Here is an 81,192-nt window from a genome sequence, read left to right on the forward strand (position 1 = left end):
CCGCGCAGGCCCTGCTCGGGCTGGCCCAGGTCCCGCTGGGCCGGATCGGCCTCGACCCGCCGCCCACGTCGACTCCCACCCCGACCGGCACGGCCTCGCCCACCGCGCCGTCCACGCCCTCCGCGTCTCCCACGCTCACCACGTCGCCTCCACCGACCGGCACCGCCGGCCCGACGCCGAGCGTGACCAGCCCTCCGGCGACACCCGCGCCCACGACCGCGGCGCCGGCCACCGCCGCGCCGCCGATCACGACCCCGGCCGCGTCCGGGCCGGGCGGGCTGCCGACGACCGGCGTGGCGATCGGTAGCTACCTGCTGATCGCGCTGCTGCTGATCGGTGGCGGAGTGACACTGCTCGTGCTCGGCCGACGGCGGGCGGGATGAGCCTCCGCGCCGCCCGTGGCGCGCTGGCCGTCGCCCTGGTCACCGCCTGCACCACGATCGGACCGGGCAGTCCTGCGGTGGCCGCCGGGTCGGCCGGCTACTGCCCGGACGCCTCCGGGGTCACAGTCGTGGTGGACTTCAACGAACTCGGCGGCGGGACGGTGGTGCGGTGCGCGCCGGGCACCCAGGCCACCGGCCTCGCGGCGCTCAAGAACGCGGGCTTCCCGATCACCGGAACCCTGCGCTGGGGCGAGGGGTTCATCTGCCGGATCGACGGCAAGCCGTCGGCCGCGACGGAGAAGTGCGTCGACACCCCGCCTGCGAGCGCCTACTGGTCGTACTGGCACGCCCCGAACGGCGGCAGCTGGACGTACAGCGACAAGGGCGTGCTCAACCGCAAGCCGGCGGCCGGCAGCTTCGAGGGCTGGTCGTTCTCCCTCAACCGCAACGCCGACGACGCGCCCCGTCCCGGCGTCGTGCCGAAACGCCCCGCCCCTCCACCGCCACCGCCACCACCGCCGCCGCCCACGGGCGGTGAGCCGGCGGCGCCACCACCGGCGGGAGGAACCGTCGCACCGCCGCCGGTCGCCGGTGGCCGGCCCGGCGAGCCCACCCGGCCGGGCGGCACCTCCGGCCCGCCGGTCTCCGTCGGCCCGCCGACCTCCGCCGGCACGTCACCGACGGCCGGTACGCCGACCCTGACGGCGACGCCGGGCGCCGCCACCGGCACGGGACCGCAGGGCTCCTCCGACGAGCCGGTGGTGACGGATGTCGCCGCGTCCCGTGACGACGACGGCCTGCCACTGGGCACGATCGCCGGGGTGCTTCTGCTCGCCCTGCTCGCCACCGGCGCGCTGGTCGCGGCCCGACGACGCCGTGCCGCCGACCCGGATGACTGACGTCACGGTCACCGGGTCGCGGCCGGCCGACGCCCGTCGTCTGCCGGGCCGATGGCCGGTGTGGTGGCTGCCCCGGGGGCTGCACCCGGGCGCATGGTGGCTGTGGGCGCTCGGCCTGGCCACCGCGGCCAGCCACACCACGAATCCGCTGCCGCTGGCCCTGCTCGTCGCCGTCGCCGGTCTGGTGGTGGTGCGCCGCCGGGGCGACGCGCCGTGGGCGTTGGCGTTCCGCATGTACGTCTGGCTCGGCGCGGTGATCGTCACGATGCGGGTGGTGTTCCGGATCGTGTTCGGCGGCGGCCAGGGCGACCACATCCTGGTCCGGCTGCCGGAGATCCCGCTGCCCGCGTGGGCGGCGGGCATCCGCCTGTTCGGACCGGTCGCCGCCGAGCAGATCCTCGGTGGCTTCTACGACGGGCTGCGGCTGGCGACGATGCTGATCTGCCTCGGTGCGGCGAACGCCCTGGCCAACCCGAAGCGGCTGCTCAAGGCCGTACCCGGAGCGCTGTACGCGATCGGCACCGCCGTCGTGGTCGCGTTGTCGGTCGCCCCGCAGCTGGTGGAGAGCGTGCTACGGGTCCGCCGGGCCCGGCGGCTGCGCGGCGCGTCCGCCCGCGGGATGAGGGCGCTGCGCGGGATCGCCCTGCCGGTGCTGGCCGACGCGTTGGACCGGTCCCTGGCCCTCGCGGCCGCGATGGACTCCCGTGGTTACGGCCGCACCGCGGCGGTGCCCGCCGGGCAGCGAACCGTCACCGGGGCGCTCGTCCTCGGCGGGCTGGTCGGCGTCTGCGCCGGCACCTACGGGCTGCTCGACACCGCCGCACCCGGCTACCTGGGGCTGCCGATGCTCCTGGCCGGACTGACCGCCGCCGTGACCGGCATGCTGCTGGCCGGTCGCCGGGTCCGCCGCAGCCGGTACCGACCGGACCGCTGGCGCCCGGCCGAGCTGCTCGTGGCCGGCTGCGGGGTGGCCGCCGCGGCACTGACCATGCTCGCCGGCTCGGTGGACCCGGAACTGCTCTACCCGCCGGTCGGCCCGCTCACCTGGCCCCAGCTGACCCCGCTGATGCTTCTCGCCGTCGGCGTCGCGGCGGCACCCGCCTGGCTGGCGCCGCCACCACCGCCGACGGTACGTGCCGGACGCCCGCCGGCGGTGGACCGGCCCATCCCCGTCACGGACGTGCCGGCAGACGGAGTGCGCGCCGCGAGGGCATCGACACCGGGAGACCGCCCATGATCACTTTCGACCGGGTCACCGTCCACTATGCCGAGGGCGGCCCGCCACCGTTGCGGGATGCGACGTTTCGCGTCGAGGAAGGTGAACTCTGCCTGGTCGCGGGCCGTACCGGTGCCGGAAAGTCGACGCTGCTGCGGGCGATCAACGGTCTCGTCCCACACTTCACCGGCGGCACCCTGCACGGCGCCGTCACCGTCGACGGCAGGGACACCCGCACGCATCCGCCGCGCGATCTCGCCCACGTCGTCGGCGTGGTCGGCCAGGACCCGCTGGCCGGCTTCGTCACCGACACCGTCGAGGAGGAACTGGCGTACGGGATGGAGCAGCTCGCCCTGCCACCCGCGGTGATGCGCAAGCGGGTGGAGGAGACGCTGGACCTGCTCGGCATCGCCGACCTGCGCGACCGGCCCCTGCGGACGCTGTCCGGCGGTCAGCAACAGCGGGTCGCCATCGGCGCGGTGCTCACGGCGCACCCCCGGGTGCTGGTGCTCGACGAACCCACCTCCGCGCTGGACCCCACCGCCGCGGAGGACGTGCTCGCCACCGTCACCCGGCTGGTGCACGACCTCGGAGTGACAGTGGTGCTGGCCGAGCACCGGCTGGAGCGCGTCCTGCAGTACGCCGACCGGCTGCTGTACCTGCCCGGCGACGGCCATGTCCACGACGGGACGCCGGCGACCGGGCTGGCCCACATCGACATCGCGCCACCCCTGATCGAGCTGGGTCGCCTCGCCGGCTGGACACCGCTGCCGTTGTCGGTCCGTGACGCCCGCCGACGGGCGTCCGACCTCCGGCACCGGCTCGCCGGCGTGGCGCCGCCGCCGGTCCCGGCGGGCGCGGACACCGGTCCCACGCTGACCGCGCGGAAGATCGTCGTACGGTATCCGGGCACCGTCGCGGTGGCCGGCGTCGACCTCGATCTGCGCGCCGGCCGGGTCGTCGCGTTGATGGGCCGCAACGGATCCGGCAAGTCCAGCCTGCTCTGGGCGGTGCAGGGCAGCGGCCCACGCCACGGCGGCACCGTCGCCGTGACCGGGCCGAAGGGCACCGTCGACCCGAAGGCCCTGCCGGCCGGTCAGGCCCGCCGGCACGTCGGCCTCGTCCCGCAGGACTCCGGTGACCTGCTCTACCTGGAGACAGTCGACGCGGAGTGCGCCCAGGCCGACCGGGAGACCGGCGTGCCGGCCGGCACCTGCCGGGCGCTGGTAAACCAGCTCGTCCCCGGACTGCCCGGTGACCGGCACCCCCGGGACCTGTCCGAGGGACAGCGGCTCGCCCTCGCACTCGCCGTGCAGCTCACCGCCGCTCCGCCGGTGGTCCTGCTCGACGAGCCGACCCGCGGCCTGGACTACCATGCCAAGCGGCAGTTCACCGCCGTCGCCCGGATGCTGGCCGGCAGCGGCCGAGCCGTGGTGGTCGCCACCCACGACGTCGAACTCGTCGCCACCCTCGCCGACCGGGTGATCGTGATGGCCGAAGGGGAGATCGTCTCCGACGGCACCACCGCAGAGGTCATGCTCGCCTCGCCGGCGTTCGCGCCGCAGGTGGCCAAGGTCCTCGCCCCCGCCCCCTGGCTGACAGTGGAACAGGTCGCCGCCGCGCTCGACGAGACCAGGGCACCGGCATGAGCGTGCTGCGGGTCGCCCCGCGTACCGCTGTGGTGCTGACCCTCGCCTCGGCCGCCGCGCTGGCCACCTTCACCTGGCCGTTCTTCGTCCCCGCACACCCGGAGAGCACCGCCCGCACCGGCGAGGCGCCGCTGGTCTTCATCGTCATGCTGCCGGTACTCGTGGCGCTCGTCCTCGCCGAACTCACCTCCGGCGGCATCGACAGCAAAGCCCTGGCGATGCTCGGCGTACTCGCCGCCGTCAACGCCGCCCTGCGCCCCCTGGGTGCGGGGACCGCGGGCATCGAGACCGTGTTCTTCCTGCTCGTCCTGGCCGGCCGGGTCTTCGGACCCGGGTTCGGGTTCCTGCTCGGTGCCACGTCGCTGTTCGCCTCCGCCCTGCTCACCGCAGGCGTCGGGCCGTGGCTGCCGTTCCAGATGCTCTGCGCCTCGTGGATCGGCCTCGGCGCCGGCCTGCTTCCGGCCCGGCTGCGCGGCCGCGCCGAGGTCGCAGTCCTGGCCGGGTACGGGATGCTCGCCGCCTACGGCTACGGCCTGCTGATGAACCTGTGGTTCTGGCCGTTCAGCGTCGGCGCGGACACCCAGCTGTCCTACGTCGCCGGTGCCCCCGTACTGGAGAACCTGCACCGTCTCGCCCTGTTCACCGCCGTCACGTCCACCTTCGGCTGGGACACCGGCCGCGCGATCACCACCGCCGTGGCGATAGTCCTCGCCGGTCCCGCCGTCCTCGCCGCGCTGCGCCGCGCCGTCCGGCGGGCCGCGTTCGGCGCGCCGGTCACCTTCGCCGCGGCGTCCGACAGGCCCGCGGCGAAGGTGACCGGCATCCCGCAGTCCTCCTCGCAGGCGACGTAGGGCGCCGGCCGGAGGGTCGGTCAGACGGTCGTACGCGACCACTGCTGGTTGGCGCCGGTGTTGCACGCGTACTGCTTGAGGACCACACCGTCAGCGGTCGATGCGGCCGGTACGTCCACGCACTTGCCGCTGTGCCGTGCCCGGAGTTGGAAGTAGCTGCCGCCTGTGACCATCTGGAACTGCTGGTTGGTGCCGGTGCCGCAGGTGTACTGGATCAGTTCGGCGCCGTCGGCGGTGGACGCGCTCACGACGTCGAGGCACTTTCCGCTGTTGCGGCTGACGAGTCGCCAGTAGCCGTTGCCGGCGTCCTGGAACTGCCACTGTTGCCACGTGTTGCCGTTGTACGTGTACTGGCCGACGCGCGCGCCGTTGTCGGTGTTCGGTTGCTGGACGTCCATGGCCTTGCCGCTGTGTCGCACGGTGATCCGGTAGAACGTGTCAGTCGGCGGGGGCGTCGTGGGGCCGCCGCCGATGGTGTCGCCCCAGGCGTACCGGATCTGGTCGGCGCCGGAGGTGTTGCGGACGGTCAGGTTGAGGTCGGTGCCGCTACCGCTGAGCGAGTACATCGAGTACCAGTCGTAGCCGATGGTGCCGGGCTTGCCGCCGAGCGCGGGCCAGTAGGTGCCGCCCATCCGGTTGTCGCGCATGACCTGGGCCATGGCGCGGATGTGGCGCACGAAGTTGTCGGTGCTGTTCGCGTCGGCGTAGTTGCGGCCGTCGTTCATGGGTGCGCCGAACTCGGTGGCGACCGCCCGCGACGCGCAGTTGCCGAGGCGGGTCTGGATGTGGCTCCGGAAGGCGTCGTAGGTCATCTCGCCGTAGAAGAAGGCGTAGTGGTGGAACGACAGCAGCGTCGAGGCGAATCGGCTGTCGTTGCAGATGTCGCGCAGGTCCTGACTGAACCCGGTGCCCCCGATGAGCACCCGGCTGGGCACCGCCGAGTAGTGGTAGCTGAGCCAGTTGGCAGCGACGTTGCGCCACTCCGTCGAGCTGTAGCCGTGGGGCTCGTTCATCGGCTCGAAGTAGACGTTGGAGTTCGAGCCGTACGTGTTGGTCACCGTGGACCACATCGCGTTCCACGCGGCGAGGTTCGTGATCCGGCCGCCGGAGGCGGCGCCGTCCTCCCAGTAGGCGAGGATGACCTTGAACCCGCGGGCGGTGGCGGCGTCGATGGCGCCCCGGTAGGCCTCCCACCACGCCGTTCCCACCGTGTGGGTGTTGATGGGTAGCCGGACGGTGTTGACGCCCATGGTGGAAGCCATGTCGTCGTAGAGGGCGTTGGCCTTGGCCCGCACCGTCGCGTTGCTGTCGGAGGAGCTGAGGCCCTGCACGACGAGGGGACCGGTGCTGAAGTTGTCACCCAGCACGGCCCAGTTCATGCCTCGGAACTGGTTCGTGGCGGCGACGGCGGGCGACGACATGACGACGCCGCCGCCGACCATCGCCGTCGTCGCGGCCACCAACACGATCAGCAGCCGGCGTAGTGACCTGGTGCTCCGCGCCGGGCCCGCTGGGCGGCGCCGCGACGAGGTGGTCCGCGTCGGGAAGTGGTCGATCATCTGATCCAGCCTCTCTGGCTCCGGACATCAGGCTGACCGCCGAATCCGCTGCTGCCCGTAGTGGTCCCAGGTCCCTCTGGAGATGGGCGCTGTTAGCGCTAACGCCGGTGGAGCGGCGTACCTCCGGGCTTCAGCGGCGGGGTGCGTGACACCGAGGCAGGGGTATGCCTTCTGGCTGTTAAATGTGCGTTGCGAACAAGTGTTCGCGATCACATCCGGAGTGTCAAGGCATCGATGTGCGTCGTCCCCTGTGGCGATCGGGGTGCTGGGGTGGGGCGTGGCCCTGCGTCGACCTCGTGAGCCAATGAGGCGCATGGTTCTCCAGTGGATCGCCGCCGGCCTCCTGTTGCTGATCGGGCCGGCGCGCTCGGCGGGCGGGCGCGGCGGAGGCGTCGGATACTGGGTCGATGACCAACCCCGACCTCGATCCCGAGGTGTACCCGCCGATCGACCCGCGTGAGGACGTGCCGGACGATCCCGGCGAACTCCTCCCGGACACGCCCGGTGAGCTGCCCGAGGCACCGGTCGAGCCGATGCCCGACGACGGGGAGCCCGGGGGTGTGCCCGAACCGGCCTGACCGGCCCGGCGCCGGGGTGCCCAATAGATCGACGATGGTGGATAATCTTGCGGTGACCGGCGCGCGGACCGCAGGGGAGACCGGATGAGAATCGTCGACGCCCGGGTGATAGTGACCTGCCCCGGCCGGAACTTCGTGACCCTGAAGGTCGTGACCGACGAGGGAGTCACCGGAGTCGGCGACGCCACCCTCAACGGCCGGGAACTGGCCGTCGCGTCCTACCTGCGCGACCACGTCGTGCCGCTGCTGATCGGGCGCGACCCGGCCCGGATCGAGGACACCTGGCAGTACCTCTACCAGGGGTCGTACTGGCGGCGCGGGCCGGTCACGATGAGCGCCGTCGCCGCCGTGGACACCGCGCTGTGGGACATCAAGGGCAAGGTCGCCGGGCTGCCGGTCTACCAGTTGCTCGGCGGCCGGTCCCGCGAGGGCGTGACCGTGTACGGGCACGCCAACGGCGAGACGGTCGACGAGGTGCTGACCGAGGTCGCCCGTTTCGTCGACCTCGGCTACCGCGCGGTGCGGGTGCAGTGCGGCGTGCCCGGCCTGCCCCGGACGTACGGCGTCAGCGCCGACAAGATGTTCTACGAGCCCGCCGACGCCGCGCTGCCGACCGAGACGACTTGGTCGACGGAGGCGTACCTGGCCCACGTGCCGGGCGTGTTCGCCCGGGTCCGCGAGGAGTTCGGGCCCACCCTCCGGCTGCTGCACGACGTGCACCACCGGCTCACCCCGATCGAGGCGGCGCGGCTCGGCAAGAGCCTGGAGCCGTACGCGCTGACCTGGATGGAGGATCCGGTCCCGGCGGACCTGCAGGAGGGCTTCCGGCTCATCCGCTCGCACACCACCACGCCGATCGCCGTCGGCGAGGTCTTCAGCAGCATCTGGGACGCCGCCCAGCTCATCCGGGAACAGCTCATCGACTACGTCCGTACCACTGTGGTCCACGCCGGCGGGATCACCCACCTGCGACGCATCTTCGACCTCGCCGCGCTGCACCACGTCCGCAGCGGCTCGCACGGAGCCACCGATCTCTCCCCGGTCTGCATGGCCGCCGCGCTGCACCTGGACATCGCCATCCCCAACTTCGGTCTGCAGGAGTACATGCGGCACACCGAGGCGACGGACGAGGTGTTCCCGCACGGCTACCACTACGACGGCGGCTACCTGCATCCGGCCGAGACTCCGGGGCTCGGCGTGGACATCGACGAGCAGGCCGCGGCCCGCTACCCGTACGCGCCGGCCTACCTGCCGGTGAACCGGCTGACGGACGGCACCGTGCACCCCTGGTGAGCGCGCCGGCTCAGTGGATGCGGCGGCCGTGCGCGTCCGGGATCCCGGACTTGCGGAAGAAGTACGTGTTGATCTGGTCCCGCCACTCGACGGCGCTGCGGAGCTGTTCGTCGAGGCGCTCGGCGACCCGGTCGTGGACGGCCGGGTCGACCGCCCCGGCGACGAGCCGCCACCGCTCCCGCATCGCCATCACCTCCTCGACCCCGGCGAAGTGCGTGTCGTAGATGTGCTGGATCACGGTACGGCCGCTGTGCAGCACGTGCCGGTACGGCACGTGATGGAAGAACAGCAGCAGTTCGTCGGGGCAGCGTTCACGGGACTCGTACACCTCGGACCACGGCGGCGGGTACTGACCGGTGAAGCCGGTCCCGGTCGCCCGGGTCCGGTCCACCCCGACGCCGTCGCGGTCGGCGAAGTGGTAGGTGCCCCACGCTGTGTACTCGTAGCCGTCCACGTCCGGGCCGTAGTGGTGGCCGGGCCGCACCATGAACCCGACGCCGAGCGGGGCGGTGTAGCGCTCGTAGGTGCGCCAGGAATCGTCCATGATCGCGTGCATCGTGCGCCGCAGCGCTTCCGGGTCGCCGGAGGTCACCGGCAGCCACGTCAGGTCGATCCACTCGTCGAGGATCGCGCCGGGATCCAGCAGCGGATCCCAGGCGAGCCGGCCGAAGGCGTACAGGTTCGCCTGAGCCAGCGGGTGCCCGGTCCAGAACGGGTCGTCGCCCACGTTGGACACGGCGACCAGGCCGCCACCGGCGCCCGCCCGTCCGGCCGCAATGTCGGCGATCGTGTCGCCGGCCGCGCCCCGGGGCCGGAACCGCAGCACCTCGCTCCACCAGGGGCCGAGGTAGCAGACGTGCCGCTGCTGGCCGGTGTACTCCTGCGTCGCCTGCACCTCCACCGCCAGCCGGGTAGCAGGCATCGCGGCGAGCACCGGGGACACCGGTTCGCGTGGCTGGAAGTCGATCGGGCCGAACTTCACCTGGACGATCACGTTGTCGGCGAATCGTCCGTCCAGCGGCGCGAAGTGGTCGTGGGCGGCCCGGGCGCGGTCGGTCGACCGGTCCCGCCAGTCCTGGTGGTGGTCGTAGACGAACGCCCGCCAGCGCACCACGCCGCCGTGCGGTGCGAGCGCCTCGGCGAGCAGGTTCGCGCCGTCGGCGTGGTCGCGCCCGTACGCGAAGGGGCCGGGCCGGCCCTCGGAGTCGGCCTTCACCAGATAGCCGCCGAAGTCGGGAATCCGCCGGTACACCCGCCGGGTGGCGGCGGCCCACCAGTCCCGTACCCGCTCGTCCAGCGGATCGGCGGTGGGCAGGCCGCCGAGGACCACCGGGGCGGCGAAGGTCACCGCCAGATGCACCCGGATGCCGTACGGGCGGAACCCCTCGGCGATCTCCGCGACGTCGCCGAGCCGGTCGGTCAGCAGCAGCGCCTCGGTGTCGTGCACGTTGACGTTGTTCACGCAGATCGCGTTGACGCCGCAGGCGGCGAGCAGGCGGGCGTAGTCGCGGAGCCGGGCGGGCTCGCGCCGGGCGGCGCCGTCGCGCCAGAACAGGGAGCCGCCGGCGTAGCCCCGCTCGACCTGGCCCGACACCGGGTGCACGGCCACGTTGTCCCAGTGGTCGAGCATCCGCCGGTCCAGCGCCGGCCGGTGCCGACTCGCCGGAAGGCCGTCGTCGAAGGCCGCCGCGCCGAGCCGGACCACGTGGAACATCCCGTACAGCAGGCCGGCCGGCGCGTCGGCCAGGACCACAGTCACGCCGCTCGCCCGCGTCAGCAGGTATCCCTCGTCGCCGAGGGCGCCGTCGCCGGTGCCGTTCACCGCCGGTGTCGCACCGAGCCGGGCCGCCTCCGCCGCCGCGTTCGGCACCGGGCCGGTGCCGCGCAGGGCCAGCACCAGGTCGGCGTCGACAGGCCACGGTGGCCCGTGCCAGAGCCGTCCGCCGTACCGGGCGCAGGCCCGGCTCACCTCGTCGAGGACGGTGTCGACCAGGAGACCGTCGCCGTGCACCAGCACCGGCCGGGAACCGAGCTCACGGAACGCCGCAGTCGGTAGCCAGGCGGCATGCCAGGCCGACTCGCCGCTGTCGGCCGACAAGCGGCCGGTGACCGGGACGCTCACGCGGTGAACTCCGCCCGGATGTCGTCGATCATGGGAGCACCGATCCGCAGCAGCGCCAGCACCAGGAGCGCTGCGAGCAGGGCGAGCACCGCCTCGGAGAACACCGCGGTGACGCCGGCGGCGGCGACCAGCAGCGCGACGTTGCCGAACGTGACGCCGGGCTTGCGCGCCACGTAGTAGACGGCGAGCCGGAGCACGTCGCGGGTGCGGAAGGTGAACAGCGAGACGATCACCAGCGCGTTGACCCCGACCAGGATCACCCCCGCCCCGACCACGACGAGCGGCACGGCCCACCAGCCGGGGACGGCGGCGGCGGGCAGGTTCGCCAGGTTGACCGCGATGACTGCGAGCCACAGCAGCGTCGGCGCCCAGACGCGCAGCACGCCCGCCAGGTTGGCCCGGTAGGCCCGGCGGAACGCGGCGGCGGGACGGAGATCGGTCAGGTCGGGGCGCTGGTGCCGCAGCGTGTGCAGCGCGGCCGAGACGGCCGGACCGACCGGCAGCGCGGCGGCGGCTACCAGCGGAAGGTTGCTGCTGTCGCGGTCGAGCAGCACGAGCACGGCCAGACCGGGCAGCGTGCTCACCAGGAGCAGCAGTTCGACCACGAGCAGGGTGTGGACCGTCGCGGCGGCCCGCGACAACGGCCCGTCGCCGAACTCCCGCAGCCCGCCGGTCGCGCCGGTCACCGTCGGTCCTCGTGCGGGTCGAGCAACCTGTCGTCCCACCACGGCGGCGTCTCGTCCACTACCGGGGTCAGCTCGGCGAGAGTCACCTCGTGCCGGGCGAGGACGAGGTCGAGGTCCGCCCGCCCGCCCGCGACCGGCAGTGCCCGATGGGTACGGGCCGGCTCGGCGGCCTCCCGCAACGCGTCGAGCTGCCGTGGCCGGGGTGAGTGCGGGCTGCCCATCTCCCGCCAGGCCGCGAAGGCGTTGCCGGCGTCCTCACTCACTGCCGAGCGGAGCAGGAACGCCGACGCGGTGCCCGGCGGGCCGATCGGAACGGACAGCGACAGGGTGTGCCGCTCGGGTACCGGCTCGCGGCCGGTGACGTCCACCGGGGCCCAGGCCAGGACCGCGACCCGGCCGTCGGGGTGCCGGGTGACGAGATGGTCCGGCCCGCGCGCGAGCACCTCGTCGCCGAGCCGGGCCATGAACGCGTACAGATGGTAGGTGGGTTTCTTGATCTGCCGGTGGGTGAGCAGGCCGAAGCCGCCGTGCAGCGGCGCGGTCGGCACCCCCTCCTCCTCGAACACGTCGCTGAAGGTCCAGTAGGAGAAGGAGTCGACCAGATCCCCGCCGCCGGCCAGCACCGGAGCGAGGTAGGCGGCGTGGAAGGCCGTGTCGTGGATCGGGTTGTCCGGCCGGTAGGAGGAGTTGAACTCGGTGATGTGCACCGGGTGGTCGGCCAGCGCGGTGCCGGCCAGGTGCCGGCGGGGCGCGGCGAACTGTTCCAGCAGCTCCGTGGCCGGAGCCAGGGTCTGCCGGGTGCCGAACGGCAGGTGCCGCGCCGGGCCGGAGGTGTAGGCGTGCCGGCTGACGAAGTCGACAGGCACGTCGCGGTCGGTGACGAACTCGGCGAACGGCTTCAGCCACTCGTCGGCGCCGGGGGACAGGGCCGGGCCGCCGACCTGGAGCGCCGCGTCGACGTCCTTGACGGCGTGCGCCGAGACCTCGTACAGGCGGTGGTAGGCGTCCTGGTCGGCGCCCTGCCAGAACGCCGGCAGGTTGGGCTCGTTCCACACCTCGATCGGCCAGCCGCGCACCTCGTCGAGGCCGTACCTGTCGACCAGGTGGGCCACCGTCGCGCGCACCAGGTCACCCCATTCGGTGTACGACTCCGGAGGCGTCACGTTTCCCCGCCACCAGAACACGGTCTGGTCGCCGGAGGCGAGCGCCGAGGGCATGAACCCCAGCTCCACGAAGGGCCGGATGCCCAGCGCGAGGTATGCGTCGACGGCCTGGTCCACGTAGGTGAAGGCGTGCCGCACCCGGCGCTCGCCCCGGTATTCGTACGGGCGGTGCACGCCGACGCCGTCGCTGAGCAGCCCGTGGCCGCGGATGTGCCGGAAGCCGATGTCCTGCTGCACCAGCGCCAGCGAGTCCTGATAGTCACGTCGCAGAGCCAGGTCGAACCGGCCGGTGCCCACGCAGGTACGCCAGGCGTCGGTCAGCCGGCCGGCAGGCCGGTCGGGGACGAGGAGCCGCGTCATCCGTGGTTCTTGCGGTACCGGTCGTACGCCTTGTTGACCAGGTCGATGTAGGCCTGCGCGTTCTTGCCCTTCAGCTCCGAGACGTAGGCGTCCCACTCGCTCAGCGGCCGCTGGCCGAGGGCGAACTTCAGCGTGTTCTGGGTGACGTGGTCCTTCAGCGCGGTCGCCCACAGCGTCGTCTGCTCCCGCTCGGAGTCGCTGAGCGGCGCCGGTGGCGGAGTCACCCAGGGCGCGGCCTTGCGGGCGTTCATCTCCTTCTGGAACTCCAGTTCCTCGGGCGAGAAGAACGACTGCACCAGGTCGAGCTTGCCCCCGTAGGCGAAGACGCCGTTGTAGAAGCCGAAGTCCTTCTGCAGGTGCTTGGTGCCCTTGGGGTTGAGGCCGATGACGTTGACGTCCGGGGCGAGGGTGCGCTTGCCCGAGCCGTCCTTGGTGTACGTGGTTCCCTCGACGCCCCACTTGGCGAACTCCTGGCCGGCGTCGGAGTACCAAAGCCAGTCGACGAACTGCATCATGGCCACGAAGTTCTTGCCGTCGCGCGCCTTGCTGGAGATCATCACGCCGTTCTCCAGCCGGCTCGCCGGGTTGACCGCTCCGGCCGGCCCGACCGGGAAGAGGATCTTGCCGAGCCGGGCGTTCGGGTTGATCTTCGCGATGTCCGGGCGGTAGTCGTTCACCAGGGTCTGCGCGTTCGTGCTGATCACGAAGGACTTGCCGCTGGCGAGCTTCTGCCGGGCCTGGTCGTCGGTCTGGGTGAACGTCTCCGGGTCGAGCAGCCCCTCGGCGACCAGCTTGTGGAGATACTCCACCACCTGCCGGTAGCCGTCCGAGGCGCCGGTGAAGACGTACTTCCCGGCCCCGGAGTCCCAGCTCGTCGGCTGGTAGTTCCAGCCGGCGCCGGGCAGGCCGTGCGCGAGGGCCAGCATGTTCAGCAGGTTGCCGGCCGGGTTGGGCTTGCCGAACCGGTCGGAGAACGGGATGACGTCCGGGTGGGCCGCCTTCATCGCCTTGAGCATGGCGTACACCTCGTCCCAGGTGGTCGGGGACGGGATCTTCAGCTGCTCCAGCACGTCGGTGCGGACCGCGAGCGTGTAGTCCTGCCAGGGCTTCTCGTGCAGGCCGGGCAGCAGGTAGAACTTGCCGTCCTCCTGCCGGAGCGTGTCCATCTCCGGCTGGAGCTTCCACTTCTCGATCTTGTCCTTGAAGTGCGGCATCAGGTCGAGGTAGTCGCTGACCGGCAGGATGGCGCCGGAGGAGACGTACGAGTTCTCCTGCGGGTGGTAGGTCTTCGGGATGATCATCGGGGCGTCACCGGAGCCGACCAGCACGCTGCGCTTCTGCTCGTAGTCGCTCAGCGGCACGGCGACCGGGTCCAGCTTGACGTTCGTCCGCCCGGCCAGCTCGGTCCAGAACAGCCACTCCGGCTTGAGCGGGTAGTTCGGGTGGTTGTTGTAGAGGATCGAGAACGTGACCGGCTCGGTGGCCTTGAACTGGTCGCCGATGCCGTACTTGTCCATCGCGCCCGTACGGTTGCGGTCGAGGTCCTTCTTGTCCGGGGTGTCGTCGCCGCAACCTGCCAGGGCGACGACGGCGGCCGCGCCGCTGGCGAGCAGTACCTGGCGCCGGGACAGCTGGGCCATGGGTTCTTCCTTCCGGTGGTGGGGTGGTGGTGCGGGCGGCGGCTATCCCTTCACGGCGCCGAGCATGATTCCGGAGACGAAATAGCGCTGGATGAAGGGATAGACCGCGAGGATCGGCAGGATCGTCAGCACGATCGTCACGGACTGGATGGTGGCGGCGGACTGGACGACGTCGCCGGCGCTGCCGAGGCCGCCGCCGGTCTGCGTGGCGTCGGTCGCGCCCGCGATGAGGTTGCGCAGATAGACGGTCACCGGGAGCAGGTCCTGCCGGTCCATGTAGAGGAACGCGGCGAACCACGAGTTCCAGAACGAGACGGCGTAGAACAGCACCATCGTGGCGACCATCGCCTTCGACAGCGGCAGGACGATCCGCAGCAGCGTGCCGTACGTGTTCAGCCCGTCGACGGCGGCCGCCTCCTCCAGCTCGACCGGCAGGCTCTCGAAGAACGCCTTCATCACCAGCAGGTTGAACACGTTTATCGCGTTGGGCAGGGCGATCGCCCACACCGTATTCTTCAGCCCGAGGCTGGTGACCAGGACGTAGTTGGGGATCAGGCCGCCGGTGAAGAACATGGTGAACACGGCGATCCCGACCAGCGCGGTCCGGCCCCGCAGGTGTTTCTTCGACAGCACGTAGGCATAGCAGGTGGTCAGCACGACGGAGACGAGCGTGGCGACCACCGTGTAGAAGACGGTGTTGCGGTAGCTGACCCAGAACGTCGGGTCCGACGTCACCACCCGGTACGCGGTCAGGTTGAACCCGCGCGGCACGAGGTTCACCTCGCCCGCGACGATGTACGCGTTGTCGCTGAGCGAGCGGGACACGATGGTGAGGAACGGATACAGGGTCACCACCACGACGCCGGTCAGCACGAGGGCGTTCACCACCTGGAAGACCCGGTAGCCGCGGGTGGGCCGGGGGCCACGCGGCCGGGCCGCCGGTTTCCGTGTACGGGCCTGGGCGCGGGCCTGCGTGCTCACCACAGGCTCGTCCCCACCGTGCGCCGGGAGATCGCGTTCGCCGACAGCACCAGCGTCAGCCCGATCAAGGACTCGAACAGGCCGATGGCTGCGGCGTAGCTGAGGTTCCCGGAGACGATGCCCACCCGGTACAGGTAGGTCGAGATCACGTCCGCCGTCGGGTAGGTGAGCGGGTTGTACAGCAGCAGGATCTTTTCGAAGCCGACGGCCATGAAGGTGCCGATGTTGAGGATCAGCAGCGTCACCATCGTCGGCCGGATCCCCGGCAGCGTCACGTGCCAGGTCTGCCGCCACCTGTTGGCGCCGTCGATGCGGGCCGCCTCGTACAGGTCGCCGTCGACGGTGGTGAGCGCGGCGAGGTAGAGGATGGTGCCCCAGCCGACGGTCTGCCAGACCTCGGAGGAGACGTAGATCGTCCGGAACCATCCGGCCTGCTGCATGAACGCGACCGGCTCGCCGCCCACGGCGCGCACCATCTGGTTCACCGTGCCGTCCACCGACAGCAGTTGGAGGACCATGGCGGCCACGATCACTATCGACAGGAAGTGCGGCAGGTAGGACACCGACTGGACGAACCGCTTGAGCGCGCGGTTGCGCACCTCGTTGAGCAGCAGCGCGAGCACGATCGGCAGCGGGAAGCAGAACACCAGCGTCAGCGCGCCCAGCACCAGCGTGTTTGTGAACACGCTCCAGAAGGTCGGGTCGGTGAAGAACAACCGGAAGTACCGCAGCCCGGTCCAGTACTCGCCGAAGAGGCTGCCGCCCGGCTGGAAGCGCCGGAACGCGATCACGTTGCCGAGCATCGGCAGGTAGCGGAACGTCAGGAAGAACAGCAGCGGCAGGACTGCGAGCGAGTAGAGCTGCCAGTCCCGGCGCAGGGCCCGCCGCCAGGGCGTACGGCGACTGCGCGGGGTCGGGGCTGCCAAGCTCGTCCTCCCCCTGACCGTCGGCCGGAACGTTTCCGGTAATACGTCGTAAGCCTTTCGGAAATTTATGGGTATCGTTATCTTCGTGTCAAGAGCGTCGATTGATATCTCCCTCGGCCAGCTCCGCCGCTACACGCCGGCTGTCGTCGAGCCCGCCGACTTCGACCGGTTCTGGCGGGCCACCCTCACCGCCGCCGCGGCCAGCCCGGTGCTCGTCGACGTCCGCCCCGAACCCACCGACCTGCGGCTGCTCGACGTGTGGGACGTGACGTTCGCCGGGTTCGCCGGCGAACCGGTGCGCGCCTGGTACACCCGTCCCGCGGGCGTAGCCACGCCGCTGCCGGCAGTGGTGGAGTACCCCGGCTACGGGCGCGGCCGGGGCCTGCCGGGGGAGCGGCTCACCTGGCCGGTGGCGGGTTACGCCCACCTGCTGGTGGACAACCGGGGACAGGCCGGCCTGTACAGCCGCGGTGACACCCCGGACCCGCACGACGCTCCCGGCGGGCCCAGCCCCGCCACGAGGGGGATCCTGTCCCCGGACGACTACCACTACCGCCGCCTGATCACCGACGCGGTCCGCGCGATCGACGCCGTCCGCGTACTGCCCGGGGTGGACCCGGCCCGCGTCGCCGCGGTGGGCAACAGCCAAGGTGGTGGACTCGCGCTCGCGGCGGCGGGCCTCGTCGACGGCCTCGCCGCGCTCCTGGTCACCGCCCCGTTCCTGTGCGACATCCAGCGCGCCATCGAAGTGACCGAGGCGTCCCCCTACGGCGAGATCGCCCGCTACCTCGCGGTGCACCGCGAGGCCGAGGAGCCGGTCCGGCGCACGCTGTCCTACGTCGACGGCGTCAGCTTCGCCCGGCGCGCCACCGCCCCGGCGCACTTCGGGATCGGTCTGCGCGACGAGGTCTGCCCACCGAGCACCGGCTTCGCCGCCTACAACCAGTACGCCGCCGCGAGCGGATCGGCGGCGCCGCTACGGGAGATGCACACGTACCCGTTCAACGGCCACGAGGGCGGGGAGGCCGTCCACGTCCGGCGGCAGCTGCGCTGGCTGGATGCGGTGATGCGTTCCGCCGGGACGGCAGCCGGCTGACGGACTTACTGGATGCCCGAGGTAGGTGTCGGTTCGCCATGGAGGTACTCGACGTTAGTGGACGTCGAGAAGGGCGGCCCCGTGGGCGTAGCACCTTGTTCGCTAGAGGAGTCGGCGTGGTTTGCCGGGTGCCGCTAGGCCGTCCAGGAATACGAGATCTCGCGCCACCAGACGCGGGTGGCCACGCCGAAGGGCGCAGAGACGACAGAAAACCCGCACGAGTGGTCGACATGACCGAGGCGAAGATCGACGCGCGTACCTCATGGTGCGACGTCATGAATTGGTGAGGAAGGTTGGGGGAGCAGCTCAGCAAGCGGTCAGAACTCCAGCGCCACGCGTACGTCTCCAATGCAACCCTCTCGGGTGGCGTTGGGCCCTCCCGAAGGGCCCAACGCCACGTCTTTGCCGCCGCCGGGGCGAATCGAGCGAGAGGCTCGGGCATGACCTTCCGAGACGCCGGCGATGGTCCGCACCGGTGAGGACGATGCGCTCACCGGTGGCACGTCCCCGGCCATGCAATCGAGGGGCTCACTGCAATGCCCGAACTTGGGCCAGCGGCATCGACCACGGCCGACGGATCAACCCTGGAGCAAGTCACCCGAGTGGGAAGTGAGTTAAGAGCACTTCACTTCGGGCCAAGAGCTGATCACGAACATCGATGCAATGGTGTTCTCTGAATGAAACTCGCAACTGAGCGGAGGGTCCAAAGAGTCACTCAGGCAACAGTCACCTACCCGCGCTATCATCAGGAGATTGGGCTCCTGTGCCAGATCTGCAATCAGTTTCGCCGCCGCGTTCTCGTCTACACCGTAAAATACCATTTCCCGCACAGGTGTGGCGGCTGCCGGCTGGCCGAGAATCGTGGTGGTGTCCGGTTGAAGGCCACCCGGTTCTGGCTGCTGAAAGACCGCCGCGTTCAAGATGCAATACTTGGCAGAGCGGCCACCGCTGGCAATGGTTTGACCGAGCGGGTTGAAGTCGGCGATGCCGTAGCGGCCGAACTGCTTTGGCATCCATCGGCAGGTGGGCCGATTTGATCTGTACGCCAAGCCGAAAACAATGGTCCCGAGTCCCGCCGCGACGCGGCCCTGTGTCGTATTCCGCAATTCCATGACACCAGGAGAAGCCAGCGGCAATATGACATCGGTTTTGCCCGGCGGCGCGTTCAGGATCTCACTCCGGGCAGCGTCGAGCGCCGGAAACGTGTAGGTCAGCTCGTACGAGTAGCTCGGCGGGGGCGTTCGGAGGGAAAGTGTGCCCGACAGGCTGGCTGGGATCGAGGGTGTGGCGCTGGGTGACGCTGCCGTCGCGCTCGCGCTCGCGCTCGCGGTCTGAGGCATAACCGTTGACTGCGAGATCGGGTCCACCTGCGCCTGGTTCGCCGTGTCATTCTCGGACGAAACCTGTTTGTAGCCGTAGGTCATGGCAACCACAAGGACGATAGCCAGAAAAATGCCACCACCGAACTTTACAGTGTTCGTCTTGTTTACCTTGTCGCCCATATGGGTCTTGCCATGGAAAATTCCACTCATTACCTTAGATTCGCCACTGGCATTGACTGTGCTCCTGACTTGGTCACCCAGGGTGGAGCCAGTTTCTTGCGCCGCTTCCTTGATCAACTCCCGCAGGTCGGAACTGAAGGCCGCATCATCTTTCGCCAGCCAGTCGATCGCCGCAGCCAGTTCAGCTTGGGTCCGCGGGCTTTTCGGGCTTCTCTCCCATTCATCGTAAATCTCGCCGCTGTCTGAGTCGACAAGCTGAGAGTGAACTCGCTTGCGCAGGTTCTTCACTGCAGCTTGAAGGCCAGCGCTCACGGTGCCGCCAATCGCAGCAACCAGGACAGCTATAGCCGCCTTGCCAAGTTCCTCTTCCATGACGCCATAGTTTCGGTCATCGCGCGCACCAGGAGACCGGCTGATCGGATCCGCTCGGTGTCAAAAAGCTGACAGTGCTGCAGGAATGTAAAGGTGGAAACGAAGAGTTTTGTTATGTCCCATGTTCAGCGTAGGACTAGATCATTCGGCGCCGCACCCGCCACACCACCACGCCGATCAGGATCGCCGCGACCGCGACGAACACCGCCGCCTCGATGAGCTGGAACGTCCAGAACCGGTCGGCCGGGTGGTAGACCCCGAACCGCTGGATGCCGCGTTCGTGCAGGAACTGGCTGAGGTTCGTGCCGGCCTGGTTGGCCGCGTCCTCCAGTTCGTAGTACTCCGTCGAGCTCAGCCTGCGCCCGGCGGCGTCCGCGTAGCCGCGTTCGATCACCCAGTCGGCGACGCCGGCTCCGGCCTGACCCTTCGTGCCGCCGGCGGGGACCGGCTCCATGGTGGTGAGCGGCGTGGCGTACGCGGGACGGGCCAGAAGCGCCACCGACATCCGGGCGGCGAGGAACGCCCCGAACGCGACGCCGAACGCGGGCAGGCTGCGCCGCAGGATCGCCCCCGCGGCGGTGGCGACGCCGAACGCGAACAGCGCGTACGCCAGCGGAACGAGCCCTTCCAGGTCGAAGGCGTCGTACTGGAACCGCCCTTCCCAGGCGTCGAACGGCTGACGGAACCAGGTGAGCACGGCGGTGAACATGCCGGTGAGCGCGACTGTGACGCCGGCCAGCGCGGCGAGCTTGGCCACCAGCCAGCGCATCCGCGGCACGGCCTGGGTCCAGGCGAGCTGCCAGGTGCCGTCCTCCAGTTCGCGGGCGAGCAGCGGCGCGCCGAGGAACGCGCCGATGACGACGGGCACCAGGTAGAAGGCCGCGAGGAGGTTCTCGACGTATCCGTACTCCTCGTCGAGCCGGCGGAAGGCGGCCGTGCACGTCTCGCCGGCGCCTGCTGTTCCCGCGCACCGGGCGGGGCCGCCGGGGAACAGGTCGTGGGCCTGCGTCCCGAGCACGAGCAGGGCGATGCCGAACACGCCGAGGAGCAGACCGAGGACACAGACCTCGGTGCGGTGCTGGCGCCAGATCAACCACGTCATGCCGCCACCTCCGACGGGACCGCGGCGCCCGGCTCGGACGGCCGGCGCAGGTACGCCAGCACCAGGTCCTCCAGCCCGACCGGCTGGGCCTGCCAGCCCGGGGCGGCCGGGATCCCGCCGTCGCGTACCAGCAGGGTGGTGTGCCGGTCGCTGTGGACGGCCTCCACGACGGCGCCGGCCCGGTCGAGGTCGGTGGCCGTGCGCGGGCCGACGAGCAGCCGGTGCTCGGCGAGGAGGGTGTCGATGTCACCGGTGAGCGTGACCCGGCCGTGGTTGAGCACGACCAGGTGGTCGCAGACACGTTCCAGCTCGTGCACGACGTGGGAGGAGAACAGGACCGTCACGCCGTCTTCGGCCACCGCGCCCATGAGGACCTGCAGGAATTCGCGCCGGGCCAGCGGGTCGAGGCTGGCGACCGGCTCGTCGAGGACCAGCAGGTCCGGCCGTTTCGCCAGGGCCAGGGCCAACGCGACCTGGGCCTGCTGCCCGCCGGAGAGCGAGCCGGCCCGGCGGTCCAGCGGGATGCCCAGTTTCGCCAGCCGGCGCTCGGCCAGCCCCTGGTCGAAGCGGAGGTTGCAGGCCCGGCCGAAGCGGAGCATCTCGGCGACGGTGAAGCGCTTGTACAGCGGGTGGTCCTGGGCCAGGAACCCGATCCGGGACAGGGTCTGCGGGGTGCTGGCGGTGACGTCGTGGCCGAGGACCTCGACGGTGCCGGTGCTCGGCGCCAGCAGTCCGACGATCAGGCGCAGCAGCGTGGTCTTGCCCGCGCCGTTCGGCCCGACCAGGGCGATCACGCCGCCCGCCGGCAGGGTCAGGGTGCAGTCGCGCAGCGCCCAGCCCTTCCGGTACCGCTTGCCCACGCCGTCGGTGCGCAGCGCGATCTCGGTGTCTGTCACGCCACGTCCTCGTTTCTCGTCTGCTGGTGGACGGAGGTGAAGAGCGCGTCGACCGCCTGCTCGTCGAGGCCGGCCTCGTAGGCGCGGCGCAGCCACGTCGCCAGGCCGCGGCGCAGCGACGTGTACGTCGACGGCGACATCGCGGCCGACTGCTGCTCGGTGACGAACGTGCCCTGGCCGGGCCGGCCGGTGACCAGGTTCTCCTGCTCCATCTGCCGGTACGCCTTGGCCACGGTGTTCGGGTTGATGGCCAGGTCCTCGACCACCTCGCGGATGAGCGGGAGGCGGTCGCCGGGTTGGAGGAAGCCCAGCAGCACCGCCTGGCGGACCTGCTGGACGAGTTGCAGGTACGGCGGCACGCCGGAGTGGGTGTCGAGCCGGAAGACGAACACGGTGTCCCTTCGCTGTTTTACTAGTACCGTAGTAAAGCAGCAGGTGGGCGGTCAAGAAGGGCGGGTTGGCCGCGGCTGGGGGATCGACATGATCGCCGATGGCTGTATCGTTGCCGACGCCGCATCCCGCAGGCCGCTTCCAGCAAGGACGACCATGACCGCCTCCACCGTCACCGCCGTCATTGACCTCGACCTGACCGGCCCCACCATCTCCCGCCACGTCTACGGCCACTTCGCGGAGCACCTGGGGCGCTGCGTCTACGGCGGCTTCTGGGTGGGGGAGGGCTCCGCGATCCCGAACGAGGGCGGGATCCGCCTCGACGTGGTGGAGGCGCTGCGCCGCATCGGCATCCCGAACCTGCGCTGGCCGGGCGGCTGCTTCGCCGACGACTACCACTGGCGCGACGGGATCGGCCCGCGCGAGCTGCGGCCCCGCATGGTCAACTCGCACTGGGGCGACGTGGTCGAGGACAACTCCTTCGGCACGCACGAGTTCATGGCGCTGTGCGAGCTGCTGGGCGCGGATCCGTACGTCTCCGGCAACGTCGGCTCGGGCAGCGTGCGGGAGATGTCCGAGTGGGTCGAGTACCTGACCCGCGGCGACGACTCTCCGATGGCCGCGCTGCGGCGGGAGAACGGGCGCGACGAGCCCTGGCGGGTCCCGTTCTGGGGACTGGGCAACGAGGCGTGGGGCTGCGGCGGCAACCTGCGCGTCGAGCAGTTCGCCTCGCTGGCCCGCCAGTACGCCACCTACGTCCGCGACCACGGCGACAACACCGTCTACCGGATCGCCGCGGGCGCGAACAGCGACGACTACCACTGGACCGAGACGTTGATGCGCTCCTTCGACGACCTGGCGGCGCCGGACTCCCGCGCCTGGCCGTTCCAGGCCGTCTCGCTGCACTACTACACGATGACCCGAGGCTGGTCGTCGAAGGGCGCGGCGACCGGCTTCGACGAGGAGGAGTGGTACCTCGCGCTGCGGAACGCGACCCGGATCGAGGAGCTGGTCTCACGCCACGAGGCGGTCATGGACCGCTGGGACCCGCAGCGCAAGGTCGGCCTCGTCGTGGACGAGTGGGGCACCTGGTGGGACGTGGAGCCGGGCACCAACCCCGGCTTCCTCTACCAGCAGAACACGCTGCGCGACGCGCTGGTGGCCGCGGTGCACCTCGACACGTTCCACCGCCACGCGGCGCGCGTCGTGATGGCGAACATCGCGCAGACAGTGAACGTGCTCCAGGCCATGATTCTCACCGACCCGGAGACGGGCGCGCTGGTGCTCACGCCCTCGTACCACGTGTTCGCGATGAACCGGGCCCACCACGACGCGGCGTCGCTCGCGGTGACCTTCAAGGGCGAGGTCCCGGTGCGCGAGGTGGCGGGGGATCACCTGGCGACGCTCTCGGCGTCCGCCTCGACGCGCGGCGACACGGCGCTGGTCTCGCTGTCGAACCTCGACGCGCGGCGTCCGGCGACAGTCGTCCTCGACCTGCGCGGACGGGACGTCACCGCCCACCGGGCCACGATCCTGACCGCCGACGCGCTCGACGCGCACAACACGCCGTCGACCACGGGCGTCGCGCCCCGCGAGCACGCCGGGGTCACGGACCACCCGCGTGGCCTGGAGGTCGAACTGCCGCCGCACGCGTACGTCACGGTGGCGCTCGACCTCGCCTGACCGCCGGACACACGGCTCCGCGCACGGCCGCGTGACGACAGCGGTCCGGTGACGCCTGCGTTCCTCTCCTCACTCCGGCGCCTGGGGCCAGGAAATCGCCAGTGACCTCGGTCGATCGAGTTCGCCCAGTGGCGCGCTGCTCGGTCCGATAATTTTCGGTGCTGTGTCGGTCGGAACGTCTGCCTCTTGCTCGGTGCTACCGCAGGCAGCGGGGTCGTTGACGGATGGCGGGGCACTTAGTAGCCTCAGCGCACACAATCCTGGCATGTAAATATCTCGATAAGTTTCGGAGACGACGACCTCGCCTGCGGTGCCCACCGCCGGCAGGGCCGCCGCGCTGATTCGCCACGGTCACCCGACCACCGCCGCGCACGATTACCGCATGGAGGGCCGTTGAAACGCGTCCGGAGCACCGTAGCCATCATCGCCACCGCCGCGCTCCTCCTCGGCGGATGTGGCGGATCAGACGGCGAATCCGACTCGAAGACCTTCGAGTTCTGGTCGTTTGCCAACATCAACCAGAAGGCCGACGTCGACGTCTACACCAAGGCGCACCCCGATGTGCGCATCAAGCTCACCGAGGTCGGCAGCACCACCGAGACCGCGCAGGCGCTCACCGCCGCGCTGGCCGGTGGCAAGGTGCCCGACCTGGTGCTCATCCAGGCCGACGACCTGCCGAAGTTCATGCAGTCGCCGGACAACTTCGTCGACCTCACCACGCTGGGCGCCGGCGACATCAAGGGGAACTACCTCGACTGGGTGATGTCGCAGGCGACGACCAAGGACAACAAGATCATCGGGGTGCCGACCGACGTCGGCGGGCTGGCGGTCGCCTACCGTACCGATCTGTTCAAGGCGGCCGGCCTGCCCACCGACCGGGACGAGGTCGCCAAGCTCTGGCCGACGTGGGACGAGTTCATCAACGTCGGTAAGCAGTACGTCCAGAAGACCGGGAAGCCGTTCGTGGACAACACGCCGACCAGCGTCTTCTTCCAGGCGGTCAACCAGGGCAGCCAGCGCTACTACAGCGCCGACCGCAAGCTCGACTACGACAACGAGCAGGTCAAGGCGGCGTTCGACGTGACGCTGAAGGCCTTCGAGGCGGGCATCTCCGCCAAGCAGGGGTCGTTCTCCTCCGGCTGGACCGCGGCCATGAAGAAGGGCGACTACGCGGTGGTGTGCTCACCGTCCTGGATGCTCAGCCAGATGAAGACGAACGCCCCCGAGACGAACGGCAAGTGGGACATCGCCACCATTCCCGGGGGTTCGGGGAACTGGGGCGGCAGCTTCCTCGCCATCCCCAAGCGCGCCAAGAACGCGAAAGCGGCGTGGAACTACATCTCCGAGATGCAGTCGCCGAAGGGTCAGCTCGAGCACTTCCTGATGCAGGGGTCGCTGCCCACCACGCCGTCGGTCTACACGGACCCGCAGCTGGTCGGAAAGACCGACCCGTTCTTCAGCAACGCGCCGATCGGCAAGATCTACACCCAGTCGGTGCTGGGGATCAAGCCCTTCTACTTCGGCCCGCAGGACGGCCCGATCGGCACCGAGTTCCTCAACACGCTCACCAGCGTCGAACAGGGCAAGGTGAGCCCGGCGAAGGCCTGGGACACCGCGCTGACAAACGTCAAGAACGCCGTACGCGAATGACCGAGGGCTGACGTGCGGCAGCCGGGCACCGCCCGGCTGCCGCCCATCGCGGAGGTGACGCTTTGACCACCATGCTCAGCCCGGCCACGGCCCCGCCGGACCTCCGGCGGCCCCATCGCAGACGGCGGATCCAGCAGGGCGTACGGGAGTTCCTGGCGCCGTACGCGTACATCGCGCCGTTCTTCGTGCTCTTCCTGATCTTCGGTCTCTTCCCGCTGCTGTTCACCTTCTACATCTCCCTGTTCGACTGGGATCCCATCGGTGAGCACCGTTTCGTGGGGCTGGACAACTTCACCGAACTCCTGCACGACCCGCGCTTCTGGGGCGCGTTGCGGAACACGTTCAGCATCTGGGTGATGTCGACGGTGCCGCAGTTGCTCCTGGCGCTCGGCCTGGCGCATCTGCTCAACCACGCGCGGCTGCGGCTGGCCGCGTTGTTCCGGATGTCGGTGCTCGTCCCCTACGTCACCTCGGTCGCGGCCACGACCATCGTCTTCGCGCAGATGTTCGACCGCGACTACGGCATGATCAACTGGTTCCTCGGGCTGCTGGGCTTCGACCACATCGACTTCACAGCCTCGCTCTGGGGCAGCCACGTCATGATCGCCACGATGATCGCCTGGCGCTGGACCGGGTACAACACGCTGCTGTACCTCGCCGCGCTGCAGTCGGTACCCCGGGAGCTGTACGAGGCCGCCGCCGCCGACGGCGCGAACGGCTGGAAACAGTTCCTGCACATCAGCATCCCGTCGTTGCGGCCGATCATCGCGTTCACCGTCGTGACGTCGACCATCGGCGGGTTGCAGGTCTTCACCGAGCCGCTGCTGGCCAACCCGGTGGGCGGGCTCACGTGCGGGGCGGCACGGCAGTGCCAGACCGTCACCCTCTACCTCTACGAGCAGTCCTTCGGGCAGTTCCACTTCGGCTACGGCGCGGCGGTCGGCGTCGCGCTCTTCGTCATCGTGGTCGCCTTCTCCGGACTCAACTATCTGCTGGCCACCCGCGTCCGCTCGGAGCGCCCATGAAGCCCGCACCCTCGACAGCCGCGCCCGTACGGACCCGGCGGCGCTCGGCCAACCGCGTCTCGATCGCGGTGTACGCGCTGCTCACGCTCGTGGCGCTCGCCAGCGTCTTCCCGCTCTACTGGATGTTCGTGGTGGCGACGACGGACTCCGCCACCGCGACGACCCTCCCGCCGACGATCACACCCGGCGGCAACTTCCTGCACCTGGCGGAGCTTGTCTTCACCATCGTGCCGTTCGTGCAGTCCCTGCTCAACAGCGTCATCGTCGCCGGCACGATCGCCGTGGGCCAGGCGGTGCTCTGCGCGCTGGCCGGGTTCGCCTTCGCCAAGCTGTCCTTCCCCGGCCGCAACACGCTGTTCCTCATCGTCGTGCTGACCATGACGGTGCCGGCGCAGCTGGCGGTGGTGCCGCAGTACCTGATCATGTCCCAGCTGGAGTGGGTCGACACCCTGCAGGCGGTGATCGTTCCCGGTCTGGTCAGCGCGTTCGGCATCTTCTGGATGCGTCAGCACATCGGCAGCACCATCGACGACGAGCTGATGGCCGCGGCACGTGTCGACGGCGCCACCACCTGGCAGATCTTCTGGCGGATCGCGTTCCCGCTGGTCCGCCCGGCGGCGTACGTGCTGGGGCTGTTCACGTTCGTCTACGCGTGGAACGATTTCCTGTGGCCGTTCATCGTCCTGAAGTCGCCGGAGAACTACACCGTCCAGATCGCCATCAAGGCGCTGCAGCAGAACCGGGACATCGACCTGGGGCTGGCCATGTCCGGCTCGTTCCTGGCCACCATTCCGCTGCTGGTGCTGTTCGTGTTCGTCGGACGCCGTCTGGTGCAGGGAATCATGGAAGGCGCATTCAAGGGGTGAGGTCCGTCTCGGTCCCGTCAGCCGGCCGGCCGGTAGTCGAACCAGTCGAAACCGGCGCTTCCCTCGGTGACGTACATGCCGATGACCCGGCCGGTGAACCCGGAGGCGACCTCGGTGGACAGGTAGCGTCCGTCGAGCTCCGCCAGGCACGACCAGCCGTCGCCGGTCTCGACCTCGAAGCTGATCGTGTCACTGCCGGCCGCCGTGACGCCGACGAGGCCCGCCCGCGCCAGGTCGCCGGACGAGGTGACCGTCGGGGGCAGCACGCCGGTGGTCCGGATGGCCAGCGCCACGGTCACCGCCCCCGCGGGCACCGGGCACTCCCCGAACACCTGCCGAAACGGTCCGACCCGGCCGACGACCCGGGCCTGCCCCCGGGCGAGCTCCAGGTCGTAGTGGTGGGCCTCGTCGATCCTGATCGTCAGGCCGGACCGGCCGGAGCCGGGATCGATGCGGGCGCTGACCCGGCAGTCGTGGTGCTGCTGGCGGCGGCCGACGACGGTGGCGCCACTGCGGTCGAGGCTGTCGCCGGTCGCGTGCAGCGTCAGCCAGCCGGGCCGGTCGGTCAACGACCACGCCGAATCGGGCCGGCTACGGGGAGAGATCCACTGTGGGCCGAGCCGCTCGTCGTCGAAGTCGTCCCGCTCGGCCCACCGGCTCGTCCCATCCGGGCCGGTGACGATCGAGACCGGGTCGACCACCGGCCACCCGTCTACCCAGCGCACCGGCGCCAGGAACGTCTCCCGTCCCAGGACGTGGTAGGGCGGCCACTGGCCCTTCGGCCGGATCCCCAGCAGAACCATCCACCAGCTGCCGTCGGCCGCGTCGACCATGTCGGCGTGCCCGGTCGCCTGCACCGGCCGGTCGGTGCCGCGATGCGTCAGGATCGGATTGGCCGGCCCGGGCTGGAACGGCCCGCGCGGCGAGCGGGCGCGAGCGACACTCACCGCGTGGCCGGTGTGGGTGCCGCCCTCCGAGACGAGCAGGTACCACCAGTCGCCGACCCGGTACAGATGCGGCGCCTCCGGGTACTGGCCGCCCGTCCCCGACCACATCGGCACCGGCCCTTCCAGGACCTCTCCGGTACGCGGGTCGATCCGGTACGACTCGACCCCGGACACCGTCATCCAGCAGGTGCCGTCGTCGTCCCACGCCAGCGACGGGTCCACGTGGGGCAAATCCAGGTAGACCGGGTCCGACCACGGGCCGGCCGGGTCGGTCGCCGTGACGATCAGGTGCCGGTCGAGCGTGACGTTCGTCGTGACGACCCAGAACCGGCCGTCGTGGTGGCGGATCGTCGGCGCGTAGATGCCCCGCGAGGCGAGCGTGTCGGCCGGCAAACGGAGCTGACCGGCGCGGTCCAGCACGTTGCCGATCTGCCGCCAGCTGACCAGGTCACGACTGTGGAAGATCGGCACACCGGGCGCGTACTCGAAGCTCGAACACACGAGGTAGTAGTCCTCACCGGCGCGGCAGATGCTCGGATCGGGCCAGAAGCCCGGGAGGATCGGGTTGCGGTAGCCGTCGTCCGCAGGCTCCGGTTCCATTTCCGCTCCTTCTCGTACGGGCACAACGCCTCCACGAGTGTCGATGTCGCGAACCGTATCGGACAACCCGCGAGCGGGCGATGACAGTTCTCGGCCGCCTCCTGTCCCGGCGCCCCCGTCGCGACGCGGCCACGGAGTTCCCGTACACCTTCACCGTGCGGCGCGGGCTGCGCGTGCCGATGGACGACGGCGTCGAGCTGGTCGCCGACCTCTACCAGCCGGTCGGCGTGGTGGAACCGCCGTTGCCCACGATCGTCGTCCGCTCCCCGTACGGCCGGCACGGCTCGCTGACCCACGCGCCGGCGCTGGCCCGCGCGGGGTTCACGGTGCTGGTGCAGAGCTGCCGCGGCACCGGTGGATCCGGTGGCCGTTTCCGGCCCCAGCTCGACGAGGAGCGCGACGGCATCGCCACCCACCGGTGGGTACGCCGCCAGCAGTGGTGCGCCGGCACCGTCGCGACGTACGGGGAGAGCTACCTCGGCTACACCCAGTGGGCGGTGGCCGGACGGATGTGCCGTGACGACCCCGGCAACGCCCCGGACGCGCTGTGCCTGAACGTCACGATGGCCGACTTCGGCCCGATCACCTGGACCAACGGCGCGTTCTCGCTGGAGGGCTCGCTCGGCTGGTCGCGCCGGATGGACCTGCGGGGCCTGCGCGGCGCCCTGGTCCGGGCGTGGCTCGCGCGGCGGCCGGACCGGAAGCTGGCCGCGGCCTTCGACGTGCTGCCGCTGTCCGGTGGCGACACCGCGGTGGCGGGCCACCCCATCAGCTGGTACCAGGACTGGCTGGCCCACGAGAAGCTCACCGACGACTACTGGACCCGGCAGTCGCACACCGCGTCGGTGCCCGACGTCACCGCGCCCGTGTACATGGCCACCGGCTGGTACGACATCTTCCTGCCCTGGCAGCTGCGCAACTACGCCCAACTCGCCGCGGCCGGCCGTCCGCCCCGGCTGACCATCGGCCCGTGGGGCCACAGCAGCGCGCAGAGCCCGTTCCTCACCGAGTCCATCGCGTTCCTCAAGGAACACTTCGCCGGCGCGCCCACGACCCGGCCGGCGCCGGTGCGCGCCTTCCTCACCGGCGCGGAGCAGTGGCACGATCTGCCCGCGTGGCCACCGCCGGGCACCGTGGCGCAGCGGTGGCACCTGCACCCGTCGGGGCTGCTCGACCCGGCCGTCCCCGGCGCGGGCAGCACCCGCTACACCTACGATCCCGACCGGCCCACGCCCGCGCTCGGCGGCCCCGGCATGGGCCCGTCCCCGGGGCCGGTCGACAACAGCGCCCACGAACGCCGCGCGGACGTGGCCGTCTTCCGCAGTCCACCGCTGGCGCACGCGCTCGTACTCGCCGGGGAGCCGACCGCCCATGTCCGGTTCCGTTCGACGGCGGCCAGCGCGGACGTGTTCGTGCGGATCTGCGACGTGCACCCCGACGGCCGCTCGATGAGCGTGAGCGACGGGATCCGCCGCGTCGGCGGCGTCGGTACCGCGACTACCGACCCGCAACCGGACGAGGACGGGTTCGTCGAGCTGGAGGTGCCGCTGTGGCCGGCGTTCCACCGCTTCGCCGCCGGCCACCGCGTCGCCGTGCAGGTCAGCTCCGGAGCGCATCCGCGCTACGCCCGCAATCCCGGCACCGGCGAGCCGGCCGCCACCGCGGCCAAAACGGTACGGGCGGAGCAGGAGATCTCCCACGGCGGCGACCACCCGTCCCGGATCGACCTGCCGGTATGGACCTGAACAGACATCTCCAGAAGGGACCCCCGGATGGCATCCGTATTCCATGTGGCGACAAGCGGTTCCGATCGCGCCGACGGCTGCGCCGAGCGGCCGTTCCGGACGATCAACCGGGCGGCCGGCGTCGCCCAGCCCGGTGACACGGTGGTGGTGCACGCGGGGGAGTACCGCGAGTGGGTGAAGCCACGCCACGGCGGTCTCAGCGACTCCCGCCGCATCACCTACGAGGCCGCGCCCGGCGAGCACGTGGTGATCAAGGGATCGGAGCGCGTCACCGGCTGGGAGCCGCTCGGCGGGACGGTGTGGCGGGCACGAGTCGACAACGCGCTGTTCGGCTCGTTCAATCCGTTCGCCGAGGAGGTGACAGGTGACTGGATCGTCCACCGCACCGGCACGCCACCCAAGCACCTCGGTGAGGTCTACCTGAACGGCCTGAGCTTCTTCGAGGTGGGGAGCCGCGCGGAGGTCGAGGACCCGCCCCGGCGTACCGAGGTCGTCGACGACTGGACCGGGGTGACCCGTCCGGTCGGCGATCCCGACCAGGCCCGGCTCGTCTGGTACGCCGAGGTCGGTGAACAGACGACGATCTGGGCCAACTTCCAGGGCGCCGACCCGAACACGGAACTCGTCGAGATCAACGTACGCCGCAGCGTCTTCTACCCGGAACAGCCGCACCTGGACTACATCACCGTCCGTGGCTTCGAGTTGGCGCACGCGGCCAGCCCGTGGGCGCCACCGACCGCCGACCAGCCGGGCCTGATCGGACCCGGCTGGGCGAAGGGCTGGGTCATCGAGGACAACGTGATCCACGACGCCAAGTGCTCGGCGATCTCGATCGGGAAGGAGGGCTCCACCGGGCAGAACTTCTCCGCTCTGCGCGGCGACAAGCCGGGCTACCAGTACCAGCTGGAGTCGGTCTTCGCGGCCCGCCGGATCGGGTGGGACCGGGAGCACATCGGCTCGCACGTGATCCGCCGCAACACGATCTACGACTGCGGCCAGAACGCGATAGTGGGTCACCTCGGGTGTGCGTTCTCCACCATCGAGGACAACCACATCCACCGCATCGGCCTGAAACGCGAGTTCTACGGGTACGAGATCGCCGGCATCAAGCTGCACGCCGCCATCGACGTGGTGATCCGGCACAACCGGATTCACGACTGCTCGCTCGGCACCTGGCTGGACTGGCAGGCGCAGGGCACCCGGGTCTCCCGCAACGTCTACCACGACAACTGCCGGGACCTCTTCGTCGAGGTCAGCCACGGCCCCTACCTGGTCGAACACAACATCTTCGGCTCACCCGCCGCGTTGGAGCTGTTCAGCCAGGGCGGTGCCTTCGTCAACAACCTGATCTGCGGCACGGTACGGCTGGAGCCGGTGCTGGACCGCGCCACCCCGTACCACCTGCCGCACAGCACGCAGGTCGCCGGGTACGCGGTGATCTACGGTGGGGACGACAGGTACGTGGGCAACCTCTTCCTGGGCGGCGATCCGGGCGCGGCCTACGCGACGGGTGCGGAGGGTCGGGGGACGCCGCTGTGCGGCACCGCCGGATACGACGGCCATCCCGCGTCGTTCGCGGAGTACCTGGCCCGCCTGGACGAGCAGCCGCCCAGCGACCAGAAGAAGTACCTCGACGTGAAACAGCCGGTGTACGCCCGGGCGAACGCCTACGCCGCGGGCGCCCGGCCGTTCGCGGGCGAGCGTGAGCCATGGGTGCTGGACGCCGCGACGGCGACGGTCGTCGCGGAGGGGGACGCGGTCTGGCTCGTCACCGACCTGCCCGAGACGTTCGACGAGGCCCGTGTCGGTGTGGTCACCGGCCGGGATCTGGAACGGGTCCGGTGCGCCGACGCGGATTTCGAGGAGGCGGACGGCAGCCCGGCCGTCATGGACGTCGACCTGGTGGGGGAACTCCGGCAACCGGGAGGGGAAGGCGCCGTCGGCCCGATCGCGGGTCTCGGGTCCGGTGCGCGCCGCACGCGCGTCTTCTGACGGCGGACCCGCCCGTACGCGAACGGAGACGGTGACGCCGGGCGGCGCCACCGTCTCCGTCTGCCTCAGCCGCGCGCGGCCCAGTCGCCGAGGGCCCAGTCGCGCACCTCGGGCATGTCCTCCAGGTGCTCCACCACGTACGTCTCGTGGCGGTCGAGCTGGCTGCGGCACCACGCCTTGAGGTCGGCGGCGCCGCGTGGGAGGCGCTTGGCGTTGTTGATGGCGTCCATCACGAGGTGGTACCGCGACGCCTTGTTGCGCACCGTCATGTCGAACGGCGTGGTGGTCGTGCCCTGCTCGATGAAGCCACGCACGCGGAACCGGTCCGCGTCCGGGCGGCCGTGGACGAGCTGGTGGATTGCGCCGGGGTAGCCGTGGAAGGAGAAGATCACGTCTACGTCGTCGGTGAACAGCTCGGTGAACAAGGTCTCGCTCATGCCGTGCGGGTGGTCCTTGGGCCGGACCAGGGTCATCAGGTTGACCACGTTGACCACGCGGACCTTGAGCCCGGGCAGCCGCTCGCGCAGGATCTGCGCCGCCGCGACCGTCTCCATGGTGACGACGTCGCCGGCGCAGGCCAGGACGATGTCGGGGTCGCTGGTGCCGTCGTCGGTGCCGGCCCACTCCCAGATCCCCGCGCCGCGGGCGCAGTGTTCGATCGCCTCGTCCATGGACAGGTACTGCAGCTGCGGCTGCTTGTCGATGACGATCAGGTTGATGTACGACCGCGACCGGAAGCAGTGGTCGGCCACCGACAGCAGGGTGTTGGCGTCCGGCGGCAGGTAGACCCGGGCGACGTCGCCCCGCTGGGTGAGCACCACCTGGATCAGGCCCGGCCCCTGGTGGGAGAAGCCGTTGTGGTCGTTGCGCCACGCCGTCGAGGTGAGCAGCACGTTGAGGCTCGGCACCTTCGCCCGCCAGGGCAGGTGCTTGGCCTCCTGCAACCACTTGCCGTGCTGCACGGTCTGCGAGGCGCTGACCATCGCGAACGCCTCGTAGGTGGCGAACATGCCGTGCCGGCCGGTCAGGTTGTAGCCCTCCAGCCAGCCGTGGCAGTTGTGCTCGCTCAGCACCTCCATCACCCGGCCGTCGCGGCCGATCGCCACGTCCTGCGGTGTCACCCGCTCCATGAAGGCACGGTCGGAGACGTCGAAGACGCTGCCGAGGCGGTTGCTGTTGGTCTCGTCCGGACAGAACAACCGGAACCGGTCGGCGTTGCGCGTGTAGATGTCGCGGATCATCTCGCCCAGCTTGCGCGTCGACTCGGCCCGCTGCTGCGCCGGCCGGGGCACCTCGATCGCGTACGACCGGAAGTCCGGCAGGTCCAGGTCCCGGGTCAGCAGGCCGCCGTTGGCGTGCGGGCTGGCGCTCATCCGCAGGTCGCCGTCGGGGGCCTGGTCCCGGATCAGCGCCACCGGCGCGCCGGTGGAATCGAACAGCTCCTCCGGACGGTACGACCTGAGCCAGCGCTCGAGCAGCGCGAGGTGCTCCGGGTTGTCCTTGACGCCGGACAGCGGCACCTGGTGCGAGCGCCACGTGCCGGTGACCGGCGTCCCGTCGACGGTGTCCGGGCCGGTCCAGCCCTTCGGCGACCGCAGGACGATCAGCGGCCAGGTCGGGCGGGTGCCGTCCCAGGAACCGTCACGGGCGGCGGTCTGGATGTCGCGGATCCTCGTCCACGCGGCGGCGAGCGCGGCGGCGAAGCGGTGGTGCATGCCGGGCAGGTCGGAGCCCTCGACCTCGATGACGTCGTAGCCGTGGCCCCGCAGCAGGTGGCGTACCTCCTCGGGGTCCTTGCGCCCGAGTACGGTGGGACCGGAGATCTTGGCGTCGTTGAGGTGCAGGATCGGCAGGACCGCGCCGTCGCGTTCGGGGTTGAGGAAGGACACGCCCTTCCAGGAGCCCTCGAGCGGCCCGGTCTCGGCCTCGCCGTCGCCCACCACCGCGATGGCCAGCAGGTCCGGGTTGTCCATCACCGCGCCGAACGCGTGGACCAGGACGTAGCCCAGCTCGCCACCCTCGTGGATGGAGCCCGGGGTGGTCACCGACACGTGCGACGGGATGCCGCCCGGGCTGGAGAACTGCCGGAACAGGCGCAGCATCCCGGCCTCGTCCTGGCTGACGTCCGGGTAGATCTCGCTGTAGGTGCCCTCCAGATAGCCGGCGGCCACCAGCGCCGGCCCGCCGTGGCCCGGGCCGGCCAGGTAGATCGCCTGCTGACCGGTGTGCCGGATCAGCCGGGAGACATGCGCGTAGATCAGCGACAGGCCGGGGCTGGTTCCCCAGTGGCCGAGCAGGCGCGGCTTGATGTGCTCGGTCGACAGCGGCTCGCGCAGCAGCGGGTTGCCCTGCAGGTAGATCTGCCCGATGGTCAGGTAGTTGTTCGCCCGCCACCACGCGTCCAGACGGGCGAGTTCGGTGTCGTCGAGTTCGGCGAGCGTACGGATTTCGGATTCGACCGCGGTCACCGTGCTTCCTTTCACTGATCTCGTCATGTCCGGACCCAGGTTAGGCCCAGCCGGGCTCGTTCACCGGGGGCCGCAGACCGCAAGCCGCGGGACCTTCGGCCCTCTCGATCCGTAGTACGCGGCGCGCATCAGTTCCTGCATGTCGCCGAGCATCGGCATCCGCGGATTGGCCGGCGCGCACTGGTCCTCGTACGCGTTCAGCGCCTGCTGCGGCAGCGCGGCGAGGAAGGCCCGCTCGTCCACCCCGACGGCCGCGAACGACGGCTCGATGCCGACCTCGTCGCGCAGGCGCTCGATCGCCGTGGCCAGGGCTTCGACCGCTTCGGCGTCGGTGGCCGCGGGCAGCCCGAGGGTACGGGCGATGTCGGCGAAGCGCTGCGGCGCCCGGTACGTCTCGTACCTGGGCCAGCCGGTGAGCTTGCTCGGCACGGTCCCGTTGTACCTGATGACGTGCGGGAGCAGGATCGCGTTGGTGCGCCCGTGTGCGACGTGGAACGTGGCACCCAGGGTGTGCGACATGGCGTGCACGATGCCGAGGAAGGCGCTGCCGAACGCCATGCCGGCGATCGTGCCGGCGTTGTGCATCTTCTCGCGGGCCACCGGGTCCGCGGCGCCCTGGTGCACGGCCCGGGCGAGGTTGCCGAAGATGAGCCGGACGGCGTGCAGGGCCAGACCGTCGGTGAAGTCGTTGGCGTAGACCGACACGTACGACTCGATGGCGTGGGTGAGCGCGTCGAAGCCGCTGTCCGCGGTGACCACCGCCGGCAGGTCGGCGGCCAGGACCGGGTCGACGATCGCCACGCTCGGGGTGAGTGCGTAGTCGGCGAGCGGGTACTTCTTGCCGGAATCGGTGTCGGTGATGACCGCGAACGGGGTGACCTCGGCTCCGGTGCCGGAGGTGGTCGGAACGCAGACGAGCTGGGCCAGCGCGCCGAGGGTGGGGAACTTGAAGGCGCGTTTGCGGATGTCGAAGAACTTCTCCCGCAGATCGGCGAAGACCACCTCGGGGTGCTCGTAGCGCAGCCACATCACCTTGGCGGCGTCCATCGCCGAACCGCCCCCGAGCGCGACGATGGTGTCCGGGCGGAACGAGCGCATCAACTCGGCGCCCCGGTCGACCGTTTGTACGCTGGGCTCCGGCTCGACGTCGTCGATGATCTGCAGGGCGACCTGCTCGCGGCGGCGGTGCAGCACGGACAGCACGCGGTCCACGTACCCCAGTCTGGTCATGGTGTGGTCGGTCACCACGGTGACCCGGCGGACGCCGGGCATGTCGGCGAGGTAGCGGATCGCGTTCGGCTCGAAGTAGATCTTCGGCGGCACCTTGAACCACTGCAGGTTGTTCGTCCGCCGGGCCACCCGCTTGATGTTGATGAGGTCGACCGCTGTGACGTTGTGCGACACCGAGTTGTGGCCGTAGCTTCCGCAGCCCAGCGTCAGCGACGGCAGGAAGGCGTTGTACATGTCGCCGATGCCGCCCTGCGAGGCCGGCGCGTTCCAGATGATCCGGACGGCCTTGACCCGGCGGCCGTACGCCTCGGCCAGGTCGGCGTCGCGCGTGTGGATGACGGCGCTGTGCCCCAGGCCGTCGAACTCGACCATCTGCTCGGCGTACTCGAATCCCTGGTCGTGGCCGGTGGCGGGCAGCAGGGCGAGCACCGGGCAGAGCTTCTCCCGGGTCAGCGGCTCGGCCGGGCCGACCCGGTCGACCGGAACCAGGATGATCGAGGTGTCCGGGGCGACCGGGAATCCGGCGTGTTCGGCGATCCAGGTCACCGGCTGCCCGACCACGTCCGGGTTGAGCTTCCCGGAGCCGAAGAGCAGCTTCTCCAGCAGCGACTTCTCCTCCGGCGTCGCGATGTGGGCGTGCAGTCGCCGGAACTCGGCGAGGGCGGCCGGCCGGATCGCGTCGTCGATGATGACGGCCTGCTCGGAGGCGCAGATCATGCCGTTGTCGAACGCCTTGGACAGCACCACGTCGTTCACCGCGCGGGCCACGTCGGCCGATGCCTCCAGGTACGCGGGGACGTTCCCGGCGCCGACGCCCAGCGCCGGTTTGCCGGTGGAGTAGGCGGCGCGGACCATGGCGTTGCCGCCTGTCGCCAGGACCACCGAGACGTCGGGATGCCGCATCAGCTCGTTCGTCGCGGCCACCGACGGCTCGTCGATCCACTGGATGCAGTGCTCCGGCGCGCCGGCGGCGACGGCGGCGTCGCGGACCGTGCGGGCCGCTTCCTGGCTGCACCGTTGCGCCGCCGGGTGGAAGGCGAAGATGACCGGGTTGCGGGTCTTGAGGGCCAGCAGCGCCTTGAAGATGGTGGTCGAGGTCGGGTTCGTCACGGGCGTCACCGCGGCCACCACGCCGACCGGCTCGGCGATCTGGGTGATGCCCGTGATGTCGTCCTGAGCGATCACCCCGACCGTGCGGACGTCGGCCATGTGGTTGGTGACGTGTTCGCAGGCGAAGATGTTCTTCACCGCCTTGTCCTCGAACACGCCGCGACCGGTCTCCTCGACCGCGAGCATCGCGAGTTCGGCGTGCCGGCCGAGCGCCGCCACCGACGCCTTCTTCACGATCCCGTCGATCTGTTCCTGGCCGTAGGAGTCGTAGGCGGCCAACGCCGTGAGACCGTTCTCCACCAGGGTTCCGATCATGCTTCCGCCCTCCATCGGTCGTCACCCCGAACATAGATCCGCGGTGATCGATGCGACTATGGCCGGTGGGCCCGCGAGGACGGGACCACCGGCCCGCGCTTGGCCCGCTGGATCTGTTCGTAGACGTGGGTCCGCAGTTCGGTGAACCGGGGCAGGGCCCGGGTGGTGAGCTGATCGCGTTCCGCCGGGAGGTCGATCACCAGGTCCTCCTGCACCCGGGTCGGTGAGTTCGACAGGACGAGCACGCGCTGGCCCAGGTAGACGGACTCGTCGATGTCGTGCGTCACGAAGACGGTGGAGATCCCCCGGGTCAGGTGCAGTTCGCGGACGAGGTCCTCCAGGTCCGCGCGGGTCTGCGCGTCCACCGCGGCGAACGGCTCGTCCATGATCAGCACGTCCGGCTGGTACGCGATGGCGCGGGCGATCGCCACCCGTTGCTGCATTCCGCCGGAGAGCTGCCACGGGTGGCTGCGCGCCGACTGCGGCAGCCCGACCGCGTCGAGGGCGTCGGCGACCAGCCGGGCGCGTTCGGCGCGGGAGAGCTTCTTGTGGCGGAGCGGAAGCTCCACGTTGCCGCGGACGGTCAGCCACGGGTAGAGGCTGCGGCCGTACTCCTGGAAGACCACGGCCATCGCCGGGCTCGGCCCGGTCACCGGCGAGCCCTCCATCTCGACCAGGCCGCTGGTGGGCCGCAGCAGTCCGGCGAGGCATTTCAGGAGCGTGGTCTTGCCGCAGCCGGAGGGACCGACGACGCACAGCAGCTCACCGGGATCCATGGTGAAGCTGAGATCCCCGATCGCCTCGACCTCGCCCCGGCCGGAGGCGTAGACCTTCCGCAGGTGCTCGACCCGCAACAGGGGGGTCCCGTCAGGCACGGGTGATCTCCTTCATTCCGTGGTACCAGCGCAGGACGCGGCGTTCGACGACACCGAAGGCCACGGCGAGGAAGACGCCGATGAGGCCGAGCAGGAGGATGCCGCTCCACATCTCGGCGATGAGGTAGTTCCGCTGGAAGTAGGCGATCCGGTAGCCGAGACCGGCCGACGACGCGAACATCTCCGAGATGACCATGAGGATCAGGGCCACCGAGAGCGCCTGCCGTACGCCGGTCATGATGCGCGGACTCGCCGCCGGGAGGATCAGCAGCCACAGCCGGTCCCACCGCGAGATCCGGAACGAGCGCGCGGTCTCCAGCATCACGCTGTCGGTCGACCGGACGCCTTCGATCGTGTTCAGCAGGATCGGCCAGATCGCGCCGGAGGTGATGACGACGACCTTCATGGTGTCGGTGATGCCGAGCAGGAGCATCGCGACCGGGATCAGCACCGGCGGCGGAATCGCGCGGAAGAACTCCAGCAGCGGTTCGAGCATCTCGCGTAGCGGGCGGAGCCGGCCGATGACGACGCCGGCGGCGACGCCGAGCAGGATCGACGCGAACAGGCCGATCAGGAGCCGGTACACGCTCGGCAGGACGTCCTCGACGAACGCCGGGCCGATCCAGGTCTGCCGGAACGCGTCGAGGAGCGTGCCGGGGCCGACGAGGAACCGGCTCGTCGACCGGGTGGACCAGACCGCCCAGAGGCCCACGGCCAGGATCGGAAGGCCGACCGCGAACAGGAGGTTCTCGGCGACCCTGACGCCCAGGTCACGAGGGCGGGCCTTTGCCGCGCCGACGGCGGTCATCGGGCCGCCTCGTCCGCGAGCACCGACTGGTGCCAGGCCAGCGAGCGGCGTTCGACGAAGCGGAACACGACGTTCACCAGCAGGCCGAGCATCCCGGTGACCACGACGAGGCCGTACAGGCCGACGGCGTCACCGGCGGAGCGGGACAGCTCGATCATCCGACCGAGGCCGGGGTTGCCGATCACCATCTCGGCGGTGACGGCCAGGATGAGCGCGACCGCCGCGCCGAGGCGCAGGCCGGTCATCAGGTACGGCAGAGCGGTCGGCAGGATGAGGTAGCGCAGCCGCTCGGCGCGGGTGAGGCCGAAACTCCGCGCGGTGTCCCGGGCGACGCTGTCGACGTCGGCGACGCCGTAGATCACCTGCACGAACACCTGCCAGAACGCCGCGTAGACGATGATGACGAGAGCGGCGCGCATCTGCAGGCCGAACATCAGCACGGCCAGCGGGATCAGCGCGACCGACGGCACCGGTCGCAGGAACTCGACTGTCGTGTGGGTCGCGCGACGCAGGAACGGCACCATCCCGACCACGGTGCCCAGCGCGACCGCCGCGAGCGTCGCCACCGTCAGACCGATCGCCCACGACGTCATGGTGAGCCGGACCCGACGCCAGAACGCCAGGTCGCGGACCTCCTGGGCCAGCCGTCCGAACACGTCGGTGGGGTACGGCAGGTAGTCCGGGTCGACCAGCCCCAGCGCCGGGATCAGTTGCCAGACGACGAGGAACCCCAGCAGGCCGACGGCGCCCAGCAGGATCTTGCGCATCGGCCGGCTACTGCTGCTGCTGGATGAGGCGGTCGAAGTCGGGGCGCCGGTCGAGTACGCGGTACTTCTGGGCGAGCGTCGCCAGTTGCTCCAGGCCGGCCCGGTCGAGCTCCCATCCGAACGCCGGGAGCCGCACGGAGTCCGCCACCGCCTCCGGCAGTTCGAGGTTGTCCTTGATGGCCTGGCGCAGATCCTTCTCGTTGGCCGGATCCTTGGCCCAGGCGAGCGTCTTCTTCATCGCCGCCGAGAAGTCCGCGACCAGGGCGGCGTCGGAGTCCTTCAGCTTGCTCGACGTGATCGTCGTCAGGGTGGTGAGTCCGGGGACGGTGGCCTGGTACGGGGCGACCACGAGGACGTCGCCGCGCTTGCGCATCTGGGTGATGAACGGCTCGGTCACCCAGGCGGCGTCGATGTTGCCGGCGGCGAGCTGGGCGGGCGCGTCCGGGAAGGCCACCTCGACGAACTTGACCTTGGTGGGGTCGCCGCCGTCCTTCTCGACCGCCGCCATGATCGTGACGTCGCCGGCGGCACCCAGGCTGTTCACCGACACCTTGCGCCCGGCGAGCTGGGACGGCCGGGTGATGCCGGATTTCGCCGACGCCAGCACGGCGTTGATGTCGTCACCGTCGGCGTAGGACGACGCGTAGTTGCCGATGATCACCACGCCGAGGTTCTGCAGGTCGGCCCGGAACGGGCCGAACGGCTGACCGATGGCGAAGTCGATGTCGCCGTTGATCAGGGCCGGGATGGCCTGGGCCCCGCCCTGTGCGGGCACCACTTCCACGTCGAGCCCCTGCTCCCGGAAGATGCCCGCCTTGATGCCGCCCCACAGCGCGGCGGTCTCGCTGATGGGCAGCGCCGCCACGCGGACCTTGCGCAGCTCGCCGCTCGACCCGGGGGACGGATCGGTGGCGTCGGAGTCGGTGCAGCCGGTCAGGGCGATCGCGACGCTGGCGAGAACAGCCAGGGCGGTGACCTTCTTCATGGACGAGCCCTTCCGTGCGAAGCGCTGGTGCATCCGGAGGAGTGGGGGCGGGCGAACAGAGGTGAACCATCCGACCGCGTCGATCAGCGTCGTGCAGAGTTGATTGATTGTCAAGAATTCTGATAAGGCCACTCGCATTGCGACCGAAGTGGTCCGACCTCGATGACAATGCGTCTTGACGAACGACGATTTTGTGACCAAACTGTGCGGTGGCGGAGGGGGCGACGACTTGGCGATCGTGATCGTGGGCGCTGGTATCGGTGGCCTCACCACCGCGCTCAGCCTGCACCGGGCCGGCTTCCGTGACATCGCCGTCTATGAGCGCGCCGACGCGCTGCGCCCACTCGGCGTCGGGATCAATCTGCTTCCGCACGCCGTCCGAGAGCTGACCGAATTGGGTCTCGGAGAACGCGTGGAAAGGCTGGGCGCCGCACCCGGCACACTGGCTTACTACAACCGGCACGGTCAGCAGATCTGGAGCGAGCCGCGCGGACTGGACGCCGGATATCGCTGGCCGCAGCTTTCCGTGCACCGCGGCCGGTTCCAGATGGAACTGCTCGCCGTGGTGCGGGAACGGCTGGGCGCCGACGTGGTGCGCACCGGGCACCGGCTCGTCGGCGTCCACGACGGCGTCGCACGCTTCGCCACGGCAGCGGGAGAGGTGAGCGTCGCGGCCGACCTGATCGTCGGCGCGGACGGCATCCACTCCGCGCTGCGCCGGCAACATCAGCCCGACGAAGGGCCGCCGATCTGGAACGGGCTGACACTGTGGCGGGGGACGGCCCGGGCACCCGGATTCCTGGACGGGCGAACCATGATCATGGCGGGGGACGCGGAGCAGAAGTTCGTCGCGTACCCGATCGGTCCCGGCGTGATCAACGTCGTGGCCGAGCGGCGCGGCCCCGGCTTCGCCGGGCCCAACGCGGACTGGAACCGGACCGTCGACCCCGCGCCCGTCGTCGCGCTCTTCGCGGACTGGCGTTTCCCGTGGCTCGACGTGCCGGAACTGCTGGCCGCCGCCGACGAGATCCTCGAATACCCCATGGTGGACCGCGACCCCATCGACACGTGGACCCACGGGAACACGACACTGCTCGGAGACGCGGCACACCCGATGTACCCGAACGGCTCCAACGGGGCGTCGCAGGCGATCCTGGACGCGCGTACCCTCGCCTTCCACCTCGCCACCGCGACGACGGTCCCGGCGGCGCTGGACGCCTACGAGGCGGACCGGCGGCCGGCGACCACCGCGCTCGTGCTGAGCAACCGGCGGCAGGGCCCGGAGCAGGTGATGGTGCTCGCCCGCGAGCGCGCGCCGGACGGGTTCGCGCACATCCACGACGTCATCCCGCCGGAGGAGCTCACCGAGATCGCCACCGGCTACAAGAAGGCGGCCGGCTTCCTGCCCGCCGATCTCAACGAACGCGCCTCCCTGACGCCGACGGTCTTCTCCGGTGTCCTGCCGTGACCGGCCCCGAATCGGCCGAACTGGACGCGGCACGCCTGGCCTCGGTCATCTCACCGCTGCGCCGCACGCTGCTCGCCGCCGCCCGGGCCGCCGAGCACCTGCCGGAGATCCCGGACGCGCAGATCGAGATCGTGCGGGCACTGCCCCGCGGCACCGTGTCCGGCCCCGGTGAGCTGGCCGAACGACTCCGCCTGAGCCGCTCGACGGTCAGCAACCTGCTCACCACGATGGAGGGCAACGGCCTGGTCGAGCGCCGCCCCCGTCCCGGCAACCACCGCCACGTCGACGTCCTGGCCACCCCGAAGGCCCTCGACCTGTTCGACCGCTTCGACCTCGCGAGCGGAGACCTGGTCGCCCGCGCCGCGGCCACCCTGTCGGCGGCGGACCGCGCGGCCCTCGCCGCCGCGGTGCCCGCGCTGGAGCGCCTGCGCGACGCGCTCGCGGACACCAAGGACACCCCATGAGTACGCGTCGACCCGCGGTCAGCGCCCCGGCGGTGCCCGGACTGGAGGCCGCGTTCGACGTGGAGGTGCGGCTCGGCGCGCTGGAGGACCACGGGGTGACCCGCGCGGGCCACCGGCGCGTGGTGCCTGTCGTCGGCGGCCGGGTCACCGGCCTGTTCGACGCCGACATCCTGCCCGGCGGCGCCGACTGGCAGCTGGTCCGCCCCGACGGCGCGATCGAGATCGACACGCGCTACTCGGCGCGCACCGCCGACGGCGGCCACGTCTACCTCCGGACGTTCGGCGTCCGCAGCGGCCGCCCGGAGATCCTCGCGGCGTTGTTGCGCGGCGACGCGGTCGACCCCGCCGAGTACTACTTCCGCCTGGGCGTACGACTGGAGACGTCGGTGCCCGCGCTGGCCGCGCTGGAGCAGTCGATCTTCGTGGCGTCGGCGATCCGCGAGGCCGACCGGGTGCGCTACACCGCCTACCGCGTCACCTAGATGGTTTGCGTTCCGGGCCTCAGATCTGCACTCCCGCGTAGATCCACGGCACGATCAGCGCGTACCCGAGGAGGAGCGCGCCGACGGTGACGACCGGTGAAGATCATGTGGGTGTCGGGTACGCCAGGGCGCGCTTGTCCGGCTTGCCGCTCGCCGCCACCGGAACCCGCTCGATGGCCTGGATCGTCTTCGGTGCCGACGAGTCGCCCAGCGCCTCCGTCACCACGGCACGCAGCCGCCCGGCATCGATGTCGTGACCGGCGGCCGGCACCACGTACGCGTGCACCGCCTCCCCGGTGACGTCGTCGGGACGGCCGACGACGTACGCCTCGGCGACCGTGGGATCGGCGGCGAGGACCCGCTCGATCGGGCCCGCGTACACCAGGTTGGCGTGCACGATGATGACGTCCCGGATCCGGCCGAGCAGGTGCAGGTAGCCGTCGCCGTCCAGCCGGGCCAGGTCGCGGGTGCGCACCCAGCCGTCGACGAACACGTCGGCGGTCTCGTCCGGGTCGTCCCAGTAGGCGGTGGCCTGCGCCGGTGTCCGCACGAACAGTTCCCCCTCGGTGGCGGGCCGGCCGTCGGCGTCCCGGATGGACAGCGCGGTCACCGCCGGTGGGCGGCCGACCGAGGCGAGCGCGGCCGGGGACGCCAGCATCTCGGCCGGCGTCACCATCGTGATCATCCCGGTCTCGGTCTGGCCGTAGCCGTGGAAGACGACGGGGCCGAGCACGTCGAGCGCCTCGGCCAGCCGGCCCGGTGGGAGTGGGGAGCCGGACACCAGCAGGGCCCGCAGGCTGCTCAGGTCGACCGGATCGGCGCGCTGGTCGCGCACGAGCTGGTACAGCTTGCCCACGGTGATGACGCTGGCGGTCGCCCGGTGCCGGGCGATCATGCCGGGGAAGCCCGGGGGCCGGGCCGCGACGAGGGTGCCGCCCGCAGCCAGGGTGAGGATGCCGTACTCCAGCATCACCTGGCTGCTCAGCGAGCCGAAGACCAGGTAACGCTGGAGCCGGGTGGCGAGGTCGGCGATCGCCGGGGGCCACCGGTCCGGGTACGGGGCCCAGGCCGCGCTCATCGCCGCGTACGTCTGCGCGCAGCCCTTCGGGCTGCCGGTGCTGCCGCTGGTCCAGACGATCCGGGCGACGTCGTCCGGGCGACCGGCGGCGATCAGCGGCCTTCCGTCGTCGGCGGTGCCCGCCAACTCGGCGACCCGGGCGTCGTCGACCAGCAGCGTGTTCTCGCCGAGTTGCCAGGCGCGGTGGGCCGGTGTCAGGTCGGGGCGGATTCCGGATACCCGGGCGCCGACCGCGAACGCCGCGATGATCGCCGCGAACGCCTCCGCGGTGACGCCGAGCCGCAGGGCCACCCCGACGCCGGGGCCGGCCCCCGCGGCCCGGAGCCCGGCGGCGATGCGCCGGACCAGCCGGTACATCTGGGCCGTGGTCACGGTCTGGTCGCCGTCCTCGAAGACCGGCCGGTCGTCACCGGTGGCGAGCAGGTCCAGCACGGGCTGCGGCCAGACCTCAGCCGGCATCGGAGAGCACGCCCTTGACGAAGAGCACGAGCGGCTGGTGGTGCACGTCCGGCAGATTCCAGTGGTTCTCCAGGTTCTCCGCGAGGTGGTGCGTCGCGACGACCCGGCCGCCGCGATGGACCCGGACGACCGGGTGCAGGTAGCTGGCGTCGTGCGCGTGCGCGGCGTCGTTCTCGGCGATCCGGGGCACCGTGACGTCGAACGGGTCGACCTGGTCGTGGTCCGGCCCGTACTCCAGGGTGACCACGAACGCGAACGGCTCCGGGCCCAGGCCGCCGTCGTGCACGTACGCGACGGGCACCTCCTCGTGGTAGCGCGCGGTGTCGCCGTCGACGACGACGACGTCGCCGAGGACCGCGAACTGCTGCCACAGCGCGGAGGTGCGGTTGATCCGGGCGATGACCGCGTCGGCGATCGCCTCCGGGGTGGGTTCCAGCGGCGTGGCCGGCCACGGGGTGTCGTGGTGGCGGGCGCCGAGGATTCGGTGCAGGGCCCGCACGCCGTACCGGAAGCCGTGGATGAACCCGTTCGTCGAGCGCTTGAAGTCGCGCTGCTGGGTGAGGGTGCCGGCGAAGTAGAGGCCGGGCACGTTCACCGACTCGTACGCCGGGGTCTGCTCGGGGAAGCGGTCGTTGATGACCAGCCGCGGCCGGGCGGACGGGTCGAAGATGCTCGCGTCGAACCGGAATCCGGTGCAGAGGATGACCCGGTCGTAGTCGATCTGCCGGATCGCCTCGACCGTGCGGGCGTACCGGAAGTCGATCCGGTAGCCGCCGTCGTCGCGCCGGGCGATCCGCTCGACGACGCCGTCGAGGACCGCGTTCTGCGACTTGAGCTGGTACGTGTCGAGGAAGTTGTTGTTCACCGCTCGCAGGTGCCCGACGTAGTGCGACTGCCACGCCAGCTTGATCGAGTGCGGGCCGGCGACGTGGATGACAGCGGCCGTCTCGACCAGGGCGTCAGCGGTCTCGAAGGCCGAGTTGCCCTTGCCGATGATGAGGACGCGCTGGTTCGTGAAGTCGTCCGGGTCGACGCTGACCGTGTCGTACCGCTCGGCGAGCGCGGCGCCCTCGATCGGCGGGACGTACAGCTGGGACACGCCGGTGGCGACGACCACCCGGCGGGCGGTGAGGGTGTCGTCGCCGGTGTCGACGGTGAACAGGTCGCCGTCGCGCGCGATCCGGGTGACCCGGGTGTCGTACCTGACCCGGAGGCCGCGTGCGAAGTCGGCGAGGTAGCGCACCAGGTCGGCCGCGTCCGGGAAGTACCGGCGGCTGTAGTTCTTGAACAGCAGCGCCGGATCGTCGGTGAGCAGCGAGTTCCAGTCCGCGCGCAGGTTGAACTCCGGATCGTCGGACCCGGTCCAGACCTTGTTGATCGAGATGAGTTGCCGGTGCCGGGGGTAGGTGGTGAAGAACGTGCCCGGCGCCGGGCCGGCCTCCAGGACCAGGTAGTCGCGGCCGTCGCGCTCCAGCAGGTGAGCGAGCTGCAACCCGGCCGGTCCGGCTCCGATGATCAGATAGTCGACCGTCATGCGCCGCAACGTAGCGACTCGATCTCAGAGCGTTCTGAGAATTCGTCTCTAGGGTGCGATCGCATGACGACAGAGGTGGACCTCGATGTCCCACTGCGGATCGCCGACCTCCGTGCCGCCCGTGACCCGGTCAAGGTCGTGGTCGGAGCACAGGCCAGGGAGCGCGTCACGGCCGCCCGTACCTTCCTGTCCGCGGTGCTCGGCGACGACCGTGCGGTGTACGGCGCGACCACCGGCTTCGGCGCTCTCGTCGGGTACGCGGGCCGCGCCGACCTGCGCGACCAGGCCGACAACACGCTCGCCCACCTCGGCGCGGGGCAGGGCCCGGAACTCGACCCGGAGGTGGTCCGCGCGACACTGCTGCTGCGGGCCGCGTCGCTGGCCCGGGGCGCGTCGGGGGTCTCGCCGCACGTCATCGACGCGCTCGCGGCGATGCTCGCGACCACGTTCGTCCCCGCGGTGCCCCGGCTGGGTTCGGTCGGCGCCAGCGGTGACCTGATCCCGCTGGGCGCCGCCGCCCAGGCGTTACGGGGCCGTGGGCACGCCTACCTGGACGGGGTACGGCTACCGGCGGCCGAGGCGCTGCAGCGGGCCGGCCTGGAACCGCTGCCGCTGGACGGGCGGGACGCGCTCGCCCTGGTCAACGGCACGTCGCTGACCACCGCGGCGACGGCGCTGGCGCTGGACGCGGCCCGCTGCGCGCACCGGGCGGTCCAGGTGCTCACCTGCCTGCTCGCCGATCTGCTGGGCAGCGACACGCAGTTCCTCGACGCCCGGCTGCTGGCCGCGTACGGCCATCCGGGCGCGGTCGACGTGGGCGCGCGGATGCGGCGGGTCGGCGCCGGGATCGTCGCGTCCGGGGCGCGCCCGTTGCAGGAGCCGTACAGCATCAGGTGCGCGCCGCAACTGCTCGGCGCGGCCGAGGACGCGCTGCGCTACGTCGACGCCGTCGTCGGGGCCGACCTCGCGAGCGTGACCGACAACCCGCTGTTCTTTCCCGACGAGGACCTCGTCGTGCACGGCGGCAACTTCTTCGGGCAGCCGGCCGCGTTCGCCGCCGACGTGCTGTCGATGGTCGTGGCGCAGGTCGGCAACCTCGCCGAACGGCAACTGGATCTGCTCGTCGACCCGAACCGCAACGGCGGCCTGCCGCCGATGCTGGCCGCCGGCCCGGGACAGCAGCACGGGCTGCAGGGCGTGCAACTGGCGGCGACCGCCCTGATCACCGAGATCCGCCGGGACACCATGCCCGCGAGCATGCAGAGCGTGCCGACCAACCTGCACAACCAGGACGTCGTCCCGCTCGGCACCCAGGCCGCGCTGCGGGCGCTGGACCAGACCCGGCTGCTGCACCTGATCGTCGGATCGCTCGCGGTGGGACTGCGCCAGGCGGCGTACGTCGGCGCGCGTGCGCCGACCGCGCCCGGCTGTGCCGAGGCGCTGGCCGCGGTGGCCGCTGTCGTACCGCCGATCGACCCGGACCGGCCGCTGGACGCCGACGTGCGGCGCGCCGCCGACGTGATCGCCGATTTCTCCGTTTCCTTCTCCTGAGGTGGACGCACATGACGCTTGACTACCTGATCGTCGGAGCCGGACCGGCCGGCCTGCAGCTCGCGGCCCTGCTGGAGGCCGACGGCAAGCGCGACTATCTGGTCCTGGAACAGGCGGGAATACCGGGGGCGTTCTTCGCCACCTTCCCCCGCCACCGGCAACTGATCTCCATCAACAAGCCGCACACCGGCTCCGACGACCCGGAGCTGAACCTGCGGCTGGACTGGAACTCGCTGCTCAGCGACGACCCGGCGCTGCGGTTCACCGGCTACACCGAGCGGTACTTCCCCGACGCCGACGTGATGGTCCGCTACCTGGCCGACTTCGCCGCGAAGACCGGGGCGCGTGTCCGGTACGGCTGCCGCGTGACGTCGGTCGGCAAGGTCGACGGGGTGTTCGAGGTCCGGGCGGGGGAGGAGGTGTTCCGGGCGCGACGGCTCGTCGTCGCCACCGGCGTCTCGCAGCCGTACCGGCCGGAGATCCCGGGCCTGGAACTCGCCGAGCAGTACGCGGAGATGTCCGTCGACCCGCGCGACTACCTGGACCAGAAGGTGCTGATCATCGGCAAGGGGAACTCCGCGTTCGAGACCGCGGACAACCTGATGGAGACCACCACGCTGATCCACGTGGCCGGGCCGAGTTCGATCCGGATGGCCTGGCGCACGCACTACGTGGGACACCTGCGCGCGGTGAACAACAACTTCCTGGACACCTACCAGCTGAAGTCGGCGAACGCGATCCTCGACGGCGACGTCAAGCGCATCGAGCGCGACGGCGACGGCTTCACTGTGACCTTCTCGTTCTCCCGCGCCGACGAGGTGGTCAAGGAGCTGCGGTACGACCGGGTGCTCGCCTGCACCGGGTTCGCCTTCGACGCGTCCATCTTCGACGACACCTGCCGTCCGCAACTCGCCATCCGGGACCGCTTTCCGGCGCAGACCGCGGAGTGGGAGTCGGTGAACGTGCCCGGCCTCTACTTCGCCGGCACGATCAGCCAGGAGCGGGACTTCAAACGCTCGACGAGCGGCTTCATCCACGGTTTCCGGTACGCCGTCCGGGCGCTGCACCGGATCCTGGAACGGCGGTACGGGGACACGCCGTGGCCGGCGGAGAAGCTGGACGCCACCGGGGAGCTGATCGCCGACGCCGTCGTCGCGCGGGTCAACCGCACCTCCGCGCTGTGGCAGCAGTTCGGTTTCCTCGCCGACGTGGTCACCGTCGCCGGGTCCGACGCGCGCTACCACGAGGAGGTGCCCGTCGAGTACTTCACCGGCACCGGCCTGCGTACCCCCGACCACGACTACGAGCACGCCTTCGTGGTCACCCTGGAGTACGGTCCCGAGCACGACCAGGTGGACCCGTTCGACGTCACCGTCAACCGGGTCGCCCAGGACGTCGCCGGCCAGGCCCACGACGCCGCCTACCTGCATCCGGTCGTCCGCCATCACCGGGCGGGCCGGGTCGTCGCCACCCACCACCTGGCGGAGAACCTGGAGAACCGGTGGGACCGGCCGGAGACCCATGTCGCGCCGCTCGTCGCGTTCGTCGACAGCTGCCTGAGCAGTGCCGAGAGCTGAGATGCGCCCGCTCGACGCGGCGCTGGACGGTCCGGCGCTGAACCTGGCCGAGCTGGCCGCCGACGCGCGGGGCCGCCTGGACCCGGTGCACTGGGACTTCTTCTCCGGCGGAGCCGGCGAGGAACGTACGGTGCGCGCCAACGAGGCGGCCTTCGCCCGGCGCTACCTGGTGCCCCGCGTCCTGCGCGGCGCCGCCCGGCGCGACCTGCGGGTCTCCCTGTTCGGCAGCCGGATCTCGATGCCGGTGCTGATCGCGCCGACCGCGTTCCACCGGCTGGCCCACCCCGAGGGCGAGGTGGCCACCGCCCGCGCCGCCACCGAGGCGGGCACGATCATGGTGGTCAGCATGGCGGCCACCCGCCCGGTCGAGGAGATCGCCGCCGCGGGCGGGCCGCTCTGGTTCCAGCTGTACCCGCAGCCGGACCTCGACTTCACCGCATCGGTGGTACGGCGGGCGGAGGCGGCCGGGTGCAGCGCTCTGGTCGTCACCGTCGACTCGCCCGTGTTCGGCCGGCGCGAACGCGACCTGCGGCACGGCTTCGTCGACCTGCCGGCCGGGCTGAGCTGCGAGAACATGCGCGACGCGACCGGCCGGGTGCGGGACATCGAGATGGACGCCGGGCTGGACTGGGCCCGGATCGCCCGGCTGCGCGAGATCACCGCGCTTCCGATCCTGCTGAAGGGGGTGCTGCATCCGGCGGACGCGGCGCTGGCCGTCTCGTACGGTCTCGACGGTCTGCTGGTCTCCAACCACGGGGGCCGGCAGCTCGACGGCGCGCTGGCCACCCTGGACGCGCTGCCCGCGGTGGTCGAGGCCGTCGGCGGGCGGCTGCCGGTGCTGCTCGACGGCGGTGTCCGCCGGGGCGCCGACGTCCTGGTGGCGCTGGCGCTCGGCGCGAGCGCGGTGCTGGTCGGCCGTCCGGTGCTGTGGGGGCTCGCGGTGGGCGGCGCCGCCGGGGTACGCCACGTGCTCGACCTGCTCCACGCCGACCTCGACCGGACGCTGACGCTGGCCGGCGTCGCCGGACCGGCCGACCTGCGCGACGACCTGGTCGCCACGGTGGCGTGCGGATGAGCGCCCTGATCGTCCTGCTGGTCCTGGCCGGGATCGGGTGGACCGTGCCGTACTGGCTGCCCCGCACCGTGGTCCGGCTGCGGGAGTGGGTGTTCGTCAGAGTCAACGGTGTCGAAGGCGTTCCGGTGCCGGGCCCCGTCGTCGGCATGGAGCACTTCGAGCGGGTGTACGCCGATCCGGCGGCGGACGGACGCAGCCGCGGGGCCGGGCTGTCGGACCTGTTCTGGTACTGGCTGGCGCCCGGACCGCACATGCACCAGGAACATCTGGAGCCGGGGGAGCGCTACCGCACCGTCGCCGCCACGACCCGGCGGGTGCTCGCGGTACGCCGCGAGCGCTGCGACGCTCTCGCCACCGCCGCCACCCGGCGGGTGCTCGACCGGTTGCCGGCCGACCGGACCAGCCACGTCCGGCTGCGTGACCTGATGATGCCGGTCTGGGCCGAGGTCTACTACGAGCTCGTCTTCGGCGAGGCGTGCCCGCCGCACGCGCGGGCGCTGATCGTCGCCAACGCCGACGACGTGGTCAGCGGGCTGAAGTGCACCGGACTGCGGCACATGCGCCGGCGCGAGCGGCTGACCGGGTATCTGCGCGACCGGATCGAGGCGGGCACCTGCCCGGTGACGCTGCCGCCGCCGTTCACCGCCCAGGAGACGGCCTGGTATCTCCAGGGCGCGTTCTTCAACACCGCCGTGGTGCAGATGTCCGAGGCGATGGCGCACGTGCTGCTCGCCCTCGCCACGCACCCCGACGTGCAGCGCGGACTGGACGGTGACGACGCGCTGGACCGGGTGATCGACGAGACGCTGCGGGTGCACCCGCTCTTCGGCGTCGCGCACCGGATCACCTCGGCGCCGATCACGCTGCCCACCGGCGTGTCGCTGCCGGCCGGAACGGTGCTGCTCTTCAACTACCTGGCGTTCCACCGCGGTGGGGCCGCCGGTGACGACCGGTTCGACCCGGACCGGTGGCTGACGCTCAAGCGCGGCGACGCGCACTTCATCCCGTACGGGGTCACCGCGAACCGCGCCTGCCCGGCCCGCGGCGTCGCGCCGGTGATGATGCGCGCCGCGACCCGCGAGGTGCTGCGCCGCTACGTGCTGACCTCCTCCGTCTCACACACCCGGTCGCTGCCCAGCCGGGGCCCGGCGTATCTGACACCGGTCGGGAGCCCCCCGCCGGGGCGGCTGCGGCTGGCCGCGATGCGGTCGCGGGACCGGTGGGCCGACGTGGGCCGCAGTATCCGGCAACTGGTGTTCGGCACCTGGATGGTGGTCGACGCCCGCCGGCAGCGGTTGTGCACCGACTACTTCGAGAGGGCTGTCCGATGACACCAACGGAGCTGGCGCCACGGTTCTTCATCGCGGTCACGGTGATCCTGATCTTCTGCAAAGGGGTCGCGTGGCTGCTCGGCAAGGCGGGCCAGCCCGCCGTGGTCAGCGAGATGCTCGCCGGCGTACTGCTCGGCCCGTCGCTGCTCGGGCTCCTCCTGCCGGACGTGCAGAACGCCCTGTTCCCGGCACCCCTGCTCCCGGTCCTCTACATCGTGGGTCAGGTCGGCCTGGTGCTGTTCATGTTCCAGGCCGGGTACGCGTTCAGCAGCCATCGGGTCACCGGGCTCGCCGGCACCGCCGGCGTGATCTCGCTGGCCGGAGTCACCGCGCCGCTGCTGCTGGGGGCGCTGCTGGTGCTGGTGACGGCGGGCGTTGTGCCGATCCAGGCCGACGGGACGTCACTCGGGGTCTCGGCCGCGTTCGTCGGCGTCGCCCTGGCCATCACCGCGTTCCCGATGCTGGCCCGGATCATCACCGAGAAAGGGCACGCCGGCACCCGGCACGGCACGCTCGCCCTGGCCAGCGGCGCGATCGACGACGTGGTCGCCTGGATCATGCTGGCCGCCGTGCTGGCGGTCGCGTCCGGCCGGGCCGGTCCGGCGATCGTCACCGCGGGCGGAGCGGTCCTGTTCGGGCTGGTGCTCTGGTTCGGCGGGCGTACGGCCGCCGCCACGCTGATGACCCACCGGGCCCTCAACGACCGCGCCCGGCTGCTCGGCACCGTCGCCCTGCTGTTCCTGGTCGCCTGGTACACCGACGAGATCGGGCTGTACGCGGTCTTCGGCGCGTTCGCGGTCGGCGTGGTGATGCCCCGCGCCGACAACACCGACGAGGTGGTGGACACGCTCACACCGGTCGCCGCGACGCTCTTCCTGCCGTTGTTCTTCACCTACTCGGGCCTGCGTACGGAGTTCGGCCTGCTCGCCTCGCCGCCGGTGCTGTTGTTCGCGCTGGCCTGCGTGACGGCGGCGATCGCCGGCAAGTTCGGCGCCTGCTGGGCGGCGGCCCGGCTGCGGGGTGAGCCGTCGAGCGTCGCGATGCGGGTCGGCGCGCTGATGAACGCCCGTGGCCTGATGCAGCTCATCGCGCTGAACGTCGGGCTGGAGGCGGGCATCGTGAGCCCCGCCCTGTTCACCGTGCTGGTGCTGGTCGCGCTTGTCACCACGCTGATGACGACGCCGGCGCTGAGCTGGATCGAGCGCCGGGAGGCGCGGCAGCCCGACGGCGTACGGACGCCCGCGCTGGCGGTTTCAGATAGTTGAAGAGGCAAGTACTGACGCTTCCATCGTCAACCATCTATGAGATCGTTAACATATGCGGGGCGGAACATCGAACCGGCTGTTGCTGGTCGAGGACGACGCGGATCTGACCGAGATGCTCACCGAGACGCTCGGCCACGAAGGTTACCTGGTCGACCAGGCCTTCGACGGCCAGCGCGGGCTGCATCTCGGGCTGACCCGCCCGTACGACGTGATGGTCATCGACCGGATGCTGCCGGCGCTCGACGGCCTCGACCTGGTCACCCGCCTGCGCGCCCGGGCGGTCCCGGCCCGGACCCTGATGCTCACCGCCCTCGGCACCGTCGACGACCGGATCGCCGGGCTGGACGCGGGCGCCGACGACTACCTGGTCAAACCGTTCGACCTCGACGAACTGAGCGCCCGGGTCCGGGCGCTGTGCCGGCGCCGGCCCGAGCCGACCGACGTGCTGCGCATCGGCGCCGGGCGACTCGACCTGGGACCGCGCGAGGCGGTGCTGCCCGACGGCACCCGGGTGGCGCTGTCCACCCGCGAGTTCGAGCTGCTGCGGGTGCTGGCGGCCCGGCCGAACGCCGTCCATCCGCGAGCCGTGCTGCGCCGCAAGGTCTTCGAGGAGGCCGCCGGCGCGTCGATAGTGGACACGTACGTCTACTACCTGCGGCGCAAGCTCGGCCGCGCGGTGGTACGCACCGTGCACGGTCTCGGCTACCGCCTCGGGACCCTCTGATGGAGGCGGTCGAGAAGGCGATCGTCAGACGGGCCCGGCTACGGATCGGCCTGCTCGTCGGCCTCACCATCGGCGGCCTGCTCCTGCTGGCCGGTGGCATCTCCTACACGGTCCTGGTCCGCGGCCAGGAGGCGCAGATCCAGCGTGAGCTGGCGTGGGGCACGGAACACGGGACGATCGCCGGGCCGCCCGCATGCAGTTGGATCTTCCGGTACGACGGCGCCACCGTGCGCACCGGCGCGAACCCGCCGCCACCGGGCTTCCCGTTGCACGACACGCTGGCCACCGTGGCGGCGAACCGGACCACCGAGATCACCACCGTCGCGCGTAACGGCACCACGTACCACGTACGCACCGAGGCGCGCGGCGACACCGTCGTCCAGGCGGTGTTCGACGCCCGCTTCCAGCTCTCCGACCGCCGGCACCTCCTGCTCGCGTTCAGCCTCGCGGCGGTGGCCGGGCTGCTCGCCGCCGTGCTCACCGGTGTCCTCGTCGGCCGCCGTGCCGTCGCGCCGCTCGCGGAGGCGCTGACCCGGCAGCGCCGCTTCGTCGCGGACGCCAGCCACGAGCTGAGGACGCCGATCGCCCAGGTGCACACCCGGGCCCAGCTGATCGCGCGCCGGGCACGCAACGACGGCGCCGCCACGAACCTGGACGACCTGGAACGGCTGATCGGCACCACGCGCCGGCTCGGCGAGATCGTCGACGACCTGCTGCTCTCCGCCCGGCTCGCCGCCGCGCCCGCCGACCGGGAGCCGGACCCGCCGGTCGACCTCACCGCGCTGATCGGTACGACAGTCGCCGCCGAGGGTGACCGGGCAGCCGAGCGCCAGGTCACGCTCGTCCTGGACGTCCCGGGTGACCCGCTGCCGGTGCCGGGTGTCGAGTCGGCCCTGCGCCGGGTCGTCGGCGAACTGCTGGCGAACGCGCTCGCCCACACCCCCGCGGGAGGCCGGATCACCGTGACGCTGCGGGCGGTGGACAACGCCGCGGAGTTCGTGATCGCCGACACCGGCAAGGGCTTCGACCAGGCGGACGCCCGGCGGATCTTCGACCGGTTCCACAGGGGCGCGGGCGCCGGAGACCGCCGCTTCGGCCTGGGACTGGCGCTGCTTCAGGAGGTCGTCACGAGCCACCACGGCACAATCGAGGCCGAGGGTCGACCGGGCCGGGGAGCCCGCTTCACCGTACGTCTTCCGATGCGACGATCGCCGAGCGCCGCAGGCCGGGCAGCGCGGATCAGGAACCTTCGGATGTGGCAGCTCGGCGCCGGCACGTGATCGCCGGAAGTGGAGCGCGTCCTGTCCTGCCGGGCCCGCCAGCCGTCCCGGTGCACAGTAGCGAGCGGTATCTCCACCGACGCGTACCCGTACCGGGTGCTCGGAGGTGCGCTGTTCCCTCGTAGTTTGAGACATGGTCGAAGCCGGTAGTTATGCGCGCAGCCAGCCACCCCACCGGCCGTCATCTTTGAGGCGCTCACCCAGCCCGACCGCGGCCCGGCGCGTCCGTGGCTACCCGAGGACGGGCAGCCGCCTCAGATCCTGCCGCCTGTCATCCGGGTGTGGCCGTCTGGTCGTCGCTGTGGGCCAGGCGACCGGATGCGTAGGTGCGTTTCGGGCTGGTGTCCGAGGGTGGGGAAGGCACCTATCTGCGCTGAACACTGCTCGTCGTCGAGCCCCATACCCGACCCGTCGCTCTTGGGACGCCTACGAAGCGCCTCAACCAACTGGTCAACTCGAATTGACCTCGTCGCGCTGACGCCAGTGCTTGGAGTCTTAGCTCGGGTCAGATCTGTCGCAATCTCTTCTCCACCAAGTACCGCAGATGGCAGGAGGACCTGCTCGGCACCCTACGGCCGAGTCGCTGGTCCACCTTTCGGGTGATCGAGCTTCGGTTGATGAGGACTGTCTAGTGTGGTCGATCATCTGTATCTGCATGGTTGCGGGGCCTATTGGCTGCGAACCACGCAGGCGATAGAGTCACGCCCGCGAAGCTTTCGATCAGAAGCGGCGCACTTGCTTGCCTGCGCGGCGAGCTGCGAGTAACAGAAGGGCGACGATGAGTGCGAGCCGGACCCGCACCTGTTCTTGGTGCGGTGAAGAAGGGCACGACAAGCGGTCGTGCGCGGTATCTCCGCACGCTGGGCGGTGCAGCGTGTGTTCCTATCACGGGCACGATAGGCGTAACTGCCCACGTAAGTGACCGCGGTGGCGGCAGCGCCTAATCGTCGGTGGGGACAGTCGGTCGAAGGCCGCAGCATCGGTGTTGTCGCAGGGGTTCCCAGCGGCTGTCGTTGGGCGTGTCGACGGCTCCACTTGCTTCGATTGTGTCGTGTCGACAAGGGTTACCGCGTCGGGCCGGGTTAGCGCGCATCCGCAGCTCGTTGTTTTCCTAAGACGAAAGATCGGAGTGGTTGCCTGCCGTGGCATGTGGTCGGCGCGAATCTAGCTGGTGGCCTTCTGGTGAATAACTAGGCAGTGCGAAGCGGACGCGATCAACCGCGGCTGCTCGTCGGGAGTGAGCCGTTTGGCGTGGTCGGATCGGCCGTTTCAATGAGGACGCGCAGAGGGGACGTCGGCAACGCTATCCATCCCTCGGAGCGGGCGAGTGGCCGTTGTTCGTCATTCGGCCCGTTGACCCTGCCGGTCGCAGCCGCACGAGCCGCCAACGAAGCGATCACCGCGTCGAACGCGTCGTGGCTACGCCGGGCCAGCGCCTCGAACGCGCCGAACTCCAGCCAGGGCGCGGCGTTGCTCAGCGCCGTCACGATATCGCCGGGCTGGACCTTGCGGCGTCGGCCCTTGTAACCGCGATGGGTCAATCCCCAGCGGTTCAGGGCTGCTGCCGGATACACCTCGACGGCACGGCCGTCACCGCAGCGATCGACATCCTGGCCGTCCGCGGCGAGCATCGACAGCAGGCCGGCGCAGCGGAAGGCAGCGTGCCCGATACGGTCCGCAGCTACGCTGAGCGGGACGATCCCGGTTTTGTCACGCACCACCTCGTCGGTCAGGCGATAGGCCAGCTCGCGTCGCCAGGCCCCACCCTCGACGTCGGCGACGGTCGTAACGTGACCGGCCTGGTGCGCTACGACGAAGGCGACGAACGGTGCCGGCCAGCCGAACGGGCAGTCAATCCCGGTCTTGTCCGCGTGCCGGCTCGCCTCGACAATCTGCGCGTCGTTGATGCCGAGGAGCAGGTCGCGCACCACCGCCCGGTCGGGCAGCCATTCGATCGCGGCCATCGCCGTACGCTCGTTCGCGGCTGCTAAGTCGACGCCGAGGGTCCGCACCGCACAACCGTAGTTATGGCCGGGGCTTCGCGGCCATAATCTGAACGACGATTCGATACGAGATGTTCGCGCGGGTGCCAGCCCACAGAACTGAGGGGCCGGTCCGCGGCCGCTAATCGGTTGCCTGCCGCGGTGACGGCTGCCTAGATTGCCGATCATGCACGACATCGACGGGCGTTCCGGATGAGCAGCCGTCTCCGCGAGATCGCCCGGCAGACGGTCGCGATCGCCGAGTCGGGGCGCTACCGCAACAATGCCGGCGAGGACATCACGATCGAAGCGGCGGTACGCGCCGCGGTCGACGGCACCCGTGAGCACCTGCCGGACGAGGCCCTCCACCTGGACGGCGCGAAGCCCGGCGCCGACACCGTCGAGGTGACGTACGAGTCGACGTTGCAGGCGGCCCGCCGGCTCGGACCCGGCGCGGCGTGTCTGGTGTTCGCGTCGGCGAAGAACCCGGGTGGCGGGTTCCTGGGCGGGGCGAAGGCGCAGGAGGAGAGCATCGCCCGCTCGTCGGCGCTGTATCCCTGTCTGCTCGCCGCCCCGGACTTCTATGCCTTCCACCGGGGGCAACGGGATCTGCGCTACAGCGACCGCGTCGTCTACTCCCCGGGCGTGCCGGTGTTCCGTGACGACAAGGGGAACCTGCTCGACCGGCCGTACACGACGTCCTTCCTGACCGCGGCGGCGCCGAACCTGGGCGCGATCGTGCGCAACCAGCCGGAGCGCGCGCCGGACGTGCCGGCGGTGCTGGGCCGGCGGGCCCGGCGGGTGCTGGAGGTGGCGGCCGCGCACGGGCATCGGACAGTGGTGCTGGGCGCGTGGGGGTGCGGGGTGTTCCGCAACGACCCGGCCGTGGTGGCCGGCGCGTTCGCCGACGCGCTCCGGGTGGTCGACCGGTTCGACCTGGTGGTGTTCGCCGTGCGCGACGGGCTGCCGGGCACGCCGGTGTACCGCACGTTCGCGGAGCGCTTTCGGTAGGTTCATCGCATGAGTGAGGACACGCTCCGGTCGGTGGAGATCGAGCGCACCAGCGTGGGCAGGTACGTCGTGCGCAACGCCCGTGGCGGCGAGCTGTCGATGGGTACGGGGGAGGACGCGACCTTCACGCCCGTGGAACTGCTGCTGGCGGCGCTCGGCGGCTGCACCGCCGTCGACGTCGACCTGGTGACCAGCCGGCGCGCCGAACCGACCCGGTTCGCCGTCACGGTGAGCGGTGACAAGATCCGCGACCCGGAGACCGGCAACCGGATGGAGAACCTCACCGTCACCTTCGCGGTGGCGTTTCCGGCCGGCGCGGACGGTGACCGGGCCCGCGAGGCGCTGCCCCGATCTCTGCGGCAGTCACACGACCGGCTCTGCACCGTGTCCCGCACGGTGGAGCTGGGCACCCCCGTCACCATGGTGGACGCGAGCGACAGGGGCCCGGCCGAGCCTCGGTGACCGCCGGAGGCCCGGTGCCACCCGGGCCGATCCGCCAGGTCTGTTAACGCTAACCAATGCCGAGGCAGTGTCCCGGCATGTGTCGCCATCCGGCCACAGAAAAGCCTTCGGGAAGCTTCGACCCCTCGATTACCTTGACAGCCGTCTATGTTATCGAAAACATGACTGGTAACCCGGACGTAACGCCGCTGCCATGATCGCTCGCCCCGTCTCGTGATCTCGGGAGCGGAAGCGACCAAGCGCGGGAGGTTTCGGTGGCACGGACCGCTCAGACGACGCGGACGGTTGCGGTGGTGGTCTCGGCGACCCTGGCACTCGGCGCGGGGGCGCTGGCCGGGGTGCAGCCCGCGTCGGCGGCGACGGTGGACACGACCGCGTCGTACGTGTTCGTGAACCGGCACAGCGGCAAGGCGATGGACCTGTACGACTGGTCGACGGCGGAGAACGCGCCGGTGAACCAGTGGACGCGCAACGACCTCGCGGTGCAGCAGTGGCAGTTCGTGGACGCCGGTGGCGGCTTCTACATGGTGCGGTCGCGGCACAGCGGGAAGGTGCTGGAGCTGCCGAGCGGCAGCGACGGCACCCAGCTGGTGCAGTCCACCGACAGGTCGTCGGCCACGCAGCAGTTCCGGTTGCAGGACTCCGCGGGCGGGTTCGTGCGGTTCGTGAACCGCCAGTGGAACAAGGTGATCGACGTGTGGGGCTGGTCGACCGCCGACGGCGGCCGGCTGGCCGGCTACTCCGACCTGGACGGCGGCAACCAGCAGTGGCAGCTGATCCGCCTGGGCGGCGGGACGCCGACCACTCCGGCACCCACCACTCCGGCACCCACCACTCCGGCGCCGGCGTATCCGCAGCCCGGCCGGGTCACCGGCGACATCGGCGTGCACGACCCGACGGTGGTCAGACGACCCGACGGCACCTACCTCGTCGCGCACACCGGTGACGACATCGCGTTGAAGACCTCCACCGACCGGGTGGCCTTCCGCAACGCGGGCACCGTCTTCCCCGGTGGCGCGCCGTGGACCACCACGTACACGGGTGGCGCGCGCAACCTCTGGGCGCCCGACCTGTCGTACCGCAACGGGCGCTATCACCTGTACTACTCGGCGTCGACCTTCGGCTCCAACCGTTCGGCGATCTTCCTGGCCACCAGCGCCACCGGAGCCTCCGGGAGCTGGACCAACGAGGGGCTGGTCGTCGAGTCGCGGACCACCGACGACTTCAACGCCATCGACCCGAACCTCACCGTCGACGACCAGGGCCGCTGGTGGCTCACCTTCGGCTCGTTCTGGTCCGGCATCAAGATGATCCCGATCGACCCGGCCACCGGGCACCGGCTCGGCACCGCCATGTACGGTCTCGCGAACTACGGCCCCGGCATCGAGGCGCCGGTCCTGGTCAAGCGCGGCGCCTGGTACTACCTGTACGTCTCGTTCGACAGATGCTGCCAGGGCGCCGCCAGCACGTACCGGATCATGGTCGGCCGTTCGGCGAGCCCGACCGGGCCGTTCCTGGACCGCGCCGGCCGGGACATGCTCGCCGGAGGCGGTACCCAGATCCTCGCCTCGCACGGCAGCGTGCACGGGCCCGGCCACCAGGCGGTCCTCGCCGACACCGACGGCGACGTCCTCTTCTACCACTACTACGCCGACAACGGCGCGTCGCTGCTCGGCGTCAACCGCATCGGCTACGACGCCGACGCCTGGCCCTACGTCTACTGACCCGGGACCAGCCCCGATACCTGCCCACCTGGGAGGGCACATGCCGCTTCGACACCTGCTCCGCACGGCCCACCGGGCCGGCGCGGCGCCCGCACGCCGTCGCCTGCGGCCGATGCTGGCCGCGGCGCTCGCGGCGATCGCCGTGACCGCCGGCCTGCCGCCGGCCGGACCCGCGCAGGCCGCACCGGCGGTGAGCTACACCAACCCGCTGGTCAACCAGCGTGCCGATCCGCACATCGTCAAGCACAGCGACGGCTACTACTACATGACCGCGACGGTGCCCGAGTACGACCGGATCGTGCTCCGGCGGGCCACCACCCTCCAGGGACTGGCCGGCGCCGCGGAGACGACGATCTGGCGCCGGCACACCAGCGGAGAGATGGGCGCCCACATCTGGGCGCCGGAGATCCACTTCATAAACGGCAAGTGGTACGTCTACTTCGCCGCCGGACGCACCGACGACGTGTGGCGGATCCGGATGTACGTGCTGGAGAACGCGAGCGCGAACCCGCTGTCCGGCTCGTGGACCGAACGCGGCCGGATCACCACGCCGTGGGACACGTTCAGCCTGGACGCCTCCACGTTCGTCGTGAACGGGGTGCGGTACCTGACCTGGGCCCAGCAGGAACCCGGCATCTCCACCAACTCCAACGTCTACCTCGCCCGGATGGGCGCCAACCCGTGGCAGATCACCGGCACGGTGACCCGGCTGGTGGTGCCGACGTACGACTGGGAGACCCGGGGTTACCGGGTGGCCGAGGGCCCGACGGTGATCCAGCGCAACGGCCGGGTGTTCCTCACCTACTCGGCGAGCGCCACCGACGCCAACTACTGCCTCGGCATGCTGACCGCGTCCGCAGGCGCGAACCTGCTCGACGCCGCCGCCTGGAGCAAGAGCCCGACCCCGGTGTTCGCCAGCAGCGCCGCCACCGGCCAGTACGGCCCCGGACACAACTCCTTCACCGTCTCCGAGGACGGGCAGAGCGACATCCTGGTCTACCACGACCGCAACTACCGGGACATCAGCGGCGACCCGCTCAACGACCCGAACCGGCGGACCCGGATCCAGAAGCTGTACTGGAACGCCGACGGCACCCCGAACTTCGGCATCCCCGTGCCCGACGGGGCCACCCCGGTCCGGCTGCGGTCACACGACCTGACGACGAGCTACGTCCGGCACTACGACTACCGCGCCCGCGTCGAGCCGAACGTGACGAAGCTGGCCGACTCGCAGTTCCGCATCGTCCCCGGCCTCGCCGGCGGCGGATCGGTGTCGCTGGAGTCCACGAACTTCCCCGGCTACTACCTGAGGCACCGCGCGTTCGCCCTCTACGTCGAACGCGACGACGGCTCCGCCCTGTTCGACAACGACGCGAGCTTCCAGCGCCGTCCCGGCCTGGCCGCGCCCGAGGCGCTCTCGCTGGAGTCGCAGAACTACAGCGGCCGGTACGTCCGCCACCGCGACGGACTGCTCCAGCTCGAAGCGGTGGACACCAGCGCCGACCGGGCCACTGCCACCTTCCACCTGGAGTAGGCGCCCGCAAACCGGCGTACCCCCTTTGGAGGTCCACGATGCTCAACCCCGCAGTGACGTCGCCGCCCGGCGCCCGACGGCGCCGGCGGGCCGGCCTGGTGCTGGCCCTGGTGGCGGTGGTGGCCGGCCTTTGAATGCACGTCAGCCAACATGCAGTGTACGATGAGCGGGAGTCAAGAATCTGGTAGCTGGGGGATACCTTCCGGCGCCGAGCGCAGTCGCAAAGATGGACCCGAATGCCCCTGAATGTAACAACGCACTAGACCACATGCAACGACCGCGTGGTTCATGTTAAACAGGTATTAAGAGTTTCGCACACGTTCGTCGCGATCCGCCTTGCGCAATCAACCGAAAGTCAATCTCGGGTCCCGTGGTCTTGAAAAAAGAGGACTAGCGACTCGCCCTAGGAAGACGCCACTGCCGCTTTAAGCTTGAGTGATTGTAAACACCTTGCACAACCGTAGCAAAGCTCTTCATTACATAGAATCACGTAGCCGCGAGCGGATGAGGCGGCAGCATGCCCCTGGCTAGGGAAGTGGGATCTGGTACGTGCTGGTCAACCGCAACAGCGGCAAGGTCCTCGACGTCCGGGACACCTCGACCGCCGACGGCGCGGTGATCCAGCAGTGGTCCCGCAACGACGGGGCCTGGCAGCAGTTCCGCTTCGTCAGCTCCGGCAGCGGCTACTACCGCCTGCAGAACCGCAACAGCGGCAAGGTCGTCGACCTGTGGGAATGGAACACCGCCGACGGCGCCGAGTACCGGCAGTGGCCCGACCTCAACGGCACGAACCAGCAGTTCCAGGTCCTCGACTCGGACAGCGGCTACATCCGCCTGATCAACAGGCACTCCAACAAGGCCCTGGAGGTCTGGGAGCGGTCGACCGCCGACGGCGCCCGGATCAGCCAGTACGCCGACCTCAACGGCGCCAACCAGCAGTGGCAACTGGTCCCGATCGGTACCGGCACACCCACCACGCCGCCACCGTCCACCGGGTGCGGCAGCGGCTCGTACCAGGCCGAGGCCGTGTTGAACGGTGGAACCTGGACGGCCCGCAACGGATCGTCGACCGTGTACACCGGCTCGGACATGCTCGCCGCGATGCAGGCGGCGGTGAACTCGCTGACGCCGGGACGGACCGCGAAGCAGCGGGTGGTGGTGCGCGGCTCCGGCTCGATGAGCGCGGGCTCGCGGTTGTCGCTGCCGTCGTACACGACGCTGGCGGTCTGCGGCACGATCAACGTGACCGGCTCGGGGTCGGGCGACTACGCGCCGGTCTACTCCCGCGGCACCACCGACGTCGAGGTGCAGAACCTGACGCTCACCGGTGCTCCGCTGTACGGGATCTTCATGCGCAACGTGAACAACCTGACGCTCGGGCAGATCGACATGCGGCTGTCCGGCGGCCTGGGCGTGCGGATCGACAACCACGGTGGCGACCGGGCGGTCAAGGTGCGCAACGTGCGCATCGACACCGTGTACGTGTCGGGGACCGGCGCGCACGGCGTCGAGACGTACGGCGTCGACGGCCTGACGATCGGCACCGTCACTGCGCGCAACACCGGATACTCCGGTCTGCTGCTCAACGACACGATCAACGCCACAGTGGGCACCGTCGACGCGCAGGGCGCCGGCACCGGAACCGGCTACGCGGCGTTCCGGATGGCCAACCGCAACGGCCGGATCGGCAGCTCGTACCCGACGAACATCCGGGTCGGCACCGTGATCGCGTCCGGTGGCGGCCGGGGGATCTTCTGCGTGTCGGAGTCCGGCGGCGCGGTCGTCGACCGGCTGACGATCTCCAACACCGGCAACAACTCGATCCTCGTGGAGAACTGCTACAACGTCACGATCGCCGGGGTGTCCGGCACGGTGACCGGCGGCGGCGAGGTGCGCATCGCCTCCCGGACCGAGTTCCCGATCTCCTCGGGCATCCGCTTCCAGAACCTCACCGTCACCAACACCAACATCACCCAGAGTCCCTGCGGCGGAGCGAACAACACGATCAGCAACGTCACGCGGGTCAACTCGACGCTGACCTGGTGTTGAGCGCCGCAGGCGCACCCCCCGCACCACCCACCCACCACCACCGTCCACCGGAGGAGTCCCCGTGACAACGGCTCTCACCACCACCGAAAGGCGCCGGCGGCACCGCTGGCGGTCAGTGGTCGCCGCCGCCGGCGCCCTCGTCGTCGGCACCGTCGGCGCGGTCGTCGCATCGCCCTCGGCCCAGGCCGCGACCATCGACACAGGCGCGTACTACGTGCTGGTCAACCGCAACAGCGGCAAGGTCCTCGACGTCCGGGACACCTCGACCGCCGACGGCGCGGTGATCCAGCAGTGGTCCCGCAACGACGGCGCGTGGCAGCAGTTCCAGTTCGTCTCCTCCGGCAGCGGCTACTACCGCCTGCGAGCCCGCCACAGCGGCAAGGTGATCGACCTGTGGGAGTGGAACACCGCCGACGGCGCCGAGTACCGGCAGTGGCCCGACCTCAACGGCACGAACCAGCAGTTCCGGGTCCTCGACTCGGACAGCGGCTACGTCCGCCTGATCAACAGGCACTCCAGCAAGGCCCTGGAGGTCTGGGAGCGGTCGACCGCCGACGGCGCCCGGATCAGCCAGTACACCGACCTCAACGGGTGGAACCAGCAGTGGCAACTGGTGCCGATCGGCGCTGGCAGCCCCGGCACGCCCCAGACAGGGCTGGTCGGCTGGGCCACCCAGAACGGCGGCACCACCGGCGGCGGCAACGCCGCCGTCACGACGGTGACCAGCGCGTCCGCCCTGTCCAGCGCGCTCGGGTCGTCCAGCGCCGCGGTGATCCGGGTCTCCGGCACGATCTCCTGCTCCGGCATGCTGCGGGTCCGCTCCAACAAGACGATCCTCGGCAACGCCGGCGCGACGATCTCCGGCTGCGGATTCACCGTCAGCGGCGACCGCAACGTCATCGTCCGCAACCTGAACTTCCGCAACTGGAACGATGACGCCATAAACGTCGAGCAGTCGGCCACCAACATCTGGATCGACCACAACAGCTTCACCAACGGGTACGACGGCGCTGTCGACATCAAGCGCGGCTCCGACTTCGTCACCGTGTCCTGGAACCGCGTCTACGGTCACGACAAGTCGATGCTGCTGGGCCACAGCGACGACAACGGCAGCCAGGACGTCGGGCACCTCCGGGTCACCTACCACCACAACTGGTTCGACGGCTCCAACCAGCGCCACCCGCGGGTGCGCTTCGGCAACCCGGTCCACGTCTACAACAACCTCTACAGCAACGTCGGCGGCTACGGCGTGGCGTCGACGATGAACGCCGGGGTGCTCGTGGAGGGCAACTACTTCGAGAACACCGCCGACCCCTACCACCGGGGCGAGGGCTCCTCCGGCCCCGGATCCCTGGTCGCACGCAACAACTGCTTCGTCAACTCGGGGGCCGGGCAGGCCGGCGGCAGCGTCGCCGGCATCCCGTACCCGTACACGATGGACGCCGCCTGCGACGTGAAGTCCGTCGTGACGGCGGGCGCCGGCGCCGGCCGGATCAGCGTCTGACCGCGCGCCGCCTGGCGCCACCACGTCACCGGCTGGGCCGGCCCGGGCTTTCTCGGGCCGGCCCGGCCGTCGGAAGCAGGGCCGGGCCGGGCTCTCATTGCGGGGCCGCCGAGGGGGTGACGGGATGAACTATCGGAAGAAGTTCCGGAAACAGAAAGCGCTAACAGAACACAGATGTACTGGTCGTCGACATTGTCACTAGAACGCTTCAACGGATAGTCTGTGCCGGTCGGGCGATCGAAGTTCGCCGAAACTTTCGACAAGCTACCGCTACGGAGAAGCGACATGACGACCGCAACAAAGAGCCCCGAAACAGCCGGGCCCCACGGCGGCGAGGTGCGCGGCCGTCTGATCCGAAATCCGGTTCTTCCCGGCTTCAACCCCGACCCGTCGATCTTGCGCGTCGGCACCGATTACTACATCGCGACGTCGACCTTCGAGTGGTACCCGGGTGTCCGCCTGCACCACTCGACCGACCTGGTGCACTGGCGCCCGCTCGGCGGCGTCCTCACCGAGCGGCGTCTTCTCGACCTCACCGGAGCGGGTGACTCCTGTGGCGTCTGGGCGCCCGATCTGTCCTATGTGGATGGCGAGTTCCATCTCCTCTACGCCGACGTCGCCAGCTTCGCCAGCGGGTACTGGGATCCCCAGAACTACCTGGTGACCGCGTCCGACCTGGCCGGGCCCTGGTCGGATCCGGTGGTGCTGCACGGGCGCGGGTTCGACGCGGCGTTGTTCCACGACGAGGACGGCACGACCTGGATGCTGTCGATGACCGCGGACTGGCGGCCCGGCCGCGACCGGTTCGCCGGCATTCAGATCCAGCAGTACGACCGTGAGGCCCGTCGCCTCGTCGGCGCCGAACGGGTCATCTTCCACGGCACCACGGTCGGCGTCACCGAAGGGCCGCACCTGTACCAGAAGGACGGCTGGTACTACCTGGTGACCGCGGAGGGTGGCACGTCCTGGACGCACCAGGTGACAGTGGCCCGCTCGCGTAGCCTGTTCGGGCCGTACGAGGTCGATCCGGCCGGCCCGATGCTCACCTCGCACGGTCGTCCCGAGCTGGAGCTGCAGAAGGCCGGCCACGGCAGTCTCGTGTCCACGCCGGACGGGCGTTGGTACCTGGCGCACCTGACCGCCCGGCCGTACACCCCACTCGGCCGGTGCGTGCTCGGCCGGGAGACCGCGATCCAGGCCGTGCAGTGGCCGGAGGGGGAGTGGCCGCGCATCGAGGGCGGGGTACCGGCGGTGACGGTGCCGGTGCCGGGCGAAGCCGAGCCGGCAGAGGATCCGACGGAGGACCGGGACGACTTCACCGGGCCGGTGCTCGGCCCGGAGTGGTCGACGCTGCGCCGCCCCGCCACTGCGGACTGGGTGGACCTCACGTCGCGTCCGTCGTACCTGCGGATCCAGGGCGGGCAGTCGCCGGTCGGCCGCCAGCGTCCGAGCCTGGTCGCGCGCCGTGTGACCGCGCAGCAGTGCGAGCTGACCGCGCACATGCGCTTCGAGCCGGCCAACTACCGCCAGCTCGCCGGCGTCACCGCCTACTACAACACCCGCAACTGGCACTTCGCCTACGTGACCGCCGACGACGACGGGCAGCCGGTACTCGAGGTGATGTCGTCCGACAACGGCCGGCGGGCCATGCACGACGCGTGCCGCGTCGAACTGCCGGAAGCGGGGGAGATCACGCTGCGGGTCACCTTCGACGGTCCCCGTGTCACGTTCGCCTATCAACCAGCCGGCGCGGCGCACTGGATCGGGCTGCCGGCGGAACTGGACGCCACCATCCTGTCCGACGAGTACGCGGCGACGCTCGTGGACGGTGAGCCGGAGGGCTGGGGCTTCACCGGCGCGTTCGTCGGCCTCTGGGTACAGGACCTGGGCGCCGAAGGCGGATACGCGGACTTCGACTGGGCCTCGTACCGCTCCTGGTGAGTAGTGGCCGGCCTGATCGCGGCCGGGTGTGTGCGCCGTCCCCGGCGTCCGCGCCCGGCCGCGTCGCGTTGCGCACCCGGTCGGTCGACGTCTCGGCGCGGCACGTGGAAACATGGTCGACGTACGTCGATCGATCGAACGGGGGATCATCGTGACGACGCAATTGTCAAAGGCCGCCGTCGTGCCGGGTCCGGCCGGGCATCCGCTCCTCGGCATGCTGCCGGCGCTGCGCCGCGACCTGCTGGGCACGATTCTGGACGGCTTCCACACGTATGGCGACGTGGTGGCGTACCACGTCGGACTGCCCCAGGGACCGCGCGCCGTCAGCATGGACGTGGTGAACGTGCACCACCCCGACGGCATCCACCAGGTCCTCACCACGCCGCAGGTGTTCAGCCGCCGCGCGAGCGCGTACGAGATCCTCCGCGAGTTCATCGGAGAGGGCCTGCTGACCAGCGACGGAGACCGGTGGCTGCGACAGCGGCGGACGCTGCAACCGCTGTTCACGCCGCGCCGGGTGGCCCGCTACACCGAGCTGATGACCGAGGAGGCAGCCCGCGTCGCCGACGACATGGCGCTCACCACGGGATCCGTCGTGGACCTCTACCAGGTGATGCAGCGCTACACCATGCGTGTCGTCGGCCGGGCGCTGTTCGGCGACGACATCGACGAGGTCGTGCCCCGTCTGCAGGAGCTCATGCCGATTCTGGGCGACCTCGCGCTGGCGCGCGCCCTGCAGGTGGTCAAGCTGCCGCTGAGCTGGCCGACGCCGCGGGCACGCCGGATCGGGCAGGTACGCGCGAGTCAGTACGAAATCGTCGACCGCATCATCGCCGATCGACAGGGCCGGGCGGTCGGGGAGGGTAAGGAGGATCTGCTCAGCCGGTTGTTCGCGGCCGAGGATCCGGAGACCGGGCAGGCGCTGTCCATCGAGGAGATCCGGGACCAGGTCCTGGTGTTCCTGCTCGCCGGCCACGAGACGACCTCGGCCGGGCTGGCCTTCACCATGCACCTGCTGGGCCGCCATCCCGACGTGCAGGAGCGGGTCGCGGCCGAGGCCGCCACGGGCGACGGGGAACTGGTGCGGGCCGCGGTCCTGGAAGGCATGCGGCTGTACCCGCCCGTGTACAGCATGGAGCGGATGTCCGAGACGGACGTCGTCGTCTCCGGTCACCGGATTCCCGCCAACACCAAGGTGGTACTCGCTCCCTGGGTCACGCACCGGCACCCGGAGTTCTGGCCCGACCCCGAGCGCTTCGAGCCCGACCGGTTCCTCGGCCGGCAGGAGCGGCCGCGCTATGCGTATTTCCCCTTCGGTGGCGGGCCGCGTAGCTGCATCGGGGAACACTTCGCGCTGCTGGAGATGACCGTACTGCTGAGCGCGTTGCTCGCCCGCTATCGCGTCGACACGCGCGACGAGAGGCTGGAGCTCGTACCGATGGTCACTCTGCGTCCGGCCGGCGCGGTCCGGGCCACGCTGACCGTCCGGTGAACCGGCGCCCTGGCTGATCCGACGGGGTCAGCCAGGGCGCGTCCGGCTCCGGTGAGGGTCGGTCGCTACGTGACCCGCGACCCTTCGCCCTTCGCGGCGGGCACCGCCTCGACGGCTGGTGGAGCGCCAGTCACCGCGGCGGGCCGGGGATCGGCGGCACGCCTGCGGGGCCTGGCGAACCGGCGCATCATCGGCCGTTCCACGCTGACGTGCAACAGCGACGCGAGGCCGAGCGTCACCAGGTACGCGCCGACCATGACGGCCAGCGCAGCGGCGACACCGAAGCCCTCCGGGGACATGTTGCCGGCGCCGTACAGCACCAGGATGTGGATGAGATAGAAGGCGAAGGACGTGTCGCCCAGCCAGCCGGCGACCGGCCCGCGCAGTGGCGAGCGGTGCCCCTCGACGTCGGCCCGGGCTGCGGCGGCCACCAGCAGCGCGAGCGGGACGACCATCGCCGCGACGACCGAGTAGAGCAGCGGCACGACTTCGGAGACGCCGTAGAAGGCCAGCGTGACAAGTGCGGCGGCGGGCAGGCTCAGCCGGAACCACAGGCCCTGCATGACGAGCCGGGCGATGACGATCCCGAGGAGGAAGTCCAGCATCCGGATCAGCGGAAACTGTTGCACGAACCAGAACTGCGGAAATGCCGCATCCGCATAGGTGTACGTCGGCTCGGCGGGAAGGAACGCCGTGGAGACGACGGGGGCGACGAGCATCGCGGCGACGATGCCACCGGCGATCCACCAGAGCCAGGCGGCGGAGAGCCGCCGGAACCCGGCGAGCAGCCACGGGAACGACGCATAGAAGAAGATCTCACAGCTCAGCGACCAGCTCGGCGGATTGATTCCGTTGAAGATGAACTCGTCCGGAATCCAGCTCTGCACCAGCGTGATGTTCGCCAGCGTCGGCCACAGCGGCGCGCCGCCCCGGATCAGGACCATGAGAACGACGACCACGGCGCACACGACCAGATGGTTCGGCAGGATCCGGGCGGCCCGGCGGCGCCAGAACTGGCGCTTCGGCTCGTGCTCCGGAGCCGACCAGGTCAGGACGAAGCCGCTGAGGATGAAGAAGAAGCCGAGGGCGGCAGAGCCGGTCCGGCTGAGGACGGCGAACCACCAGTCGTCGATCCGGTCGTCGGCGAAGAAGCCGAACAACGTCGTGTGGGAGAAGAAGACCGTCACGGCCGCGATCCCCCGCAACCCGTTGAGCGTCGGCAACTGCCGGGCCATGCGGCCCGCCTGCTGTGTCATCGGCGGCCACCCTCCGTGGTGTCGGACAACTCCTGTCGGCGTACCGGCCGGCGCGTCCGGAACGCCTGCTCCGCGATGCCGGCCGCGCGCCGTACGCCGTCCAACTCCGCGATCCTGCGCTTGTAGTGCTGGGCCTTCGCCCGGTAGGCGGGGTCGCCGCTCACCCTGTCGACGGCCGCACGAAGCCGCCCCGGAGTCACCTTGTGCACCGGGATGAACTCGCCCGCGCCGAGGTACTTGAGCCGGGCCGCCACGCCCGGCTGGTCGTTGCCCACGGGTAGCGCGACCATCGGCACGCCGTGGGCGAGGGACTCCAGCGTGGTGTTGATTCCGGCGTGCGTGATGACGAGGGACGCCCGCGCCAGCAGGTCGAGCTGTGGTGCGTACCGCACCACGATCGGGTTGCCGGCCAGGTCGGCCGGCGGCTCGACATCCGTGCTGCCGAGGGAGACGACCAGTTGCGCGTCGAGTCCGGAGCACGCCTGGGCGATCGCCCGGAATATGTGCGGGAGGCGGTTCTGGAGGGTGCCCATCGACGCGTAGATCAACGGGCGACCGTCGAGCTTTTCCCACGGGAAGGACACCGGCTCGGTGCTGTCCTCGTCATGGAACGGCCCGGTGTAGTGGAACGTGTCCGGCAACCGGGTGCGCGGGAAGTCGAAGAACGGCGGCTGCTGGGTGATCTGGGCGAGGTCCGAGCCGTCGTTGACTCCCTTGACCGGCGGCAGGCCCCATGCGGCGCGACGTTCGTTGATCCGTTGCACCACCGGCCGGATGACCCAGGCGATCACCTGGTCGCCCAGCATGTTGCGCACGCGCGCGAGCAGTGAGGGATGGTACGGCCACGCCGTCATGAACGGCGGTACACCCGGCTCGGTGTTCAGCGCCAGCGCGTTGCAGACGTTCACGACCGGAAGGTCGAGGTGTTCCGCGACGGAGTTGCCCGCGCCGTAGACCTGGTCCACCAGCAGCGCGTCAATGCCGTGCCGCTGCACCAGCCCCGGTAGGTCCCGCAGGAGGACCTCGACCTCCCGTACGTAACCGCGGACGATGAAACGGATCGCGGCCAGACCGGTCAGCCGGCCCTGTTCCTCGGAGAAGCGGGCCAGTGTGCCGACCGGAAACTCGCGCTCGCCGATCGGTGCGAAGGCGAACCCGGCCGTGAACGACCTCGTCCCGGCGTCCGGCAGGGAGACCAGGGTGACCCGGTGGCCGCGTCGGAGCAGTTCCCTGCCGAGCGTCGCCATCGGGCTGAGCTGACCGGTGTAGTCGGGGACCACCAGTCCGATGTGGAACGTGTTCGGGGCAGGCATGTCTCGCTCCCTCGCTGGGCTCATACCACAGTCGTCAGACGCGACTGATGTATCGAAAACTCGGCCGGGGTACGTCCGACGATCTCGCCGTCCACCTCCACCGGCAGCGGGCTGTCCGCGTCGACACGCACGGTGCGCACCTCCTGCCGGTGGATCGCCGGGTGTCCCGCGGCGGCGCCGCGGAACACCCGCCACATCAGCCCGGCCACGCCGGCCCGGCCCACACCGGCCACCCGCACCGCGTCCAGGTAACCCGCCCGCGGCGGCTCGGCGCGGCCGAAGGTCAGCCCGCCGGCGAAGTACGGCACCTTGAGCACGGCCAGATTGGTGATGATCTGGTGCGACGGTTCGCCGTCGAGTTCCAGCCGCACCGCGACGGGCCGCCAGCGGGCGAGCGTCCGGATGCTGGACGCCGTCTCGGCGAGTTGGAGGTTGAGCCGCTTGAGGACCCGGTTGGCCGGTGTCTTCTCGGTGAACCGCTGGCCGATCACGCTGATCAGCCCGACCGTGCAGCTGACGAGGAAGTACCTGTGGCCCCGGGTGCCGTCGGGCCGGGTGAAGGTCACCTCGCCGACATCGGTCTCCCGGTCGCGGGCGCGGTCGAGCAGACCGCCGAGGTCGGCGACCGGCCGCAGGCCGCGGGCGAAGTCGTTGCAGGTGCCGGCCGGCACGTACGCCAGCCGCACCTTCTCCCCGCCCGCCACCAGCACCCCGTTGGCGACCTCGGACAGTGTGCCGTCACCACCGACCGCCACCACCGTGCCGTACCCGTCCTCCACCGCCTGTCGCCCGAGCGCGATGCCGTGCCCGGGGTGGCGGGTGAACCAGCAGTCCGCCTCGGGTAGCTCGGTGGCGATCCGCTGCTCGATCGTGCGCCCGCGCTGGACCCCGGAAGCGGGGTTGACGATGCAGACGGCCGGGCCGCGCTCACCGGCCGCCATGTGCCTGCTCCTTCGTCAGGTCCGCCAGGGAGTGGCTCAGCGCCTCCGCGAAGCCGACCCGTGGTGAATAGCCGATCGACCGGATCCGGCCGACGTCGTACCGCATTCCTCCGGCGACGGACCGGACCGCGTAACGGGTGAGCAACGGCCGGCCCGACCCGGTGCCGATGCCGGCGAGCCCGGCCAGTTCGGACAGCGCGCCCACGGCCAGCGCCGCGCCGAACGGGACCGACGAGGTCGGTGGCCTTGCCCCGATCCGCTCGGCCACCGCGGCGAACAGCCGCCCCAGGGTCAGGCCGTACGAGTCGCCGACGATGAACCGCCCACCCGCGCACCCGGGTGCGGTGCCGGCCAGCACGATCGCGTCGGCCAGGTTCGCGCTGTACGTCAACTCGATCGGGGGCGCGCCGCGGTCGAACTGGACGAGCTTGCCGTCTCGCAGTCCGCGCACGAGCTCGGGCAGGAAATTGCGGTCACCGGGTCCGAAGACCCAGGCGGGGTACACCACAGTGACGTCCAGGCCGTTCCCGTGGTACGACCACGCCACGTCTTCCCCGGCAGCTTTCGACAGCGGGTACGGGTATCGCGGCACCCGCCGCGGTGACGCCTCGTCGATGACCTTCGCGGCGTCGAAACCGAAGACGTCGACGGTGCTCAGGTAGACGAACCGGGAGACGCCGCAGCGTCGCGCCTCGTCCAGCACCGCCCGGGTGCCGTCCCGGTTCACCTGCCAGATGCGAGGGCCGGGCCGCCAGTCGGTCAGATCGGCGGCCGCGTGCACCACGAGGTCGACGCCCGCGCAGGAGCCACGCAGCGACTCCGGATCGGTCAGGTCACCGAGGTGCGCCGCGTACGTCGCGTGGTCCGGTGCGGGCGTCCGCACCAGCCCTCGTACCGACCAGCCGTTCTCCGCGAGCGCGGCCGCGACCGCGCGGCCGACGCAGCCGGTGACACCCGTCACCAGCGCGACACGGGACCCCATCACGAGCCGTCCGTCAGCAGTGCACGCAGGTCGGCGAGCAACGACCCGGCCGGGTCGAGCGCCCGCATGCGCGGCAGCAGGTTGCGCAGGTCCCGGCGCTGGCCTGACTCGTCGATCAGCAGCAGTTCCGGGCCGGCGACGAACTGTCCCACGTGCGCGGGCTGGAGGCCGCGCTCCGACATCGCCCGGGAGCATCGCTCCGCGTCGGCCGGATCGATCGCGTACAGCAGCTCGAATTCGCCCCACTCCGCGGCAGCCGAGCACCACCGGGGCAGGCGGGCCGCCTCCGCGACGGCGGAGGCGATCGGCGCGTACACCTCGTCGTGCAGCACCACCTCGACCCCCAGGCCATTGAGCTCGGCCAGGCTGACCGCCGCGCTCAACAGGCCGTCGCTGGTGTCGATGCACGCCCGGGCGTACCGGCGCAGTGGATCGCCCGCGGCCACCCGCGCCTCAGGCAGCCACGGATCGCCCGCCGCCGTGCCGCCCAGCGCCAGGGTGCGGAATCCGACCGCGTTGCCGGCTCCGACCGGACCGGTCACGTAGAGCGCGTCACCGGGGCGGGCGCCGAGCCGGCTCAGGACGGAACCGCGGCGCAGCGTACCCAGGGCACACGAGGTGAAGCTCTCCTCGTTGGCCCAGTTCGTGTCACCGCCAACGACGTGGCAGCCGTAGCGTTCGGCGGCCTCGGACGCGCCGCGCCCGAACTCGCGGGCGTCCTCGAGAGTCCATCTGTCCCGGCGCAGCGAGCAGGAGACGAGCACGGCGACCGGGTCGGCGGCCACCGCGGCGAGGTCACTCACGCTGACGGTGGTGGTCAACCACCCCTTCGCGTACGGCGTGGTGGCGGTGGCCAGCTCGGCGCCGTCGTTCAACGTGTCGACGGTCAGTGCCAGGAGCCCGCCGGCGCCCAGATCGAGGAGTTCGGCGTCGGCCTCGAAGGCGTTGTTGAGCTGCCGGGGCGACCGGACCATGCACTCGCGTATCGCGGTGATCAGGCTGCCCTCGGCCGCGTTCAGGGACAGCCGGTTCCAGGCGGTGGAGGTCATGTCATGCCTGCCGGGAAGACTGGGTCGCGCGCAACGTCAGCTCCAGATAGGCCATCATCGGAACGGCGACGACGAGGAAGAGCGTCGGCCGGTGCAGCGCGCCGAGCGACAGGAAGAACAGCGTGGTCGCCCTGATGAACCAGACCAGCGCCTCGTACGCGCGGGTCTCCGGCGCCCTGATGAGCGTCACGAGACTCTGCGTGAACCCGAGCCCGGACGCGACGAGCAGCGCCCAGAAGACGACCTCGGCATAGGTGCCCGCGCGATCGGCGCCCGCCACGGCCGCCGCGCCCGCGGCCACCACCGCCACGACCGGGAACACCACGGCGATCCGGCTGGAGGCCCTGGTCCCGATGGCCACCGGCAGCGTCCGGTAGCCCGCGACCCGGTCGCCTTCGATGTCCTTGAAGTACCCCACGAGGCAGAAGCCACTGAACGCGACCGCGACGAGCGCCGTCTGGAACCAGGTCACCGCCGGGATGTCGAGCCATCCCGCGTCGGGTCGGACGGCCACGGCGCCGAGCACCGTGAACAGCGCCATGTCGACGCCGTTGACGAGGTTGCCCAGCATGGGGATGCGCTTGGTCCAGGAGTAGACCAGGTGACCGCCGATCGCGATGACGCTCCACAGGGCCAGCGTCGGTGCGACCACGACAGCCACCAGCATCAGCGCGGTGGACAGCGCGAGCGTCAGCCCCAGCCCGACGTGGGGGTTTATCAGCCCGGTGACGAAGGGGCGGTCCGGCGCGTTGACGGCGTCGGCCTTGCGGTCGAACCAGTCGTTCATCACCACGCCGACGCCGTATCCGAGGGTGCAGAACAGCAGCCCGATCACGATGCTCGCGGCGCTGGCCCCGACCGGCGGCGCCGTCATGCCGACCAGACCGGCCGACAGCGAGAAGGGCACGAAGTGGAGCCGCCACATCCGCGCCCAGGCCACCAGCAGGTCCCGGGTGCTGACTGCGGGTTCGAGCCGGCTGACGGTCATCGGTCCTCCAGGTGCATCAGGTCGCGGACTTCGGCGAACGCGGCGACGACGCGCTTGAGCTGCTCCGACGTGTGCGTGGTGGCGAAGCTCGCCCGCAGCCGGGGCGAGGCGGCCGGGGGGACCACGGCGTTGACGTACACGCCGCGGTCCAGCAGGCTGCGCCACGCGAGCAGGGTCTGCTGGACGCCGTCGAGCCGCACCGACACGATCGGCGTCTCACTCGGTATCGGGTCGAAACCCAGGGCGGTGAGCTCGCGACGCACGTACGAGGCGTTCTCGACCGCCTGCCGGCACAGCCACGGTTCCGCCCGCAGGATGCGCAACGCGGCGTAGGCGGCGGCCAGGTTCGCCGGCGGCGCGGATGCGCTGAAGATGAGGCTGCGCGCGTGGTGGCGGAGGTACTCGATGACATCCTCCGGACCGAGCACCGCGCCGCCGATCGACGCCAGCGACTTGCTGAAGGTGACCGTGACGAGGTCGACCTGATCGGTGACGCCGAAATGGGCGCTGGTGCCCCGGCCGTCGGCCAGCACGCCGATGCCGTGCGCGTCGTCGACGAGCAGGCGGGCGCCGTACTGCCGGCACAGCCGGACCACCTCGTTCAGCGGGCACAGATCGCCGGCCATCGAGTAGACGCCGTCGACCACGACCAGCCGGCCGGCGTCCGAGGGGCCGGCCGCCAGCTGCCGCTCCAGGTCGGCCATGTCGTTGTGGGCGAACCGGCGGGTCTTCGCCCGGCTCATGCCGCAGCCGTCGTAGGCCGAGGCGTGCGCCTCGCGGTCGAGGATGACCTCGTCGTGACGAGACAGCAGCGACGCGATGACTCCGACATTCGCCTGGTAGCCGGTCGGGAACACCAGAGCGGCCGGCATGCCGAGGAACTCGGCCAGCTCGTGCTCCAGCTCCTCGTGCAGAGGTGTGTTGCCGTTGAGCAGCCGAGAGCCCGTACGCGACGACCCGTACGCCTCGATCGCCGCCTGCGCCGCTGCTTTCACCTGGGGGTGGGAGGTGAGTCCGAGGTAGTTGTTCGAGCCGCACATCAGGATGTCGCCGTCCCCGGTCTGCGCGACGGTCGCGTCCTGCCCCTCGAAAGGAGTGAAGTACGGGTAGAGCCTGGCCGCGCGAGCCTCCCTGCTCTCGGTGTACGACCGGCAGCGGCCGAAGATGTCCACTGTCACCACGTTCGCGTAACCCCTCTCGTCTGGTACCCCGTGTGCATCAGGTCATCGGGCGGACCTGCTGCCCCAGCTGTCGGCGAACTCGCTCCGGACGGCGGCGCACCGCCGACCGGTTCCGGCCGGCACGGAACCGCTGTGCGGAGGGAGGTGGGCGATCGGACGCGGACGGCGTACGGAGGCTCTGCGGGTGGGTGCCCGCCGAGGCGGGCCCGGGCTCTCGCCGCAGGGTGGCCGGGCCTGCCCGGCGGCCTGGCGCAACGGCGCGCCGACACGCCGGTGGCGGGTTCGCCCGGGTGAACGACGGCCGCCGGCCGCGGTTCGGCCATTCCGAATGCGAGCGGGTGATCCGGGCGCCGCGGCCTGCACTTCGATCCGGGGCCGGCGATATCTGCCGGCATCAGGCCATCAGGCTTGCGAAGGCTCTCGGAAGCCAGGAGCAGAACCAGAAGACGCGCTTCTACAGCAGCGCGATGAAAACGGTATTTCGATGGCAACGCATAGACCGGTACCTCCCCCGTTCCGCTGTCGACATTCATCAGCGGCGAATCGCTAAGCGATCTCTCTGGGGCAGGATGCTACGCCGGATCCGCAGCGCGAGTCCACCCCGCTTCGGGCGTCGGTTCCTCCCGGGCGCGGGGTCCACGCCGGCTTCCGGTGCGGTGCGCAGGGCGGTGATCGAGGGCTTGAACAGGGGTCATCCGGCCGGTTCGACAAGATCAACGAATAGTCGTCGATGAATAACCCGCATCTTCGTTCCGGCTGCCCGGCTTTGACCGGTCGCGCATCGGGCAGGCGAATCGGCGGGGGAATGTGGATAATGATCGTCGTGGCGCATCGCAGCAGACTCTCGACGATCCTGATCGACGTGCCGGGCGGTGAGGCGCCCGCAGCCGCCGCCTTCTGGTCGACGGCACTCGGCGTTCCGGCACGTACAGTCCCCGACGAGCCGCAGTTCACCTCTCTGCACGGCGCGTTGCCCGGCCTGGTGCTCGCGATCCAGTCCGTGGACGAGCCGGCTCGATATCACGTCGACATCGAGACCGACGACGTCGAGGCCGAAGCACGCCGGCTGATCGCCCTCGGCGCTGTCGAGGTCGGCCGCTGGCTGGAGTGCATCACCTTACGGGCTCCGGGCGGTCATCTCGTGTGTGTCATCCCGTGCCACAGCGATCCGAAGACCTTCGAGTCCCTCTCCCAGGCGTGGGAATAGGCGCGCGGCCACGCAGGCGTCCGCATGGCCCGTGTCATGCTCGAAGCGATGAGCACCCAGCGCCCGCGCGACCCACGTCCCCTCCGTCGGCCGCGCCGCCCCCTGGCCCGCGTCGCGTTGGTCGCCGGCGTCCTCGCCGCGTTGGGCGCCGTCGCTGTGGTCGTGGTGCCGCTGCTGCGGCCGCCGGGCCCGCGACCGGCCTTCCAGCTCCCGGTGGCCTGCGGTGAGACGTGGCGCCTGTCGACCTATCCCGGGCACGACGACTACGACATCGACCTGTTCCCGACCCGGGGCGAGGCGTGGGGACGGCCGGTGCTGGCCTCCGCCGCCGGCACCGTCACCGTGGCCGGGGTCAACGGTTCCCTGGGCGGTCGCACCCCGCAGGACCCGAACGGGCCGAAGGGGCGCGGCGGCGGCTACTGGGTGAAGATCGACCATGGCGGGAAGTGGGAGACGCAGTACCTGCACCTGCTCGAACCGCCGCTGGTCGAGGCCGGTCAGCGGGTGGCCCGCGGCGATCAGCTCGGGCGGGTCGGCAGCACCGGGAACTCCGGCGCCCCGCACCTGCACTACGAGCAGCGCCGGGGCTGGGAGAAGGTGGAGGCCCACTTCGACGGCGTGCCGTCCGGCATCACGTCCGACGACCGCGAGTACACCGTCCGGCTGACCAGCGCGAACTGCGACCAGGGTCGCCGGTAGCCACGGTTCGGCGTACCACCGGGGTCGCGCCGGACGGCGGCGAGAGCGGTCCCGGCGATAGGATCACCGGCACCCGCCGCCCGTACCCGCTGGAGCCCCGCTGTCCCGGCAGCCCGCCACCCGTCCCGCCCGGCGTGCCCGCCGGGCGCTGGCGCTGGTGTGCCTGCTCGTCGTGGCCGGGCTGCCCGCAGGGTCGGCGCCGCTCGGCGAGCCCGGGTCCGGGACGCTGCGGGTGCTCCAGATGAACCTCTGCAACAGCGGCCGGGCCGGCTGCTACACCGGCCGGGCCGTCCGCCAGGCCGCCGACGTGATCGCCGTCGAGCGGCCCGACCTGGTCACGCTCAACGAGATCTGCCGCGACGACGTGGAGACGCTGGAGCGCGCGCTGCGGGCCGCCCGTCCCGGCGGCACGGTGGTGTCCGCGTTCCACGCCGCCGGTGACCGCCCCAACGCCGGGGCCACCTACTGCAACAACGGCCAGCCGTACGGGATCGGGTTGCTGACCCGCCTCGACGCGCGCGGCGCGCGGCCCACAGTGCACCGCGGCACCTACCCGGCGCAGGATTTCGCCGACCCGGAGGAGCGGGTCTGGCTCTGCCTGCGGGCCGCCGGGCTGCTGCACGCCTGCACCACGCACCTGGCGAACACCAGCGGTCAGGTCGCGCTGGCCCAGTGCGCCCAACTGGTCGGCGCGGTGGTGCCGGCGATCCGCCGCGACGGCGGGTACGCGCCCACAGTGCTCGCCGGTGACCTCAACCTGCGCGTCGGCGGCACGCCGGACGTGCGGTCGTGCGTGCCGGCGGGTTACCGGCGGATCGACGACGGCGCCCGGCAGCAGATGGTGACGACGGGCGACGTCACCATCTGCTGCCACCGGCCGGTGGACATGCGCGGGACGACCGACCATCCGGCGCTGCTGGCGACGGTGTCGATCGACGGCGAGCCCGCGACGGACCTACGGTTTGCGGGCGAGTAGCCCGACGAACGTGTGGTAGGTGTCGGTCTGCTGCGGCGCGGGCGCGCCCGGATCCGGACGCCACTCGGCCAGCGGCACCAGCCCCGGCTCCAGCACCGTCAGCCCGTCGGCGAAGGCGAGGATCTCCTCGTCGGTACGCCAGCGGCCGGTGCCCAGCGACTCGTTGAAGACCCGCTCGACCTCGCGCGCCTTGCGGGAGCCCTCCGGGTCGCGCTCGCCGGGGTCGCGGAAGTGCGAGATCGCCACGTAGCTGCCGGACGGCATCGCGTCGATCAGCTCCGCCGCCACCGCGCCCGGGTCCTCGTCGTCGCCGAGGTGGTGCAGGATCGCGAAGAGCAGCAACCCGATCGGCCGGTCGAAGTCGAGGAACCGGCGGACGTCCGGGTCGTTGAGGATCTCCTGCGGTGCCCGGACGTCGGCCTGGATCACCGTCGCGGTGCCCTCCGCGGCGAGCAGCGCCCGCCCGTGGGTCAGCACGATCGGGTCGTTGTCCACGTAGACCACCCGGGCGGCCGGGTTGTGCTCGGTGGCGACCTCGTGCACGTTGCCCTGCGTGGGCAGCCCCGAGCCGAGGTCGAGGAACTGGTCGATGCCCGCCTCGGTGACCAGGAACCGGATGACCCGGCGCAGGAACGCCCGGTTGGCCTGGCCGGCGGCGGGCCCGTCCGGCGTGATCCGCAGCGCGTGCTCGGCGACCTTCCGGTCGACCTCGAAGTTGTCCTTGCCGCCCAGGAAGTAGTCGTAGACCCGGGCGACGCTGGGAACGTTGAGGTCGATGCCGGGGGGTGCCGCCTTGTCGCGGGTCACAGGCGTCTCCATTCGATTCTGATCAGCGCCGCCCGCCGGTGGGGTTACGGGCGTTTTCGGGGAGTGTAGCGACCGGACGGCCCGAATTGTGGCCCCGGCTGGTACCGCTCCCACGGCGTCGGCCCGTCACCAGCACGTTCACCGTGCGACACGCGGAACGCGCCGGGCCGGAACCGGTTCGCCGATGTCCGATGTGGCGTTCACACTGCCATACTCGGCATCGGACAGGTGAACATCGTCGTAAGGGTGATGGCGTGCGGTTCCGGGTGCTGGGTCCGCCCGGCATCGACCGGGACGGGCGAGGCGTGCCGCTCGGCGGGCCGAAGCAGCGGGCCCTGCTGGCCCTGTTCCTGCTGCGGCCGAACCGGTTCGTCGCCGCCGACTGGCTGGTCGAGGCGCTGTGGGACGGGCGACCGCCGGCCAGCGCCCACACGACGCTGCGCACCTACGTCGCCGGACTGCGCCGGGCGGTGGAGCCCGAGCGGTCCCACCGCGAGCCGGCGCGCGTCCTGCGCAGCCGCCCCCGGGGGTACGAGCTGCGGGTCGAGGACGATGCCGTCGACGCGATCCGATTCGGACGCCTGGTGGACCGGGCGGCGGACACGCTCGCGGCCGGGCAGCCGGCGGTCGCCGAGCGGACGTACGCCGAGGCGCTGGCACTGTGGCGGGGCGAACCGCTCGCCGGCGTCGGCGAGCTGAACGCGGTGCGTCCGGAGGTGGCGCGGCTGACCGAGCTGCGGCTCACCGCCGAGGAGGGCCGCCTGACGGCTGCCGTCGCGGCCGGCCGGCACGCGCCGCTGCTGGCGGAACTGCGCCGCTTCGTGTCGGCGAATCCGCTGCGCGAGGGGGCCCGCGCGCAGTTGATGCTGGCGCTGTCCCGGTCCGGCCGGCAGACCGAGGCGCTCGCGGCCTTCGACGAGGGCCGCCGGGTCCTCGCCGCCGAGTACGGCCTCGACCCCGGTGAGCAGATGCGGGCGGCGCACCGGCTGATCCTGGAGCAGCCGTACCGGCGCAGCCCGGACCCTCGGCGGTGGCCGGCCCCAGGTCGTGCGGGCGGCCGGGCCCGCGCCGGCGCC

General features: G+C 70.8%; 64 protein-coding genes and 2 pseudogenes. 37 read left to right on the forward strand and 29 right to left on the reverse strand.

Annotated elements, in window-relative coordinates:
• From MCBG_RS00310 to MCBG_RS00330, 5 genes and pseudogenes are all read left to right on the forward strand, one after another.
• Nucleotides 1–383, forward strand: a pseudogene (locus tag MCBG_RS00310) (cell wall anchor protein); the annotation flags it as partial.
• Nucleotides 380–1,282 carry a hypothetical protein gene (locus tag MCBG_RS00315; protein WP_043322896.1) on the forward strand — a complete coding sequence of 301 codons (903 nt, stop codon included), beginning with the start codon at nucleotides 380–382 and terminating at the stop codon, nucleotides 1,280–1,282. The pseudogene MCBG_RS00310 and the gene MCBG_RS00315, both read left to right, overlap by 4 nt.
• Complete coding sequence (locus MCBG_RS00320) at nucleotides 1,275–2,519, forward strand: CbiQ family ECF transporter T component (protein WP_043329920.1); 1,245 nt, start codon at nucleotides 1,275–1,277, stop codon at nucleotides 2,517–2,519. The genes MCBG_RS00315 and MCBG_RS00320 overlap by 8 nt, the downstream gene beginning before the upstream one ends.
• The gene (locus MCBG_RS00325; protein ID WP_043322899.1) at nucleotides 2,516–4,147 is read left to right on the forward strand and encodes an ABC transporter ATP-binding protein; all 1,632 of its coding nucleotides are present in this window, start codon (nucleotides 2,516–2,518) and stop codon (nucleotides 4,145–4,147) included. Before MCBG_RS00320 ends, MCBG_RS00325 begins: the two co-directional genes overlap by 4 nt.
• Nucleotides 4,144–4,998 carry an ECF transporter S component gene (locus tag MCBG_RS00330; protein WP_051610840.1) on the forward strand — a complete coding sequence of 285 codons (855 nt, stop codon included), beginning with the start codon at nucleotides 4,144–4,146 and terminating at the stop codon, nucleotides 4,996–4,998. The genes MCBG_RS00325 and MCBG_RS00330 overlap by 4 nt, the downstream gene beginning before the upstream one ends.
• A gap of 20 nt (nucleotides 4,999–5,018) precedes the next feature.
• On the opposite strand, the gene MCBG_RS00335 is transcribed toward MCBG_RS00330, so the two are convergent.
• A complete protein-coding gene (locus MCBG_RS00335) occupies nucleotides 5,019–6,377 on the reverse strand; it encodes an RICIN domain-containing protein (protein ID WP_223200961.1) in 1,359 nt (452 codons plus the stop codon).
• Between MCBG_RS00335 and MCBG_RS33370 the strand changes: the two genes are divergently transcribed.
• The 3 genes from MCBG_RS33370 (at nucleotide 6,376) to manD (ending at nucleotide 8,428) form a co-directional block, all read left to right on the forward strand.
• Nucleotides 6,376–6,561, forward strand: coding sequence for a hypothetical protein (locus tag MCBG_RS33370; RefSeq protein WP_223200962.1), 186 nt, complete (start codon nucleotides 6,376–6,378; stop codon nucleotides 6,559–6,561). The two genes, MCBG_RS00335 and MCBG_RS33370, sit on opposite strands and share 2 nt — an antisense overlap.
• 403 nt (nucleotides 6,562–6,964) lie before the next feature.
• Nucleotides 6,965–7,135, forward strand: a complete 171-nt coding sequence (locus MCBG_RS32810; protein ID WP_013287071.1) for a hypothetical protein — start codon at nucleotides 6,965–6,967, stop codon at nucleotides 7,133–7,135.
• Nucleotides 7,136–7,219: 84 nt separating this feature from the next.
• Nucleotides 7,220–8,428 (forward strand): D-mannonate dehydratase ManD, encoded by a 1,209-nt coding sequence (manD, locus tag MCBG_RS00340; RefSeq protein WP_043322904.1) that lies wholly within the window; start codon nucleotides 7,220–7,222, stop codon nucleotides 8,426–8,428.
• 10 nt (nucleotides 8,429–8,438) lie between these two features.
• On the opposite strand, the gene MCBG_RS00345 is transcribed toward manD, so the two are convergent.
• Genes MCBG_RS00345 through MCBG_RS00370 form a run of 6 tightly spaced genes read right to left on the reverse strand, consistent with a single transcriptional unit; the run spans nucleotide 8,439 to nucleotide 16,306 of the window.
• Nucleotides 8,439–10,550: an alpha-glucuronidase gene (locus MCBG_RS00345; RefSeq protein WP_043322907.1), complete on the reverse strand. Its 2,112-nt coding sequence runs from the start codon at nucleotides 10,548–10,550 to the stop codon at nucleotides 8,439–8,441.
• Nucleotides 10,547–11,236, reverse strand: coding sequence for a hypothetical protein (locus tag MCBG_RS00350; RefSeq protein ID WP_043322910.1), 690 nt, complete (start codon nucleotides 11,234–11,236; stop codon nucleotides 10,547–10,549). Before MCBG_RS00350 ends, MCBG_RS00345 begins: the two co-directional genes overlap by 4 nt.
• The gene (locus MCBG_RS00355) at nucleotides 11,233–12,759 is read right to left on the reverse strand and encodes a GH39 family glycosyl hydrolase (protein ID WP_043322913.1); all 1,527 of its coding nucleotides are present in this window, start codon (nucleotides 12,757–12,759) and stop codon (nucleotides 11,233–11,235) included. Before MCBG_RS00355 ends, MCBG_RS00350 begins: the two co-directional genes overlap by 4 nt.
• Nucleotides 12,756–14,399 (reverse strand): ABC transporter substrate-binding protein, encoded by a 1,644-nt coding sequence (locus MCBG_RS00360; protein ID WP_043322916.1) that lies wholly within the window; start codon nucleotides 14,397–14,399, stop codon nucleotides 12,756–12,758. The genes MCBG_RS00355 and MCBG_RS00360 overlap by 4 nt, the downstream gene beginning before the upstream one ends.
• Before the next feature lie 42 nt (nucleotides 14,400–14,441).
• The gene (locus MCBG_RS00365; protein WP_223200963.1) at nucleotides 14,442–15,380 is read right to left on the reverse strand and encodes a carbohydrate ABC transporter permease; all 939 of its coding nucleotides are present in this window, start codon (nucleotides 15,378–15,380) and stop codon (nucleotides 14,442–14,444) included.
• Entirely contained in the window at nucleotides 15,377–16,306 is a 930-nt protein-coding gene (locus MCBG_RS00370; RefSeq protein ID WP_043322921.1) for an ABC transporter permease, read from the reverse strand. Before MCBG_RS00370 ends, MCBG_RS00365 begins: the two co-directional genes overlap by 4 nt.
• Before the next feature lie 67 nt (nucleotides 16,307–16,373).
• Here MCBG_RS00370 and MCBG_RS00375 point away from each other — a divergent pair, with 67 nt between their 5' ends.
• On the forward strand, nucleotides 16,374–17,402 hold the full coding sequence (locus MCBG_RS00375; RefSeq protein WP_043322924.1) for an acetylxylan esterase: 1,029 nt from the start codon (nucleotides 16,374–16,376) through the stop codon (nucleotides 17,400–17,402).
• Between the two features lie 614 nt (nucleotides 17,403–18,016).
• On the opposite strand, the gene MCBG_RS32250 is transcribed toward MCBG_RS00375, so the two are convergent.
• The 4 genes from MCBG_RS32250 to MCBG_RS00390 all read right to left on the reverse strand — a co-directional run bounded on the left by MCBG_RS32250 (nucleotide 18,017) and on the right by MCBG_RS00390 (nucleotide 21,666).
• Nucleotides 18,017–19,276: a hypothetical protein gene (locus tag MCBG_RS32250; protein WP_140946093.1), complete on the reverse strand. Its 1,260-nt coding sequence runs from the start codon at nucleotides 19,274–19,276 to the stop codon at nucleotides 18,017–18,019.
• Between the two features lie 136 nt (nucleotides 19,277–19,412).
• Nucleotides 19,413–20,378 carry an ABC transporter permease subunit gene (locus tag MCBG_RS00380; RefSeq protein ID WP_043322927.1) on the reverse strand — a complete coding sequence of 322 codons (966 nt, stop codon included), beginning with the start codon at nucleotides 20,376–20,378 and terminating at the stop codon, nucleotides 19,413–19,415.
• Entirely contained in the window at nucleotides 20,375–21,274 is a 900-nt protein-coding gene (locus tag MCBG_RS00385; protein ID WP_043322931.1) for an ABC transporter ATP-binding protein, read from the reverse strand. Before MCBG_RS00385 ends, MCBG_RS00380 begins: the two co-directional genes overlap by 4 nt.
• Nucleotides 21,271–21,666, reverse strand: coding sequence for a GntR family transcriptional regulator (locus MCBG_RS00390; RefSeq protein WP_043322934.1), 396 nt, complete (start codon nucleotides 21,664–21,666; stop codon nucleotides 21,271–21,273). Before MCBG_RS00390 ends, MCBG_RS00385 begins: the two co-directional genes overlap by 4 nt.
• 154 nt (nucleotides 21,667–21,820) lie before the next feature.
• Here MCBG_RS00390 and MCBG_RS00395 point away from each other — a divergent pair, with 154 nt between their 5' ends.
• The 4 genes from MCBG_RS00395 to MCBG_RS00410 all read left to right on the forward strand — a co-directional run bounded on the left by MCBG_RS00395 (nucleotide 21,821) and on the right by MCBG_RS00410 (nucleotide 26,888).
• Nucleotides 21,821–23,347, forward strand: a complete 1,527-nt coding sequence (locus MCBG_RS00395; protein ID WP_043322936.1) for an alpha-N-arabinofuranosidase — start codon at nucleotides 21,821–21,823, stop codon at nucleotides 23,345–23,347.
• 393 nt (nucleotides 23,348–23,740) lie between these two features.
• Nucleotides 23,741–24,997 (forward strand): ABC transporter substrate-binding protein, encoded by a 1,257-nt coding sequence (locus MCBG_RS00400; protein WP_043322939.1) that lies wholly within the window; start codon nucleotides 23,741–23,743, stop codon nucleotides 24,995–24,997.
• A gap of 71 nt (nucleotides 24,998–25,068) precedes the next feature.
• Nucleotides 25,069–26,022 (forward strand): carbohydrate ABC transporter permease, encoded by a 954-nt coding sequence (locus MCBG_RS00405; protein WP_051611455.1) that lies wholly within the window; start codon nucleotides 25,069–25,071, stop codon nucleotides 26,020–26,022.
• A complete protein-coding gene (locus MCBG_RS00410) occupies nucleotides 26,019–26,888 on the forward strand; it encodes a carbohydrate ABC transporter permease (protein ID WP_043322941.1) in 870 nt (289 codons plus the stop codon). The genes MCBG_RS00405 and MCBG_RS00410 overlap by 4 nt, the downstream gene beginning before the upstream one ends.
• 17 nt (nucleotides 26,889–26,905) lie before the next feature.
• Here MCBG_RS00410 and MCBG_RS00415 read toward each other — a convergent pair whose 3' ends face one another.
• On the reverse strand, nucleotides 26,906–28,435 hold the full coding sequence (locus MCBG_RS00415) for a glycoside hydrolase family 43 protein (RefSeq protein ID WP_084789375.1): 1,530 nt from the start codon (nucleotides 28,433–28,435) through the stop codon (nucleotides 26,906–26,908).
• Nucleotides 28,436–28,515: 80 nt separating this feature from the next.
• Between MCBG_RS00415 and MCBG_RS00420 the strand changes: the two genes are divergently transcribed.
• Together MCBG_RS00420 and MCBG_RS00425 are read left to right on the forward strand one after the other, a co-directional pair.
• Nucleotides 28,516–30,180 carry a CocE/NonD family hydrolase gene (locus tag MCBG_RS00420; protein ID WP_043322944.1) on the forward strand — a complete coding sequence of 555 codons (1,665 nt, stop codon included), beginning with the start codon at nucleotides 28,516–28,518 and terminating at the stop codon, nucleotides 30,178–30,180.
• Nucleotides 30,181–30,207: 27 nt separating this feature from the next.
• Complete coding sequence (locus MCBG_RS00425) at nucleotides 30,208–32,172, forward strand: right-handed parallel beta-helix repeat-containing protein (protein ID WP_043322947.1); 1,965 nt, start codon at nucleotides 30,208–30,210, stop codon at nucleotides 32,170–32,172.
• A 65-nt stretch (nucleotides 32,173–32,237) separates the two neighbouring features.
• On the opposite strand, the gene MCBG_RS00430 is transcribed toward MCBG_RS00425, so the two are convergent.
• Genes MCBG_RS00430 through MCBG_RS00455 form a run of 6 tightly spaced genes read right to left on the reverse strand, consistent with a single transcriptional unit; the run spans nucleotide 32,238 to nucleotide 40,730 of the window.
• The gene (locus MCBG_RS00430; protein WP_051610842.1) at nucleotides 32,238–34,667 is read right to left on the reverse strand and encodes a phosphoketolase family protein; all 2,430 of its coding nucleotides are present in this window, start codon (nucleotides 34,665–34,667) and stop codon (nucleotides 32,238–32,240) included.
• Nucleotides 34,668–34,700: 33 nt separating this feature from the next.
• Complete coding sequence (adhE, locus tag MCBG_RS00435; protein ID WP_223200965.1) at nucleotides 34,701–37,295, reverse strand: bifunctional acetaldehyde-CoA/alcohol dehydrogenase; 2,595 nt, start codon at nucleotides 37,293–37,295, stop codon at nucleotides 34,701–34,703.
• A 56-nt stretch (nucleotides 37,296–37,351) separates the two neighbouring features.
• A complete protein-coding gene (locus MCBG_RS00440) occupies nucleotides 37,352–38,170 on the reverse strand; it encodes an ABC transporter ATP-binding protein (protein WP_043322950.1) in 819 nt (272 codons plus the stop codon).
• Complete coding sequence (locus MCBG_RS00445) at nucleotides 38,163–38,978, reverse strand: ABC transporter permease (protein WP_051610846.1); 816 nt, start codon at nucleotides 38,976–38,978, stop codon at nucleotides 38,163–38,165. Before MCBG_RS00445 ends, MCBG_RS00440 begins: the two co-directional genes overlap by 8 nt.
• Complete coding sequence (locus tag MCBG_RS00450; RefSeq protein ID WP_043322952.1) at nucleotides 38,975–39,745, reverse strand: ABC transporter permease; 771 nt, start codon at nucleotides 39,743–39,745, stop codon at nucleotides 38,975–38,977. The genes MCBG_RS00445 and MCBG_RS00450 overlap by 4 nt, the downstream gene beginning before the upstream one ends.
• 7 nt (nucleotides 39,746–39,752) lie before the next feature.
• Nucleotides 39,753–40,730 carry an ABC transporter substrate-binding protein gene (locus MCBG_RS00455; protein WP_043329931.1) on the reverse strand — a complete coding sequence of 326 codons (978 nt, stop codon included), beginning with the start codon at nucleotides 40,728–40,730 and terminating at the stop codon, nucleotides 39,753–39,755.
• 238 nt (nucleotides 40,731–40,968) lie between these two features.
• Here MCBG_RS00455 and MCBG_RS00460 point away from each other — a divergent pair, with 238 nt between their 5' ends.
• The 3 genes from MCBG_RS00460 to MCBG_RS00470 are packed head-to-tail and all read left to right on the forward strand — an operon-like array spanning nucleotide 40,969 to nucleotide 43,144.
• On the forward strand, nucleotides 40,969–42,198 hold the full coding sequence (locus MCBG_RS00460) for a flavin-dependent oxidoreductase (RefSeq protein WP_223201402.1): 1,230 nt from the start codon (nucleotides 40,969–40,971) through the stop codon (nucleotides 42,196–42,198).
• Complete coding sequence (locus MCBG_RS00465; protein ID WP_198033248.1) at nucleotides 42,195–42,662, forward strand: MarR family winged helix-turn-helix transcriptional regulator; 468 nt, start codon at nucleotides 42,195–42,197, stop codon at nucleotides 42,660–42,662. The genes MCBG_RS00460 and MCBG_RS00465 overlap by 4 nt, the downstream gene beginning before the upstream one ends.
• Nucleotides 42,659–43,144 (forward strand): DUF3237 domain-containing protein, encoded by a 486-nt coding sequence (locus MCBG_RS00470; RefSeq protein ID WP_051610848.1) that lies wholly within the window; start codon nucleotides 42,659–42,661, stop codon nucleotides 43,142–43,144. The genes MCBG_RS00465 and MCBG_RS00470 overlap by 4 nt, the downstream gene beginning before the upstream one ends.
• A gap of 103 nt (nucleotides 43,145–43,247) precedes the next feature.
• Here the strand turns inward: MCBG_RS00470 and MCBG_RS00475 are convergent, their stop codons facing one another.
• Together MCBG_RS00475 and MCBG_RS00480 are read right to left on the reverse strand one after the other, a co-directional pair.
• On the reverse strand, nucleotides 43,248–44,681 hold the full coding sequence (locus tag MCBG_RS00475) for a class I adenylate-forming enzyme family protein (RefSeq protein WP_043322958.1): 1,434 nt from the start codon (nucleotides 44,679–44,681) through the stop codon (nucleotides 43,248–43,250).
• Nucleotides 44,671–46,215, reverse strand: a complete 1,545-nt coding sequence (locus MCBG_RS00480) for an NAD(P)-binding domain-containing protein (protein WP_043322960.1) — start codon at nucleotides 46,213–46,215, stop codon at nucleotides 44,671–44,673. The genes MCBG_RS00475 and MCBG_RS00480 overlap by 11 nt, the downstream gene beginning before the upstream one ends.
• A 63-nt stretch (nucleotides 46,216–46,278) precedes the next feature.
• Here MCBG_RS00480 and hutH point away from each other — a divergent pair, with 63 nt between their 5' ends.
• From hutH to MCBG_RS00515, 7 genes are read left to right on the forward strand one after another with little or no spacing between them, the layout of a single operon-like run.
• A complete protein-coding gene (gene hutH / locus MCBG_RS00485) occupies nucleotides 46,279–47,766 on the forward strand; it encodes an HAL/PAL/TAL family ammonia-lyase (RefSeq protein WP_043322962.1) in 1,488 nt (495 codons plus the stop codon).
• A gap of 11 nt (nucleotides 47,767–47,777) precedes the next feature.
• The gene (locus MCBG_RS00490; RefSeq protein ID WP_043322965.1) at nucleotides 47,778–49,343 is read left to right on the forward strand and encodes an NAD(P)-binding domain-containing protein; all 1,566 of its coding nucleotides are present in this window, start codon (nucleotides 47,778–47,780) and stop codon (nucleotides 49,341–49,343) included.
• A 1-nt stretch (nucleotide 49,344) separates the two neighbouring features.
• Nucleotides 49,345–50,418: an alpha-hydroxy acid oxidase gene (locus tag MCBG_RS00495; protein ID WP_051610850.1), complete on the forward strand. Its 1,074-nt coding sequence runs from the start codon at nucleotides 49,345–49,347 to the stop codon at nucleotides 50,416–50,418.
• Nucleotides 50,415–51,749 carry a cytochrome P450 gene (locus MCBG_RS00500; RefSeq protein WP_051611456.1) on the forward strand — a complete coding sequence of 445 codons (1,335 nt, stop codon included), beginning with the start codon at nucleotides 50,415–50,417 and terminating at the stop codon, nucleotides 51,747–51,749. Before MCBG_RS00495 ends, MCBG_RS00500 begins: the two co-directional genes overlap by 4 nt.
• Nucleotides 51,746–53,014, forward strand: coding sequence for a cation:proton antiporter (locus MCBG_RS00505; RefSeq protein WP_051610852.1), 1,269 nt, complete (start codon nucleotides 51,746–51,748; stop codon nucleotides 53,012–53,014). The genes MCBG_RS00500 and MCBG_RS00505 overlap by 4 nt, the downstream gene beginning before the upstream one ends.
• Before the next feature lie 52 nt (nucleotides 53,015–53,066).
• Nucleotides 53,067–53,738 carry a response regulator transcription factor gene (locus MCBG_RS00510; RefSeq protein WP_104112254.1) on the forward strand — a complete coding sequence of 224 codons (672 nt, stop codon included), beginning with the start codon at nucleotides 53,067–53,069 and terminating at the stop codon, nucleotides 53,736–53,738.
• On the forward strand, nucleotides 53,738–55,018 hold the full coding sequence (locus tag MCBG_RS00515; RefSeq protein ID WP_051610854.1) for a sensor histidine kinase: 1,281 nt from the start codon (nucleotides 53,738–53,740) through the stop codon (nucleotides 55,016–55,018). The genes MCBG_RS00510 and MCBG_RS00515 overlap by 1 nt, the downstream gene beginning before the upstream one ends.
• A 1,214-nt stretch (nucleotides 55,019–56,232) precedes the next feature.
• On the opposite strand, the gene MCBG_RS00520 is transcribed toward MCBG_RS00515, so the two are convergent.
• Nucleotides 56,233–57,030 (reverse strand): DUF429 domain-containing protein, encoded by a 798-nt coding sequence (locus tag MCBG_RS00520; RefSeq protein WP_051610856.1) that lies wholly within the window; start codon nucleotides 57,028–57,030, stop codon nucleotides 56,233–56,235.
• A 183-nt stretch (nucleotides 57,031–57,213) separates the two neighbouring features.
• Here MCBG_RS00520 and MCBG_RS00525 point away from each other — a divergent pair, with 183 nt between their 5' ends.
• The 8 genes and pseudogenes from MCBG_RS00525 to MCBG_RS00560 all read left to right on the forward strand — a co-directional run bounded on the left by MCBG_RS00525 (nucleotide 57,214) and on the right by MCBG_RS00560 (nucleotide 68,717).
• Nucleotides 57,214–58,011 carry a TIGR02452 family protein gene (locus tag MCBG_RS00525; protein WP_043322967.1) on the forward strand — a complete coding sequence of 266 codons (798 nt, stop codon included), beginning with the start codon at nucleotides 57,214–57,216 and terminating at the stop codon, nucleotides 58,009–58,011.
• 9 nt (nucleotides 58,012–58,020) lie between these two features.
• Entirely contained in the window at nucleotides 58,021–58,473 is a 453-nt protein-coding gene (locus MCBG_RS00530) for an OsmC family protein (protein WP_043322969.1), read from the forward strand.
• A gap of 293 nt (nucleotides 58,474–58,766) precedes the next feature.
• Nucleotides 58,767–60,197: a family 43 glycosylhydrolase gene (locus MCBG_RS00535; protein WP_223200966.1), complete on the forward strand. Its 1,431-nt coding sequence runs from the start codon at nucleotides 58,767–58,769 to the stop codon at nucleotides 60,195–60,197.
• Between the two features lie 40 nt (nucleotides 60,198–60,237).
• Nucleotides 60,238–61,731 (forward strand): family 43 glycosylhydrolase, encoded by a 1,494-nt coding sequence (locus tag MCBG_RS00540; RefSeq protein WP_051610858.1) that lies wholly within the window; start codon nucleotides 60,238–60,240, stop codon nucleotides 61,729–61,731.
• 543 nt (nucleotides 61,732–62,274) lie between these two features.
• Nucleotides 62,275–63,780 (forward strand): annotated as a pseudogene (locus MCBG_RS00545) (RICIN domain-containing protein); the annotation flags it as partial.
• 61 nt (nucleotides 63,781–63,841) lie between these two features.
• Nucleotides 63,842–65,284 carry a pectate lyase family protein gene (locus MCBG_RS00550; RefSeq protein ID WP_043322973.1) on the forward strand — a complete coding sequence of 481 codons (1,443 nt, stop codon included), beginning with the start codon at nucleotides 63,842–63,844 and terminating at the stop codon, nucleotides 65,282–65,284.
• 285 nt (nucleotides 65,285–65,569) lie between these two features.
• Nucleotides 65,570–67,225 carry a glycoside hydrolase family 43 protein gene (locus MCBG_RS00555; RefSeq protein WP_181373695.1) on the forward strand — a complete coding sequence of 552 codons (1,656 nt, stop codon included), beginning with the start codon at nucleotides 65,570–65,572 and terminating at the stop codon, nucleotides 67,223–67,225.
• Nucleotides 67,226–67,376: 151 nt separating this feature from the next.
• Entirely contained in the window at nucleotides 67,377–68,717 is a 1,341-nt protein-coding gene (locus tag MCBG_RS00560) for a cytochrome P450 (protein ID WP_158629871.1), read from the forward strand.
• A 65-nt stretch (nucleotides 68,718–68,782) separates the two neighbouring features.
• Here MCBG_RS00560 and MCBG_RS00565 read toward each other — a convergent pair whose 3' ends face one another.
• Genes MCBG_RS00565 through MCBG_RS00595 form a run of 7 tightly spaced genes read right to left on the reverse strand, consistent with a single transcriptional unit; the run spans nucleotide 68,783 to nucleotide 76,424 of the window.
• Complete coding sequence (locus MCBG_RS00565) at nucleotides 68,783–69,973, reverse strand: acyltransferase family protein (protein WP_043322976.1); 1,191 nt, start codon at nucleotides 69,971–69,973, stop codon at nucleotides 68,783–68,785.
• Nucleotides 69,970–71,286 carry a glycosyltransferase gene (locus tag MCBG_RS00570; RefSeq protein ID WP_043322978.1) on the reverse strand — a complete coding sequence of 439 codons (1,317 nt, stop codon included), beginning with the start codon at nucleotides 71,284–71,286 and terminating at the stop codon, nucleotides 69,970–69,972. The genes MCBG_RS00565 and MCBG_RS00570 overlap by 4 nt, the downstream gene beginning before the upstream one ends.
• Nucleotides 71,287–71,306: 20 nt before the next feature.
• The gene (locus MCBG_RS00575; protein WP_043322980.1) at nucleotides 71,307–72,227 is read right to left on the reverse strand and encodes a diacylglycerol/lipid kinase family protein; all 921 of its coding nucleotides are present in this window, start codon (nucleotides 72,225–72,227) and stop codon (nucleotides 71,307–71,309) included.
• On the reverse strand, nucleotides 72,214–73,209 hold the full coding sequence (locus MCBG_RS00580; protein ID WP_043322983.1) for an NAD-dependent epimerase/dehydratase family protein: 996 nt from the start codon (nucleotides 73,207–73,209) through the stop codon (nucleotides 72,214–72,216). Before MCBG_RS00580 ends, MCBG_RS00575 begins: the two co-directional genes overlap by 14 nt.
• On the reverse strand, nucleotides 73,209–74,258 hold the full coding sequence (locus MCBG_RS00585) for a thiamine-phosphate kinase (RefSeq protein WP_043322986.1): 1,050 nt from the start codon (nucleotides 74,256–74,258) through the stop codon (nucleotides 73,209–73,211). The genes MCBG_RS00580 and MCBG_RS00585 overlap by 1 nt, the downstream gene beginning before the upstream one ends.
• Nucleotide 74,259: 1 nt before the next feature.
• Complete coding sequence (locus MCBG_RS00590) at nucleotides 74,260–75,246, reverse strand: UbiA prenyltransferase family protein (RefSeq protein ID WP_043322989.1); 987 nt, start codon at nucleotides 75,244–75,246, stop codon at nucleotides 74,260–74,262.
• A complete protein-coding gene (locus tag MCBG_RS00595; protein ID WP_198033249.1) occupies nucleotides 75,243–76,424 on the reverse strand; it encodes an aminotransferase class I/II-fold pyridoxal phosphate-dependent enzyme in 1,182 nt (393 codons plus the stop codon). The genes MCBG_RS00590 and MCBG_RS00595 overlap by 4 nt, the downstream gene beginning before the upstream one ends.
• A gap of 826 nt (nucleotides 76,425–77,250) precedes the next feature.
• On the opposite strand from MCBG_RS00595, the gene MCBG_RS00600 reads away from it, so the two are divergent.
• From MCBG_RS00600 to MCBG_RS00610, 3 genes are all read left to right on the forward strand, one after another.
• The gene (locus tag MCBG_RS00600; RefSeq protein ID WP_223200967.1) at nucleotides 77,251–77,634 is read left to right on the forward strand and encodes a VOC family protein; all 384 of its coding nucleotides are present in this window, start codon (nucleotides 77,251–77,253) and stop codon (nucleotides 77,632–77,634) included.
• Nucleotides 77,635–77,682: 48 nt separating this feature from the next.
• Entirely contained in the window at nucleotides 77,683–78,333 is a 651-nt protein-coding gene (locus MCBG_RS00605) for a M23 family metallopeptidase (RefSeq protein ID WP_043329946.1), read from the forward strand.
• A gap of 157 nt (nucleotides 78,334–78,490) precedes the next feature.
• A complete protein-coding gene (locus tag MCBG_RS00610) occupies nucleotides 78,491–79,309 on the forward strand; it encodes an endonuclease/exonuclease/phosphatase family protein (RefSeq protein WP_223200968.1) in 819 nt (272 codons plus the stop codon).
• Here MCBG_RS00610 and MCBG_RS00615 read toward each other — a convergent pair.
• Nucleotides 79,289–80,116, reverse strand: coding sequence for an SAM-dependent methyltransferase (locus MCBG_RS00615; RefSeq protein WP_043322995.1), 828 nt, complete (start codon nucleotides 80,114–80,116; stop codon nucleotides 79,289–79,291). The genes MCBG_RS00610 and MCBG_RS00615 overlap by 21 nt on opposite strands.
• A 254-nt stretch (nucleotides 80,117–80,370) precedes the next feature.
• On the opposite strand from MCBG_RS00615, the gene MCBG_RS00620 reads away from it, so the two are divergent.
• The coding region (locus tag MCBG_RS00620) for an AfsR/SARP family transcriptional regulator (protein WP_198033250.1) at nucleotides 80,371–81,192 on the forward strand (822 nt) is incomplete at its 3' end.

Source organism: Micromonospora sp. M42 (genome assembly GCF_000568915.1).
In the GTDB taxonomy this organism is placed as follows: Bacteria; Actinomycetota; Actinomycetes; order Mycobacteriales; family Micromonosporaceae; genus Micromonospora; species Micromonospora chalcea.

Bases quoted from the DNA above. Each gene is read 5' to 3' on its own strand.
- MCBG_RS00330 (WP_051610840.1), top strand. From the start codon at position 4,144: ATGAGCGTGCTGCGGGTCGCCCCGCGTACCGCTGTGGTGCTGACCCTC.
- MCBG_RS00375 (WP_043322924.1), top strand. From the start codon at position 16,374: ATGGGTATCGTTATCTTCGTGTCAAGAGCGTCGATTGATATCTCCCTC.
- MCBG_RS00530 (WP_043322969.1), top strand. From the start codon at position 58,021: ATGAGTGAGGACACGCTCCGGTCGGTGGAGATCGAGCGCACCAGCGTG.
- MCBG_RS00590 (WP_043322989.1), bottom strand. From the start codon at position 75,246: ATGACCGTCAGCCGGCTCGAACCCGCAGTCAGCACCCGGGACCTGCTG.
- MCBG_RS00415 (WP_084789375.1), bottom strand. From the start codon at position 28,435: ATGGAACCGGAGCCTGCGGACGACGGCTACCGCAACCCGATCCTCCCG.
- MCBG_RS00325 (WP_043322899.1), top strand. From the start codon at position 2,516: ATGATCACTTTCGACCGGGTCACCGTCCACTATGCCGAGGGCGGCCCG.
- MCBG_RS00540 (WP_051610858.1), top strand. From the start codon at position 60,238: ATGCCGCTTCGACACCTGCTCCGCACGGCCCACCGGGCCGGCGCGGCG.
- MCBG_RS00335 (WP_223200961.1), bottom strand. From the start codon at position 6,377: ATGAACTGGGCCGTGCTGGGTGACAACTTCAGCACCGGTCCCCTCGTC.
- MCBG_RS00420 (WP_043322944.1), top strand. From the start codon at position 28,516: ATGACAGTTCTCGGCCGCCTCCTGTCCCGGCGCCCCCGTCGCGACGCG.
- MCBG_RS00500 (WP_051611456.1), top strand. From the start codon at position 50,415: ATGAGCGCCCTGATCGTCCTGCTGGTCCTGGCCGGGATCGGGTGGACC.
- MCBG_RS00360 (WP_043322916.1), bottom strand. From the start codon at position 14,399: ATGGCCCAGCTGTCCCGGCGCCAGGTACTGCTCGCCAGCGGCGCGGCC.
- MCBG_RS00470 (WP_051610848.1), top strand. From the start codon at position 42,659: ATGAGTACGCGTCGACCCGCGGTCAGCGCCCCGGCGGTGCCCGGACTG.
- MCBG_RS00580 (WP_043322983.1), bottom strand. From the start codon at position 73,209: ATGGGGTCCCGTGTCGCGCTGGTGACGGGTGTCACCGGCTGCGTCGGC.
- MCBG_RS00510 (WP_104112254.1), top strand. From the start codon at position 53,067: ATGCGGGGCGGAACATCGAACCGGCTGTTGCTGGTCGAGGACGACGCG.
- MCBG_RS00445 (WP_051610846.1), bottom strand. From the start codon at position 38,978: ATGACCGCCGTCGGCGCGGCAAAGGCCCGCCCTCGTGACCTGGGCGTC.
- MCBG_RS00505 (WP_051610852.1), top strand. From the start codon at position 51,746: ATGACACCAACGGAGCTGGCGCCACGGTTCTTCATCGCGGTCACGGTG.
- manD (WP_043322904.1), top strand. From the start codon at position 7,220: ATGAGAATCGTCGACGCCCGGGTGATAGTGACCTGCCCCGGCCGGAAC.
- MCBG_RS00315 (WP_043322896.1), top strand. From the start codon at position 380: ATGAGCCTCCGCGCCGCCCGTGGCGCGCTGGCCGTCGCCCTGGTCACC.
- MCBG_RS00575 (WP_043322980.1), bottom strand. From the start codon at position 72,227: ATGGCGGCCGGTGAGCGCGGCCCGGCCGTCTGCATCGTCAACCCCGCT.
- MCBG_RS00430 (WP_051610842.1), bottom strand. From the start codon at position 34,667: ATGACGAGATCAGTGAAAGGAAGCACGGTGACCGCGGTCGAATCCGAA.
- adhE (WP_223200965.1), bottom strand. From the start codon at position 37,295: ATGATCGGAACCCTGGTGGAGAACGGTCTCACGGCGTTGGCCGCCTAC.
- MCBG_RS00515 (WP_051610854.1), top strand. From the start codon at position 53,738: ATGGAGGCGGTCGAGAAGGCGATCGTCAGACGGGCCCGGCTACGGATC.
- MCBG_RS00355 (WP_043322913.1), bottom strand. From the start codon at position 12,759: ATGACGCGGCTCCTCGTCCCCGACCGGCCTGCCGGCCGGCTGACCGAC.
- MCBG_RS00380 (WP_043322927.1), bottom strand. From the start codon at position 20,378: ATGACGTGGTTGATCTGGCGCCAGCACCGCACCGAGGTCTGTGTCCTC.
- MCBG_RS00525 (WP_043322967.1), top strand. From the start codon at position 57,214: ATGAGCAGCCGTCTCCGCGAGATCGCCCGGCAGACGGTCGCGATCGCC.
- MCBG_RS00495 (WP_051610850.1), top strand. From the start codon at position 49,345: ATGCGCCCGCTCGACGCGGCGCTGGACGGTCCGGCGCTGAACCTGGCC.
- MCBG_RS00555 (WP_181373695.1), top strand. From the start codon at position 65,570: ATGACGACCGCAACAAAGAGCCCCGAAACAGCCGGGCCCCACGGCGGC.
- MCBG_RS33370 (WP_223200962.1), top strand. From the start codon at position 6,376: ATGCCTCGGAACTGGTTCGTGGCGGCGACGGCGGGCGACGACATGACG.
- MCBG_RS00425 (WP_043322947.1), top strand. From the start codon at position 30,208: ATGGCATCCGTATTCCATGTGGCGACAAGCGGTTCCGATCGCGCCGAC.
- MCBG_RS00585 (WP_043322986.1), bottom strand. From the start codon at position 74,258: ATGACCTCCACCGCCTGGAACCGGCTGTCCCTGAACGCGGCCGAGGGC.
- MCBG_RS32250 (WP_140946093.1), bottom strand. From the start codon at position 19,276: ATGGAAGAGGAACTTGGCAAGGCGGCTATAGCTGTCCTGGTTGCTGCG.
- MCBG_RS00475 (WP_043322958.1), bottom strand. From the start codon at position 44,681: ATGCCGGCTGAGGTCTGGCCGCAGCCCGTGCTGGACCTGCTCGCCACC.
- MCBG_RS32810 (WP_013287071.1), top strand. From the start codon at position 6,965: ATGACCAACCCCGACCTCGATCCCGAGGTGTACCCGCCGATCGACCCG.
- MCBG_RS00605 (WP_043329946.1), top strand. From the start codon at position 77,683: ATGAGCACCCAGCGCCCGCGCGACCCACGTCCCCTCCGTCGGCCGCGC.
- MCBG_RS00570 (WP_043322978.1), bottom strand. From the start codon at position 71,286: ATGCCTGCCCCGAACACGTTCCACATCGGACTGGTGGTCCCCGACTAC.
- MCBG_RS00410 (WP_043322941.1), top strand. From the start codon at position 26,019: ATGAAGCCCGCACCCTCGACAGCCGCGCCCGTACGGACCCGGCGGCGC.
- MCBG_RS00450 (WP_043322952.1), bottom strand. From the start codon at position 39,745: ATGCGCAAGATCCTGCTGGGCGCCGTCGGCCTGCTGGGGTTCCTCGTC.
- MCBG_RS00490 (WP_043322965.1), top strand. From the start codon at position 47,778: ATGACGCTTGACTACCTGATCGTCGGAGCCGGACCGGCCGGCCTGCAG.
- MCBG_RS00320 (WP_043329920.1), top strand. From the start codon at position 1,275: ATGACTGACGTCACGGTCACCGGGTCGCGGCCGGCCGACGCCCGTCGT.
- MCBG_RS00480 (WP_043322960.1), bottom strand. From the start codon at position 46,215: ATGACGGTCGACTATCTGATCATCGGAGCCGGACCGGCCGGGTTGCAG.
- MCBG_RS00395 (WP_043322936.1), top strand. From the start codon at position 21,821: ATGACCGCCTCCACCGTCACCGCCGTCATTGACCTCGACCTGACCGGC.
- MCBG_RS00405 (WP_051611455.1), top strand. From the start codon at position 25,069: ATGCTCAGCCCGGCCACGGCCCCGCCGGACCTCCGGCGGCCCCATCGC.
- MCBG_RS00455 (WP_043329931.1), bottom strand. From the start codon at position 40,730: ATGAAGAAGGTCACCGCCCTGGCTGTTCTCGCCAGCGTCGCGATCGCC.
- hutH (WP_043322962.1), top strand. From the start codon at position 46,279: ATGACGACAGAGGTGGACCTCGATGTCCCACTGCGGATCGCCGACCTC.
- MCBG_RS00565 (WP_043322976.1), bottom strand. From the start codon at position 69,973: ATGACACAGCAGGCGGGCCGCATGGCCCGGCAGTTGCCGACGCTCAAC.